This is a genomic window from Mesorhizobium sp. WSM4829 (assembly GCF_055811475.1).
In genome coordinates, this window is the sequence record NZ_JBVVQJ010000028.1 from 1 (window position 1) to 87,824 (window position 87,824).

General features: G+C 61.9%; 91 protein-coding genes and 6 pseudogenes. 54 read left to right on the top strand and 43 right to left on the bottom strand.

Annotated elements, in window-relative coordinates:
* Window positions 1-99: 99 nt before the first annotated feature.
* Entirely contained in the window at window positions 100-495 is a 396-nt protein-coding gene (locus tag AC0L17_RS23715) for an acyl-CoA thioesterase (protein ID WP_023761257.1), read from the bottom strand.
* A 202-nt stretch (window positions 496-697) separates the two neighbouring features.
* Here AC0L17_RS23715 and AC0L17_RS23720 point away from each other — a divergent pair, with 202 nt between their 5' ends.
* The 3 genes from AC0L17_RS23720 (at window position 698) to AC0L17_RS23730 (ending at window position 4,164) form a co-directional block, all read left to right on the top strand.
* Entirely contained in the window at window positions 698-1,177 is a 480-nt protein-coding gene (locus AC0L17_RS23720) for a GNAT family N-acetyltransferase (RefSeq protein ID WP_473517599.1), read from the top strand.
* A 162-nt stretch (window positions 1,178-1,339) separates the two neighbouring features.
* The gene (locus AC0L17_RS23725) at window positions 1,340-2,956 is read left to right on the top strand and encodes a GMC family oxidoreductase (RefSeq protein ID WP_473517655.1); all 1,617 of its coding nucleotides are present in this window, start codon (window positions 1,340-1,342) and stop codon (window positions 2,954-2,956) included.
* A complete protein-coding gene (locus AC0L17_RS23730; protein ID WP_473517600.1) occupies window positions 2,953-4,164 on the top strand; it encodes a mandelate racemase/muconate lactonizing enzyme family protein in 1,212 nt (403 codons plus the stop codon). Before AC0L17_RS23725 ends, AC0L17_RS23730 begins: the two co-directional genes overlap by 4 nt.
* Window positions 4,165-4,304: 140 nt before the next feature.
* Here the strand turns inward: AC0L17_RS23730 and AC0L17_RS23735 are convergent, their stop codons facing one another.
* From AC0L17_RS23735 to AC0L17_RS23745, 3 genes are all read right to left on the bottom strand, one after another.
* Complete coding sequence (locus AC0L17_RS23735) at window positions 4,305-5,243, bottom strand: diacylglycerol/lipid kinase family protein (RefSeq protein ID WP_473517601.1); 939 nt, start codon at window positions 5,241-5,243, stop codon at window positions 4,305-4,307.
* Between the two features lie 708 nt (window positions 5,244-5,951).
* Entirely contained in the window at window positions 5,952-6,911 is a 960-nt protein-coding gene (locus tag AC0L17_RS23740) for a hypothetical protein (protein ID WP_473517602.1), read from the bottom strand.
* Between the two features lie 115 nt (window positions 6,912-7,026).
* Window positions 7,027-8,124 carry a CapA family protein gene (locus AC0L17_RS23745; RefSeq protein ID WP_473517603.1) on the bottom strand — a complete coding sequence of 366 codons (1,098 nt, stop codon included), beginning with the start codon at window positions 8,122-8,124 and terminating at the stop codon, window positions 7,027-7,029.
* A gap of 154 nt (window positions 8,125-8,278) precedes the next feature.
* Between AC0L17_RS23745 and AC0L17_RS23750 the strand changes: the two genes are divergently transcribed.
* From AC0L17_RS23750 to AC0L17_RS23785, 8 genes are all read left to right on the top strand, one after another.
* The gene (locus AC0L17_RS23750) at window positions 8,279-9,532 is read left to right on the top strand and encodes a hypothetical protein (protein WP_473517604.1); all 1,254 of its coding nucleotides are present in this window, start codon (window positions 8,279-8,281) and stop codon (window positions 9,530-9,532) included.
* A 111-nt stretch (window positions 9,533-9,643) separates the two neighbouring features.
* Window positions 9,644-12,856 (top strand): excinuclease ABC subunit UvrB, encoded by a 3,213-nt coding sequence (gene uvrB / locus AC0L17_RS23755; RefSeq protein WP_473517605.1) that lies wholly within the window; start codon window positions 9,644-9,646, stop codon window positions 12,854-12,856.
* Between the two features lie 601 nt (window positions 12,857-13,457).
* Window positions 13,458-14,987 carry an ABC-F family ATP-binding cassette domain-containing protein gene (locus tag AC0L17_RS23760; RefSeq protein ID WP_473517606.1) on the top strand — a complete coding sequence of 510 codons (1,530 nt, stop codon included), beginning with the start codon at window positions 13,458-13,460 and terminating at the stop codon, window positions 14,985-14,987.
* Between the two features lie 225 nt (window positions 14,988-15,212).
* Window positions 15,213-15,494 carry a type II toxin-antitoxin system RelE/ParE family toxin gene (locus AC0L17_RS23765; protein ID WP_473517607.1) on the top strand — a complete coding sequence of 94 codons (282 nt, stop codon included), beginning with the start codon at window positions 15,213-15,215 and terminating at the stop codon, window positions 15,492-15,494.
* Between the two features lie 85 nt (window positions 15,495-15,579).
* Entirely contained in the window at window positions 15,580-15,876 is a 297-nt protein-coding gene (locus AC0L17_RS23770; protein WP_473517608.1) for a HigA family addiction module antitoxin, read from the top strand.
* Between the two features lie 128 nt (window positions 15,877-16,004).
* On the top strand, window positions 16,005-16,178 hold the full coding sequence (locus AC0L17_RS23775; protein ID WP_164547136.1) for a hypothetical protein: 174 nt from the start codon (window positions 16,005-16,007) through the stop codon (window positions 16,176-16,178).
* A gap of 127 nt (window positions 16,179-16,305) precedes the next feature.
* On the top strand, window positions 16,306-16,734 hold the full coding sequence (locus AC0L17_RS23780; RefSeq protein WP_473517609.1) for a VOC family protein: 429 nt from the start codon (window positions 16,306-16,308) through the stop codon (window positions 16,732-16,734).
* Between the two features lie 59 nt (window positions 16,735-16,793).
* A complete protein-coding gene (locus AC0L17_RS23785) occupies window positions 16,794-17,147 on the top strand; it encodes a DUF1428 domain-containing protein (RefSeq protein ID WP_023799862.1) in 354 nt (117 codons plus the stop codon).
* Between the two features lie 7 nt (window positions 17,148-17,154).
* Here the strand turns inward: AC0L17_RS23785 and AC0L17_RS23790 are convergent, their stop codons facing one another.
* Complete coding sequence (locus tag AC0L17_RS23790; protein ID WP_473517610.1) at window positions 17,155-18,789, bottom strand: tetratricopeptide repeat-containing sulfotransferase family protein; 1,635 nt, start codon at window positions 18,787-18,789, stop codon at window positions 17,155-17,157.
* A 195-nt stretch (window positions 18,790-18,984) separates the two neighbouring features.
* Window positions 18,985-19,179: a hypothetical protein gene (locus AC0L17_RS23795; RefSeq protein ID WP_473508332.1), complete on the bottom strand. Its 195-nt coding sequence runs from the start codon at window positions 19,177-19,179 to the stop codon at window positions 18,985-18,987.
* A 382-nt stretch (window positions 19,180-19,561) separates the two neighbouring features.
* Between AC0L17_RS23795 and AC0L17_RS23800 the strand changes: the two genes are divergently transcribed.
* From AC0L17_RS23800 to AC0L17_RS23815, 4 genes are all read left to right on the top strand, one after another.
* Window positions 19,562-19,828 (top strand): hypothetical protein, encoded by a 267-nt coding sequence (locus AC0L17_RS23800; RefSeq protein WP_473517611.1) that lies wholly within the window; start codon window positions 19,562-19,564, stop codon window positions 19,826-19,828.
* Window positions 19,825-20,073, top strand: a complete 249-nt coding sequence (locus tag AC0L17_RS23805) for a hypothetical protein (RefSeq protein WP_287220151.1) — start codon at window positions 19,825-19,827, stop codon at window positions 20,071-20,073. The genes AC0L17_RS23800 and AC0L17_RS23805 overlap by 4 nt, the downstream gene beginning before the upstream one ends.
* 50 nt (window positions 20,074-20,123) lie before the next feature.
* On the top strand, window positions 20,124-20,261 hold the full coding sequence (locus AC0L17_RS23810) for a hypothetical protein (protein WP_167366538.1): 138 nt from the start codon (window positions 20,124-20,126) through the stop codon (window positions 20,259-20,261).
* 170 nt (window positions 20,262-20,431) lie between these two features.
* Window positions 20,432-21,985 (top strand): EAL domain-containing protein, encoded by a 1,554-nt coding sequence (locus AC0L17_RS23815; protein ID WP_473517612.1) that lies wholly within the window; start codon window positions 20,432-20,434, stop codon window positions 21,983-21,985.
* 87 nt (window positions 21,986-22,072) lie between these two features.
* Here AC0L17_RS23815 and AC0L17_RS23820 read toward each other — a convergent pair whose 3' ends face one another.
* Window positions 22,073-22,474 carry a Kazal-type serine protease inhibitor family protein gene (locus AC0L17_RS23820; protein ID WP_473508327.1) on the bottom strand — a complete coding sequence of 134 codons (402 nt, stop codon included), beginning with the start codon at window positions 22,472-22,474 and terminating at the stop codon, window positions 22,073-22,075.
* 500 nt (window positions 22,475-22,974) lie between these two features.
* Between AC0L17_RS23820 and AC0L17_RS23825 the strand changes: the two genes are divergently transcribed.
* The 3 genes from AC0L17_RS23825 (at window position 22,975) to AC0L17_RS23835 (ending at window position 24,304) form a co-directional block, all read left to right on the top strand.
* Window positions 22,975-23,187 carry a cold-shock protein gene (locus tag AC0L17_RS23825; protein WP_023799871.1) on the top strand — a complete coding sequence of 71 codons (213 nt, stop codon included), beginning with the start codon at window positions 22,975-22,977 and terminating at the stop codon, window positions 23,185-23,187.
* A 255-nt stretch (window positions 23,188-23,442) separates the two neighbouring features.
* Window positions 23,443-23,655, top strand: a complete 213-nt coding sequence (locus AC0L17_RS23830) for a cold-shock protein (protein WP_006202521.1) — start codon at window positions 23,443-23,445, stop codon at window positions 23,653-23,655.
* A 232-nt stretch (window positions 23,656-23,887) separates the two neighbouring features.
* On the top strand, window positions 23,888-24,304 hold the full coding sequence (locus AC0L17_RS23835; protein WP_473517613.1) for a BA14K family protein: 417 nt from the start codon (window positions 23,888-23,890) through the stop codon (window positions 24,302-24,304).
* Between the two features lie 112 nt (window positions 24,305-24,416).
* On the opposite strand, the gene AC0L17_RS23840 is transcribed toward AC0L17_RS23835, so the two are convergent.
* The 3 genes from AC0L17_RS23840 to AC0L17_RS23850 form a co-directional block, all read right to left on the bottom strand.
* Window positions 24,417-25,058 carry an MBL fold metallo-hydrolase gene (locus AC0L17_RS23840; RefSeq protein ID WP_473517614.1) on the bottom strand — a complete coding sequence of 214 codons (642 nt, stop codon included), beginning with the start codon at window positions 25,056-25,058 and terminating at the stop codon, window positions 24,417-24,419.
* Between the two features lie 264 nt (window positions 25,059-25,322).
* Window positions 25,323-25,640: a hypothetical protein gene (locus tag AC0L17_RS23845; protein ID WP_027151066.1), complete on the bottom strand. Its 318-nt coding sequence runs from the start codon at window positions 25,638-25,640 to the stop codon at window positions 25,323-25,325.
* 144 nt (window positions 25,641-25,784) lie between these two features.
* Window positions 25,785-26,678, bottom strand: coding sequence for a branched-chain amino acid aminotransferase (locus AC0L17_RS23850; RefSeq protein WP_091598375.1), 894 nt, complete (start codon window positions 26,676-26,678; stop codon window positions 25,785-25,787).
* A 243-nt stretch (window positions 26,679-26,921) separates the two neighbouring features.
* Between AC0L17_RS23850 and AC0L17_RS23855 the strand changes: the two genes are divergently transcribed.
* From AC0L17_RS23855 to AC0L17_RS23870, 4 genes are all read left to right on the top strand, one after another.
* Entirely contained in the window at window positions 26,922-27,455 is a 534-nt protein-coding gene (locus AC0L17_RS23855; RefSeq protein WP_031255243.1) for a MarR family winged helix-turn-helix transcriptional regulator, read from the top strand.
* Window positions 27,442-28,161 (top strand): response regulator, encoded by a 720-nt coding sequence (locus AC0L17_RS23860; RefSeq protein ID WP_036261013.1) that lies wholly within the window; start codon window positions 27,442-27,444, stop codon window positions 28,159-28,161. Before AC0L17_RS23855 ends, AC0L17_RS23860 begins: the two co-directional genes overlap by 14 nt.
* Window positions 28,162-28,213: 52 nt before the next feature.
* Window positions 28,214-29,626, top strand: a complete 1,413-nt coding sequence (locus AC0L17_RS23865) for an ATP-binding protein (RefSeq protein ID WP_287246397.1) — start codon at window positions 28,214-28,216, stop codon at window positions 29,624-29,626.
* A 203-nt stretch (window positions 29,627-29,829) separates the two neighbouring features.
* Complete coding sequence (locus AC0L17_RS23870; protein ID WP_473517615.1) at window positions 29,830-30,915, top strand: glycosyltransferase family 4 protein; 1,086 nt, start codon at window positions 29,830-29,832, stop codon at window positions 30,913-30,915.
* A 235-nt stretch (window positions 30,916-31,150) separates the two neighbouring features.
* On the opposite strand, the pseudogene AC0L17_RS23875 reads toward AC0L17_RS23870, so the two are convergent.
* The 4 genes and pseudogenes from AC0L17_RS23875 to AC0L17_RS23890 form a co-directional block, all read right to left on the bottom strand.
* Window positions 31,151-31,594 (bottom strand): annotated as a pseudogene (locus AC0L17_RS23875) (YybH family protein).
* A gap of 398 nt (window positions 31,595-31,992) precedes the next feature.
* Entirely contained in the window at window positions 31,993-32,352 is a 360-nt protein-coding gene (locus AC0L17_RS23880) for a tRNA-binding protein (protein ID WP_027151061.1), read from the bottom strand.
* Window positions 32,353-32,370: 18 nt separating this feature from the next.
* Complete coding sequence (locus AC0L17_RS23885) at window positions 32,371-32,871, bottom strand: type III secretion system chaperone family protein (RefSeq protein WP_006202532.1); 501 nt, start codon at window positions 32,869-32,871, stop codon at window positions 32,371-32,373.
* Between the two features lie 311 nt (window positions 32,872-33,182).
* On the bottom strand, window positions 33,183-33,485 hold the full coding sequence (locus AC0L17_RS23890) for an accessory factor UbiK family protein (RefSeq protein ID WP_473517616.1): 303 nt from the start codon (window positions 33,483-33,485) through the stop codon (window positions 33,183-33,185).
* A gap of 175 nt (window positions 33,486-33,660) precedes the next feature.
* Between AC0L17_RS23890 and AC0L17_RS23895 the strand changes: the two are divergent.
* The 7 genes and pseudogenes from AC0L17_RS23895 to AC0L17_RS23925 form a co-directional block, all read left to right on the top strand.
* A pseudogene (locus AC0L17_RS23895) lies at window positions 33,661-33,798 on the top strand (type II toxin-antitoxin system ParD family antitoxin); the annotation flags it as partial.
* A 126-nt stretch (window positions 33,799-33,924) separates the two neighbouring features.
* Window positions 33,925-34,800, top strand: coding sequence for a prolipoprotein diacylglyceryl transferase (gene lgt, locus AC0L17_RS23900; protein WP_473517617.1), 876 nt, complete (start codon window positions 33,925-33,927; stop codon window positions 34,798-34,800).
* Between the two features lie 72 nt (window positions 34,801-34,872).
* On the top strand, window positions 34,873-35,961 hold the full coding sequence (locus AC0L17_RS23905; RefSeq protein WP_473517618.1) for a class I SAM-dependent methyltransferase: 1,089 nt from the start codon (window positions 34,873-34,875) through the stop codon (window positions 35,959-35,961).
* 111 nt (window positions 35,962-36,072) lie between these two features.
* Window positions 36,073-36,867, top strand: coding sequence for a peptidoglycan editing factor PgeF (gene pgeF / locus AC0L17_RS23910; RefSeq protein ID WP_473517619.1), 795 nt, complete (start codon window positions 36,073-36,075; stop codon window positions 36,865-36,867).
* Entirely contained in the window at window positions 36,867-38,018 is a 1,152-nt protein-coding gene (locus AC0L17_RS23915) for a M24 family metallopeptidase (protein WP_091598395.1), read from the top strand. Before pgeF ends, AC0L17_RS23915 begins: the two co-directional genes overlap by 1 nt.
* Before the next feature lie 55 nt (window positions 38,019-38,073).
* Window positions 38,074-38,697 carry a hypothetical protein gene (locus AC0L17_RS23920; protein ID WP_091598398.1) on the top strand — a complete coding sequence of 208 codons (624 nt, stop codon included), beginning with the start codon at window positions 38,074-38,076 and terminating at the stop codon, window positions 38,695-38,697.
* Between the two features lie 169 nt (window positions 38,698-38,866).
* On the top strand, window positions 38,867-39,802 hold the full coding sequence (locus tag AC0L17_RS23925) for a ribose-phosphate pyrophosphokinase (protein ID WP_023799890.1): 936 nt from the start codon (window positions 38,867-38,869) through the stop codon (window positions 39,800-39,802).
* Between the two features lie 96 nt (window positions 39,803-39,898).
* Here the strand turns inward: AC0L17_RS23925 and AC0L17_RS23930 are convergent, their stop codons facing one another.
* A complete protein-coding gene (locus AC0L17_RS23930; RefSeq protein ID WP_473517620.1) occupies window positions 39,899-40,765 on the bottom strand; it encodes an AraC family transcriptional regulator in 867 nt (288 codons plus the stop codon).
* A gap of 131 nt (window positions 40,766-40,896) precedes the next feature.
* Between AC0L17_RS23930 and AC0L17_RS23935 the strand changes: the two genes are divergently transcribed.
* Window positions 40,897-42,147, top strand: coding sequence for an MFS transporter (locus AC0L17_RS23935; protein ID WP_473517621.1), 1,251 nt, complete (start codon window positions 40,897-40,899; stop codon window positions 42,145-42,147).
* 42 nt (window positions 42,148-42,189) lie between these two features.
* On the opposite strand, the gene AC0L17_RS23940 is transcribed toward AC0L17_RS23935, so the two are convergent.
* Window positions 42,190-42,972, bottom strand: coding sequence for an ArsR/SmtB family transcription factor (locus tag AC0L17_RS23940; protein WP_473517622.1), 783 nt, complete (start codon window positions 42,970-42,972; stop codon window positions 42,190-42,192).
* 3 nt (window positions 42,973-42,975) lie between these two features.
* Here AC0L17_RS23940 and AC0L17_RS23945 point away from each other — a divergent pair, with 3 nt between their 5' ends.
* The 7 genes from AC0L17_RS23945 (at window position 42,976) to AC0L17_RS23975 (ending at window position 48,687) form a co-directional block, all read left to right on the top strand.
* Window positions 42,976-43,479, top strand: a complete 504-nt coding sequence (locus AC0L17_RS23945; protein WP_473517623.1) for a DUF2938 domain-containing protein — start codon at window positions 42,976-42,978, stop codon at window positions 43,477-43,479.
* Window positions 43,480-43,800: 321 nt separating this feature from the next.
* Window positions 43,801-44,442 (top strand): 50S ribosomal protein L25/general stress protein Ctc, encoded by a 642-nt coding sequence (locus AC0L17_RS23950; RefSeq protein WP_023799895.1) that lies wholly within the window; start codon window positions 43,801-43,803, stop codon window positions 44,440-44,442.
* Between the two features lie 22 nt (window positions 44,443-44,464).
* Window positions 44,465-45,190 (top strand): aminoacyl-tRNA hydrolase, encoded by a 726-nt coding sequence (gene pth / locus AC0L17_RS23955; RefSeq protein WP_473517624.1) that lies wholly within the window; start codon window positions 44,465-44,467, stop codon window positions 45,188-45,190.
* A gap of 97 nt (window positions 45,191-45,287) precedes the next feature.
* A complete protein-coding gene (ychF, locus tag AC0L17_RS23960) occupies window positions 45,288-46,391 on the top strand; it encodes a redox-regulated ATPase YchF (RefSeq protein ID WP_473517625.1) in 1,104 nt (367 codons plus the stop codon).
* Window positions 46,392-46,638: 247 nt separating this feature from the next.
* Window positions 46,639-47,613, top strand: a complete 975-nt coding sequence (corA, locus tag AC0L17_RS23965; RefSeq protein WP_473517626.1) for a magnesium/cobalt transporter CorA — start codon at window positions 46,639-46,641, stop codon at window positions 47,611-47,613.
* Window positions 47,614-47,740: 127 nt separating this feature from the next.
* Complete coding sequence (locus tag AC0L17_RS23970; RefSeq protein ID WP_473517627.1) at window positions 47,741-48,220, top strand: MaoC family dehydratase; 480 nt, start codon at window positions 47,741-47,743, stop codon at window positions 48,218-48,220.
* Window positions 48,217-48,687 carry a MaoC family dehydratase gene (locus tag AC0L17_RS23975; RefSeq protein ID WP_473517628.1) on the top strand — a complete coding sequence of 157 codons (471 nt, stop codon included), beginning with the start codon at window positions 48,217-48,219 and terminating at the stop codon, window positions 48,685-48,687. The genes AC0L17_RS23970 and AC0L17_RS23975 overlap by 4 nt, the downstream gene beginning before the upstream one ends.
* Window positions 48,688-48,853: 166 nt before the next feature.
* Here AC0L17_RS23975 and AC0L17_RS23980 read toward each other — a convergent pair whose 3' ends face one another.
* From AC0L17_RS23980 to petA, 4 genes are all read right to left on the bottom strand, one after another.
* The gene (locus AC0L17_RS23980) at window positions 48,854-49,399 is read right to left on the bottom strand and encodes an adenine phosphoribosyltransferase (RefSeq protein WP_473517629.1); all 546 of its coding nucleotides are present in this window, start codon (window positions 49,397-49,399) and stop codon (window positions 48,854-48,856) included.
* 228 nt (window positions 49,400-49,627) lie between these two features.
* A complete protein-coding gene (locus tag AC0L17_RS23985) occupies window positions 49,628-50,500 on the bottom strand; it encodes a cytochrome c1 (RefSeq protein WP_473517630.1) in 873 nt (290 codons plus the stop codon).
* 89 nt (window positions 50,501-50,589) lie between these two features.
* Window positions 50,590-51,894: a cytochrome b gene (locus AC0L17_RS23990; RefSeq protein WP_473517631.1), complete on the bottom strand. Its 1,305-nt coding sequence runs from the start codon at window positions 51,892-51,894 to the stop codon at window positions 50,590-50,592.
* 17 nt (window positions 51,895-51,911) lie between these two features.
* Window positions 51,912-52,472 (bottom strand): ubiquinol-cytochrome c reductase iron-sulfur subunit, encoded by a 561-nt coding sequence (petA, locus tag AC0L17_RS23995; protein WP_077380015.1) that lies wholly within the window; start codon window positions 52,470-52,472, stop codon window positions 51,912-51,914.
* Between the two features lie 312 nt (window positions 52,473-52,784).
* Here petA and AC0L17_RS24000 point away from each other — a divergent pair, with 312 nt between their 5' ends.
* Window positions 52,785-53,141, top strand: a complete 357-nt coding sequence (locus AC0L17_RS24000; RefSeq protein ID WP_473517656.1) for a cupin domain-containing protein — start codon at window positions 52,785-52,787, stop codon at window positions 53,139-53,141.
* A gap of 292 nt (window positions 53,142-53,433) precedes the next feature.
* Here the strand turns inward: AC0L17_RS24000 and AC0L17_RS24005 are convergent, their stop codons facing one another.
* A complete protein-coding gene (locus AC0L17_RS24005; protein WP_473517632.1) occupies window positions 53,434-53,559 on the bottom strand; it encodes a hypothetical protein in 126 nt (41 codons plus the stop codon).
* Window positions 53,560-53,789: 230 nt separating this feature from the next.
* Complete coding sequence (locus AC0L17_RS24010) at window positions 53,790-54,161, bottom strand: hypothetical protein (protein WP_473517633.1); 372 nt, start codon at window positions 54,159-54,161, stop codon at window positions 53,790-53,792.
* An 88-nt stretch (window positions 54,162-54,249) separates the two neighbouring features.
* Between AC0L17_RS24010 and AC0L17_RS24015 the strand changes: the two genes are divergently transcribed.
* Window positions 54,250-55,917, top strand: a complete 1,668-nt coding sequence (locus AC0L17_RS24015) for a winged helix-turn-helix domain-containing tetratricopeptide repeat protein (RefSeq protein ID WP_473517634.1) — start codon at window positions 54,250-54,252, stop codon at window positions 55,915-55,917.
* Window positions 55,918-56,148: 231 nt separating this feature from the next.
* Here AC0L17_RS24015 and AC0L17_RS24020 read toward each other — a convergent pair whose 3' ends face one another.
* Both AC0L17_RS24020 and AC0L17_RS24025 read right to left on the bottom strand, forming a co-directional pair.
* Window positions 56,149-56,463 (bottom strand): DUF6665 family protein, encoded by a 315-nt coding sequence (locus AC0L17_RS24020; RefSeq protein WP_236369102.1) that lies wholly within the window; start codon window positions 56,461-56,463, stop codon window positions 56,149-56,151.
* A gap of 30 nt (window positions 56,464-56,493) precedes the next feature.
* Window positions 56,494-56,778: pseudogene (locus tag AC0L17_RS24025) on the bottom strand (ABC transporter ATP-binding protein); the annotation flags it as partial.
* Window positions 56,779-57,168: 390 nt separating this feature from the next.
* Between AC0L17_RS24025 and AC0L17_RS24030 the strand changes: the two are divergent.
* Complete coding sequence (locus tag AC0L17_RS24030) at window positions 57,169-57,723, top strand: hypothetical protein (RefSeq protein ID WP_287064213.1); 555 nt, start codon at window positions 57,169-57,171, stop codon at window positions 57,721-57,723.
* Entirely contained in the window at window positions 57,720-58,955 is a 1,236-nt protein-coding gene (locus tag AC0L17_RS24035; protein WP_473517635.1) for an HlyD family secretion protein, read from the top strand. The genes AC0L17_RS24030 and AC0L17_RS24035 overlap by 4 nt, the downstream gene beginning before the upstream one ends.
* A gap of 146 nt (window positions 58,956-59,101) precedes the next feature.
* Here the strand turns inward: AC0L17_RS24035 and AC0L17_RS24040 are convergent, their stop codons facing one another.
* From AC0L17_RS24040 to AC0L17_RS24060, 5 genes are all read right to left on the bottom strand, one after another.
* The gene (locus tag AC0L17_RS24040; protein ID WP_473517636.1) at window positions 59,102-59,440 is read right to left on the bottom strand and encodes a hypothetical protein; all 339 of its coding nucleotides are present in this window, start codon (window positions 59,438-59,440) and stop codon (window positions 59,102-59,104) included.
* A 103-nt stretch (window positions 59,441-59,543) separates the two neighbouring features.
* Window positions 59,544-59,951, bottom strand: a complete 408-nt coding sequence (locus tag AC0L17_RS24045) for a universal stress protein (protein ID WP_473517657.1) — start codon at window positions 59,949-59,951, stop codon at window positions 59,544-59,546.
* 324 nt (window positions 59,952-60,275) lie between these two features.
* On the bottom strand, window positions 60,276-61,226 hold the full coding sequence (locus AC0L17_RS24050) for a DUF2950 domain-containing protein (RefSeq protein WP_473517637.1): 951 nt from the start codon (window positions 61,224-61,226) through the stop codon (window positions 60,276-60,278).
* 48 nt (window positions 61,227-61,274) lie between these two features.
* On the bottom strand, window positions 61,275-62,672 hold the full coding sequence (locus tag AC0L17_RS24055; protein WP_473517638.1) for a DUF3300 domain-containing protein: 1,398 nt from the start codon (window positions 62,670-62,672) through the stop codon (window positions 61,275-61,277).
* A gap of 103 nt (window positions 62,673-62,775) precedes the next feature.
* The gene (locus AC0L17_RS24060; RefSeq protein ID WP_473517639.1) at window positions 62,776-63,207 is read right to left on the bottom strand and encodes a hypothetical protein; all 432 of its coding nucleotides are present in this window, start codon (window positions 63,205-63,207) and stop codon (window positions 62,776-62,778) included.
* A gap of 426 nt (window positions 63,208-63,633) precedes the next feature.
* On the opposite strand from AC0L17_RS24060, the pseudogene AC0L17_RS24065 reads away from it, so the two are divergent.
* The 4 genes and pseudogenes from AC0L17_RS24065 to ydiK all read left to right on the top strand — a co-directional run bounded on the left by AC0L17_RS24065 (window position 63,634) and on the right by ydiK (window position 66,760).
* Window positions 63,634-64,041, top strand: a pseudogene (locus tag AC0L17_RS24065) (aspartate-alanine antiporter-like transporter).
* Between the two features lie 64 nt (window positions 64,042-64,105).
* A complete protein-coding gene (locus tag AC0L17_RS24070) occupies window positions 64,106-64,453 on the top strand; it encodes a potassium channel family protein (protein ID WP_287064218.1) in 348 nt (115 codons plus the stop codon).
* On the top strand, window positions 64,425-65,513 hold the full coding sequence (cax, locus tag AC0L17_RS24075) for a calcium/proton exchanger (protein ID WP_473517640.1): 1,089 nt from the start codon (window positions 64,425-64,427) through the stop codon (window positions 65,511-65,513). Before AC0L17_RS24070 ends, cax begins: the two co-directional genes overlap by 29 nt.
* Before the next feature lie 146 nt (window positions 65,514-65,659).
* Window positions 65,660-66,760: an AI-2E family transporter YdiK gene (ydiK, locus tag AC0L17_RS24080; protein WP_023799920.1), complete on the top strand. Its 1,101-nt coding sequence runs from the start codon at window positions 65,660-65,662 to the stop codon at window positions 66,758-66,760.
* Between the two features lie 968 nt (window positions 66,761-67,728).
* On the opposite strand, the pseudogene AC0L17_RS24085 reads toward ydiK, so the two are convergent.
* The 3 genes and pseudogenes from AC0L17_RS24085 to AC0L17_RS24095 form a co-directional block, all read right to left on the bottom strand.
* Window positions 67,729-67,994 (bottom strand): annotated as a pseudogene (locus tag AC0L17_RS24085) (protein-S-isoprenylcysteine O-methyltransferase); the annotation flags it as partial.
* Between the two features lie 79 nt (window positions 67,995-68,073).
* Window positions 68,074-68,745: a hypothetical protein gene (locus AC0L17_RS24090; RefSeq protein ID WP_473517641.1), complete on the bottom strand. Its 672-nt coding sequence runs from the start codon at window positions 68,743-68,745 to the stop codon at window positions 68,074-68,076.
* A gap of 148 nt (window positions 68,746-68,893) precedes the next feature.
* A complete protein-coding gene (locus AC0L17_RS24095; RefSeq protein WP_473517642.1) occupies window positions 68,894-69,040 on the bottom strand; it encodes an ABC transporter in 147 nt (48 codons plus the stop codon).
* Between the two features lie 227 nt (window positions 69,041-69,267).
* On the opposite strand from AC0L17_RS24095, the gene AC0L17_RS24100 reads away from it, so the two are divergent.
* A complete protein-coding gene (locus AC0L17_RS24100) occupies window positions 69,268-69,675 on the top strand; it encodes an SAM domain-containing protein (RefSeq protein WP_128247203.1) in 408 nt (135 codons plus the stop codon).
* A 66-nt stretch (window positions 69,676-69,741) separates the two neighbouring features.
* Complete coding sequence (locus AC0L17_RS24105; RefSeq protein WP_473517643.1) at window positions 69,742-71,385, top strand: SulP family inorganic anion transporter; 1,644 nt, start codon at window positions 69,742-69,744, stop codon at window positions 71,383-71,385.
* A 1,107-nt stretch (window positions 71,386-72,492) separates the two neighbouring features.
* On the opposite strand, the gene AC0L17_RS24110 is transcribed toward AC0L17_RS24105, so the two are convergent.
* The 3 genes from AC0L17_RS24110 to AC0L17_RS24120 all read right to left on the bottom strand — a co-directional run bounded on the left by AC0L17_RS24110 (window position 72,493) and on the right by AC0L17_RS24120 (window position 74,645).
* Window positions 72,493-72,702 (bottom strand): hypothetical protein, encoded by a 210-nt coding sequence (locus tag AC0L17_RS24110; protein WP_023799928.1) that lies wholly within the window; start codon window positions 72,700-72,702, stop codon window positions 72,493-72,495.
* Window positions 72,703-72,717: 15 nt separating this feature from the next.
* Window positions 72,718-73,029, bottom strand: coding sequence for a hypothetical protein (locus AC0L17_RS24115; RefSeq protein ID WP_473517644.1), 312 nt, complete (start codon window positions 73,027-73,029; stop codon window positions 72,718-72,720).
* Window positions 73,030-73,094: 65 nt separating this feature from the next.
* Window positions 73,095-74,645 (bottom strand): CYTH and CHAD domain-containing protein, encoded by a 1,551-nt coding sequence (locus tag AC0L17_RS24120; protein WP_473517645.1) that lies wholly within the window; start codon window positions 74,643-74,645, stop codon window positions 73,095-73,097.
* Between the two features lie 91 nt (window positions 74,646-74,736).
* Between AC0L17_RS24120 and AC0L17_RS24125 the strand changes: the two genes are divergently transcribed.
* On the top strand, window positions 74,737-76,416 hold the full coding sequence (locus tag AC0L17_RS24125; protein ID WP_473517646.1) for a SulP family inorganic anion transporter: 1,680 nt from the start codon (window positions 74,737-74,739) through the stop codon (window positions 76,414-76,416).
* 72 nt (window positions 76,417-76,488) lie between these two features.
* Entirely contained in the window at window positions 76,489-77,322 is an 834-nt protein-coding gene (gene ppk2, locus AC0L17_RS24130; RefSeq protein WP_473517647.1) for a polyphosphate kinase 2, read from the top strand.
* 37 nt (window positions 77,323-77,359) lie between these two features.
* On the opposite strand, the gene AC0L17_RS24135 is transcribed toward ppk2, so the two are convergent.
* The 7 genes and pseudogenes from AC0L17_RS24135 to AC0L17_RS24165 form a co-directional block, all read right to left on the bottom strand.
* Window positions 77,360-77,836, bottom strand: a complete 477-nt coding sequence (locus AC0L17_RS24135; RefSeq protein WP_128178093.1) for a histidine kinase — start codon at window positions 77,834-77,836, stop codon at window positions 77,360-77,362.
* 274 nt (window positions 77,837-78,110) lie between these two features.
* Entirely contained in the window at window positions 78,111-78,590 is a 480-nt protein-coding gene (locus AC0L17_RS24140; protein WP_473517648.1) for a BA14K family protein, read from the bottom strand.
* 257 nt (window positions 78,591-78,847) lie between these two features.
* Window positions 78,848-79,088, bottom strand: a pseudogene (locus AC0L17_RS24145) (calcium/proton exchanger); the annotation flags it as partial.
* A gap of 261 nt (window positions 79,089-79,349) precedes the next feature.
* Entirely contained in the window at window positions 79,350-79,664 is a 315-nt protein-coding gene (locus AC0L17_RS24150) for a DUF6665 family protein (protein WP_236369102.1), read from the bottom strand.
* 30 nt (window positions 79,665-79,694) lie between these two features.
* Entirely contained in the window at window positions 79,695-81,578 is a 1,884-nt protein-coding gene (locus tag AC0L17_RS24155; protein WP_473517649.1) for an ABC transporter ATP-binding protein, read from the bottom strand.
* Window positions 81,579-81,632: 54 nt separating this feature from the next.
* A complete protein-coding gene (locus tag AC0L17_RS24160) occupies window positions 81,633-83,507 on the bottom strand; it encodes an ABC transporter ATP-binding protein (RefSeq protein WP_473517650.1) in 1,875 nt (624 codons plus the stop codon).
* Entirely contained in the window at window positions 83,491-83,961 is a 471-nt protein-coding gene (locus AC0L17_RS24165; protein WP_473517651.1) for a hypothetical protein, read from the bottom strand. The genes AC0L17_RS24160 and AC0L17_RS24165 overlap by 17 nt, the downstream gene beginning before the upstream one ends.
* A gap of 417 nt (window positions 83,962-84,378) precedes the next feature.
* Here AC0L17_RS24165 and AC0L17_RS24170 point away from each other — a divergent pair, with 417 nt between their 5' ends.
* Together AC0L17_RS24170 and soxR are read left to right on the top strand one after the other, a co-directional pair.
* Complete coding sequence (locus AC0L17_RS24170; protein ID WP_473517652.1) at window positions 84,379-84,837, top strand: tRNA (cytidine(34)-2'-O)-methyltransferase; 459 nt, start codon at window positions 84,379-84,381, stop codon at window positions 84,835-84,837.
* A 170-nt stretch (window positions 84,838-85,007) separates the two neighbouring features.
* Window positions 85,008-85,454, top strand: a complete 447-nt coding sequence (soxR, locus tag AC0L17_RS24175; RefSeq protein WP_473508306.1) for a redox-sensitive transcriptional activator SoxR — start codon at window positions 85,008-85,010, stop codon at window positions 85,452-85,454.
* Here soxR and AC0L17_RS24180 read toward each other — a convergent pair.
* Entirely contained in the window at window positions 85,451-85,708 is a 258-nt protein-coding gene (locus AC0L17_RS24180; RefSeq protein WP_006202578.1) for a hypothetical protein, read from the bottom strand. The genes soxR and AC0L17_RS24180 overlap by 4 nt on opposite strands.
* A 105-nt stretch (window positions 85,709-85,813) precedes the next feature.
* Here AC0L17_RS24180 and hemF point away from each other — a divergent pair, with 105 nt between their 5' ends.
* The 3 genes from hemF to AC0L17_RS24195 all read left to right on the top strand — a co-directional run bounded on the left by hemF (window position 85,814) and on the right by AC0L17_RS24195 (window position 87,667).
* Entirely contained in the window at window positions 85,814-86,728 is a 915-nt protein-coding gene (gene hemF, locus AC0L17_RS24185; RefSeq protein ID WP_473517653.1) for an oxygen-dependent coproporphyrinogen oxidase, read from the top strand.
* Window positions 86,729-86,974: 246 nt separating this feature from the next.
* Window positions 86,975-87,235 carry a DUF1344 domain-containing protein gene (locus tag AC0L17_RS24190; protein ID WP_473517654.1) on the top strand — a complete coding sequence of 87 codons (261 nt, stop codon included), beginning with the start codon at window positions 86,975-86,977 and terminating at the stop codon, window positions 87,233-87,235.
* Between the two features lie 246 nt (window positions 87,236-87,481).
* Window positions 87,482-87,667, top strand: a complete 186-nt coding sequence (locus AC0L17_RS24195; RefSeq protein WP_023799945.1) for a DUF1059 domain-containing protein — start codon at window positions 87,482-87,484, stop codon at window positions 87,665-87,667.
* Window positions 87,668-87,824: the final 157 nt, after the last annotated feature.

The window sequence follows — 87,824 nt, forward strand, 5'->3', positions numbered from 1 at the left end:
CGATCGATCATCCGAATCATCTCCCTCTCTTCCTTGCCCACGGAATCACCAATCCGATTCTGTGCAAAGCCCTCACAAGGGGAGAAGGGAAGTCAGAACTCAGCCCTCCGCCGGAACGGCCTTCGGCTTTCCTTCGCCGTCCAGCGCCACCATGACGAAGTCGGCGTGGGTGACCTTCTCCATCAGGTCGGAGAGGTAGCGCTGCGCCCATGCCTCGACCTTGAGCGTCATCGAGGTGCGGCCGACGCGCTCGACATGCGTATAGATGCACAGCGTGTCGCCGATCTTCATCGCCTTGGCGAACGACATTTCCTTCACCGCCGCCGTCACCACGCGGCCCTTGGCACGCTCGGCGGCGCGGATGCCGCAGGCCAGATCCATCTGCGCCATCACCCAGCCGCCAAAAATGTCGCCCGCCGCATTGGCGTCCGAAGGCATGGCCAAGGTCCTGAGCGTCAGATCGCCAATCGGCCGCCCGTCCGCGTAATGCACCATGCGCCAAATCCCCTCGATATCGATCTTCTCCCGTATCGGGATGGCACCGATGCGTCAACGCGCTGCCAGGTGCTAGACTGCGCACAGCGAGTTGAGAAAGGCAGCTGACATGAAACTTACCTCTCGCCCTCTGACGTCAGATCTATGGCCCGCGCTCGAGGAGCTGTTCGGTGAGAGCGCCGTCTGCAGTCGCTGTTGGTGTATGTACGGGCGGATCGGCAGTTCTTATCGAAAGCGACCAGGCGAGGAAAACAAGGCTGCGTTCCGACAAGCCGTCGAGCATGGTCCGCCTCCAGGCGTACTCGCTTTCGACGGCGCTACTGCTGTCGGCTGGTGTCAGGTGACGCCCAGAGATGCCGTGCCCTGGCTCGATCGGCTGTGGCAGCTCAAGCGAGTGGATGATGCGCCGGTCTGGTCCTTGTCCTGCCTCTACGTGCGAAAAAAATACCGCCGGCAAGGCATCACATCCCACCTGATCGCAGCGGCGCTGCAAGCTGCAAGGCGCGCCAACGCCCCTGCACTCGAGGCCTATCCTTTTGATGCCGACGTATCGCCGAGCGCTTCCGGCAGTGGATACGCCTCCACCTTCGCTCGCGCCGGGTTCAGGGTCGTCGCTCGCAGGGTGCCAGCCCGCCCGATCATGCGTTATGATTTCACGCAAAATGCTGATGATGGCGTGTAATGCTGGACCGCTTGGCCACGCGGCAAATGCCGCTTCGGGCAGGACACCAACTGCAAATGAATTGCCGGTCGCTTTTTTCACAGGCGATGCCGGAAGCTCCGGTAATCGCGGCGGCTTGCGGCGTCTAGGTTGAGCGAGAATTCGGAGCCGGCCGCAGCCATCATGCAGACCTATGATTTCATCATTGTTGGCTCCGGCTCGGCCGGCTCGGTTGTGGCCGAAAGACTGTCGGCTTCCGGCCGCTTCTCGGTTCTGGTGCTCGAGGCCGGCGGCAGCGACCGGCGTTTCTACGTCCAGATGCCGCTCGGCTACGGCAAGACCTTCTTCGACCCTGCGGTCAACTGGAACTACAAGACCGAGCCGGACCCCGGCCTCGCCGGCAATATCGACCACTGGCCGCGCGGCAAGCTGCTCGGCGGCTCGAGCTCGATCAACGCCATGGTCTGGATCCGCGGCGCGCGCGAAGATTTCGACGCTTGGGCAGCGGCCGGCAATCCCGGCTGGGGCTTCGACGACCTGCTGCCCGTCTTCAAGGCGCTGGAGGACAATCAGGCCGGCGCCGATCAATGGCGCGGCGTTGGCGGTCCGCTGCATATCACCGACTGCTCGACCGCAGTCCATCCGCTGACCAAGCGCTATCTGGCGGCCGCCAATCAGGCCGGCCTGCCGTTCAATCCGGATTTCAACGGCGCCTCCCAGGAGGGCGCCGGCATCTATCAGATCACCACCAAGAACGGCCGCCGCATGTCGGCCGCCCGCGCCTTCCTGCGCCCGGCGATGAAGCGAAAAAATGTCCGCGTCGAGATGAACGCGCTGGCGACCAGGATCCTGTTCGAGGGCAAGCGCGCCGTTGGCATCGAGTACCTGCAGAACGGTGAGACGAAAACCGCCCGCGCCGGCCGCGAGATCATCCTGTCGGGCGGCTCGATCAACTCGCCGCAATTGCTGCAGCTCTCCGGGGTCGGCCCGTCAGCCCAGCTCGGCACGCTCGGCATTGCCGTCGTCCACGCCAATGAGAATGTCGGGGCAAACCTGCAGGACCATGTCGGCATCAACTACACCTTCAGGGGCAGGCTGCCGACGCTCAACCAGATCCTGCGACCGTGGTGGGGCAAGCTCATGGTCGGCATGCAATACATGCTGATGCGCTCCGGCCCGCTGTCGCTGTCGATGAACAATGCCGGCGGCTTCTTCCGCACCGACCCGGCCGCGGCACGGCCCAACATGCAGCTCTATTTCCAGGCATTCTCGACCGTCATTCCGAAGAGCGGCGAGCGCCCGATCCTGACGCCCGATCCGTGGCCGGGCTTTTCCATCGGCCTGTCCAACTGCCGCCCGTCGAGCCGCGGCGAGATCATGATCCGCTCCGCCAATCCGCGTGATTATCCGAAGATCGTCGCCAACGCCTTTTCGACCGAGGCTGATGTCGCCGAGATGCTGGCGGCAGTGAAGTTCATCCGGAAGATCGCCGCCATGCCGGCAATGGCCGAGATCATCGAGGAAGAGGTGTTGCCGGGCCCGTCGATCACCTCCGACGCGGATATCATCCAGGATTTCAGAAAGCGCTCGGGCACCGTTTACCACCCGGTCTCGACCTGCCGCATGGGATCGGACGCTACCGCCGCCGTCGTCGACCCGCGCCTGCGGGTTCACGGCCTCGCCGGCTTGCGGGTCATCGACGCCTCGATCTTTCCCGATAACATCACCGGCAACACCAATGCCGCCGCGATCATGACCGGATGGAAGGGCGCCGAACTGGTTCTGGAGGATCAAAAATGAAAATCACCGACGTCAAGACATGGGTTGTCGGCAATCCGCCGCCCGGCATCGGCGGCAAGTATTTCATCTTCGTCAAGCTCACCACCGACGGCGGCGTCGTCGGCTATGGCGAGGCCTACAACGCCACCTTCTCGGCCCATATCACCGCAAGAATGATCGAGGACATGGCCGAGCGCTATCTGATCGGCCGCGATCCGCACGACATCGAGAACTTCTTCCGCCGCGCCTATTCGTCGGGCTTCACCCAGCGCCCGGACGTGTCCGGCATGGGCTGTTTTTCGGCGCTCGAAATCGCCTGCTGGGATATTATCGGCAAGGAGGCCGGCAAGCCGGTCTACAAGCTGCTCGGCGGCCAGGTGAACGAAACGCTGCGTTCCTATACCTATCTCTATCCGCACAGCGGCAGCGTCCATTCGGAAGATGCGCGCGGCAAGAACGTCTACAATGACCCCGGCCTGGCGGCCGAATGCGCGCTTGAATATGTCGAGCAGGGTTTTAATGCCGTCAAGCTCGATCCGGCCGGCCCCTACACCGCCTTTGACGGTCACCAGCCGCGTCTCGTCGACATTGATCTCTCCGCCCGCATGATCAAGGCTATCCGCGAGGCGGTCGGCACAAGGGCCGACATCCTGTTCGGCACGCATGGCCAGTTCACCGCATCGGGCGCGCTGCGCATGGCCCGCGCCATCGAACCCTACGACCCGCTGTGGTTCGAGGAGCCGGTGCCGCCCGACATGCCCGAAGTGATGGCGCAGGTGGCGCGCGGCACGTCGATCCCGATCGCCACCGGCGAACGGCTCACGACCAAGTTCGAGTTTGCCCGCGTCATCGAGAACCGCGCCGCGACCATTCTGCAGCCCGACCTCGGCCGCTCCGGCGGCATTCTCGAAACCAAGAAGATCGCCGCCATGGCCGAGGCCTATCACATCCAGGTCGCCCCGCACTGCTATTGCGGGCCGATCGTCGGCGCGGCCAACATCCAGCTTGCCGTGACCTTGCCCAATTTCCTCATCCTGGAATCGCTGAAGCAGTGGGACGGTTTTCACGAAAAACTGCTGAAGAAGAAGATCGAGTGGCAGGACGGCAACGTCATTCCGTCGAAGGAGCCGGGCCTTGGCGTCGAGCTCGACGAAGCCGTCTGCGAAGCGCATCCCTGGACCGGCACGGAGCTGCATTTGCAGATGATGCAGACGCCGTTGACGCCGTGAGCGCGCGCAAGAGATGCGACCGGGTTTCCCGGCCAGGATCAAGCTCTGGCGTCAGGTAATTGTCGCGCGATTCCAGCATGTTGGCCTGGTCGCCTAAATCACGATCGAAGCGACCGGAACCAAGGTATCAACAGCTTGATTCAATACCTCAGCGTCAGCGCGCCGGGCAGGATCTCGAAGGTCGCCGGTATGCGCCCCGGCGACTCGCCGTCTATGTCGACCAGCGCGCCGTTCTTTTGCACATCGCCGAGCGGTTCGACAACGACTTTCCTGCCGCGCAAAATGGTGATTGCCGGATGGTTGCGATGCCGGCCGCCATAGAGCAGACGGATATCCCAGATCAGTTTCAGCTTGCCAGCCGCGCGCAGGATGACGATGTCGAACTGACCGTCGTCCAGTTCGGCATCCGGCGCGATCATCATGCCGGCGCCGAAGAATTTTCCGTTGGCCACCGCCACCAGCGCGACGCGCGCCTCGACCGGGACGCCATCGTCGATGGTGATCAAGACGTCCTGGAATCGGTAGCGCATGAATTCCCACACGGTGCGCCAATAGAACAGCGCCTTGGCCAACACATTGCCCTTGCGCTTGTCGGCGTTGACCGCGCGGTCGGTGGCGCCCGACAGGCCGAGGCTGGCGATGTTGATGAAATGGCGGCTGGCCAGGGCGCCATGGTCGTCGACATAGGAGATGCGGCCGGCATCGACCCGGCGGGCCTTGGCCTCGGCGATGCGCTTCAGCGTCAGGTCGACCTCACCAGACAGGCCGAGCCCGCGGGCGAAATCGATGCCGGCGCCGCAAGGCAGCAGGCCGAGCTCGGCCGTCCGGCGGCTTTCCGCAAACGCCTGCAGCAGCCCATCGGCAACTTCGCTGGCGGTGCCGTCGCCGCCCGCCGCGATCACCAGGTCGCAGCCGCTGGCGGCAAGGACCAACGCCAGCCTTTCGGCGTCGCCGGTCGCCTGCGTCTCGCGCAGCTCGAAATCGCCGAAATGTTTCCTGAGCGAAGCGCTGACCTCGGGCCAATGCCGCTTGAGCCAGCCGCCGCCGGCAATCGGATTGAGAACCACCCCGACCTTCAAGAATGTCCTCCCAAGGACAGCAACGACACTGCCGTCCTAAAATCCTTCGCCGGCATTGAAGCCCGCGCCGCAGTGTCGGGCAAGGGCAGAATCCTGCAGCTCGCCGCAGGATGGGCGTGCCCGCCCCGCATCTCGGCAAAATAAACGCGCCGATGCGGGCCCTGGTCCCCGATAATCCCGCTATCCACAGGCTCGCAACCGTTTCCCCGAACGCTTATCTCCCGTACATTAAACCCATCTCAGGCGGCTACCGATTGCCAAGTCGAAAGGCAAAGCGAAACGGCGGATTTCCTGAGGCCCGTACGGCCCCGAACGCAGGCTTGCCTGTTTTGAGGACCGAGACTACGGGGCCGCGGAAAGCGTGCGAACGCCTACGGCGGACCGATGCTGCCATGAAGGACGGCAAAAACCTTCGATGGCGCGCTGGACGAAGCTTGCAAGGGTGGAGACTGGCGAGGTCCCGAACGGACGCTGCCCTCGGGCGGTGACTGGCAGGACCGTCAACATCAAGGCCGGCATGGCGCGACGTCTTTACGGAAGTTGCTGCCGCGACCGTGTCCTGATCTGACAGGGAGGCGCTGGGAGAAATCCCGGCGCCGACTGTTTTTTGGGCTTCTCTCGCGATTTGACCGCCTGTCTCACGCGGTTCGACCGGAGCGAAGCTTCCTGGTGTTGATTCAGAAGCTGGCAGCAGACCTCTAGTGCGGGCTAACCCGCCGCCGCGTCATTTGCGCCGATCTTGCGCACCAGCGCCGCCGTCGCCAGCATCGCCCCCATGTCTGATATCATAGGCGCGACATGCTTGGCGTAGTCGAGCGGCACCGAGATATCGGGCAGGTCGAAAAAATTCCTCGTCTGCGGCAGGAGTAAAAATCCGTCGCTGCCATTGAGCGCGACCCGCGCCGGATCATCAGGCCATGTCTCCTTGAGCCATGTCAGTGCCTGCGCCAGCCGGCCGCTCACCAGCGGCTGCGCCGCTTCGATGTTGTCGCTGCGGAAGTCGTAGGCGGCATCGAGCTCGGGCACCCCGCATGACAATTCCTGCATCCTGCTGGCGAACATGCCGCGGAAGAACCCGACGGCCAATTCAGTCCGGCGCGCCGCCACCAATATGCCGGGGAACGGCACCATGGTCCCGAAGGCAACGATGATCCCGTTGAATGCTATCGTGCCGCCCGTGCCTTGCCGGAGATCGGCTTCGTAAAGCTCGAACGGAAATCCCTCGTAGCGGCCGGAGACGATGTCGTCGAAGCGTTTGGTGTTGAACGTGCCGATCGTCTCGCGCGGCAGCCGGTCGAACGAGTTCGGTGTCACCTCATGCTCGTAGCGCAGGTCCCTGATGAAGCCGAAGATGATCGGCAGCAGCGTCTTGCGGTGCTGCAACCTGCTCGCCGGCTTGTTCGCCTGGAAATAGAGCAGGATCGCCGCCACCAACCCGACGACATAGAGCAACACATGCGGCGTCGAGAGCCATTGCTCGTAGGGATCGGCGATCCTGTTGAAAAGCCAGGCGACAAGCGCCACGAACACCAGCACCAGTCCGATGAACAGCGGCACCCGCCAGCGGACTTGCCGGTAGGCCGAAGCCCTTTCGGCCTCGTAGGCCGCCAGTTTGCTCTTGATGCCGGCGATGTCAGCTTCATCAGGCATGAAATCCGCTGCTTCCATCGCCATCCCACCGTCGAAAACCTGTGCGCTGCATGATAGCCGCTTTTAGGGGAAAGTCGCGTGCCGGGTGGGCGGTGATCCCTTCTCCCCTTGTGTTCCAGGGAACGCCAACGCCTCATTTCTTCCAGCACTCCTCATCCGTCTTGGCGCTGCGCGCCAATCCACCTTCTCCCACAAGGGGAGAAGGCAAGATCGCTTTCCACCGATTTTCGACTTTGCTGCGCATTCGGTCCTCCAGCTCCTCGACCGGAACCAGCCGCTCATGGTTGCCGGCGCGCAGCCGCATGAACGGATGCAGCCGGTAGGCGGCAATGGCGCCACGCGTGCCGGCGTCGGCGCTGATATCGACGGACAGGATGCTACCGATGCGGCCGGGCCATGGCTGGCGCGCAAAGGCGGTGCCGAGGAAATCGCCGAGCCCATAGGCGACGAGCGCCTTGCCGATCCGCTCCACCGGCTGCACGACATGGGCATGATGGCCAGCGATCAGCCCGACGCCCCGCGCGGCCAAACGCCGGGCCAGCACGCGCGTTTCAGCCTGCGGAAAATGCCGGAACTCCCAATCCCAATGTGGCACGGCGCAGGTAAGGTCGACGGCGTCGCGGCGCGGCCATCGTGCCGGCTCGCCTTGCATCGACACTCGGCCGGCGAACGCCGCCGCGCCGGCGTTGCGCCACAGTGTGAAGGCGGCGAAGCCTATTGTCAGCGGCCCGACTGCGACGCGTTCGACCGGACCGGCGGCCGCGGTACCGATGCTGCGGATGCCAAGCCGTTCCAGCGCTGCCACGGTCTCGTCAAAACCCTCGACGCCCTGGTCGAGCACATGGTTGTTGGCGAGCGACAGCACCAGTTTCTCACGCGAGATGCCTACTGACGCCAACGCCTCGGCAAGGAACCGCTCGGTCATGGCATGACGGGTGCCAAGCTTCGTGCCCATCGCCGCGCTCGGTCGCTCCACCACCGGGCTTTCGCAATTGCCGATCACCAGATCGGCGGAGGCGAGCAGCGTGGCGATCGCCGGGTCGCATTGCGGCGCGCTGCGATTGGCCACCGCCGAGATATCGCCGACAAAGGCGAGCCGCACCGTCCGCGCCGGTGGCGGCTCGATCATGATTCCTGCCGCTGGCGCAAAGCCTTGGCGATCGCCGCTGAGCGAAGGCTTCAAGAAGCGTGGCAGCCAGGACAATTTGTAGGAAAGCGGATAATTCGACACGCGCAGCCTGCACCGGGATGAATGGCCACGGTAGACGATGCGCCCGATATAGCGAAGCGCCTCCGTTCGCAATCGTGCGGCCAGAAGCCCGCAGTAGGCGCAACACACAAGATGCGTATATGGTTGCCGCCGAACGGCATACCGGAGGACCAAGATGACGCGATTTTCGAGCCTGCTGGCATCCGCCCTTCTTCTGCTGCTGCCGGTTGCTTCCACCGGTGCCGCGGCCGCCGAACCGGCCGCCCTGTTCGAGGCAAAAACCGTAGCCGACCGCGACAGCACGCTTGCTGCGCTGGAAGCCGCCGCGCCCACTGATCCTGCGTCGGCCTACGCCGCCGGTGCCGGTCAGTTCTTCACCGCGCTGGAGATCCTGGCCGGCGGCCTGCACCGCCACGGTTTCGAAAGCCCGCAATCCTTCATGCTGCCGCTGATGCGGCTGCCGGTGCCGAACAATCCCAATCCCGCGCCACTGACCTACGACGGCTTCCGCGCCATCCTGGTCGCCTTCCGCGATCGGCTGGAAAAGTCCGCCGCCACGCTTGGATCCGTGCCTGCCGATGCCGACATCGGCATCGAGGTCGACCTCACCCGTCTCGGCATCGACCTCAACGAGGACGGCCAGATCGCGCCGGACGAAAGTGCCGCCGCGATCATGGCGTCCCTGTCACGCGGCGGCGGTGCGCCAGACCCGGCCGCACCCGCCCTCACCTTCCGCTTCGACCGCGCCGATGGCTACTGGCTGCAGGGCTATGCCGAATTCCTGATGGCGCAGGCGGATTTCTGGCTGGCGCATGACTTCAGCAACGCCTTCGACGGCTCGTTCCACATGCTGTTTCCGCGCGCAAAACTGCCGCTGCAGGACACGCTCGTGCCGCCGGACGGCGGCATGAGCGGCGGCATGTTGTCGGCCGAGTGGCGCATCGCCGACTTCATCTCGCTGGTTCATCTGGTCAATTGGCCGGTGGTCGAGCCGGAGCGCCGCCAGGCGGCGCGCCGCCACCTCATGGAAATGATCCGGCTGTCCCGCGAAGACTGGAAGGCGATCCGCGCCGAGACCGACAACGACCGTGAATGGCTGCCCGGCCCGCAACAGAAAGGCGCCAGCCCGCTCACCGGCCTGGAAGTCGGCGAGGAGCAGGTCCAGGCCTGGCACGCCGCGCTTGACATGGCCGAGGACCTGCTCGAAGGCCGCACCTTGCTGCCGCATTTCCGCTTCGCCGACAAAGGCATCAACATGAAGCGCTTCTTCGACGAGCCAAAGCCCTTCGACCTGGTGCTGTCGATCACCGGCCCGGCCATCGCGCCCTATCTCGACAGCGGAAAGATCCTCACCAGCGAAGAGTTCGACCAGATCCGGCGCCAGTTCGGCGGCGCCGGGTTTTTGACCTTTGCGCTGTGGTTCAACTGAGGGCGCGTTCGACATCGCTCCTGACACCCTTGTGTCAGCAGCCTGGTTTCCTCTCGCGCCCCTGGCCACTCCGCTCTTTCCATTTTGGCCGATACCTCCCATATTCGGGGCATGGCCAAACTTCCTGACAAAAAGACGCCGCCGCCGGCGCGTGACGATCGTGCTTCGCCGCCCAAGCGGCGCAGCCCGTTGACCGATTTCCTCGATGCGTCGGAGCCATTGCACAAGGGTGGCTTTGCCGAGGCGCCGCAGACCGAATTCTCAGGCACGCCGCTGACCGGCTCGATCGCCGATTGGGCCGAGCAGATCGAGCAGGAAGCCGAAAAGGAAGGGCGCCAAGTCTCCCCCCTTGAGGGGGAGATGTCGCCGAAGGCGACAGAGGGGGTCGGCAAAGGAGGCGCTCAACATGAGGGCACGTCGAGCCCGGCCGCACCGACCCCACCCGGCGGTTCCGCCGCCACCCTCCCCTCAAGGGGGAGGGAAGTCGCCAAGGCGAAAAAGATCCCCGAACGCTCCTCCTCTCCGGGCCGCACGGCGCGCGGCACCTCCATGGGCGGCGCGGCTTCAGCGCGGGAGCGAACCGCGGCCGGCCTCAATCCGGTTGCCGGCCTCGATGTTTCGCTGGAGGAAGCCGAGACCATGGCCTCCGGCGGCGTCACCGCCACCGTGGCGGCGCTGTCGGCGCTGATCGAGTCCGGCAACCCGCTGCACAAGGACGGCGTGCTGTGGACGCCGCATCGCCCAGCCCGGCCCGAAAAATCCGAAGGCGGCATTGCCATCAAGATGGTGTCGGATTTCGAGCCGGCCGGCGACCAGCCGACGGCGATCAAGGACCTTGTCGAGGGCGTCAACGACAACGACCGCACCCAAGTGCTGCTCGGCGTCACCGGCTCGGGAAAAACCTTCACCATGGCCAAGGTGATCGAGGAGACGCAGCGCCCTGCCTTGATCCTCGCCCCCAACAAGACGCTGGCCGCGCAGCTTTATTCCGAATTCAAGAAATTCTTCCCGGAGAATGCCGTCGAGTATTTCGTCTCCTATTACGACTACTACCAGCCGGAAGCCTATGTGCCGCGGACGGATACCTTCATCGAAAAGGAATCGTCGATCAACGAGCAGATCGATCGCATGCGCCATTCGGCGACGCGCTCGCTGCTGGAGCGCGACGACGTCATCATCGTCGCCTCGGTGTCCTGCATCTACGGTATCGGCTCGGTCGAGACCTACACGGCGATGACCTTCCAGATGCAGATCGGCGACCGGCTCGACCAGCGCGCGCTACTCGCCGATCTCGTCGCGCAGCAATACAAGCGGCAGGATATCAATTTCGTCCGCGGCTCGTTCCGCGTGCGCGGCGACACGATCGAGATTTTTCCGGCCCACTTGGAAGACCGCGCCTGGCGTATTTCGCTGTTCGGCGACGAGATCGAGGCGATCACCGAGTTCGATCCGCTGACCGGCCAGAAGACCGGCGAATTGAAGAGCGTCAAGATCTACGCCAATTCGCACTATGTGACGCCGCGCCCGACCTTGAATCAGGCTATCAAGTCGATCAAGGAAGAGCTCAAGCAGCGGCTGGTCGAACTCGAGCGCGCCGGACGCCTGCTCGAGGCGCAGCGGCTGGAGCAGCGCAGCCGCTTCGACCTCGAGATGCTGGAAGCCACCGGCTCCTGCGCTGGCATCGAGAACTATTCGCGCTATCTCACCGGCCGCCAGCCGGGCGATCCGCCGCCGACCCTGTTCGAGTACATCCCCGACAATGCGCTGGTCTTCATCGACGAAAGCCACGTCACCATCCCACAGATCGGCGGCATGTATCGCGGCGACTTTCGCCGCAAGGCGACGCTGGCCGAGTACGGTTTCCGCCTGCCGTCCTGCATGGACAACCGGCCGCTGCGTTTCGAGGAATGGGACGCGATGCGCCCGCTTTCGGTCGCGGTTTCGGCGACGCCCGGCGCCTGGGAGATGGAGCAGTCCGGCGGCGTCTTTGCCGAGCAGGTCATCCGCCCGACCGGCCTGATCGATCCGCCGGTCGAGGTGCGCCCGGCCAAGACCCAGGTCGACGACGTCGTCGGCGAAATCCGCGAAACGACGAAGGCCGGCTACCGCACGCTGGTCACCGTGCTGACCAAGCGCATGGCCGAGGACCTGACCGAATATCTGCACGAGCAGGGCATTCGCGTCCGCTACATGCACTCCGACATCGACACGCTGGAGCGCATCGAGATCCTGCGCGATCTGCGCCTTGGCGCCTTCGACGTGCTGGTCGGCATCAACCTTTTGCGCGAAGGCCTCGACATCCCCGAATGCGGCTTCGTCGCTATTCTCGATGCCGACAAGGAGGGTTTTTTGCGCTCCGAAACCTCACTGATCCAGACCATCGGCCGTGCCGCCCGAAACGTCGACGGCAAGGTCATTCTCTACGCCGACCAGATCACCGGCTCGATGGAGCGGGCGATGGCCGAGACCAACCGCCGTCGCGAAAAGCAGATGGAGTGGAACGCGGCCAACGGCATCACCCCGGAATCGGTCAAGTCGCGCATCTCCGACATCCTGGACTCGGTCTACGAAAAGGACCACGTCCGCGCCGACATCTCGCAGTTCACCGACAGCGCCGGCGCGATGATGGGCAACAATCTGAAAGCCCATCTCGACGCGATGGACAAGCAGATGCGCGACGCCGCCGCCAATCTCGACTTCGAGAAGGCGGCCCGCATCCGCGACGAGATCAAGCGGCTGCGCGAGATGGAACTGTCCATCTCCGACGATCCGCTGGCCAAATATGCCGATATGGAAAGCCCGGTTTCGGGCCGCGAAAAGGGCAAGCACAACGAGGGCCGCGCCATCCACCGCACGGTGGACGATGACGGCAAGGGTCTGTTCCGCAAGCCCGCACTCGACGAGATGGGCGCCGACGGCGCCGTGCCAGTCAAGAAGCCGCTCTTCGCAAAACCCTCGCTCGACGCCATGGGTCCGGGCACCGACATGCCGACTCCCGCCGGGGCGCTGTCGCGCTCGCTGTTCAAGAAACAGTCGGCCGAAGAGGCCCACGGCTCCGATTTCGGCATCCCTGGCGATTCAACCAAGCCGCTGTTCAAGAAGAACTCGCTCGACGAGATGACGGTGCGACGCACGGAAAAACCGGTCGAAGGCAAAGTGCCAGCCAAGCCACAGCCGATCTCCCCACCTGTGGGTGCGCAGGAACGCGACGGTTCGGCCAAGCCAGTTGTCCGCCAGCGCGCCGGCATCGGCTCCTACGAAGATCCAGCCGATGCCCGCCGTGAAAAGCGCCGGCCGGGTAAGACGGGCAGGCCGGGACGGTAGAGGCAGGCATTTGCTTCAAATTTGCGCTGCCGACCACGTTCCAGCGTTGATGATTGGCGAAGCCCAAGCGACATCCGATCTCCCCCCTTGCGGGGGAGATGTCCGGCAGGACAGAGGGGGGTGGGAAGGATCGCCAACGTCCGATTTCAACAGTTCCCAACCGGAATCAGCCTGGGCGGTGTTGACCGCAATTGTGTGACAAGCCGAGGGACAGCACCCCCCTCTGCCCTGCCGGGCATCTCCCCCGCAAAGGGGGAGATCGGCAGCTTCGCCGACAGTGCCTGCTCGGCGCCGTCGCTTGTCTGAAGGCCTATTGGCGGTGCCCCATTGCCATCGGCCCCTCCCTTGGTGTAGCCAGTTCTACAACTCGAACGTCTTGAAAGGAGGGCTGCGTGCATATCGACCACCACCGTCAGCGCGGCCCTGTCCCTGCCCTGCGAGCTTGCTTGCAGGGCTGACCAGAGACGGTCCGGGTTCTCCCGCTTCGATTTTCTTGGTCCTGCCCTTCGTGGTGCTGCAACGCCGAGCCTGATGGCCAGCCTGCGCACCGTCAAAGTGCATCGAACCGGACCTTTATTCCGGGCAGACCAGAGAAACCAACATGGCCCTGATCAGCCTCAAGTCCCTCGGCGTCACCATGAGTGCGCCGCTCTTTTCCAACCTTGACCTCAGCATCGGCACCGGCGACCGGCTCGGCATCGTCGCCGCCAACGGCCGCGGCAAGTCCACCTTGCTGAAGTGCCTGACCGGCGAGATGGAGCCGACATCCGGCGACATCACCCGCACGCGCGGCCTGCGCGTCGGCCATGTCGAGCAAGCCATTCCCGCAGCATTGGCCGAGCACGGCTTTCAGCAGGTGGTGGCCGACGCCTTGCCGGCCGAGCAGGCCGAAAGCGAGCAATGGCGCGTCGATGTCGTTCTCGATTCACTCGACGTGCCGCAGCCGATGCGCGAGCGGCCGATGCGGGCCTTGAGCGGCGGCTGGCAAAGACTGGCGCTGATCGCCCGCGTCTGGGTCACCGATCCCGATGTGCTGCTTCTCGACGAGCCGACCAACCACCTTGACCTTGCCAAGATCAGCCAGCTCGAAACCTGGCTGAACGCACTGCCGCGCGAGGTGCCGGTGGTGATCGCCAGCCACGATCGGGCTTTCCTCGACGCAACGACCAACCGGACGCTGTTCCTGCGCCCCGAGCAGTCGCCGGTATTTTCGTTGCCCTATTCGCGGGCGCGCGATGCGTTGAGCGAAGTCGACACCTCGACCGAGCGCAAGTTCCAGCGCGACATGAAGGTGGCGCAACAATTGCGCCGGCAGGCGGCCAAGCTCAACAACATCGGCATCAATTCGGGCAGCGACCTTTTGACGGTCAAGACCAAGCAGCTCAGCCAGCGCGCCCAGCGCCTCGAGGAGGTCGCAGCACCGGCGCACCGCGAAAAATCGGCGGGCGCGATAAAGCTCGCCAATCGCGGCACCCATGCCAAGGTGCTGATCACGCTCGACGACGTGGCGGTCGAAACGCCTGACGGCACGCTGCTGTTCAGGACCGGCAAGCGCCACATCTGCCAAGGCGACCGCATCGTGCTGCTCGGCCGCAACGGCGTCGGCAAGTCGCGGCTGATCAGCCTGATCAGAAATGCCGTCGTCGAGCCGGAGACGGCAACACAAGGCGTGAAGGTGACGCCGTCGACGGTGCTCGGCTACAGCGACCAGGCATTGTCGGGCATCAGCGGCGACGACACGCCGCTGGCGATGCTCTCGCGCAGATTCGATGTCGGCGAGCAGCGCGCCCGCTCGCTGCTCGCGGGCGCAGGCGTCCGCATCGACATGCAGGAGCGCAGGATCGGCGTGCTGTCGGGCGGACAGAAGGCGCGGCTGATGATGCTGGCGCTCAGGCTTGCCAATCCCAACTTCTACCTACTTGATGAGCCGACCAACCATCTCGACGTCGACGGCCAGGAGGCGCTGGAGGCAGAATTGCTCGGCCATCAGGCGAGCTGCGTGCTGGCATCGCACGACCGCTCCTTCATCAGGGCGATCGGCAACCGTTTCTGGCTGATCGAGAAGCGGCGCCTGGCCGAGATCGACAGCCCGGAAGACTTCTTCCGGAAGGTCGCCGAGACGGCAGGTTGAGTCTTTTGGCACAATGTCTGGCAGATGCGATCTGACTACGAAGGGCCGCTGAGCGGCCCTGCTGAATAGCCGTCATAGGTAGAGCAACAACGCTCGGATGGAGACACACAGTTTGACGTTCCGACCCGCCAGCCTTCAGTTCGCCAAAATTACGTATCATTTTATGATACGTAGCCTTGACTTCCGAAGCGTATCATGTGATGGTACGTTGCCCGGAGACGGCAGATGATCCGTTCGTTCAAGGACAAGACCAGCGAGGCGGTTTCGAAAGGCAAGGGCCCGAAAGGCTTCCCCTCTGATCTTGTTCGTTCGGCTCAGCGCAAGTTGTTCATGATCGACAACGCCGCCGAACCAGCGGACCTGAGGACGCCGCCTGGCAACAGGCTTGAACCGCTGAAAGGCAATCGTGCCGGTCAGCATTCAATCCGCATCAACGATCAGTTCCGCGTCTGCTTTCGGTGGGTGGACGGTCAAGCAGAGGATGTCGAAATCACCGACTATCACTAGGGCTCGATACCACGATGCACGACGCATAATCATCGCATTCCTTGGCAATTAACCGTTGTCAACCGCTCACTGCCAGGAGCCTATAATGTTGCACTTTGACACCCCGATCCATCCCGGAGAGATCCTTCGAGAGGAATTTCTTGTTCCGCTTCGTCTGAAGCCTTACACGCTGGCCAAAAAGCTGCATGTTCCGCGCACGCGCATCGAGCGCCTAGCCAGCGAGACGACACCGGTAACTCCCGACACCGCGCTGCGCCTTGCCAAGTTCTTCGGAACAACGCCGCAGTTTTGGATGAACATGCAGTCCAGTTACGATCTCGCGGTAGAGGGCGAAGCCAAGAAGGCCGAACTCGACGCAATCGAGCGGATGGAAGCTGCTTGAGATCATCGACGGTGGAGTGAATCCGGTCCTGCGGCAAAAAATTCCAGCGGTCTGTCGGATCGTCGCCGCGCGCCACGTCCTTGGGACGCCGACACGGTGATGCCGGCACCAATCGAGGAGAGAGCATCATGTCCATTCTGTCATCCGTAGGTCGCATCGCGACCCGTTACTCAGCGGCGCGCGCCCGCTACCGCAGCGAGCGTGCCATCCTTTCGTTGCCGATCGAACTGCGCAAAGACATCGGCTGGCCGGAAATCGTCATCGACGCACAGAACAGCCCGCGGATTGGCCTGGCTCCTTGACAAGGGGGCTCCTTGACAAGGGCGGCCGTCGCACGCTCGGCATCAAAAAAACAGCATCGGCCATGTAGGATCGCCGCTGCCTCATTCGTCCTGTGGTTCGCAACGCCCAACCAAAGAGGAGCAAGACATGAACGATCAGCCCCAGACCCAGCCTGCCGCGAAAGTCCTCGGCGGATTGACGCCCTACCTTCAACTGGACGGCGCCTTCAAGACTTCGGAATTCTATCAGAAGGCGTTCGGCGCCGAGCAGGTGTTCTTCTACCCGCCGGACGAGCAGGGCCGGACGATGCACATCCATCTCCACATCAACGGTTCGACCTTGATGATTTCCGACTTCTATCCCGAGCACGGAATGGCCCCGGTGAAGCCGCAGGGCTTCACCATGCAGCTGCATCTCGGCAGCGACGACATCGACGCTTGGTGGCAGCGCGCCATCGATGCCGGTTGCAAGGTCGGCACCCCGCTGCAGGTGATGTTCTGGGGCGATCGCTGGGGTCAGTTGACTGATCCCTTCGGCGTGGAGTGGGCGATGAACGCGCCTGTAAAGGCAGCGTAGCGCCTTCTTTCCTTCTCCCCTTGCGGGAGAAGGAAAATCCAACTCAAGGAGAACCCACAATGTCCTATGTTGATGGTTTCGTTCTCGCCGTACCCAAGGCGAATCTCGATGCCTACAAGAAAATGGCGCAGCTGGGCGGCACCGTCTGGATGGAGCATGGCGCGCTCGCCTATGTCGAGTGCATTGGCGACGACGTGCCCTATGGCGAAATGACCTCGTTCCCGCGCGCCGTGCAGGCCAAGGACGACGAGATCGTCGTCTTCTCGTGGGTCGTCTATGAATCGCGGCAGAGCCGCGATGCGGTGATGGCCAAGGTCATGGCCGATGAGCGGCTGAAGTCCGACTGGTCGGCGATGCCGTTCGACGGCAAGCGCATGATCTTCGGCGGCTTTCAGCCCTTCATTGAGTTGTAGGCCCGCATTACGCCAGCCGGTCGAGCAGCGGCTTGAGCCGGTCGCCATAGCGCTTCCACAGATCGACCGAGCCCTGGTACATCGGCTGGCGCACCTGCGCCGCCGACGCCGTGCGCACCGGCCGGTCGGTCTCGTGGAACGACAGCACTGCATCGTCCCATGGCAGGCCGAGATAGGCGATCAGCGCCCGCGTCTGCGCTTCCTGGTCGGCAACGAAATCCTCGTAGCGCACATCATGCACGACATCAGGCAGAACGGTGCGCCAATGCGCCATGATGTCGGTGTAGAGATTGTGGAAATCGGCAAGCTCGCCGAGGTCGTAGCCGTAGCGGTGGCTGTCGCCGCGGAAATGCACCTTGTAGATCGACAGGCAGGTCGCCGCCGCGTCGCGCGCGCAATGGACGATCTTGGCCTTGGGCAGCATCAGATGAATGAAGCCGACCAAAAGGAAATTGCCGGGCATCTTGTCGGTGACATGCCGGAAACCCGGATAGCGGGCGTGCAGCAGGTCCAGATAGGCCTGGCCTGCCTCGGCAAAGGCTTTGTCGGGCAGGTCGGCGATCCCGCTGGGGAAACCGCCCTTCATACCAGGCGGAAACTGTTTTCCCACCGCCGTCTTCAAAATGCCGAGCTCGCCCGCGCCATAGACTTGGCGGTGGCTGGCGATGATCTGCTCGACAAGCGTGGTGCCGGAGCGCGGCATGCCGACGACGAAGATCGGCGTGTCGTCGGCAATCCCGCTCGGTCTGTGCTTGTCGAAGAAGGCCTTGTCGAACACCGCCTTCATCGTTTCGAATTCGGCGCGTGTCTTGTCCGCATCATAGTCGATGCCCATGCGGCGGATGGCATTGCCTTCGGCGAAATAATCGAAGGCACGGCCATAATCCTTGAGATCGTCATTAGCCTTGCCGAGGCCGAACGAAAGCTGCATGCGCGCAAGGCTGCCGTCCGGCGCCTTGGCGTGCTGCGCCTCCATCCCGGCAAGCTCGGCGTCACGCTCCTGCTGGCGCTTGACCTGGGTGAGCATCAGCCAGGCCCTGGCCATGCCGGGATCGACCGCCAGCGCCTGCCGGAAATGCTCCGCTGCCTCTGCGAGGCTGCCCTTCTCCATCAGCCCGACGCCCAGCCCGTGCAGCAGGTCGGCGTCCTTCGGCCGAATTGCCAATGCTTCGCGGAAGACGGCGAGCGCCTCGTCGAGCCGCCCAGCCTCCTGCAGCGTCTCGGCAAGCCCGATGCGGGCGCGGACATGGAACGGATTGCGGCCGATGGTGCCGCGATAGATCTCCTCCGCGCCCTCGAACTGGCCGAGTTGCTTCAGCGAGGAGCCGAGATTGTCGCGCGCCGCGAGTTGCTCCGGCCGGATTGCCACCGCGCCACGGAAGAAATCGACGGCTGCACCGACACGGCCGAGGTCGCGCATCACCGTGCCGAGATTGTTGAGGAAATCTGGATTCTTGGGTTGCAGGCGCACCGACTGTTCGAGGAGATCAAGTCCTTCGGCGCTGCGCCCGGTCTGGTGCAGCAGCAAACCGAGGAAATGTGCTGCCGCCGCATGATTGGCCTTTTGCGCCAGCACCTGCCGGTAGAGCATCTCGGCTTCCTGCCGGCGCCCCGCCTGATGCAATTGCAGTGCCTGCTGCACGCGCTGGTCGAGCCCCAGCGGCGGCTGTCCGCCTGAGCCGAAATTGCCGCCCGCGCCTGCCGGTCTTCTCGGATCTCTGTTGATGGGAAACCTGCCGTGTTTTGTCCGCCTGCCGCGATCTAAGCCATCGGCGCGGCAGGTTCAAGGGTTCGCAGGCCAGCTTGCCGGAAATCCTGGGTTCATGGGCCGGCCGTGTCAGATCAGGCGGTTGGTCTCCGCAACCTGTCTGGCCCGCCGCAGCGTGCCGTCGGTATCGGCGATCCTGCGCCTTGCTGCCTCGTCACTTCGTATCGTCAGCCGTGCCGACACGACTTTCGCAGGCCCGGCGACCTGCTTGACAATCGGCTGGATGGTTACGGTCGAACCATCAGGTGTTTTCACGGAAAACATGATTTTTCCTTTCAGATGTAAATAAAAATCGATGCCGGGATGAATTTTTCCGGCACGATCTCAAACAATTCTTGTGAAGTTTCCGGACCGTATCACCATTTCCCAAATAGCCCTAGAAAAGTAAATTTACGACGAGGTCGGCGACGGGCGGGAATCTTCTTGAATAAACCGCATTTTGGGATTAGTGAATTGACATCGTTTTTTGGGCCAAGCTTGGCATCTCGCGGCGTCAGAAGTTCTCGACCCGCCAAACTCATTCCAGATCGCCGATACCCAAATTGCCGATACCCAAATTGCCGAACAGGGACCCACGACCTTAGGTCCCGGTGCCGCGAAGCGGGCACCATCTTGTCGGATCCAAGACGCACTTCGAGGCACGAGAATGTCTGGCCGAACTACCTATTCCATCGCGCATTTCGAGGCACCCTTCATGGTTGGCGGCCTGGAAGGACAATTGCCGGCCGGCGACTACGACATCGACCACGATGAGGAGCTTGTCGATGGCATCTCGTGGCTTGCCTGGCGCCGTGTCGCCACATTCATCCACCTGCCGGCAAGGACGGTGAAAAGCCAGACCAGCCAATTGGTCGCCATCGACTTCGCCGAACTCGAAACCGCGCTGAGGCGCGACCAGGAGAATGCCGCATGATCCGCTTCCAGCAGAACGCGCGCCCGCGCACCGACACGCCTGCGCATCTTTTCGCGATCGGCCAGACCGTTCGCATGAAGAGCCGCACCGGCCTTGTTCAGAAGACCGCCGAGCTGTTCCAGATCAAAAGCAGGCTGCCGGTCAAGGACGGCTCGCCGCAATACCGCATCCGCAGCGACGAGGAGACCCATGAGCGGGTCACCACGGAAGACAATCTCGAAGTGGCCGACGATCCGAACGGCTAGCCGCCCATCAACCGTCGCCACCATGTTCATCAATCACGGGGGACCAGGAAATGGCCAAGGGTCAACAGCGCAGCAACCGCGAGACACGCAAGCCCAAGAAGGACAAGACGGCGGCAAAACCGGTCTCGCCCTTCGGCTCGGCTGTCAAGCAGGCGGAAGCCGGTTTGAAACCGAAGTCCAAGGGCTAGCGGCGGACGGATGAGCAGCCCTGCATTCATCCAGCCATCGCGGGCCGGATTAAAGATCACGTAATTTCGAAGCCCTATAAGGTCCGCTGGAACCGGGCCCGATCCACGGTTGGCTGCCTGGCGGGCCGCGCGCGAAATCGTCGCTCGCAGCCGAAGGCAGGGAGGCGCACATGGACAGGTCGCGCATCATCGTGACTGCGGTGGTGCTGGCCCTGGTCGGGGCGATAGTACCCATCGCGGCGATGTTCCACTTTTCATGGGTCCTGGCGGTTCAAGAAGAACACGAGCGGCTGGAGCTGTTCGCCAACCGCGCGATCGCCAGGGCCAGCATATCCCTCAAGGATGCAGCCGGCGCGTTGCGGGAGATCGACCGGTTCACCGGCGACCGCTGTTCGGTGGACCACATTGCCCGCATGCGGCGGCTCACCATCAACACGCGCTCGATCGAAGAAATGGGCTATTTCGAAAACGGCCTGCTCAAATGCACATCCTGGGGACCGACCGAAGGAAGCGTTGCGCAAGCCGCACCGGATTTCACCGCTGCAGACGGCGTTGCCGTCACTGCCCGGATACGGCCCCTGGCCAACCAGGACCATCCGCTGATGGCCCTGCAGTACAAGCGCCATAACGTCCTTATCGACCCCCTGCGCTTTGTCGACATCGTCGTCGATCCCGACGTTCAGCTTGCCCTGGCGACAAACACGGGCGTCCTGCTCAGCGCGCTGAACGGGCCTGATCCTGCCCGCATCGGCAAGATCATCGCCGACCCGGGCAAAGGCCTGGATGACGGTCATCTGTTTGCCGCGGTGCGCGGGACGGACTGGATCGCCGTCGCCACCGAACCGGAAAGCCAGATTGTCGACAGCGTGCGCAGGCGGCAATTGCTGTTGCTTCCCCTCGGCGCTTTCATCGCCGCCTTCATCATCGGCATGGTTGTCTGGCTGTCACGGCGGCGGCTGTCGCCGCTTGGAGAATTGCAGATTGCCGTGCGCAAGCACGAGTTTATCGTCCACTATCAGCCGATCGTCGCGCTCAGGACAGGCAATTGCGTGGGTGCCGAAGCGCTGGTGCGCTGGAGACGACCCGACGGCTCGCTGGTCCGGCCCGATCTTTTCGTCCCGCTGGCCGAAGAGAGCGGCCTGATCGCGGCAATCACCGACCAGATCATCGCCCTTGTTGTTTTGGACCTGAAAAAACTTCTTGTCGCCAATCGTTCGCTCCACATCGCGATCAATCTCAGCCCGGCGGACGTCAGAACGGCAAGGGTCCTTCCGGTCATCGAAAAGGCCCTGCAGCACACCGGAATTCAGCCTCGGCAGATCTGGCTGGAGGCGACGGAGCGCGGTTTCGTCGACGTCGATTCAGCGCGTTCGACCGTCATTCGCGCCCGCGAGCTTGGCCATGCGGTAGCAATCGACGACTTCGGCACAGGCTATTCGAGCCTGTCCCATCTCGAGGGCCTGCCGCTCGATGCGCTGAAGATCGACAAGTCGTTCATCGACACGATCGCTACGGATTCCGCCACCAGTTCCGTCACGCCGCATATCATCGACATGGCCAAGACGCTGAAGCTGAAGATCATTGCCGAGGGCGTGGAGACGCAGGCACAGGTCGACTATCTGATGGAACGCGACGTCGACTATGGTCAGGGTTGGTTGTTTGCCAAACCTATGCCCGCGGCCGAGTTCATCGCCTATTGCCGCAGGGCGGGGCTGCCGGCGTAGAGGCAAGAGCCGCCAGCTGCCGTCGCGCGGCTGCGCCCAGTTGGTGGATGAGCCTCCCCGCCCGGAGACGGGGAGGAAACCAGCCTCTCAGCAGGGACCGTCGTCGACGATGCGATAGTCGGCGGCGCGAGCCTCGCAGGCGTTGGGAAAGGTGCGCAACGCGCTGCCGCGGCGGGCGCAGACCGGGCGGTATTCGCGCGTGCAGAACGTCTGCTCTCCATCACCGCCACCGTCGCGGCACCGGCCGCCGCTGATGATGCGATATCCGGCCCGCTCGGCAAGGCAGGCATTGGCGAAGGTCTGGCGGTCGCCACCGCGCCGGGCGCAGACCGGATCATATTGTCTGGTGCAAAATTGCGGCTCGGGCCGAGGCGGGCGGTACCCCGGTCCGTCCTCCTCCACCACCACCGCGGTACAGGCTGCAAGTACTGCCGACAGCAACAGGATGGCAAAACCCTGTCGCGAGAAGATTGCCGCAGGAAATTTCATCACCAGACCTCCCTCGAGCCCCCGCTCCAATGCATGTCACCCAAAGCATGCCCACGGGACTCTGACCCGAGGGTGCGAAGCGGTTTGGGACAACGGCATGCCAAAAATGAAGCCGATCCTCGCCATTCCACCCGCCGAATGCAACCCCTGTTTGCAGGCTCCCAGCCCGCGTGGCCGGGCTATGGCCGACGACCACCGGACGAGAACACCGCTTTGTCGATGACGTGCGTGCGGACGCGCCCATGGGCGGCCGTTGGCGCTACCTTGCAACCACCGCGTTTCCGTGCGATAAATTTTGTGTTCGGGCATTTGCGACCCGGAGAGCGGAACGTTTTGGACGACCTTTCCCCGATACTGTGAATCTCTGACGGCCCCGTTTTTCGGCGGGGGGTTTTGACCATGCGCCAATGCATGACTGCCGAAGCAACCACCGGGACTTGCCCACGGCGTCAGGCGGCGGGCAAACCACAAAGACTGACACGGGTGAAGGAGTTTCCCCAATGGCCCAGACCGGCACCGTTAAATTCTTCAACGCTACCAAAGGCTTCGGCTTCATCACGCCAGATGACGGCGCCAAGGATGTGTTCGTCCACATCTCCGCGATCGAGGCTTCGGGCCTGCGCACGCTCGTCGATGGCCAGAAGGTCACGTTCGATGTCGAGCCCGACCGCATGGGCAAGGGACCGAAGGCGGTCAATCTCCGCGCGGACTGAATCGTCCGCGCGCGCACGTCCGCGCGGACGTGCCAGGAACGAGCCCGAGGCCGCTCCAAAGGCCTTGAACCGGCTTTCAGCGCCGGACCCGAGTTTCGAAGGCGCGGCGGTTTCGTCGCGCCTTTTTTCGTGGCAGGGCGGCAAGCCACTGCTCGCAAAACTTTCTCTTGCCGATGGCGCTAAAATAAACGACAAATTTCCACTCGGGCATTTGCCGGCCCGAGACTGGACTTGATGGGATCAAAGGAGCTTCCCATGCCGCAGACCGGCACCGTCAAATTCTTCAATCATGCCAAAGGCTTCGGCTTCATCACGCCGGATGATGGCGCGAAGGATGTCTTCGTCCATATTTCGGCCGTGCAGGCGTCGGGTCTTCCCGGTCTCGAGGATGGGCAGAAGGTAACATTCGACACCGAGCCGGACAAGCGCGGCAAGGGTCCGAAAGCCGTCAACCTGTCGATCGGCTGAGCCGAGCTCGAGACAGCATCGGACGATCCGCTGACGCAGCTCCGCTCCTTGTTGAGCATACGATATTTGTGCCTTGCGCCATGCCTGATCGATGAATCGACTGGTCCCAGCCCGCCAATTTCGTTCAGCCCCCGTTCAGCCACGGTCACCTATTAGTCTTCGGTAAAGCCGGACCGCATCCCCCAGATTACCCGGGCCGCAGATTACCCGGGCCGGCACGAAGGAGACCGAGATGAACCGAATTTTCAAGACCGCCGTCCTGTCCGCCGCAATTGTTGCAACCACGCTCGCGACCTTGCCGGCGGCCAGCGCTGGTGACTGGCGCCACCGGCACCACCATCGTGGTAATGGCGATGCGATCGCGGCAGGCGTCCTTGGCCTCGCGGCCGGCGCCCTGATCGTTGGTGCGCTCAACAACCCGCAGCCCAGCTATTACGACCCCGGCTATGACGATTATGGTCGTTATCCACGGCCGGCCCCGGTGCGCCGCTACTACGCGGAACCGCGGGTCGTCTACAACGACGGCTATGCCGAGCCATGGACCCGCGGCTGGTATGAATATTGTTCGGATCGCTATCGCTCTTTCAACGGCCGCACCGGCACGTTCACCGGCTATGACGGCGAACAGCATTTCTGCACCGCGAACTGAGGCTTCCCTGCCCCCCAAAAAGCGCTGTCCGCAAGGCCAGCGCTTTTTTTCGGCGTCATAAGGAAAGGAGAGACCGACGCGCGCCGCGTGACGCTCCGCAGCCACGACGCGTTTAAATCAGGAAGGGGTTGCTCCGGCGCTCCTCGCCGAAGCGGCCGCCGGGACCATGGCCGCAGATGAAGCCGATGTCGTCGCCGAGCGGCAGAAGCTTGTCCTTGATCGAGGCGATCAGCGCGGCGTGGTCGCCGCCCGGCAGATCGGTGCGCCCGACCGAGCCGCGGAACAACACGTCGCCAACATGGGCGAACTTCGCAGCACGATTGTAGTAGACGATATGGCCGGGCGCGTGGCCCGGGCAATGAAAGACTTCGAACGCGTGCTGGCCGAACGAGACGGTATCGCCTTCGCCGAGAAAGCGGTCGGGCACGCAGTTGCGCACCGGCTCGGTGATGCCGTAGTGTTTCGCCTGCTTCTCGAGATTGGCAAGCAACGGACGGTCGGCCTCATGCGGGCCGATGATCTCGATGCCGAGCGCGTCCTTCAGCTCCATGGCGCCGCCGGCGTGGTCGATGTGACCATGCGTGATCCAGATCGCGCCGGCGTTGATCGCATTGTCCTTGAGCACTGCCAGCACCTTGTCGATGTCGCCGCCGGGATCGACGACGACGCCTTGCCTGTCGTCCATGTCGAAGAGGATGGTGCAGTTTTGCTGGAAGGCCGTGACCGGCACGATGCCGGCGTTGAGCTGACCCATGATCGTCCTTTCGCTGTGTCGCTTCTGATTTAGAGACACATGCGAACGTCGTCCACCGCATCCGGCTGTCGCGACAACGCCAAAATGAAATGGGCGGCCGAAGCCGCCCACGCAAAAGCCCGAAACCGCTAAAGCGCGTCGCGGCTGAATGGATTCATGCGACGCGCTTTAGGTTATTGTTTTTATGCATGTCGTTATCGCAAAACCGCTGCGCACCACGGGTCACGCCCTGGAGGGCATGCTTTTGCGCGACATGCATTAAGCTTACTTCTTCGTCGCGTTCATGACCGCGCCGATGATGGCCGTCAGGATGGCGCCACCACCAGCACCGCCGAGGATGTTCTGCACATTCAGCGCGCTGCCCAATCCGCCCGTTGCCGCTGCGGCCGCAGCCGGATCGATCGTGCCGCCGCCGAGCAGGCTGCCGAGGATGGCCGCACCGCCGACGCCGCCAAGGGCGCCGCCGAGGATTTTGGTAAGCTGCCCCATTGCCGCTGTCTTGAGCGCGGCGCCCACCGCCTGGCCACCAATGACACCCATAATCACCTGAACAATGATCTGAAGAAGCGTGTTCATGTCCATATTACCAGTCCCTCCATAGCTGCCAGCCTCCCTGGCGACAGCATCATGAGACGCCGAACTGGACGAAAGTCAAATGCCGAGGTGCTTAAATAAAAGGGGCAGTCCGAAAACCGCCCCTACTTGTTAAAAAAGTTGTGACTTTCGTTATTCTGCGGCAATCGCATGCTTGGGTTGAACGGCTGCAGAATAGTCGTTCATCAGAGTCTTGGCGATTTCGCCCACCTCGAATCGGTATGGACCGATTTCTGAAACGGGCGTCACCTCGGCCGCCGTTCCGGTGAGGAAGCACTGCTGGAAGCCTTCGAGTTCTTCCGGCATGATGGTGCGCTCGATCACCTCGAAGCCGCGATCCTTGGCAAGACCGATGACTGTACGGCGGGTGATGCCGTCGAGGAAGCAATCGGGGGTGGGTGTGTGGATCTTGCCGTCCTTGACGAAGAAGATGTTGGCGCCGGTTGCTTCCGCAACCTGGCCGCGCCAGTCGAGCATCATGGCGTCGGCATAGCCTTTGGCTTCGGCGGCATGCTTGGACATGGTGCAGATCATGTAGAGGCCGGCAGCCTTCGATTTCGACGGCGCGGTGCGCGGATCGGGGCGGCGCCATTCGGCCAGATCGAGGCGGATGCCCTTCAGCTTCTGTGCCGGATCGAAATAGCTGGGCCACTGCCAGATGGCGATGGCGCAGTTGATCCGGCTGTTTTGCGCCGAGACGCCCATCTGTTCGCTGCCGCGCCAGGCGATCGGCCGGACATAGGCATCCTGAAAACCCTGCTTCTTCAACAGCGTGCGGCAGGCGTCGTCGATCTCGGCAACCGAATAAGGAATCTTGAAGCCGAGCAGGCGTGCCGATTCGTGCAGGCGCTCGCTGTGGTCGGTCAGCTTGAAAATCTCGCCGCCATAGGCGCGTTCGCCCTCGAATACCGCGCTGGCGTAGTGCAGGCCATGGGTCAGCACGTGGATCTTGGCGTCGGCCCATTGGACGAACTCGCCGTTCATCCAGATAAAGCCGTCCATTTGGTCAAAGGGAACGGATGCCATGGTAACCTCCCGCGGGCGGCCGCCCGCACATTATCGTTGCGCGTTTCTTGTCAGCCGCACCGGGCGGCCACTATCTCGAAGCGTAGGCGGATATATAAGGTCTGGCAAACACAGGAAGTTCCGGAAAAACGGCTTTCCCTTGCCTTTTCGTTCGCAATCCGCCGAAAAGCTTGTCAAAAATTACCATTGCCGGGAAATTACGTCAATAGTACTGACATAATTTCCCTTTCGCACGGAGAAAAGATGACGGATCGCAGCCACCCAGCCGGAAAACCGATCAGGACGGCGATCACCGACGAGGACGGCATCGACTTTGCCATCATCGAACTGTTCTTCTTCGCCTATCGCGATTTTACCTCCGATCCGGACCAGATCCTGTCCGACTATGGTTTCGGCCGCGCCCATCACCGGGTTCTGCATTTCGTCAATCGCAGGCCGGGCCTGACGGTCGCCGAACTCCTCGACGTGCTGAAGATCACCAAGCAGAGCCTGGCGCGCGTGCTCAAGCAACTGATCGACACCGACCACATCGTCCAGTTGCAGGGCCCGCGCGACCGCCGCCAGCGCGAGCTCTATCCGACAGCCAAGGGCCGCGCCCTGGCGCTGGCGCTGGCACGGCCACAGTCACGCCGCATCCATGCTGCATTGGAAGATTCCGGAGCCACCGAACGCGCCTTGATCGAGCGCTTCCTGGAAGCGATGGTCAATCCGGAACTAAGGGCGCAGATCGACATTGTGCCCGCAAAAACGTCAGGGAAAAGCCATGGAGACCATTGAAAGGGTTGATCAACCGGCAGCACCGGACGACGATGCGCCGCATCTGCTGGTGATTGATGACGATACCCGTATCCGCAATCTTCTCAAACAATATCTGACCGAAAACGGCTTTCGCGTCACCGTTGCCGGAAATTCCGGCGAAGCGCGGCGCAAGCTCGCCGGCCTCGATTTCGATCTGCTCGTGCTTGATATCATGATGCCGGGCGAAACCGGCGTCGATCTCGCCAAGGCGTTGCGGGCAACCAAGAACGTGCCGATCCTGATGCTTACCGCGCTGTCCGAGACCGACAGCCGGATCACCGGGCTCGAGGCCGGCGCCGACGACTATCTGCCGAAGCCTTTCGATCCCCGAGAATTGATCCTGCGCATCAACAACATCCTGCGCCGCGGCGGTCCTGCAACGACGCCCAAGGTCGAGCAGCTGGTTTTCGGGCCTTACACGTTCCAGATCGCCAGGCGGGAGCTCAAGCGCGGCGGCGAGGCTTTGAAGCTGACCGACCGCGAGCAGGAGATCCTGGCGATCTTCGCGGCCCGGGCCGGCGAAACGATACCGCGTCATGAACTTGTCGGCGACGAATCCGAAGTCGGCGAGCGCACCATCGACGTCCAGATCAACAGGCTGCGCCGCAAGATCGAGCGCGATCCGTCCAATCCGGTCTGGCTGCAGACCGTGCGCGGTATTGGGTATCGGCTCAGCGTGGAATAGACTGCCGCCCGCAGCCCCTTGTCGAGTGGCTGCGGATGAGCAAAAAGGGCGAATGGCGACCACGCAACTGGAACGGCCGGGAGATCGCGGCTTGAGCGCTCGCGCCAGGCGGGCACTGAAGGCCGTGCCGCTTGCCTGGAAACGGTTCTGGCGCCTCGTTTCGCTTTACATGCCGAAGCGGCTCTATGCCCGCTCGCTGATCATCGTCATCGCGCCGATGATCCTGCTGCAATCGGTCCTCGCCTTTGTCTTCATGGAACGCCACTGGCAGACCGTGACGCAGCGCCTGTCGCAGGCCACGGTCCGCGACATTGCCGCGATCGTCGACCTGGTGGAAACCTATCCGCACGACGCCGACTACGCCAACCTCATCCGCATCGCGCAGGATCGCATGCAGCTGAAGATCGACTTGCTGCCGCCCGATCCGCTGCCGGCGCCCGGTCCAAAGCCGTTCTTCTCGATCCTCGACGAAATTCTCTCGTCCGAGATCACCCATCAGATCAACCGTCCGTTCTGGATCGATACGGTCGGCAATTCCAATATCATCGAAGTCCGCGTCCAGCTCGAAGGCAAGGTGCTGCGCGCCTTCGTGCGCCGCAGCCAGGCCTATGCCTCGAACACACACATTTTCCTGATCTGGATGGTCGGCACCTCGCTGGTGCTGCTGATGATTGCCATCCCGTTCCTGCGCAACCAGATCCGGCCGATCCTGACGCTGGCCGAGGCCGCCGAAAGTTTCGGCAAGGGCCGGCCGATGCCGCTCGATTTCCGTCCGCGCGGCGCCGAGGAGGTTCGCCGCGCCGGCTTTGCCTTCATCCAGATGCGCGAACGCATCGAACGCCAGCTCGAACAGCGCACCGCCATGCTGAGCGGCGTCAGTCACGATTTGAGGACCATCCTCACGCGCTTCAAGCTGCAGCTTGCGCTGACCGGGACCAAGGCCGACACCGAGGCGCTCGGCCAGGACATCGACGACATGCAGTCCATGCTGGAAGGCTATCTCGCCTTTGCCCGCGGCGAGGCAACGGAAGACGCTGGCCGTTTCAACCTTGAAGCCTATTTCGACAAGCTCGGCGAGGAGGCGACGCTGCGCAAGCGCAAACTGTCGACCTCGCTCGCCGGCGATCCAAATGTGCATGTGCGGCCCCACGCCTTTGCCCGGCTGTTGTCCAATGTCGTCGGCAACGCCTTCCGTTATGCCAAGACGGTTGAGATCAACGCCAACCACGGCCGCGGCTCGCTGCTCGTTACCATCGACGACGACGGTCCGGGCATTCCGCCTGAAAAGCGCGAGCACGTGTTCAAGCCTTTCGTGCGGCTTGATGAAGCCCGCAACCTCGATGCCAGCGGCACCGGCCTTGGCCTTGCCATCGCACGCGACATTGCCCGCAGCCATGGCGGCGACATCATGCTCGACAAGAGCCCGCTCGGCGGCTTGCGCGCCGTCATCAAGGTTCCGGCCTGAATTAGAGCGACGTGCGTCCTTGGACGCACAAAGTGCGCTCTACACATAGAACCCACGCGACGTGCGTCCAATTGGACGTACTGCCTTCATCGGCCCGTCATGAAACCATGCTGAAGAGCGCGCATGAAGCGCGTGATCCTGATTGATTCGGCCTTGCGGCCCCGCATCAAGGAAACCGACGACCTTTCAAGCAAAGGCCTGCTATGCGCATCCTGATGGTGACCGACGCCTGGCGCCCGCAAGTCAACGGCGTTGTCCATACGCTGGAACGGCTTTCAGAAACCCTGAAATCGTTCGACGTCGAGACGGACTTCCTGACCCCGAATATCTTTCGCACCTTGCCGCTGCCGACCTACCCGGACATCCGGCTGGCGCTGACGACGCCAGGCCGCGTGGCGCGCCTGATCGAAGCGCGCAATGCCGATCATATCCATATCGTCACCGAGGGGCCGCTCGGTATGATGGCGCGGCGCTATTGCCGCAAGGCCGGCCGGCCGTTCACGACCAGCTATCACACGCGCTTTCCGGAATATCTGAGCGCGCGGCTGCCCATACCGGAAGCCTGGGCCTATCGCTGGCTTCGCGATTTCCACAATTCCGGACAAGGCACGCTGGTCGCCACCCAGTCTCTGGCGGACGATCTGGCGTCGCGCGGCTTCACCAAGCTCAGGCCATGGACGCGCGGCGTCGATACCGACCATTTCCGGCCGGACAAGAAAAAGGATCTGGGGCTCGAGCGACCGATCTTCCTCTGCGTCGGCCGCGTCGCGATCGAAAAGAACCTGGCCGCCTTCCTCGACCTGGATTTGCCCGGCAGCAAGGTGGTCGTCGGCGAGGGACCTGAGTTGGCCAGGCTCAAGGCGAGATACAACGATGCCCATTTCCTTGGCCACCGCCCGAACGACGAACTGGCCGAAATCTATGCCTCGGCCGATGTCTTCATTTTTCCCAGCCGCACCGACACGTTCGGCAATGTCATCATCGAGGCGCTGGCCAGCGGCACGCCGGTCGCAGCCTATCCGGTGACCGGGCCGATCGACATTGTCGGCGACGGCGTCGGCGGAGCCGTATCGAACGATTTGCGTGAGGCCGCGCTCGCCGCGCTCGATGTCGACCGCGCCGAAGCGCGCCAACGGGCAATGCGCTATAGCTGGAAGGCCTGCGCGGAGATGTTCCTGGAAACGGTTGGAGAGGCGCTGGGCACCCAGCGGAAACTGACACCACCTTTCGTCATCCACGGGCGAAGCGGCGGCAACGCCGGCGCGCAGACCCGAGGATCCATTTCGTGATCTGCGAGCGGCCCGTTTCGGTGAAGAACTTGTTGGGTTGAGGCGGCGGCGGGCCGCACTTACTCCGCAGGTTCATCCGGAACGCTTTGCCGAAACCAGGCAAGCGGAGGCGCTGATTGATTTCAATTACTTGCGCCAGTGTGCAGCTCTTGGCGTCCGTCTGGATCGTGACTGCGCTAGCTGAGGCAGCGACCCGGTAGCGCACCCCTCCCGTCGGAAGCAAGAACGACGTTGATCAGTTGAAGGTGTGCAGCCGGAGTTTCAGGCTGCCATCTGCCTGCTTTTCGAAGACGTGGGTTGCCACCCCGGCCCACGGCTGATCCGCACCATTGGCGTCTTTACCCTTGGCCGACCATTTCGCCGTGCCAAACAGCAGGTTGCCGTCACCTCCTGCTTCGATCAGTTCGAGCTTGTGGCCTGTCACTCCATGCCGAAGAGGCCGCCAAAGAATTTCTCGACCCCGTCCGGTGCCTTGATGACGTCATGGGTGGCGGGCAAGAAGATCGCGTCGTCGGTGTAGAACGCCGCAACCGCCTTTGCGTCTGCTTTATTGAAAGCAGCGTCCCAGGCCACGTAAGCGGCTTTCACCTGATCGTCGACGGGGTCAGCGTTGGCGGACGACCACGAAAAAGAGGCAAAGGGAAAGCACAGCGAAAATCGCAGTCAGCAGTCGAACCATCGTATCCTCCCGAGAATTGGCGGCACAGCTCGACAGATGCCGCGTCAAAACAATAAGCCTGGACTGTTGGACTGTCGACTAATCCGTTTGGGGTGGTCCAAACCATCTAATCTCTCAAGGGCTCTTCGACTGAAAATCGATCGAATGGCCGCCCACAACGAAACCTCAATCGATGTTGTCGCCGAGGTTCTGGTGATCACGACTTTGGGGAAACCACGCGCTTCATCCTCGTGCCGATGGTCGAGTTCAAACAATTGCTCGCACCTATAACTGTCCAGAGCGCAACCATTTTTCGTGGGAGATCGGTGGAGCTCGCATCAGAATGGCGCGCTCGATGCGTTTGAGATCAAACCCAGGAACGGCCACGGAAAGTCTGCGCGTCGGCTTCGGTGACGAAGCTAGAACAGTCGGCCGCCGTCAGGCACCCTGCGTTCGATCGCGCCGAGGACGACCGCACCCTCCTCGTCGGGAAAGCCAAGCGTCAGCACTTCCGACATGAAGGGGCCGATCTGCCGCGGCGGAAAATTGACCACCGCGAACACCTGCCGGCCGATCAGCGTCTCGGGCGCATAGTATTTGGTGATCTGCGCCGACGATTTCTTGACCCCGATGTCAGCGCCGAAATCGATCTTCAGCTTGATCGACGGCTTGCGCGCCTCGGGAAACGGCTCGGCCTCGACGATCGTGCCGGCGCGAATGTCGACACGGTCGAAATCGGCGAAGCTGATCTCTGGCTTGCGCTGGCTGCTCGAACTCATGGCGGATCAGGACCTGGCTCAGGCGTTTCCGTAGGTCTCGAACAGGACGCCGGCCAGCGCATCCTTGGCCGAGGTTCCCGACCAGACGACGAATTGGAACGCCTGGAAGTAGCATTCGCAGGCTTCCAGCGCCGACGACAACAGCACCTCGACCTGCTGGCTCGACGGCTCGACCCCGCCGGCGAGCAGCAGCGACTGGCGGAACATGATCGCGCCCTCCTGCTCCCAGAGGTCGAAATGGCCGAACAGCATCTGCTCGTTGATCAGCGAAAGCAGCCGCATCACTTCGAGCGCGCGCGCCTCCGGCACCTTGATGTCGAAAGCGCAGGCCAGATGCAGCGCCTCGAAATCCTCCATCCAGGAAAATGAGACGTGGTAGTCGGTCCAGCTTCCGGCAACCGAAATCGAAATCTCGTCGTCGCCGGCCCGTTCGAAGGACCAGTCGTTGTTGTGCGCCACCTGCTCGATAACATCCACCGGATGGATTTCGCGCGAGAATTCGAGTTCGAGAAGTTCCATGAATGCTTCCTGTCGTTCCTTCGCCTCGGCCGGCGGGGCACCCACAACGAACAATTTTGTCTAGAACTCGGACGGCCGGGACTTCGTCAACGCACAAAGACCCCAGACCGGACCCTACCGCCCGGCGCATGACCCTGCTCCGAATCATGCAACAAATTCAGTCTATTGATCGGGAGTCGCGTGACCAGCCCAATTTTTCGCACTGCGTCATTCGCATGTGGAAAGCCGCTGTCACAAAGATTCACGCAATGCCGGTAAGCGATTCACGACAAAGCGCTTTTTGCGATTGTGCTTTGTGGAAAAGTTTAACGTTATTTTTTTGGTCTGGGCTTTGCCGCAGCCGCAGGCGCGGCCTGCCCGGTCAGTTCGGCGAGCTTTGCCTCGAGCGTCTCGATGCGCGCAGCGAGACGGGTGTTTTCTTCCCTGGCTTTTATCGCCATGTCGCGGGCGGCCTCGAATTCTTCGCGCTGCACCAGGTCCATCGAGTTGAGAACACGCTCGGCCTGCCCCTTGAAGGCGGTTTCCACTTCGCGGCGCACGCCTTGCGCGGCACCCGCAGCGTCGGTCATCAGCTTGGCGAACTCATCGAGAATGCGGTTCGGTCCGGTCGACATGGCAAATCCTCGCTTGCTCGATTTGACGTAGTGGCGCGCGACGCGGAATGCAAGAACGTTGAGGCTGCTGCGTCATCAAGTCGATGCAATTTGACCTAGTCTCGCAAGCCATAGCTGGTACCATCCAAGGAAGAGCATTCTGACGGGGACTGCAATGGCTTTCAGTGCGAATTTGGACCAGCGTCTTGCCGCACGCGACGCCGCGCTCGCCAAGGGCATCGGCGATGCCGACGCAGGGCGGGTGAAGCCTGCGGAAGAGGTGCTTGACCGCCTGGAGGCCAAATACAGGGCATTGGCCGGGACCAAGCTGTGAGGCGGCAGTACCGGCACGATCAGCCTGCTTCCCGAAGCCGTATTTGCCGCGCCAGCGTCGCCTTGACCGGGCCAAAACCCTGCCGCATGGTCCGCGCCCGAACGTGATCGCAACCGGGAGATCCTGTTGAGCGAATATCTTATGCTGCCGCTGGCCGCCCTTCCCTTCCCCAACATCGACCCGGTCATCGTCCAGATCGGACCGCTGGCGGTGCATTGGTATGGCGTCGGCTACATCGTCGGCATTCTCTTCGCCTGGTGGTATGCCAAGCGGCTCGTCACCAATGCTAGGCTCTGGCCCGACGGCACCATGCCAATGCGGCCCGAGGATCTCGACGACTTCATCGTCTGGGCGGCTATCGGCGTGGTGCTTGGCGGGCGTGTCGGCTACGTGCTGTTCTACGACCTGCCGCGCTACATCGCTCAACCGTTCGATATCCTTGCCGTCTGGCAGGGCGGCATGTCGTTCCATGGCGGGCTGCTCGGCGTCATTCTCGCCATGACGCTGTTTTCCTGGTCGCGCGGCATCCGCACATGGTCGCTGTTCGACGTGGTGGCGGCCGGCGTGCCGGTCGGCCTTGGCCTCGTCCGCATGGCGAATTTCATCAACTCCGAACTCTGGGGCCGGCCGACCAACGTGCCATGGGCTGTCGAATTCCCCAATGGCGGGCCCTTTGCGCGCCATCCGAGCCAGCTCTACGAGGCGCTGCTCGAAGGCCTGGTGCTGTTCCTGGTCCTGCGCTTCCTCACCCATTCCAGGCTCAAGCTGAAGACGCCGCGCTTCGTCGGCGGCGCCTTCATCGCCGGCTACGGTCTCTCGCGCATCCTTGTCGAATTCTTCCGCGAGCCCGACCAGCAGCTCGGCTACCTCCTCGGCACCAACTGGCTGACGATGGGCATGGTGCTGTCGCTGCCGATGCTGCTGGCCGGCATCTGGGCGATGGTGACCGCTACCGCATCGGCCCAAAAATCGGAATCGATTTTGGGGAAGCACGATGCGTAGAATCAAAGTGCCAGGGCGTACTTTCCAAATGGACGCACGTCGCCCTAGGGCGGTAACACAGCCACAGCCGGTATGACGCGGCTGAAAACCCGCATCGTCGAGCTGATCGGTGCGGCGGGGCCGATCCCCGTCAACCACTACATGGCGCTTTGCCTGTTCGATCCGCTGGACGGCTACTATACGACGCGCGAGCCGTTCGGGGCTGCCGGCGACTTCGTCACCGCACCGGAGATCAGCCAGATGTTCGGCGAGCTGATCGCCGTCTGGCTCTACGAAGCCTGGCTGGCGACCGGCCGGCCGATGCCGGCCACCATCGCCGAGATCGGCCCCGGCCGCGGCACGCTGATGAAGGACATGCTGCGCACGCTTTCGCGGCTCGATCCGGCGCTGACCGCCGGTGCATCGTTCGCCATGATCGAGACCAGTCCGCGACTGGCCGATGTCCAAAGGCAAACGCTTGTCGCCACGCCGGCCGCGATCGGCTGGCACGAAAGCATCGACACGCTGCCGCAGACCCCGCTTTTCATCGTCGGCAACGAATTGTTCGACGCGGTGCCGATCCGTCAGTTCGTCCGCGCCGGAACAGGCTGGCGCGAACGGATGATCGGCCTCGATGGCGCCGACGAATTGCACGTCTTCGCCGGCGCCGGCTCGGTCGATCCAACACTGTTGCCGGACGATGCCGAAAACGCGCCACAGGGCGCGATCGTCGAGGTCGCGCCGGCCCGAGCCGCGCTGATGGCGACCATCGCCGAGCGCTTGGCCGGGCTCGGCGGCGCCGGCCTGTTCCTCGACTATGGCTACCTCCAGCCAGGGATCGGCGACACGTTGCAGGCCCTGCGCAGGCACGATCACGAAGATGTGCTGGCCAATCCGGGCGAAGCCGATCTCACCGCCCATGTCGATTTCGCCGCCCTTGCCGCGGTTGTGCGGGCGCATGGCCTCGATGCCCATCTCTCCACGCAAGGCGAATTCCTGGTGGAAATGGGGCTTCTCGAACGCGCCGGCCAGCTCGGCGCCAATGCCAATGAGGCGGCTCGCGAAAAGATTGCGGGCGAGGTCGAACGCCTCGCCGGCCCGCAAGCCATGGGCGACCTGTTCAAGGTGCTTGCTGTCCTGCCTGCCGGCATCGCCGTTCCGCCCTTTGCAACGGCGGATTGACTTTTCACTGCCGCCTCTCCCACTCTCCCGTCTTCCGACTGTCGCCGTTGGACCGTTGCCATCTTTCGACTGTCGCTTGACGAAATCGCTCTCACGGACAACAACGCAGCCATGCTGAATCAGACGAAACCGGATCCCGTTCGGTCGCCCTTGCTGGAGAAAGCGCGGGCGCAAGGCATTCGCCACGGCTATTTCACCCGCGTCGGCGGCGTCTCCAGCGGCATCTATCAGGGCCTCAACATCGGCACCGGCTCGAGCGACGACCAGACGCAGGTCGCCGAGAACCGCCGCCGCGTCGCCGACTGGATGGGCGTGCCATCAAGCCATCTGTTGACCGCCCACCAGATCCATTCGCCCGACGTCGTCATCGCCAGGGAGCCTTTTTCCGGCGAGCGGCCGAGGGCCGACGCCGTCGTCACCGACCGGCCGGGGATTGCGGTGGGCGCCTCGACGGCCGATTGCGGACCGGTGCTGTTCGCCGATGCCGATGCACGAATCGTCGGCGCAGCCCATGCCGGCTGGAGGGGCGCCTTGTCAGGCGTGCTGGAAAACACCATTGCGGCAATGGAAAGCCTCGGCGCCCGGCGCGAGCGCATCGTTGCGGTTCTCGGCCCGTCCATCGGCCCGGAAAACTATGAAGTCGGCCCGGAATTCATCGCTCGTTTTGTCGAGGCAGATGCCGACAATATCAGCTATTTCGCGCCCTCGGCGAAGCCGGGACATGCAATGTTCGACCTCAACCGCTATACGGTCGATCGGCTGACCCGGGCCGGTGTCACCGCCGATGGGCTCGGCCGCTGCACCTACGCCGAGGAGGATCTGTTCTATTCCTACCGGCGCAGCACCCATCGCAAGGAGCCGGATTACGGGCGGCAGATTTCGGCAATCGTTTTGGAGACAGAATAATGGCGCTGCATTTCGAACGGTCGGAATTTGACGCGCGGCGCGATCGGCTGATGATCGAGATCGCCGAGAAGAAGCTCGACGCCGTCCTTTTGTTTGCGCAGGAGAGCATGTACTGGCTGACCGGCTACGATACGTTCGGCTTCTGCTTCTTCCAGTGCCTGGTGGTGAAGGCAGACGGCTCGATGATCCTGCTCACGCGCTCGGCCGATCTGCGCCAGGCGCGCCACACCTCGATCATCGACAACATCGTGCTGTGGACCGACCGCGACGGCGCCAATCCGGCGATCGACCTGCGCAATCTGCTCAACGACCTCGACCTGCTCGGCGCCCGCATCGGCGTCGAATACGACACCCACGGGCTGACCGCCTACAATGGCCGGCGCCTGGACGAGCAATTGCAGACCTTTGGCCAGATCGCCGACGCGTCCGGCATCGTCAGCCGGCTGCGCCTGTTCAAGAGCCCGGCCGAAATCGCCAAGGTGGAAAAGGCCGCAAATCTCGCCGACGACGCTCTGGACGCGGCCCTGCCGCTGATCAAGCAGGGTGGCGACGAAGCCTTGATCCTTGCCGCCATGCAGGGCGCGATCTTTGCCGGCGGCGGCGACTATCCGGCCAACGAGTTCATCATCGGCTCCGGCGTGGACGCACTGCTTTGCCGTTACAAGGCTGGCCGCCGCAAGCTGAGCAAGAACGACCAGCTGACGCTCGAATGGGCCGGCGTCTTCCACCATTACCATGCGGCGATGATGCGCACGGTGCTGACCGGCAAAGTGTCGAAACGTCACCAGGAACTGTTCGATGCGGCGCGCGCCGCACTTCTGGCGGTCGAAAAGGCGATGACGCCCGGAAATACCTTCGGCGACGTGTTCGACGCGCATGCCCGCACGCTCGAGGCGCACAATTTGACCAAGCACCGGCTCAACGCCTGCGGCTATTCGCTCGGCGCCCGCTTCACCCCATCATGGATGGACATGCCGATGTTCTATCAGGGCAATCCCGAACCGATCGCGCCGAACATGACGCTGTTCGCCCACATGATCATCATGGACTCCGAAACCGAGACGGCGATGACGCTTGGCCGCACCTATCTGACGACTGAATCGCAGCCGAAGCCGCTGTCCCGCCATGATCTCGACTTGATTGTGCAATGAATCCATAATGGTAAGAATGCAAAGAGGCGTTCATCGCCAGGGAGTTTTGAGGCAAATGAGGCGATCGCATGCGACGACCGTGTCATTGCTCGCGGCGCTGACGCTGGCCGCCTGCACCAACGCGAAGGACGTTCTCGAACCCTCGGCCATCGCCCCGCAGTCGACGCAGGCCGTGGCAACGCCCGGAAGCGGCACGGCTGCAACGCCGACCGCACCTGCAGCCACCGCCCAGCCTTCCGCGACAACACAGCCTTCCGCGACGGCACAGCCCGCAACCGAGCTGCCGGCAAAAAGCGCCGCCGTCATCGCACGCACCCGCCTGCAGGTGGCGCCGATCGTCGGCGCCTCGGTGGAAGCCGCGACACCATTGACCGCGCAGCTTCAGACGCGAGCCAAGCAGCGCGGCATCACCTTGGCAGGAAGCGCCGGACAGACCCCGACGCATGTGCTGAAAGGCTATTTCTCGACGATGTCGGAAGGCAAGGATACCACCGTCATCTATGTCTGGGACGTCTATGACCCGGCAGGCAACCGGCTGCATCGCATCAACGGCCAGCAGAAGGCGCCCTCGGTCAATGATGGCGAAGGCTGGGCTGCAGTCGCGCCGGAGACCATGCAATCGATCGCCGACCAGACGATCGACCAGTTTGCCACATGGCTTGGCGGGCAAGCGGGCTGACATGTTGCCGGCTGACATGTTGCCGGCTTTCCTCGCCGTTCATGTTTATTGAGATTAGCCGGCGGATTCCGATCACGACGCTTGCAATACCGGCACGGGCCGCTAAAAGCCCCGACTAAGGGGCTCAAGAGAGTCTGCCAGAGTCTCCATCCTTCACCAGGAACGGTGCATGAAGCTTTTCGCGGGCAATTCCAACAGGGTGCTGGCCGAAGCGGTCGCCCGCTATCTCAACATTCCGCTGGGCAAAGCCAGCGTCAGGCGCTTCGCCGATCAGGAAATCTTCGTCGAAATACAGGAGAATGTGCGTGGCGAGGATGTCTTCATCCTGCAGTCCACCTCGTTCCCGACCAACGATCACCTGATGGAACTGCTCATCATGATCGATGCCTTCATGCGCTCGTCGGCCAAGCGCATCACGGCGGTCATTCCCTATTTCGGCTATGCAAGGCAAGACCGCCGCGCCTCGGGCCGCACGCCGATCTCGGCCAAGCTGGTCGCCAACATGATCACGCGTGCCGGGGTCGATCGCGTCTTGACGCTGGATCTCCACGCCGGCCAGATCCAGGGCTTTTTCGACATCCCGACCGACAATCTGTTCTCGGTGCCGGTCATGGCCCGCGATGTGAAGGCGAAATACAAGCGGCTTGCCAATGTCATGGTCGTGTCGCCGGATGTCGGCGGCGTGGTCCGCGCCCGCGCGCTCGCCAAGCGCATCGACGCCCAGCTTGCCATTGTCGACAAGCGTCGCGAGCGCCCTGGCGAATCGGAAGTCATGAACGTCATCGGCGACGTGCGCGGCAAGGATTGCCTGCTGATCGACGACATCATCGATTCGGGCGGTACCTTGTGCAATGCGGCCGATGCGCTGCTTGCCGCCGGCGCCACCAGCGTCACCGCCTACACCACCCATGGCGTTCTGTCCGGCGGCGCCATCGCCCGCATCGGCGCCTCGAAGCTGCAGGAACTGGTCATCACCGATTCCATCCAGCCGACCCAGGCGGTGCTCGACGCCAGCAACATCCGCGTCGTCTCCATCGCCGACCTGATGGGTGAGGCGATCTCGCGCACGGCGACCGAAGAGTCGGTGTCGAGCCTGTTCGACTGAAATCTGCCCGCGATACAGCGCCGCGCGTCCAGAGACGCGCAAAGGACGCTGTAGCACCTTGATTTTGCGCATGATCCTCTCCGAAAAGGTTCGGGGTCATGCGCTAGCGTTCGGCACCCTGATGTTGTCCCTTGAGCCGCGCATATAGCCGCGTGGCGACGCCCCCAGCATGCGCTTGAACATGGTGATGAAGGCCGGCACGCTGTCATAGCCGAGATCGAGCGCTACCCTTGTGATCGGCTCGCCGTCCGCCAGCCGCGGCAAGGCCGCGAACAGGCAGGCCTGCTGGCGCCATGTCGACAACGACAATCCGGTCTGGCGGTGAAAGGCGCGGGTGAAGGAACGCCGGCTCATGCCGACAATATCGGCCCATTCGTCGATCGTCGCGTGCGGCGAGGGTGCTGCGACGAAGCGCCGGCACAGTGCCGCAAGCCTTGGATCCGAAGGAAAAGGCAGGCCGAGCGGCCGTTCCGGCAGGTTCGGGATTTCATGCAGCAGCAGGCTCATGATCAGCCCGCCGCGCCCCTCCAACTCGGCGCCCTGCGGCAGCTTTTCCGATTCCACGATCAGGCTGTGCATCAGATCGGTGATGCCGACGACGCGCAAGCCATCCGGCAGCCCGGCAATGGCGTCCGGCATCACATAGACCGAGCGCATGCTGACGTCGCCAAGCATCTCGACGGAATGCTCGGTGCCGGCGGGTATCCACATCGCATGATCGGGCGGCACCATCCAGCGCCCATGCCGCGTCGTCACCAGCACGACGCCGACAAGCGCATGCAGCAATTGACTGCGGCTGTGACGGTGCTGCGGAACGTGGTAGCCGTCGGGAAATTCGGTCGGCAGGGCCACCGCCGGCCCGACAGCCTGCTCCAGCCATTGCCAGCGGCGCAACAGCCCGAGATCGGTGAACTGGCCGAGATCGGTGTCGCCCGCTTTGAAGATTTCTTTGCCATGCGGCATTGGCTATTGGCCCACTCGCGAAACTATTGGACCAAACCACGAAAGAAGTCGCCCGGCAAGTAACTTATAAGGCAGCGGGGCCATAAGGGCCGCCTGCGGGAGCGTCCGCCAAAAAGACCATGGAGCCTGCGTTGACTGATACGACAGCCACCTCCGCCGCCACGCCGGCGACGGCCAGCCACACTTCGGCGCAAGCGACGGCCTTCACCGTCATCCTTGCGGTGAGCTTCTGCCATTGTGTCAACGACATCATGCAGTCGCTGCTGTCGGCCATCTATCCGCTGCTGAAGGACAATTACCGTCTCGATTTCTGGCAGATCGGTCTTTTGACCTTCACCTTCCAGGTGACGGCGTCATTGCTGCAGCCGCTGATCGGCATGGTCACCGACAAGCGGCCGATGCCCTATTCGCTGCCCTACGGCATGGCGTCCTCGCTGATCGGCCTGATCGTGCTGGCCTATGCCGGACACTATTGGCTGCTGCTGATCGGCGCGTCGCTGATCGGCATCGGCTCGGCGATCTTCCACCCTGAATCCTCGCGCATCGCCCGCTTCGCCTCGGGCGGCAGGTTCGGCCTGGCGCAATCGCTGTTCCAGGTCGGCGGTAATCTCGGCCAGGCCATCGGGCCGCTGCTCGCCGCCTTCATCGTCGTGCCGTTCGGCCAGACGAGCATAGCCTGGTTCGCCGCCGGATCGCTGATCGGCATCGTCGTGCTGTGGCGGGTCGGCGGCTGGTACAGCCGGCTGCGCGCCTCGCTAGCCAACCGCAAGGCGGCAGGCTTCGTCTCGCCCTTCCCGCGCCGCAGGGTGATGGGCGCGCTGGCGGTGCTGACCTTGCTGGTGCTGACAAAAAACGCCTACGTTGCCAGCCTCGCCAGTTACTACACTTTCTACGCCATCGATAAATTCGGCGTTTCGGTGCAGATGTCGCAGGTCATGCTGTTCCTGTTCCTCGGCGCCTCGGCGCTGGGCATCCTGCTCGGCGGCCCGTTCGGCGACCGCTACGGGCAGAAGCCGATGATCTGGTTCTCGATCGTCGGCGTGCTGCCGTTTACGCTGGCCCTGCCCTACGCCAATTTCGAATGGACGATGATCCTGACCGTGCTGATCGGCCTGATCCTGTCCTCGGCCTTCTCGAACATCGTCGTCTTCGCCCAGGAACTGGTGCCCGGCCGCGTCGGCATGATCGCCGGCATCTTCTTCGGCTTCGCCTTCGGCATGGGCGGCATCGCCGCCGCTGTGCTTGGCGTCGTCGCCGACATGAAAGGCATCGACTTCGTCTTTCAGGTCTGCTCGTATTTGCCGCTGCTCGGGCTGCTGACGGTTTTTTTGCCGAACATGAAGGAGGCGAGGAAGCTCGAAGCTGGAACCACTATCGGGTGAACCTTGAGTTGGCTTGCCCCGGCGACGCCGGCTTCGGCTCTGTCAGCCGCTTTCGTAGTTCATGCCGTCGACATCAAGGCTTGGGGTCAGCCACTCGGGAAAGCCACCTTCGAACCGGCGTGATGCCCAGCCTCGCGCCCTCAGGATTGCCAGCGCGTCGGCAGAGAGAACGCACTGGACACCACGGCAATAGGCGACGATGACCTTCTGTCGTGGAAGCTCGGCAAGTCGTTCTTCCAGCTCACCCACGGGAATGTTGATCGCACCCGGCAAATGCCCGGCCGCGTATTCCTCTTGCGGCCGGACGTCGAGCAACACGACTTCTTCGTCCCGCATGCGGCGCACCAGTTCCTCGCGCGAGATGCTCTCCAGCCTGTCCGGCCGGCTCATAGTGTCATCGATAAGCTCGCGGATTTGCTCGCGCCTGTGGTTCGCAAGGCTGCGCAGCGCCCCAAGCACGTTTTCGATTGGACCATCGGCCAATCGATAAAGGACGCGTTTCCCGTCTCGCCGGGTCTGCACCAAGCCGGCCCGCTTGAGCTGTTGAAGATGCTGCGAGGTGTTGGCCATGGCGATGCCGGAAAGTTGCGTCAGCTGCTCCACGGCCAGTTCGCCGTCGGCAATGTGGCGCAGAAGAACCAGCCGGTGTGCATGCCCCAGCGTGCGGGCGAGATCGGCTATTTCGTCAAAGATCGGATGATGGACATCTGCGTTTTTCATATCGCATGATACAATAATCAAACGATCAATCAATACATTGAACGTTTTATTTGAAACGGCTAGTGTCTGGCGCCGTGACAGGAAGCATGGACAAGGCAGGAGCAAAAAATGAACGAGCAGTTGGAGTTCGTTGTCCGCGCAGCCGCGATCGGAACGGGGGCGACGGCGGTGATGGATCTCTGGGGATTGTTTCTGAAACGAACGTTGGCGATTCCGCCGCTTGATTATGCTTGGGTCGGCCGCTGGATCGGCCACTTTCCGCGAGGACGTTTCGCACATACGAATATCGCTCAGGCGCCCCAAATTCGCGGCGAAACGCCGATTGGCTGGGTCGCGCATTACGCGATCGGCATCATCTTTGCTGCATTGCTGATGGCAGTATGGGGCCTCGACTGGGCACGAGACCCGACATTACTTCCCGCCCTTGTTGTCGGCATGTCCACTGTCGTTGCCCCGTTTTTCATAATGCAGCCGGCCTTTGGAGCCGGAATTGCAGCCTCGAAAACGCACAATCCGAGCACCGCGCGTCTGCGCGGCCTCATCACTCATCTGTCCTTCGGCGTCGGGCTGTATGCCGCTGCATTGTTTTCCGCACACCTGTTCCCGATCTGATACTGGTCGATTGCGGTCGGCTTTCAGGACACAACCCCAATATTTTGCAAATGCGGGAGCAAGCACGAAATTCAAAAAGCGAGACACTGCCCACCCGCGTTCGCCACCCGCCTTTGGCTTGCACCCCGCCCCACCTTCCGCTATAGAGCCGCCACCCGCGTAGACACCCTTGGAGGCAACGCGGCGGAAGGCTGTCCGGCCTCACGTGATCCCAAAAAAGATTTTGGACCAGATCATGTAAGGCCATGACGGCTTTCGACGTTTACGGCCCAGGCATCTCGCCGGCCGCGAACGCTCCAGAACAACGCGAAAGGAAATGCCATGAGCCAAGCTTCTTACGAGCTCAAGGCCGAAGCGCGCGAACAGGTCGGTAAGGGGTCCGCCCGTGCAGTTCGCCGCAACGGTAAAGTGCCTGCAGTAATCTACGGCGACAAGCAGCCTCCCCTGGCGATTGCGCTGACCTACAAGGACATCTACTACAAGATCCATGGCGGCGGGTTCCTGACCACAATCGCCACGATCGATGTCGACGGCAAGAAGATCCAGGTCCTGCCGAAGGACTACCAGCTCGACCCGGTCAAGGATTTTCCGGTCCATGTCGACTTCCTGCGCATCGGCAAGGACACCGAAGTCAATGTCGACGTGCCGGTCCACTTCATCAACGAGGACAAGTCGCCCGGCATCAAGCGCGGCGGCGTGCTCAACATCGTGCGTCACGAGGTCGAGTTCCACTGTCCGGCCAATGCGATCCCGGAATTCATCACCGTCGATCTAACCGGCACCGATATCGGCGATTCGATCCACATCTCGGCGGTCAAGCTGCCGGCCGGCGTCAAGCCGGTGATCTCCGACCGCGACTTCACCGTCGCGACCATTGCCGGCTCCGCGGCGATGAAGCCGGAGGCTGAAGAGACGGTCGAAGCGGCTGAACCCGAAGCGGCTCCTGCCGACGAAGAGAAGTAATCCTTTCCGCTCGGAGGTGACGATGCTGCTGTTTGCAGGCCTCGGCAATCCGGGCGCGAAATACGCTGACAATCGGCACAATGTCGGCTTCATGGCGGCGGACGCAATCGCCCGCCGCCATTCCTTTTCGCCCTGGTCGAAAAAGTTCCAGGGCCTGATCGCCGAAGGCACGCTTGCCGGCGAAAAAATCATCCTGATCAAGCCGCAGACCTTCATGAACCTGTCCGGCCAGTCGGTCGGCGAGGCCCTGCGCTTTTACAAGCTCGACGCTTCGGCGCTGACCGTCTTTTATGACGAGATCGACCTTGCCGCGGGCAAGGTGCGGGTCAAGGTCGGCGGCGGTTCCGGTGGCCACAACGGTATCCGCTCGCTCGAGCAGCATGTCGGCAAGGATTTCCGCCGTGTGCGCATTGGCGTCAGCCACCCCGGCGTCAAGGAAATGGTGCATGGCCATGTGCTTGGCGATTTCGCCAAAGCCGACCGCGAGTGGCTGGACGTGCTGCTCGACACCATCGCCGACGATGCCGGACTGCTTGCCAAGGGCGACGACAATTCCTTCATGAATCGCGTGACGCTGGCCTTGCGCGACAAGCTCACGCCGACGGGCGACGACGACCGCCCGCCACCCAAGGCACCGAAAGCACAAAGCCACGTTCGCCAGGCGCGGCAGCAGCAGCCGGCAGCCAAGCTGCCCGAAACCGGCCCGATGGCCGCCATGCTGAAGAAGCTGTTTGGCGGCAAGGATTGAGCCTGGCCACGGATCGGGGCTGCAGGGCTTGACGTTCGTCACCCGTTTCGCCCATAGCCCTCATCAAATTTCGATTTCCCGATAGGACCGGATAAAAATGGGTTTCAAATGCGGCATCGTTGGCTTGCCCAACGTCGGCAAGTCGACGCTTTTCAACGCGCTGACCAGGACGGCGGCGGCGCAGGCCGCCAACTATCCGTTCTGCACCATCGAACCGAACACCGGCGAAGTGGCGGTGCCCGACCCGCGCCTGCAAAAAATCGCGGCGATCGGCAAGTCGAAGGAGATCATCCCGACCCGCATCTCGTTCGTTGACATTGCCGGCCTGGTGCGCGGCGCCTCGAAAGGCGAAGGGCTGGGCAACCAGTTCCTGGCCAATATCCGCGAGGTCGACGCCATCGTCCATGTGCTGCGCTGCTTCGAGGATGACGACATCACCCATGTCGAGGGCCGCATCGATCCCGTCGCCGACGCCGAAACCGTCGAGACCGAGCTGATGCTCGCCGATCTCGACAGCCTCGAGCGCCGCATCGTGCAGTTCCGCAAGCGCGCTTCCGGCAAGGACAAGGAGGCGCTGACCGTGCTTCCGATGATGGAAGCCGCCCTTGAGCTCCTGCAGGCCGGCAAGCCGGCCCGCATCCTGCTCAAAAACATCTCCACGGAGGATCTGCGCATCCTGCAGGGGCTGAACCTGCTGACATCGCACCCCGTGCTCTATGTCTGCAATGTCGCCGAGGCCGATGCTGCCACCGGCAACCAACATACCGAAGCGGTCGAACAGATGGCTGCCGCGCAAGGCGCCCGCACCGTGGTGATTTCGGCGGCGATCGAGGCCGAGGTCGCGCAGCTTAGCGACGAAGAGGAAATGGAATTTTTGGCGACCCTGGGGCTCGACGAACCCGGCCTGAACAAGGTGATCCGCGCCGGCTACGAGCTGCTGCAGCTCATCACCTATTTCACCGTCGGGCCGAAGGAGACGCGCGCCTGGACCGTGCACAAGGGCGCCAAGGCGCCACAGGCTGCAGGCGTCATCCACACCGATTTCGAGCGCGGCTTCATCCGCGCCCAGACCATCGCCTACAACGACTTCGTCACGCTGGGCGGCGAAGTCGCGGCCAAGGAAGCCGGCAAGGCGCGCGACGAAGGCAAGGAGTATGTCGTCCAGGACGGCGACATCATGCTGTTCAAGTTCAACACCTGAGCTGACCGACGGCGCCTTCTTCCTTCTCTGGTGCCAAGCTGGAACACCCCTCATCCGACCTCGCTTCGCGAGGCCACCTTCTCCCACAAGGGGAGAAGGAAGAGCCGTTCCGGCGCGGCTTGACTGCCCGCAACGCCCGGTCTAAGGGGCGTCTGCACCGGCCCTGCTTTCGTCGAAAGCGCGTGCAATCCGAAACGACGCGCCCGCTCCAACCTATCCTTTTGGCCTCAGCAACGGAGACCCGGCGATGATCAAGGCATTCGTCGTGGACAATGATCGCCTGCGCCTTGCCGACGATCTCCTGGCAAACAGCGACCAAATCGTCTGGGCCGATCTTGTGAGCCCGACAAAGGAAGAGGAAGCGGCCATCGAGGCCTGGCTCGGCGTTGCCATTCCGACGCGCGAGGAGATGGAGGAGATCGAGATTTCGAGCCGCCTCTATGTCGAGGACGGCGCCTATTTCATGACCGCCATTCTGCCGGCCCAGACCGAGGCCGACGATCCCCTGATGTCGCCGGTCACCTTCGTGCTGGCCGGCAACAGGCTGATCACCGTGCGCTACCACGAACCGAAGGCCTTCAAGACGTTTCCGCAGCGCGCCGAGAAGGTGGCGACCGGCTGCACCAGCGGCGACACCATCCTGATCGGCCTGCTGGAGGCGATCGTCGACCGCCTCGCCGACATTCTGGAGCGTGCCGGCCGCGATATCGAGACGATCTCGCGCGACATCTTCCAGCCAAGCTCGACCAAGGCTTCGAAGCGCAATCGCGATTTTCAGGAATTGCTGAAAGCCATCGGCCGCAAGGAGGACATCGCCTCCTCGATCCGCGACAGCCTGATCTCGCTGCAGCGGCTCGCCGGCTTCCTCACCCACGCTTCGACCCAGACCAAGATGAGCAAGGACATCCGCGCGCGCATCAAGACCTTGTCGCGCGATGTGCTGTCGCTCGCCGACCACGCCACCTTCCTGTCGCAGAAGATCAACTTCCTGCTCGACGCGACGCTCGGCATGATCTCGATCGAGCAGAACGCCATCATCAAGATCTTTTCCGTCGCCGCGGTCATCTTCCTGCCGCCGACGCTGGTCGCCTCGATCTACGGCATGAATTTCAACGTCATGCCCGAACTGACCTGGAACTTCGGCTATCCTTTCGCCATTGGCTTGATGATCCTCTCGGCGATCCTGCCCTTCTGGTATTTCCGCCGCCGCGGCTGGCTGTAGAGGCTTCGGAGCTTCCATTCCCGTTGAGCGTGATGGCCTGGCGCACCAGAAATGACTTGACCGCCCCGCCTGCATCCGGGAAACCCGATCCGTGTCGATCGTACAATCTTGAACCGGATTCCAGACCATGACCGGAAAGAACGAAAAGACTTGGGCCTATGAGGATTTCGTCGAGGGCGCCTCGCTCGACCTCGGCACGAAGCTGGTGAGTGCGGCCGAGATCATCGAATTCGCGCAAGAGTTCGATGCGCAGCCGATGCATCTCGACGAGTCGGCGGGCAGGGCCAGCATCCTTGGCGGGCTGGCGGCCTCCGGCTGGCACACCTGCGCGATGTTCATGCGCATGCTGTGCGACGCCTTCCTGCTGGACTCGACCTCGCAGGGCGCCCCTGGTGTTGATCAGGTCCGGTGGAAGAGGCCGGTGCTGGCCGGCGACATCTTGAGCGGCAGCACCACCGTCCTTGCCAAGCGTCTGTCCAGATCCAAGCCGCAGCTCGGTCTCGTCACTCTGCGCAGCGAGCTTTTCAACCAGCGTGGCGAAGGCGTCTTCGAACTCGAGAACACGGTCATGTTCCTCGCCCGTGATGCCGCACAGGGCCGCTCATGACATTGGACGAGTTCTTCTGCATCGGCGTCACCGTCACCCTCGGCTCGCATAGATTCGAGCCCGAGGCGATCAAGGCGTTCGCCAGGAAATACGATCCGCAGATATTCCATCTCGACGAAGAGGCGGCGAAGAACAGCGTGTTCGGCGGCCTGTGCGCCTCCGGCTGGCACACAGCTGCAACCTGGATGAAGCTGAACCTCGAGACCGGCGTGGCGGCCGAAGGCGCCCGCTGGGCCGGCGCTGGGCCCGCCCCCGAATTCGGCCCCTCGCCCGGCTTCAAGAACCTCAAATGGCTAAAACCCGTCTATGCCGGAGAAACCGTGACCTTCACCCGCACCGCGCTTGCCCACCGCCCCATCGCATCGCGGCCGGGCTGGCGAGTGCTGACGCTGCGCTCGGAAGCTTTCGATTCGACCGGCGACAAGGTCATCGAGTTCGAAAGCGCCGTGCTGGTGAAGGTGGAGTGAGCGCCCTTCTTCCTTCTCCCCTTGTGGGAGAAGGTGGATCGGCGCGTAGCGCCGAGACGGATGAGGGGTGCTCCAGCTTGGCACTGCGGCACTCCGTGCAGCACCCCTCATCCGACCTCGCTTCGCGAGGCCACCTTCTCCCACAAGGGGAGAAGGAAAGAGCACTTCAATGCCCTTCGAACCCGATCAGCGTCCTGACCGGCACGCCGAGCGCCTCGAGCTTGTCGCGACCACCGAGGTCCGGCAGGTCGATGACGAAGCAGGCGGCGAGGATGTCGGCGCCGATCTGCCGCAGCAGCTTGACCGCTGCCTCTGCCGTGCCGCCGGTGGCGATCAAATCGTCGACGAGGATCACCTTCTCACCCGGAGACACGCCATCCCTGTGCATCTCCATCTCGTCCAGCCCGTATTCGAGGCTGTAGGCGACGCGCACCGTCTCGTAAGGCAGCTTGCCCTTCTTGCGGATCGGCACGAAGCCGGCCGAGAGCTGGTGGGCGACGGCGCCGCCAAGGATGAAACCGCGCGCCTCGATGCCGGCGATCTTGTCGACCTTCTGGCCGGCATAGGGATGCACCAGCTCGTCGATGGCGCGGCGGAAGGCGCGCGCATTGCTTAGCAGCGTGGTGATGTCGCGAAACAGGATGCCCGGCTTCGGATAGTCCGGAATGGTGCGGATCGAGGCAACCAGCGTGTCTTCGAGCGAAGGTTTCATGGGGCGGCTCTCCGGGCGTTCGTCCGACTTGAAGACGTGAGGGGGAATTTCGGCCGATCGTAACCCGGCGCGGCCGCCGACGGCTACCGCGATGTGGCGCCTGGAAAGAAAATTGTCCGGCAAAGGACCGGAGACGGCTACCTTCGGAGGCGGTCTTCGGAGGCAGTCCTCAGAACATGCAAAAAGGGCGCCCTTCGACGCCCTTTCGATCTCGTGGTTTTCCGTAGCTCAGTGCGCCACGCCGGCCCACACCTTGCGCTTGGTCAGATAGACCAGCGCGCCGAACAGCAACAGGAAAACCAGCACGCGAAAGCCGGTCTTCTTACGGGCTTCCAGATGCGGCTCGGCTGCCCACATCAGGAAGGCCGACACGTCGCGGGAATACTGGTCGACCGTCTGCGGCGAGCCGTCGTCATAGGTCACCTGATCGTCGGAAAGCGGGTTGGGCATCTTCAGCGAGACGCCGGCTATGAAGTACGGATTGTAGTGAGTGCCTTCCGGTATCTCCATGCCCGCCGGCGGCTGCTCGTCATAGCCGGTCAGCAGCGAGTGGATGTAGTCGGGACCGCCCTGGGCGTATTGCGTGAAGATGTCGAAGACGAATTGCGGAAAACCGCGCGTGACGCCGCGCGCCTTGGCCAGCAGCGACATATCGGGCGGCGCAGCCCCGCCATTGGCGGCCGCTGCTGCCTGGTCGTTGGGGAACGGCGCCGGGAAATGGTCGGACGGTATGCCGGGACGCTCGAACATGTCGCCGGCATCGTTGGGACCATCGTTGATCGTGTACTCGGCGGCCAGCGCCTTGACCTGCGCTTCCGAATAGCCAAGATCTTCCAGCGTGCGAAACGCCACCAATTTCATCGAATGGCAGGTGGCGCAGACTTCCTTGAAGACCTTCAGCCCGCGCTGCAACTGCGCCTTGTCGTAGGTGCCGAAAGGCCCGGCGAAGCTCCAGTCCATCTCCTTCGGCTGGTGTATCGGGAAATGCGTCGGCGCGGCGTCGCTGTGCGCCTCCTCCTGGGCGATCACCCCGGTGGTCGCGGCCGCGGTGCCTGCCAGCACAAGGCCGAGCAGCGCCAGCGAGGTGAGAATCGTCTTCATACCAAATCCCCTTGAGATTCTCTGGCGCGCTGTCGTCGTCTCGAGCATGATCTTGTCCGAAAACCGGTCTCCACTTTTCGGCGTCATGCTCAGCCCTTGGTTTCCGGCGCGGCTGTCGCGCGAGCCGGATGCCCGCCACCGCCACCCTTGTTCTTCTCGAGAACTGCCTCGGTGATCGAGTTCGGCAATCGCCGCGGCTTCTCGACCAGGCCCAGCACCGGCAGCACGACCAGGAAGAAGGCGAAGTAGAACAATGTCGCCATCTGCGCCATGAAGACGTAGCTGCCCTCGGCCGGCTGCGAGCCCAGCCAGCCAAGCAGGACGGCATCGATCACGAACAGCCAGAAGAACAGCTTGTACCAGGGCCGGTAGACCGCCGAGCGCACTTTCGAGGTGTCGAGCCACGGCACCAGGAACAGCATGGCGATGGAGCCGAACATCGCGAGCACGCCACCGAGCTTGGAGTTGATCGGCCCGATATTGAAGGTGATGGCGCGCAGGATCGCGTAGAACGGCAGGAAGTACCATTCCGGCACGATGTGGGCCGGCGTCTTCAGCGGGTCGGCGACGACGTAGTTGTCCGGATGGCCGAGAAAGTTCGGCAGGTAGAAGACGAAATAGGCGAAGATGAACAGGAACACCAGCATCCCGAACGCGTCCTTGATGGTCGCGTAAGGGGTGAAGGCGACGGTATCGGTCTTCGATTTGACCTCGATGCCGGTCGGGTTCGACTGGCCGACCACATGCAGCGCCCATATGTGCAGCACAACGACGCCGGCGATCATGAACGGCAGCAGGTAGTGCAGTGAAAAGAAACGGTTCAGCGTCGGGTTGTCGACAGCGAAGCCGCCGAGCAGAAGCTGCTGGATCCATTCGCCGACCAGCGGAATGGCGGTGAAGAAGCCGGTGATGACGGTCGCGCCCCAGAACGACATCTGTCCCCAGGGCAGCACATAGCCCATGAAGCCTGTCGCCATCATCAGGAGATAGATGATGCAGCCGAGGATCCACAGAAGCTCGCGCGGCGCCTTGTAGGAGCCGTAATAGAGGCCGCGGAAGATGTGGATGTAGACGGCGACGAAGAAGAACGACGCGCCGTTCGAATGCAGATAGCGCAACAGCCAGCCCGAATTCACGTCGCGCATGATCTTCTCGACCGAATCGAAGGCGAGACTGCTGTCCGCCGCGTAGTGCATGGCCAGCACGATGCCGGTCAGCATCTGCGCCCCCAGCATGAGCGCCAGGATGCCGCCGAAGGTCCACGCATAATTGAGGTTGCGCGGCACCGGATAGGCGACGAAGCTGTCATAGACCAGCCGCGGCAGCGGCATGCGGGCGTCGACCCAGCGTCCGACACCGGTCTTGGGCGTATAGGTCGAGTGTCCCTCGCTCATCGAAATGTCCCCTCGCCTCAGCCGATACGGATCTTGGTGTCGGAAATGAACTGGAATACCGGCACCGACATGTTCTCCGGCGCCGGTCCGCCGCGGACGCGGCCGGCGGTGTCGTATGTCGAACCGTGGCACGGGCAGAACCAGCCGCCGAACTCGCCTTCCTGGCCGAGCGGAATGCAGCCGAGATGGGTGCAGACCTGGACCATCACCATCCAGGCCTCCTTGCCCGGCGTGGTACGGTTGGCGTCGGTCGCCGGCGCATCGGCCGGCAGATTGGCGTTGCGGGCGAGCGGATCCTTGAGCTCGGCCAGATTGACCGCCTCGCCGTCCTTCATCTCTTGTTCGGTGCGATTGCGCACCACCACCGGCTTGCCGCGCCATTTCACGACAAGCGACGTTCCCGGCGTCAGCGAGGAGACGTCGACCTCGACTGAGGCCAGCGCCAGCGTCGAGGCATCCGGGCGCATCTGGTCGATGAACGGCCAGGCGACGGCACCGGCGCCGACCACCGCGGCCATGCCCGTGGCGACGTAGAGAAAATCACGACGGTTGGGATCCTGGATGTCGGTTGCGCTCACGGGTGCCTGATCCTTTCGCCTCTTCCGTGCCGGTGGCCGAGGCTTGTTCCCCGCTCTTTCACGCCAACCCGACAGCGCATGGCGAACAGGCTAGCGAATTCCTCCGGCAATTGGCCTTCGGTTTATGCGTGAAGCCCGTTTTTGTCCAGACGGGTGAAGGCACAAGGGCAGATTGTCGCGGGGACGCAATTCGACGGCGGACGGCGTGGCGACGGGCACATGTTGAACACGGCGAAAACGAGCGAAATCAACCCGCGAAGCAGCGCCTGCGTTGTCTCGACAGGAGACCCAGCCTCGGTCTATCCTCGGCTCATGGCGCATGTCATCGACCGCGACAAATGGGCCAGGACGCCCGACCGCTCGCCCGACCATTGGCAGGGCGAACTGCAGTGCGGCGCCTACGGCTCCAGAAGCTGCCTGATCTTCAACCATCTGCCGGAGATCGGCGGCGGCCCGCGGCTGCACATGCATCCCTATTGCGAGATTTTCATTATCCGCGCTGGCACCGGCCTGTTCACCGTCGGCGACCGGCAGATCGAGGCGTCGGCTGGCCAGATCCTGATCGTGCCGCCGAACACGCCGCACAAATTCACCAATCTCGGCCCAGGCCCGCTGGAGACCACCGACATCCACGAAAACGGCAGCTTCATCACCGAATGGCTCGAGTAGGCCATGATCACGAACCGAAAGTCCGCGTCAGCGAATAGCTGAACCGGTTTTCGGAAAAGACCACGGTCAAACTGGTGGTGAGAATCCGACGCTTGGTACCCGAGGTTAGACAACCGCTTTGGTGGAGAGCGGAAGTACCAGGAATTGTCATCTGTAGCAGGATTGAGGTCCAAAACTGCCATTCGATGATGCGTGTAAGCGAAGATCCAAAATTTTCTGGAATCTTGCGGATCTTCGCTTGGGTGCCGTCTCGGCTCTTCCAAAACATTCGGGCCACCCGGGAAATGTCGGCTCAGTCGAGGCTGGCCGGTGACGAGAACGGCCGATTGGCATCCACCACGAAGATGGCCAGCTCGTCGAGATCGGTGGTGCCGGCGTTGAACACCTCCATCGGCGTGTCGGCCCCGTGTCCGGTCATGGACGCGCCGGCTTCAGTCCGCCAAAGAGGTCGGATCGCACGAAGGTCCGCTTGTCGCGCGACCGCGCCGGGCATTGGCAATTTGGCTGCACTGTAAATGCCGGCTGCGGCAGCCATCCTGACACAGACATGTCTCCGCCTGCCCTTCGCTCGTTAAACTCATCGCAGCTCGGGCGATATCGCTTGAGGCCAGGTTCGGTCCCAAGCGTGAACAGCCAGACCTTGCAAAATCACGGTTCGGATGCGCAGTCGCAGTAATGGAAGGTGGCGAGGTAGCCGGGGAGTACACGCATGAACTCCTGTTGATGGGTCCAAGCTCTGCATTCGGCCATGGAGGTCATGGGTTTCACCTGGGGGAGCGTGATTAGCTTCCCCTGGTTGGTCAGATGGATTGTGACAGCGATAGCGGTGAACATGGCGCGGTCATCCATCGACTTCAGGCTGGCGACATTGTGACTGCCGGAGTTGGGACGAACGTCGTCCGAGGCAACCTTGTTGACATGATCAGGGCCACACAATCGTGCGGTGCGGGAATCTGCTTTTGCAGCGGTCTGCGCTGCCAAAAGAAGCGCCAGAGCAATGATGAGCTTGGTGCGATTCATTTCGTCCTCCGTTCCATCCGGTGCTGCTGGGATCGCTTGGAAGCGACGGCCGAATGGGCTAAGCTAGGAAGCGCGCCAGGAAGGTGAAATGTCCCGAACGGCCCCTGAAATTGACCTGAAATCTGCTGAAACGATCACGTTTCGCGGTTTTGTCTTGACGAAATGCAAGGAACTCCGAACCGTCAAAGGCAAAGCGGTCAATCTTCGCAGCCAGTCCGCCGAGGTGCTCTCCGCGCTCGCGGCGCGACCGGGCGAGATCGTGTCCAAGGATGCGCTGATGCAGGCGGTTTGGCCCGATACCTTCGTCACCGACGACAGCCTCACCCAATGCATTGCCGATATTCGCCGCGCGCTGGGAGACGACGCGCATGTGATCGTGCAAACCCTGCCCAAGCGAGGTTACCGGCTGAATGCCGATCCATCGGACGCGGCGGTCCCAAACGGCTCGGACGGCACGGAGCGCGCCAACACACTGTCTTCGCCACGCAATCTCATCCTTGCTGCACTCGTCGCGGTGGTCATCGCTGCATTATACGGAGCGGAGATGTGGCAATCCGCTCCAGTTCGTTCGAGTGACATGCCGAGGATTGCGGTACTTGCCTTCGAGGACATCAGTACCGGCGCGGACGTGGGATATCTCAGCGACGCCGTCGCTGAAGGGATCATAACCGAGCTTGCGCGGAGCAAGACTTATGCCGTCATCGCGCGGAACTCGAGCTTCAGGTATCGCGACCAACCGGTTGACGTCAGGCAGATTGGAGATGATCTCGGCGTCGACTACCTGCTCGAAGGCAGCCAGCAGAAGATCGGAGATCGCCTGAAAGTGACTGCCCAGTTGCTGAATGCGCATGACGGATCGCATCTCTGGGCCAACACCTACAACCGGGAGATCGGTGATCTCTTTGTTGTACAAGAGGAGATCATCCGCACACTTGCGGATCGGGTCGGGCGCCAGATCCAGCGCCCTCTGCCAGAGAGCGGTGCCGCCCGGGTCAGCGCGCTTCACTATCACCTGTTGGGAGTCGCGGAGATCCGCAAGGACAATTCTGCCGAGAGGAACGCGCTGCTGCGGCAGTTCAGCCTCAAGGCGATCGAAGCGGATCCAAACGCCCAGTTCGGCTATATCGGGCTGGCCTGGTCCTATCGCTTTGATGCGACATTCGGGTGGCACGAGCAGGAGCATAACCGGGACGAGGCTTTGAAGCTCGGCGCCGAGTACGCCGACAAGGCCATCCTGCTCGCTCCCGATGATGCCGAGGCGCACAATGTCCGCGCCCGCATCCATGCCGAAGCCGGAGAGATCGAGCAGGCCCTTGCACGGTTCGATCAGGCAATTGAGTTGAACCCCAGCAACTCAAACATCCTCGCCGGCAGTACGGACCCATTGCTGTATGTTGGCCGCACCGACGAAGCGATCGATCGGATCGAGCAGGCCAAGGGCATCGACCCTTTCCACCCTGACTGGTTCCACTGGCAGATGGGCTGGGCGCTCTGGGAAAAGAATGATTGCGGCGCTGCGCTGACGGCGATGCGGAAAATGTCCAGAATCCAAAGCGGCGCATACCGGATGCTTGCGGGGATCCACGCTTGTCTGGGAAACGATCGGGAGGCAAAGGAAGCGCTTGCGGTTTTCCTCAAAGACTCACCCAGCCACTCCATCAGCAAAGAACGCGGGGAATGGGAAAGGATTTGGACCGCACCCGGAAGCCTCGACCGCTGGATCGGACACATGCGGATCGCGGGGCTGCCGGAGTGACGGCTGACCGTATGCGATCCGGCAGAGACTGATTGGCCGCCAAACCTTTGAAGTCTTAGTGCGTATAAGCGCTGATTGCCCTCAAAGTGGCATCATCCTTCGCAAGGAATTTGAGTGCGGGAACATCGGCAACCGGGCCGACTTGCGCCAAAGTGCGCTCGCACTTCTGGAACGGGTCGAGTTCGGCATTTCGTCTTCGGTACCATCAGATTCTCAACACTATTGTCTATTTCATTTGGCGCCGAGCCTGGCCAGCACGGCCTTGGGGATGTTGTATTCCCGGATCACCGCGTCGTGCTTGCGCAAGCCGCACAATTCGCGCTGGATGAAGTAGGCGTGGACCGCCTCGGCCGCGTCCCTGAGCAGCCGGGCACGTTGATCGCCATCGTCGCCATGTTCACGCAATCTCGCCAGCGTCTCATCCACGCGTCGGCCGGCGCGGCCGAGCGCCGCCGCCTTTTCGCCGAGGATTTCATGGCCGAGCAGGTCGAGCGCGCTTTCCTGCGCCCCCGACCGTCCGAAATTCGATGGCATTCGCACCGACATGATTCACTCCGGTTTTGCTGAAATCTGGCCCTACTCCGCCGGCCGAGTCTCCTCCAGCACGCTCTCCTCGTTGAACAGGAAGCCGCCGGACTGCCGCTTCCACAGCCGCGCATAGAGCCCATCGAGCGCGACCAGCTCGTCATGCGTGCCTTGCTCGACGATGCGGCCGCCGTCGAGCACCACCAGGCGATCGAGTGCGGCGATGGTCGACAGCCGGTGCGCGATGGCGATGACCGTCTTGTTCTCCATCAGCCGCACCAGATTTTCCTGGATGGCCGCCTCGATGTCGGAATCGAGCGCCGACGTCGCCTCGTCAGTATGGATGGAAAAGCGAGGCGGCCGCTCATGAGGCTCGCCCAAGGGCGGGAAGGCGCCGACCGCCGACGGCGTTTTCTCAAGGAGCAGAACGGACGGAAGGGTTTAACAATGTCTCAAGCTGGTGACAGGCCGTACGACTGGGTGACGGCGTTGGCTTTCTACTCGGGAGCCGCCGTGCTTGTCCCAAGCCTCGCCGCCTTGGTCGTTAGCCTTCTGGCGGTCGCCTTGGCATTGCTATAGCAACGAGATGGCTGTCCTGCGGCGGCTCCGAGACTGCTGGCCTCTTCAGTTGCATTCGGATGCGGACGGAGTATCCTTAAATTTGGGCGCGTTGCTGCGCCTAGTGCTCGGGCGTCCTCGCACGAGCGAAATTGGGGAGTGGCAGGCATGTCCGAGGCAATGCATTCGGCGGCGCCGCATCATCTTCCGCCTTTCATAACGGCCCCCGGCGAGACCGATGTGTTGTTCACGGGGTCGGTCATCTTCCTTGTGCTGGCCGTGATGGGGATTGGAAGTTTGTACTTCTGGCTCCATTCCTTGCCGGAGCGCATGTCCCACGGCGGCAGTCAGATCCAGTTCCAGCTTGTGGCGGTTCTGTCGCTGCTGGCGTTGTTCACCCACATCCATGCGTTCTGGATTGCCGCGCTGTTTCTGGCGCTCGTCCCCGTGCCCGACTTCTGGACGCCCCTGGCCAGCATGGCCGACTCGCTCGCCAGGATGGCGACGGGGCGGTTTCGATCCCCCGCCGCGGAGGCGCCGTCTGAGCCGGCTCCCGAGGTGCTTGCCAACTATACGCCGGTCAAAGTGGAGGCCGTACCTCCTCCGACCCCCTTGGAGAAAGCCCGAAGCGACCCCCGCGACGAAATCGCCAAGACGCATGCGCCGGAGCCGTCCGACCGCCATCAGCGCCAGCCGGTGTCGGTGGGAGGTCATGAACGATGATCGAAGTTCTGCTTTGTTCGGTCCTGACCGTCCTGCCCGATTTTCTCGTCCGCCGCTTCGTACAGGGAAAGAGGATTGGTCACGAGATCACGCTCTATTCTGTATGGTATGAGCTGCGATACGGAATAACGGCGTGCATAGCTCTGACAGTGATTCTGCTGACGCTCATTCTCTACTATCATCCGTCGACGTCGAGTGCGATTTCGTTCTTTCGCACCATTCCCATCCTCCCCGAAGGCTCCGGCCGCGTCGAGGAAGTCTATGTGGGCATAAGGGACAAGGTCGAGGCTGGCCAGCGCATCTTCAGGCTTGACAGCTCGGAGCAGGAAGCGGCGCTCGAGACCGCGCGACGGCGGATATCGGAGATAGACGCGGCGCTCGAATTGGCAAAAACCGAGCTGGTAGGGGCCGACGCCCGCATTCAGGAAGCGCAAAGCTCGTACAAGCAGGCCTTGGACGAACTCGAAACCAAGACCGAACTTCAACGGCGAAACGCCAGCACGGTCGCGCAGCGCGAGATCGAAAAGCTCGCCAACATCGTGGAAGGGCGGCAGGCCGCCATTTCCGCCGTCATGGCAAGCAAGCAGTCCGTCGAATCGCAGATTTCGTCCGTGCTGCCGGCGCAGAAGAAAAGCGTCGAGGCGGCGCTTGCCCAGGCCCAGGTCGAACTGGACAAGACAGTCGTCTACGCCGGGGTCGCCGGCACGCTGGAGCAATTCACCCTGCGCAAGGGAGACATCGTCAATCCCTTTATGCGGCCCGCCGGCGTTCTCATACCGGCGGAAGCCGGACGGAAGGCTCTTATAGGGGGCTTCAGCCAGCTCGAAGCCCAGGTCATGAAGGTCGGCATGGTTGCCGAAGCGACTTGTATTTCGATGCCTCTGACGATCATTCCAATGGTGGTCACCGAGGTTCAGGATCTCATCGCGACCGGTCAGGTTCGGGCGTCGGATCAGTTGATCGACGCCCAACAGGTGGTCCGGCCCGGAACGATCACCGTCTTTCTGGAGCCGCTGTTCGCGGGAGGGTTCGATGGCGTGCCTCCAGGCAGCAGTTGCATCGCCAACGCCTACACCAACAATCACGACCGACTTGCCGAGGAAGATTTGGGCACAGCGCACTGGCTGTTCCTGCACGTCATAGATACGGTCGGGCTGGTGCATGCGATCATATTGAGATTCCAGGCGCTCCTTCTTCCGGTGCAAACACTCGTATTTTCGGGCGGGCATTGAGGAACCGACGCGCCGTCGAACATGCGGCCAAAGAAAATACCGTCATGTGCACCAAAGTGCGATCTAAGCTCGCCATGGCCGTTCGTGATTAAATGGAACGGGATTTGAACCGACATAACGCGGAGCAACAACGACGTCTCAAGGGATCAATGCGGCAAGTCATACGCTTGGCCTGCCGACCTTAGTTGCTCAAGTGTTTTTCCGGCGCAACTTCCCGACCAATCTCCGCCAACTGGCTCGGCCTTGCCTCGCATGGTGATTGTGCCGGCCTGATTGTCGGGGGTTATATAAACGGCAACCCCGTCTGGACCAATTTTGGTCAAGTAGTAAGCACGTACGATGCCGCTTAATTCGCAACGCACCAAGAAAGGAAAGTCATCGAACGATCCATCTTGGGCATGTGCTTCAGGGCTATACATGCAGGCAAGCGACGATTGCACAATGACAGCGAAAACTGTTCCTGTAGATAGCCAACGAGCCTTCATGCGAATATCCTTCCTAGGCCAAATATACACCATTGATTGCCGTTCCTTGACACCCGGTTCCGAATAAGCTCGATGGCGCCTTCGCCACGCGTCACCGACACGATCAATGCGAAAGCATTATCGGCAGCCGGACGTCCGACAGGATGCCTTTCGTAGCCCCACCGAGCACGAAATCCCTCAGTCTGGTGTGACCGAACGCTCCCATGATCATCAGGTCGGCGCCGATTTCGATCGCTCGCTCCTGAAGCGACACCTCGACCGGGCAATCCTCGGATACGAATGGCATGGCCTCGGCTGACAGCCCGCGTAGGTTCAGCCCTTGAGCCATGCGTTGGGCGGCGTCCGTCTCCTGCAGGGACTTCTCGCCCGTCACGGTGAGCACCGTAATCTTGGAAGCGCGGCGCAACACCTGATGTCCATCCGCCACAGCGCGAGCCGCAACACGGCTGCCGTCCCAGGCAATAGCGACTTTGTCCAGCTTTCTTGCCGGCTCGACCTCTGGCAGAAGGATCGTCGGCCTTCCCTACCCGAAGATAATGGCCTGCGCGGTCGTCCTGCTCGTGGGGTTGTTCGCCTCCCAGGCGCAGAGAACGAGATCATAGTAACGCGCTTGAATTGCAGCGGTGTCATTCAGCAAGGGAGCGTTCGACGCAACCGCGTCTGTGGTTGAGTCCACGCCTGCTCGTTTCGCTTCCAGCACAACCTTTGCTAGAAACGCTTCGCCGCGATCCCGGCACAGCAGGCTATCGTTTTCACTAGGGGCCACCTTCTGAATGCAGGGTACGCGACAGCCGTCTAGTCCCAAGGCACGCATCCGCGATGTGCATGGGCCTGCTCACTCGCCCGGATCGTTGACCACGGCCCAACTGTCGTCGGGATCGAATGCCGTGATCTTTTCGGCGAGCGCCGCCGTATCGGGCCCCAGGTCCTTTTCGTAGACTGTGCCGTGCTGGTTTACGACGAAGGTCATGATGCCTGTGCGGTCGTATTCGGCAGGCATCGCGATCAGCCCAAAGCCGGCGATCATGTTGCCGTTGATGACGTAGTCGTACTGGCCGCCGGCGACGTTCGCGCCTTGGCCGTTCAATATGCGGTAGCGGTATCCGAAATAGCCGTCCTCGGCGGCCGTCGCCAACTCGGCCTGGCTGATCAGCGAACCGAACGGGCTTTCCGGCACGCCGTCGCCGGGTTCCCAGTAGAGCCCGTCATATGTCCCGGGCGTACTGATCAGCTTCTGAGCATATTCGCCGACGCCATCCTCATCCCAGTCGGTTTCCTTGTAATCCTCCTGAGCGTCGACATAGGCGCGCAGGTTGGCGACGGTGGTCAGCTCGTTCTCGCCGATCCTGCGGTTGATGACTTCTTCCAGCCCGGCGATCGTATCGAACGCCCATTTGCCCTCCGTCTGCACGACAGGGAATGGAAACGGCCATACCTGGTTACCAAGAAGAAGCGAGCGGCGGTCGGGTGCCAGTTCCTTGACGGCGATGCCCTTCGCCGCCTCTTCGCGGATTTCCGGAAAGCTCGCCTCCACTTCCTTCGACTTCAGCACTTCGCTGGGCGACAGTCCGAGAAGCGAGGCGACGGCCTCCTTGTCATCTTCCTCCAGCGCTTTGCGGAACGCCTCGACGAGTTCGTCGACTGTTGCGAACGGCGTGGGCGTCTCGCCGATGAAGGCATCGAAATCCTGCGTGGTGCTGGTCTGTGCTTCCTGGGCGCCGCCGGCCGAAAGTACGGGAACGCCGAGCGAAAGTGCGAGAGTTGCGGTAATGAGGTATCGGATCATGATCATGTTCCTGAAATAAGCCGGATGTCGCACACGATACGGCAGTTGCTACCGGCGTCCTCCGCCTCGTCCGCCTCCGCCTCGTCCGCCTCCGCCCCCTCCTCTTCCACCTCTGCTCTGCACCTGGCGATGGCCGCCACCCCGGCTATAGGCACCGCGGTTCGAATGGTTGGTCGCAACCCTGCCAGGTCGCGGATTCCCCATCGCCGACGGCTTGCGCGGACGATTGTCGGCGCGCGCAGCCGGCTTTTTCCTGGAGGACTTCTTCTGAGCGACTTTCTTGGCCGCAGGTTTGTTGGCCGCCGGTTTCGCCTTCCTGTGCTGGTCCGAGACGCGTTTTGCATCGGGCCGCTTGGTCCCCGACTTCGGCAGCTTGGCCTGCGGCCGGTCCTTCAAACCTTCGGCGACATTCTTGCGGACATCCTTCCCCTTGAGGTCATGCGCCCGCGCCTGCTTGCCCTTGCCCGACTCCCGGCGGTCCTTGGCCTTGCTGGCAATGTTGTTGAAGTCCTTGCTCTTCAGGTTCTGCTTGAGCTTGTCGCGGTCGATGTTCGCGTTCTTGAGATTGATCTTGTCGCGGTCGATGTTCTTGAGGTCGAGGTCCTTCAGCCTGTCGATGTCGATATTGTCGATGTCGATATTGTCGAAATCGATATCGATGTTGTCGCCGATATCGACGTCGAGATCCACGTCGCCGCCCCAGGTTCCCCAGTCGTCCCAGTCGACCACTGCGGCCCACATCGCACCGGTAGCAAGCGCGGCCCAGTAGGGCGCTGTCGGATAGTAATAGGAGGGGTACGGGTCGTAGGCGATCGGGTCGCCCGCTATGACGTAGTCGGGCTCGTACAGCATTTCGGGGGGATAGGTCGGGATATAGACGGTCTGCGGATCGGCAGACCTGATCACGACATTGTCGCCTTCGTTGACAACCTGCACCTGCTCCGTCGTCTTCAGGTAGTCCTTGGCGACCGCCTCATCGCGCAACTGCTGGATGGCGACGAGCAAATCCTTCTGCTGGTTGGCGGCCGCATTGCCCAACTGTTCGGTCCACTCCAGATCGTCGTTCATCATCTTCACGATCTTGGGATAATTGAGCAGCGAGATCACGCTGCCATCCCATTTGTCGCTCGGCTCGAGGTCGGGAGACTTCGCCTTTTCGTCGAGAAAGCGGGCCGCCTGCACGATCTGTAGCGGATAGAGCGAAGCCGCGATGGTGAGCGCGACGACATCGTCGGGATAAAGCGCGATCGGCGCGGTCAGGATCTTCAGTTCGTCGAGCGTGAGAGGAGCAGGCTCCTCAGTGACGGCGGCCGGTTCGCTGTCGGCCGCCGGCCGCGGAGTCGGAGTGGGGGTCTGGCCGTAGGCAGGCGCACCGAACGGCGCGGAAAGAAGCAGAAGGGCCGCAAGGCCGACTGAAACGAGGCCGAACCTGGACCAATGGGTCATCTGGCTGCTCCTACAGTTGCGATCGCCAAGCTATTTCTTTTGCACGGTGTTGAAAGTGTCGACGTAGCTCCGCCCAACCGCGCGTACGGCGCGACCTATGTCGTCATGGATATCGTCCTGGAGATTGACGAAGGAGACACGCACGCTCCAGTTGGAGCATCGAACCCCCGCCATTGAGCAGCACGATCGAGTGGTTTTCCGCCAGGCGATCGACCAGGTCCAGTGGATGAACGTTCTTCTTCAGCCACGTAACCATTTCCTCGCCTTGGCATTTACGCAGCCAGAACTCGAAATCGAGGGTTCCGCAGTACGCCGCAGAATTCGCGTTGGGCTGAACATCCAGGGGCGGTCCTTGCGCGTCCGATCTGCATCGGTCGGGCATTCCGGCCGCGCCACCGCTGTCGGAGCCTTCGCGAATATGGCTTGCACTGGAAACCGTTTGCGCGGCATCGATATGGTTTGACCGGTCACACGGGGTGAGCCGTCGCTTCAAGCTCGGAACAGAGCCAAACTCACTGGAAAATTGATGCGCCACAGGAACACCCCTTCAATGGCCCTCAACTCTCTATTGTCAAACTACTTTCTCGCGCAGTTCTTAGACACACCATAATTAAAATAAGCTTTGAATTATCGTCCCTCAGCGCTCGCTCACGTCTGCTGTTAAAATGTAACCATGGCAGTAGTCTACGTCAAAAAATCGAGACTTCAATAGCATAGCGATGCAGTTGTTCCATGATAACACCTTGAAATAACGCACGCAAGGGTGTATTGTACGACTTGAAATTAACTGAAATTACAATCAGCGGTTTCATATATAATTATCATACAATTTACCTTAAAGGCGGAAGCAATCGGAGAACTTCTGGCCGCGTCTTCTAGTATTGAACCTGCAACAGGAGGGTATCATGGTTGAATGGGTTCGTGAGCACAGCTTCGCAGCTGTCCTGAAATCGCGACCTTCATGTCTCTAGCCATTTGCTATTATTTCTGCCCCTTTATGGATAAAGATCTCGGCTTAGGAGCGGTGACAGCGACCCCATTGCAGCAGTCATCGTTGGGCAGCTTGGGATCACGATTTCTCCGTCGCTGAAGGCGCTGCTGGCAGGACTGGTTGTCGGGCATCTGCGTATGCGCTTCCCTCTCTTCGGTGGGGCCGGGACTGTACCTCGGGCACGACCTGCTCCGTATCAACCCCATACTGCTCCTCGGGGGACTGGCTGGGGCGCAGATCATGACTGCCGGCATGGCGGCGGTGCAGGACCGCCCGGGTAGTCCGGTTGCCGTCCTTGGCTATACGCCGGCGGTTCCAATCGGCCACATCCTGCTCACAACCTGGGGGACGGTGATCGTGGGCGTGATGGCGAACTGAAATCCGACCTGAGAAAGGGACTTCGGTGGCAGTAGGATTACCCGGCAAGCCCCGATCACGGCAAATGAGGCGCATGTTCCTTTATGCGCTCGTGCAGCAGTTTCGCGTGGTCTGGCCGATCTTCTCCGGAATCCTTCTCGCCATGGTGGGAGCGGGACTAGTCATCGGACGCATAGAGGATTGGCGCGTCGACGAAGCTCTTTACTTCACCTTCGTGACCGGTCTTACGATCGGCTACGGCGACTTCTCGCCGCAGCACCTTCTGACGCGGTTACTGGCGATAGCAATCGGTTTTGCCGGCATAGTGATGACAGGCCTCGTTGCGGCGGTCGCCGTGCAGGCGCTGAGGGCGGCTGACCGCAATCTCCTGAATGAGGCTGGAAATGGGCCCCTTGATCAAAGAGATCCGTAGCAACGTCGTTCTCTGGCTTTTGGCGTTTGTTCCGGTGGTATTCGTCGTCCGGCAATTGGAGCCGGAAGCGCACACGCTGCTCTTTGTGCTCTCTGTGCTGGCGATTGTACCGCTGGCCACCTTGCTGAGCGCGGCTACCGAGTCGGTCGCGTCCAAGACGGGCGATACGGTCGGCGGGCTGCTGAATGCCACGTTGGGAAACCTGACGGAACTGGTCATTGCGCTGGCTGCGCTGCAAGCCGGCCAGTACACGTTGGTGAAGGCTTCTATCGCCGGAGCAATCGTCGCCAATACTCTGTTCATGTTGGGCGCCTCGTTCCTGCTAGGCGGTATCAAGTATCATGTGCAGGAGTACAACAGAGTCAGCGCCAGGCTGCAAACCAGCCTGCTGTTCCTCGCTACGATCGCGATGGTGACACCGTCCATGGTGGCGCAAGTCGATTCCGTTGCCACGTCCGCGTTCACCCAGCAGTTGAGCGTTGGATTGTCGGTGCTGCTCATCGGCGCCTACGCGATGGGCCTGGTCTTCTCGCTGAAGACCCATCGAGAACTTTTCAGCGGAACAGCCCATGCGGAAGACGGCGAAGCGTGGCCGATGGGCCTGGCCCTCGGAACGTTGGCAGCGGTGACATTGCTTGTTGCTCTGGTAAGCGAAGTGTTCGTCGAGTCGGTGCAGGAGGCTGCGGTCACGTTCGGCATGACCCCCGCCTTCGTGGGTTTCATCGTCGTTGCGTTGGTGGGCGGTTCCGCCGAGATGGCGGCGGCGTTTGCCGGCGCGCGAAGGAACCGGCTGGACCTGAGCGTGGGCATCGCGCTTGGGGCCGCATCGCAGATCGCGCTTTTCGTTGCCCCGATGATGGTGCTCCTCAGCTATGTCATCGGCCCTGCTCCGATGGACCTTCTGTTCTGGCCGGGCGCGGTCGTCATGGTGCTTATTGCCACGATAACGGCGTTCCTGATGACCAATGGCGGACGTTCCGCATGGTTCGTCGGAGTGCTGCTGCTGATGGTCTATCTGATCTTCGCCATGACGATCTACCTTCTACCGCCGCAAATCTAGGCAGGTGGGTGGAGCGTGGTTCCGTCACGGCGAATACCAGAGATGAACTCCAAAGGATGGGCTGACCGCAGGTTTGGGCGCGCCAGGAGCGGACTTGGAGAACATGACGTGAGAAAGATAGGCGAGCGGCGTTGGGAGGGCAGATAATGGATTCGGACGGTTCGCGTCCCCGCGTCCATCCTCGTCAGGATCTCACCCGCGTGACGCTGGCGGTGCTGTTCATCGGCAGTCTTCTCATCGCCAGCGTCTGGGTGATGCAGCCGTTTCTGCCGGCGATCGTGTGGGCCACGACGTTGGTGCTTGCCACCTGGCCGCTCATGCTCTGGTTGCAGCGCCATACCGGCAACCGCCGCGGCCTTGCCGTCCTGATCATGACGCTGACCTTGCTGCTGCTTGTGATCGTGCCCTTCTGGCTGGCGCTCAGCACGGTCATCGCGAACATCGACAAGGTTGGCGACCTGGTCCGGACTATCCTGTCGATGCGACTGCCACCGCCACCCAGCTGGCTGGAGGGAGTGCCCCTGGTTGGAGCACGCGCTGCCGAAGCATGGCAGAAACTGAACTCGGCGGGCGCTCAGGAACTGGTCCAAAGACTGACCCCTTATGCCGGAACGCTGACCTACTGGTTCGCGTCCGCCACCGGAAATTTGGGTGGCATGTTCATACATTTCCTGCTGACGACCGCGATTGCCGCGATCATGTATTCGGGCGGTGAACGGGCCGCCGCCACCGCAATTCTCTTCGGTCGTCGGCTGGGCGGCGTTCGTGGAGAGACCGCGGTAAAGCTAGCCGGCCAGGCGATCCGAAGTGTGGCCTTAGGCGTAGTGGTTACCGCCGTTGCGCAAAGCGCTGTAGCGGGTATCGGGCTGGCCGTGGCCGGCGTGCCCTATGCCGCCGTGCTCATGGCATTGATCTTCATTTTGTGTCTGATCCAGCTCGGTCCGGTCCTGGTAATGGCTCCGGCAGTAATCTGGATGTATTATTCGGGCGACACGCTTTGGGCGACGGTGTTGCTGGCCTTTACCATCGTCGCCGCGACGATGGATCAATTTATTCGCCCTGTACTCATCCGCAGAGGCGCCGACTTGCCTATGCTGCTTATCCTGGCCGGGGTCATCGGCGGCCTGGTAGCGTTTGGCATACTGGGCATTTTCATAGGCCCGACGGTTCTGGCGGTCGCCTACACGCTGCTCAATGCGTGGATGGCGGATGGCGATGATAGAGAACCTCCTGGGGAAACGCGATGAAGCCGGCACGCGTTGCTGCTTTTAAGCTAGGCGGCAGCGCCGCGAGCCAAATCGGCTAGTAGGGTGGACTCAATGCGCACGCCCGGCAGTTCATCCTCCAAGCGCTATAGTAACTACCAAGACGCTACCGATTGCCGCCATGGCCAGAGCCATCGGCCAAGGGCTTCTGCCCATATATTTTGCCGAGCCGTGCGCCGATCAAAAACAGCATGGCTACGGCTACCGCGTTCGACGCGCGCATCGCCGTCGGCAGATCGTCGATGAACAGGAACGGTATGCTGGGTGGAAGCGAGATAGGATGACCAGCAAGCAGATTGAAACTGCAGCTCTGACATCCCGAATGTTCACAATGCGGCGATTGTCGGATGCTGGAAGAGATCTGATGCGCGTGACGATACTTTCGGCGTCGGCCTCGGATGTGACCAGGCGGACGTCCTTCGGCAACTCGGAGAGGAAGACGCGCCGCGCCTCTGCCAGGGGCATGACGCGGATGGCCTCAAGGAAATTTAGGCGCTTCACCCGCTCCACAGCTGTCGTCAAGGCAAACATGACGCCGTCGACAATTCCCCAGCGAGGTTGCAGCCCAGGGCAGCCAACAGCACGGCCCCCGCCTTGTCGCCTTCGCCAACCGCGACGCTCATGGTGCCTGTGAAGGAAAGCGCTATCAATAGTCCGAAAAGTACCTCCGACAGACGGTCGATGGGGTCGAGCACGGGTCTAACGGAATCGGGACCGTTCATGGCAGGACAACCGGCACATGACAACACTTGAGCAATCGCACCTTACAGCAAGCGATTTCCGTTTGGAGGCTAATTCCGCTTGCCGAGTTCCCGTGCTTTGGGCAGAGGCGAACGAGTGGCTCCGCTTCAGCATGGTGGCGCGGCGGTGTAGAACCTGTCCCATAGCGCATCCTTTGATTCGGATGGCAATGATGCGCCATTAAAGTCCGGGAGGCCCATGCCGCGCGCGGCCAGGGCGAAGATGATAGCCCCGAGCGCGACCGCCCACCATCTCGCCGTAAAGTCGGCCGACTCGGGGATTCCGGTCGCGACATAGAAGCCGGGCAGAATCGCCAGGCCGAAGAGCACCGCGACAAGTCCGACGATTTCGGAAGGCGAGCGGCGATTGGTTACGACTCGCACGCGCTTGGCCGGTGCTCGAATGGATATCGAATCACATACCAGCCGACGATCCCGAGCACCCATATGATCTCGCCGACTGAACTCGCTTCCATGCTCAATCTAGCTCACCGGCGCCCTTTCGGCGATATGGACGTCTTGAGGAGGCGCGGCCGCCTCGACATTCTCGATCTGCTAACGGGGGGCCGTTGCGGCGGGGGCATTTCCGGATTCAACCCCCGGCGGGCCGGTATAGCCGATCGCATTCGGCCCGCCATTCATCTGTCGAAGCTTTGTGATGAAATCACGCGGCATAAGCCAGATACCTGGCGTCTTGTAGCCCATGAAGCTTGCGATGTCGGCCACGAAGGCGTTGCAATTGTAGAGCGACGCGTGCCAGAGCGGCGACTTGGCCTGCAGCTTGCGTATATATGCCACGACCCTCCTGTATTCAGGTTCGCTAAGCGGAACTGTCCAGCTCGCCGACCGGTAGGCGATTTCCAGATCGCCGTCGGTCCATCCGGTCGAGGCCGGCACCGGCGCGAGATGGCCGAGCATATAGATATTGGGATCGTTGGATTTCGGCGCGAGCCCGGCGACTTCGGCATTGATCATCTTTCCCGATTTGTCCATGCGCCCGAAAATCACGAAGGAGTGCCCGTATGTATAGGCGTAGCGGGAGCGGAACTCGATGAAGTACCGGCCTTCTGCTGAATTCACCGTGCTCGTCGGCGCCCCGGCAGCCGCTAGGGTCCGATCATCGGACGTGAAATTCAGTTGAGGTTTATCCTGCGATTGCGATTGGCATGATGCCGCCGCGAGCGCGAGCAGGGCCACGGACAGCGAACGGCCACTTACAAGCGTCATTTCATTCCCGAACTCCGAGGAGCGCAGATCAAAAGCGGGTCCTGCCCGCCACTGCCGACCTCACGACCGAGCCGAAGAGTCGCCCGATCCGGATTGCTGGCTGATGGGAAAGGCCAGCGGCCCTTTCCCCATCCCGACCTAGGCCGGTTTACTTGTACACGGGCGCCGGTGCAGGCTCTTCGACGACGACAGGCGGCGGAGCCTTCCCCTTCCCTTTGCCGATGTCCATATTTGCGCAGCCGCTTAGGCTGGCGACGGCGAGCACCGCGACCACTGCGATTAGAATCCTGCTCATCACATATTCCCCTCGGGCGAATCGGTTCAAGCTACAACATGCAAACTAACGGGGGACTACACCGCAGCTAGTGCAGGAAAGACACACCTAGCCAGTTTAACTGTCGGTTGATGGTTGGGAGAGGCATTCTGTCGGGTTCCGTTGCAAAATTGGGCTGTGTTGCAAAGCTTTCGGTACCAGGCGCATGGCATGGCCTCTGGTGTTTCGCCGGAGAGTTCAGAAGGGGCGTGGATATCGCGAAATGGCTACGGAGCCTCGGCCTGCAGCAATACGAGCAGGCTTTTCGCGACAACGACATTGAAGCTGAAACGCTTCCCCAGCTCACGGCCGACGATCTCGTGCTCGCCGCTATCGCCGCCCTGCGCGCGAATTCGGATACAGCGGCCACCTCGACCACGCGATCCCTGGCGGCGATCTCAGGGACAGCCCCGCCGCTTCCAGAGGCTGAGCGGCGGCAGCTAACGGTCATGTTCGTTGACGTCGTCGGCTCGACGGCACTCGCAGGCCGCCTAGATCCGGAGGACATGCGCGAGATCATCGGAACCTACCATCGCTGCGTCGCCAGACTGAACCGAAATTCCTGGAGTAGGATACAGTTAAGTACCTTCCTTGCCGAGGAGTTACACCCTAGCTAGACTAGGTTGAGAACCCATAACGGACATCGGCAAGGTCGCTCGATTGTTGAGCGCTGGCAAAGCGGCGTGAAAAAGCCCTCGATTGTTGCAATCCAACGCCTCGACGTGGTCGCAGGCCTGACGGCCTCAGCCGTCGTCCTGCCAAAGGCGATGGCCTACGCGACGGTTGCGGGCCTGCCGGTGAGTGTCGGACTTTACACGGCCTTCGTGCCGATGATCGTCTACGCGTTGCTTGGCACATCGCGCGTCCTGAGTGTAAGCTCTACGACCACCCTTGCGATCCTCGCTGGGACACAGCTCGGGCTCGCAGTTCCGGACGGTGATCCGGATAAGCTGATCACGGCAACTGCGACGCTCACCGCGCTGACCGGAGCCCTGCTGATCGGGGCCTCAGTGCTTCGCCTCGGGTTCGTCGCCAATTTCATTTCGTCTCCCGTTCTGACCGGCTTCAAGGCCGGTATCGGTCTTGTGATCGTACTCGATCAGGTGCCGAAGCTGCTCGGCGTGCACATTGCGAAGGAAGGCTTCCTCCGCGACATTCTGAGTTTGGCGCACCATTTACCCAACACGTCGCTGCTCACTTTGACCATCGCCATCGCGGCAATACTGGCGCTGTTGGCTATGGAGCGGCTCTGGCCCCATTCGCCGGCTCCTCTCGTAGCGGTGAGCGCGGGGATTGGGCTCTCATGGTTCGTCGGTTTGGATTCTCTGGGCGTCGCAATTGTGGGGTTCATCCCACAGTCGCTCCCTTCGATCACCCTGCCGACTCTCAGCCTCGTCCAGCAACTCTTGCCGGGCGCGCTCGGCATCGCATTGATGAGCTTCACTGAATCGATCGCCGCCGGGCGAGCCTTCGCCGCCCCCGCCGAGCCGCTCATCAAGGCCGACCGCGAGCTTCTTGCAACAGGGGCCGCCAACTTGGCGGGTGCGTTGTTCGGCGCCATGCCGGCGGGCGGTGGTACTTCCCAGACTGCCGTGGTCCGCGCGGTCGGAGGACAAACGCAGAAGGCATCTCTCGTCACGGCCTGTGCCGCGGCGGCCACCATGCTGCTCCTGGCCCCGCTGCTCAGCCTGTTGCCTCAGGCTGTGCTGGCGGCAATCGTGATCGTCTACTCGATCGGACTGATCAAGCCGGCCGAGTTCGTGTCGATCCGCAAGGTACGGCGAATGGAGTTTCGATGGGCGCTGGCGGCCTTCCTTGGCGTACTTGCCTTCGGCACGCTGCAGGGCATCGTCGTGGCGATCGTTCTGTCGCTCGTTGGCTTGGCCAGTCAGTCGGCCAACCCAAATGTCTACGTGATCGGCCGCAAGCGGGGCACCGACGTAATCCGTCCGTTGTCACCCGAGCACCCCGACGATGAGACATTCGAGGGCCTGCTTATCCTCCGGCCGGAGGGACGGCTCTTCTTCGCCAATGCCCAACGGGTCGCGGATCAGATCCAGGCCCTGGTCGTCGAGCACAAGCCGCGCGTCCTCGCGCTCGACATGAGCCGGGTCTTCGACATCGAGTATTCCGCCCTCCAGATGATAATGGAGGGTGAACGCCGCATAGCCGAGCAAGGAATGACGTGTTGGATAGTGGCGCTGAACCCCAGCGTACTCGAATACATCCGGGCCTCTGGCTTCGCCGATCGACTAGGGCCCGAGCGTCTATTCTCCAGCGTACGGGGAGCCATCCAGCACTATACGACGAGTTTCAATCAAAACTAGGCACCCATTGGCGCTCGGTCGTGAGCCACCTCTCGGTGGGCGTGAATATGACTGGGGATCCTGCCGTGAAGAGCGGTCGGATGGAACTCCGCTGATCATCCCATGTACTCTGTCAGGCGCGAGACAGGCAGCATTGGCTTGGCTCGAAGGAAGGCACGTACGAAGACCGGGCATTCAGCCGGCCACAGCCGGTGTCCTAGCTGAGATAGTAGATCAAAGAATAAGACTACATTCCTCAAAGATCAGTGTTGCAAGTCATATGCTTGACCCGTCGATCGTAGTTGCTCAAGTGTTTTTCCTGCGCAACTTCCCGACCCGTCTCCGCCCACCGGATCGGCCTTGCCGCTTACAGTTATGGTGCCGGCCTGCCTGTCTGGCGAAATATAGACGGCAACCCCGTCTTGGCCAATTGTGGACAAATAGAAAGCACGATGCAGGCCGCTAACCTCGCAATGTACTAAGAAAGGAAAGTCATCAAATGATCCCTCGCTGGCATGCGCGATGGCCGCTAACTGCGACAACGCAGTGGCGGCGAAAGTTGCTCTTATGACCATACCACGCGCCTTCACGCGAGGATTCCGCCAAGACGCGACATATGCCATTTGATTGGACCCCACTTTGCTCGCCGTTATTTTTGATGCCGGTTGTGACGGTGGTGTGGACAACCACGCTATTCCCACATCTGCTCTATGAGTGGCTCTTCGAAAACCAAGTTTCGCGCATAAAGTGTCTTCTGGCAAGTTTAGGCTCAGCGCAGAAGTCCGTCACCCAACTAAGGACTCAGACCGGCACTTCACCCTTACACAGCCGGACGGGCGGATGCGGACCCGAGCGCCACCAACGTCTTACTGAGGGGCGGCGCGCCGACGTTCTTTGGATTCTGTGTTGCGTGCGTGTATCTTGTGGTCCTGCCCAGGGTCAACGACAGGAGGGTCATACGACTGACGGCAAGACCATGCGGGCTCTTCGATTTGTCGGGTATCAGAAGCCCTTTGAGTTTTGCGACGTACCAATTCCGGAGGCTGGGCCAGGCTCTGTACGCGGGTGGAGATCACCGGGAAGAATGCGCCGTTCATAAGATGGCACGGGACGCGGCCAGTGGATTAGTCACTGAACTGGTTCAAGGTTCCGCAACCCGTCGCTGACTAGCTGCAGCGTGGCGATCAGGCGCTTGTATTCCTCGATGATATCAGTCGAGAAATGCGCGAGTTGGACTGCATCGCCCCAATGGTGTGACGCTTCCCACGCAATCATGTCGCGGCAAAGCTCAATCTGTTGCTCGCGGATTGCTATTCGGTCGGCATTGGTTGGACGCAAGCGCCATGTTCCCGATCAAGAGCCGCCGGCTACGCGCTCGGCTATTGCGAACGCCTGCAGGTTCTTGACCTTGCCGTGGTCCTGATCGGCGGTTGCAATAATCGAGAGGAACGCCGCGCAGGCGATATCCTTCTTTGACGCGTTCGGATGCGCTTTCATTGCCGCCTTGGTCAATTGCTTGGGCGTCATGTCTGGCGTCACGACTCGTATCAGGGTGTCGGCAATAGCCTGCATCTCGCCCGCTTCCACAGCAAAACTCCACTTGGCGACGCCAAGCATATTAGCAGGATTGCGGGGAACGCCATCAACCAACGTTTGGTCTGTCAAGTATACAATCGCCGCGTCTTCCGGAGGCCAAAGCCGGGCCAGCGATCTCCATGCAGGGGGGCCGGTCACTTCCAGAAGGGGCGGGTCTCGTCGAGGCTTCCCCACAAGGTTTTTGCGCCAGCCCAGCCCAATTCGGCGCGCGCCTGACTCGCTCCAATCACCCATCCGATGGCGCGTTGCGCGGCCGGATCGCCGGCGCCGGGCGCTTCCGCTCCCGTCAACATGGCTCTGGCGACCGCCGCGTCGTTCAGGTCGCCGAAGATCGCCTGAAGTTTCTTCAATTGCTTCAGGAACGGTTCAGCACGTTTCGCCGCGTACAAGGGAGAGAAGAACTCAACCGCATAGCGCAGCTTCTTTAGTTCCTTGCGCAACTCGTGGCGCTGCTCCACATCGAGAGTCTCCAGTCCACGTGCGTGCTTGCTAACTTTCTTCCAGCGCTTGCTGAGTGCCTTGCCAGCCAACTCGACGACCGGCGCTGCAAGCCGCTCGGTCTGGCTAAAATCTTGAGGAACGAGCCAGCCTCGCGCCTCCACGAAACGCGCCAGGTCGATCAGGAACGCCTGCACGCGCGCGTCGGGGAGAACCTTGCGAAGGTGATCGCGCAGTCCCCCAGCCTGCCTCGAGAGAGCATCGGCAAGGGGCGGCAGACCCGGTTTATCCGCGTGGACCTCGGCCTCCCGCCGTACGATATTGTTCGCCACCATATCGATATCCCTGAGACGCCCGACCTCCTGGCCAAGCCAGCGGGCTTCCATGCTGAGCCGCGTCATTTCCGGGCTCTTCAGAACGGAAGCGCAGACAGAGAACGCGCTTCGCAATCGGCGCAGGCCGATCCGCAACTGGTGCGGCCCTTCGGGATCGTCCAGATCCCGGATCACCACGACATTCGTGGCGACCTGATCGAGGCACTCGCGAAGGACGTCGCGTGCCGCCTGCTCGGCGATCTGAGCCCGATCGAGTGCAACGTCCTCGGCATTGCGGGGCGCGAGCGGCGGGTCGATCCATCCCTGTTCCGCGAGCAGATAGCCGCGCGCCGCCTTGGAAAGGCGGGAGAACCTCAGGCCCCCCTCAGGAAACAGTAGATGTGCAATGTCGAACAGTCCGCCCAGGCTGCCCTCGATGAGTTCGATCTCGAGTTCACGCAACTCGGCCGAGCGCCCCCCGGCGTGGATTTCGCCGATGTCTATTGCCAGTTCCGCACGCGTACCGTCCTCAAGGGACAACTCGCTGGCGGAACGCCTGATCACGGTCTCGCAGACGAACTCAAGCGGCGCGCCGTTCACGCGGCGAACGACCTCCTCTCGGACCGCTGCGTCCGGAATCGCTTCGAGACACAGCCGCCCGCCCGGAGCCGGATTCTCCACCTCGCCAACCTGCGACAGACCGCCATGCTGCTCTGGCTTGGTCTTTACGGTCTGTATCCAACGCCGCCCGTCGCGCCGGAGTCTGAGCGCAATTCCTGCCTTCTTCAGCGCATGATCAGGGGTGTCGAGATAGATGCTTTTGAGCGTCCTGGTTTTCGGGCGGCCAGTAACCAGCTTCAACGCCTTCGCGCGCACGCCCAGTTGGCTCGACGTCAGTTCGTCGAGGAGAAATTGTAGCTCGATCTCGCTCATGGCCGAGTGTTGTAGTGTTGTCAGGCCCGGTTCAAGACTATAGAGTAGCTTAAGCTAATAAAAAAGCTATGCCAGCTAAGGATTCAACTCGGTGGGCTTGCGCCTTCCCGTGCTTACGAGCCTTTCCGGTTATCAACCGGGCTGGGTGCGGAGCGATGTCTCTGCCGGGCTTGCAGTTGCCGCGGTTGGGCTTCCCAGTGCTATCGCCTATCCTGCGATAGCGGGCCTGCCGCCTGAGACCGGCATCTACGCGAGCATCGCGCCGCTGGTTGCCTACGCGATCTTTGGCCCCTCCCGTCAGCTCATAGTCGGTCCGGACGCGGCTACGATGACGGTGCTTGCGGCGGTTTTAGTCGCGGTTACCGCGACCGTGCCAATCGGGCTCGAAGTGGACCGAACTGCGATCGCAGCAATCCTCGCGCTTGGCGTCGGTTTGTTTTGCCTGGCGGCGTGGGTGCTTCGGCTCGGCGTTCTTGCAACCTTCCTGTCGCGTCCCATCCTGACGGGGTTCTTCATCGGCATTTCGCTTTCGATCCTGATCGGCCAAATCGGTCGCTTCACCGGAGTCAAGATCGAGGCGGAAGGCCTGCTCGCACCGGTCCTCGAACTTCTGCGCAAGGCCGGATCGATACATTGGCCGTCTCTTCTGCTGGCCTTGGGGATGTTCGGTTTGTTGCAGATCGCGCGGGCCATGCGTTTTCCGGTTCCCGGGCCAGTGCTGGTCGTGGTCCTCTCCGTAGTGCTTTCGGCCGTTTTCGACTTTGAAGGACGCGGCATCGCCGTAGTCGGCGATATTCCGACAGGGTTGCCCTCGTTGTCGTTGCCAGCGATCGCTGACCTTCCGATCCAGACATTGGCCCTCGGCGCCGCGGCGATCTTCCTCGTGAGCTACGGCGCCGGCATCATTACGGCCCGCAGCTTTGGGGCAATAGGCGGCTACCCGGTCGATCCAAACCGCGAACTCATCGGATTTGGCGCTGCGAACATAGGGGCGGGCCTTTTCGGCGCCTTCCCGGTGACGGCCTCCGACTCGCGCACGGCGGTCAACCTTGCCGTTGGCGGACGCTCGCAGGTGACGAGCATCGTGGCTGCCGCGACCCTGATCGCGACACTGCTGTTTCTCGGTCCGACCCTAAGGATTATCCCGATCCCTGCGCTCGGGGCGATTCTTGCGGCTACTGCAATCAGCCTGATAGATCTCGCCGCCCTTAGGCAGATTTGGCGCATCAGCCGCATGGAGTTCGTCTTCGCCGTCATTGCGATGTGGGGTCCGATCGGTCTGGGCGTCCTTAATGGGGTTGTCATCGCGATCGGCGCGACGCTGGTCTATGTTTTGCGCAAGCTGATGTTTCCCCGCGACGCTATGCTCGGCCGTGTCCCAGGCCATGACGGTTTCTACAAACTGCATCGAACGCCCGAGGCCCGTCAGGTACCCGGCCTCGCCGTATGCCTTATTCAAGGCAGCCTGCTGTTCTTCAACACCGACTACGTCGCATCGCGGCTGCGGTCCATTGCCGAGGAATTGCCGGCAAACACACGCTGGCTGCTGATTGATGCAAGTGCAATTTCCCAGATCGACAGCTCGGCAGCGGCAATGCTGGAGGAGCTATGTGACGAATTGCGCAATCGCGGGATCAGGCTTGGCGTAGCCGAGCTTCACGCCGAAGCGCGCGATATCCTTGTTCGCGCCGGCGTGATCGAGCGCATCGGCTCCGACATGGTCTTCGACATTCTCGAAGAGGCGTATCATGCGTTCGAGGCCCAAGCGTGACAGTTCAGGGACTCTCCTGCTGTCACCCAACTGTCATTTTAATGGCTGCGTGCCAGTGGAGTGGAGGAAGACATGAGTAAGAAGAATAGAGACAGGGCGGCGGCTACGATATCCGAACCGGCGGAGGAAGCGAAATCGGGAGGAAAAAAATATACGAAAGAACTCGCCCGGTTGCAGATCGAGCTTGCCCACCTTCAGGCCTGGGTGAAGAAGTCTGGTGCCCGCATCTTGATCATTTTCGAGGGCCGTGACGCCGCCGGGAAAGGCGGCGTGATCAAACGCATCACCGAGCGCGTCAGCCCACGCGTGTTCCGCGTCGTCGCCCTGCCGGCTCCGACCGATCGGGAGAAGACCCAGATCTACATTCAGCGCTACGTCCAGCACCTGCCCGCCGGAGGCGAGATCGTGATATTCGACCGCTCCTGGTACAACCGTCCTGGCGTTGAACGCGTCATGGGCTTCTGTAGCGAGAAGCAGGTGCGGCGCTTTCTCGAACAGGCGCCAGGTTTTGAAGCCACCCTTGTCGAAAGCGGCATAACGTTGCTCAAATACTTCCTCGATGTGAGTGAGGAAGAACAGGAGCGGCGTTTCCGACAGCGGGCCGACGACCCCCTTCGACAGTGGAAACTGAGCCCAATGGATGTCGAATCGTACAACCGCTGGTGGGATTACACCCGAGCTTACGACGAGATGATCCGTGCAACAGACACAAGGCATGCGCCCTGGTGGATTGTGCCGTCAAACGACAAGAAGCGCGCGCGCATCAACTGCATTTCGCACATTCTGAGCTCCATCCCCTATGAGCGCGTCGAGTTCGAAAAACCTAACTTCAGCAAACGCCAGAAGCGGCCCGACAACTTCGTGGACGATGCAACTCCGCGCAACGTGGTGCCGGACGTGCTTTGACCCAGCTATACACGCAGTTCAGAACCATTACCGGTTCCTATTTGGTTTCGGGCTCCCAATTTAAGAAGAAGCCGACGTCGCCAGGGATTCCGCCGGGGAAGTTTATAATCATGGCCTTAAGCTTATAACCCTGCGGCTTCGCATTCTTCTGGTAGCGCTCATAGAACTGCTTGGCCTTGCCCTGGAGCGTTTCGGGCCATTGCGGATCAGCGCTGTTGATGGCTCGGCCGCTGTCAGTGCAAAGGGCCGACGGAAAACTATATACTAGTGCTTCGTACTTGCCGTTCTTGACAGCGTTCATCACCAGGCGGCGGACCATCGCGATTTCATTCTCGTTCACCTGGTCCTTGAGGAAACTTTCTGTGAACTTCGTGAGCTCCTGATTTTTTTTCGCCCGCAGCTTTTCCTGCTTGTCTGCCTCCGCCATCTGCTCCTCTAGGAGAGCCATTCGCAGTTGCTCAGCGCTCGGCGGCGCCGCATTTATGTCTAAAGCTGTGTCTTTGATGTTGGCCATTTTCTCCTCCACTCGAAACCGTTCGAGAATAGAACACAGAGGCAGATCGACGTCTTGCCAATCTCGTTCGTTGGGCTCAATTCATGACCACCCAACCGCAAGACGCAAATCAGCAGGGTAGACGACTGAGGCAGGCTGCCAGCCTCACGTTGAAGGGATCGGCCGCCGCGGCAAGAAGTCTGTCTTCGCAGTCCAGCTACCATTCCATGATGCCATGTGGGCACATCAAGGTCAAATTCACGATAGGCGGTAGAATGTGTCGCGACAGGCCGCGCTAGTAGCAATTACCGGAATCGGCTTCCCGGGGCGAGCATGGGCGATAGGACCTGTTTGAGTGATACCCATTGCCATAATACCGGTTGCGGTAATACCGGTCGCGGTAATACGGTTCGCCATAATAGGATCCGCCATAAAAAGGTCTGCCGTAATAGGGTCCGCCGTAATACGGATCGCCGTAGAAGCCGCTTCGGTAATACCCGCCGTAGTAGCCGTTGTTGTTGGCGATCATGCTGCCGAGCAGCGCTCCAGCGACAAATGCGCCGGCGGGGAACCAAAAGTCGTTGTGCCTATGGTATCCCGGACGATAGTGGCGGTAGCCGCGATAACCCCTGTACCAGCCATCTCGAATTTGGATGACATCGGACTGCGCGCTTTGTGCCCTGGGCACGAAGATCGGTGCGGCATCAACTGGAACAGTGCTTGTAAGTGCAGAAGTGGCGACCAGCGAGGTCGCTATACCTGACAGGAACCTCATGATCGCGTCCCTCGCTGGTGGCAATGTTTGCCGTATGCGAAACGTCGTCATTAACTGAAAGAAACGTCGTCGATCCAAATTTGTTCCCAAGACCGGCAAATTGTCTCAAGCCGCTCCGAACCTTTGACGGTCAGACAGGCCGCCGTCCCCAGAGCTACGGGCGCCGGCAACATCGATTCGCCTGCGTCCGGATGGGGATCCCCGCCGCCGAAAAACTCCCAATGCGTTTTAAGCGAGAATACCAGACCCAGTGAGTAGATGATCAGTTCGGTGAGGTTGCCCAGCGTCGCATTGAGAAGGCCGCCCACCCGTATCGCCCGTCTTGGCCGCCATCGACTCGGTGGCGTAGCTCAGCAGCGCAGCCAGCGGCACGATCGCCAGCACGGAAAGCACAAAAAGTAGCGTGTGTGCTTCGGGCTCGAGTGCTTGGGCGACGAACACCGCAGGCACAAAGGCCAACAACCAGAGAACGGGATTGTCACGGATTTCTTTGAGCAAGTGGGGCCATGGATACGATCAGCGAAATACTGCTTGTCTTAGAACGAGTGCTGGCTGGTCCATGGCTTCAACCCCGCTAGCAGGCTTCCGAGCCATCAGTGCTGGTTGCCAAAAATGTCAGCTATCAGGCAGCGAAATGGGCTGATGAAGGGCGGCTTCGGGTCAACTTATTCCGTAGCGCGAGCGATCTGGACGACTGGAACGGGTCGAGTTCGGCATTTCGTCTTCGGTACCATCAGATTCTCAACACTATTGTCTATTTCATTTGGCGCCGAGCCTGGCCAGCACGGCCTTGGGGATGTTGTATTCCCGGATCACCGCGTCGTGCTTGCGCAAGCCGCACAATTCGCGCTGGATGAAGTAGGCGTGGACCGCCTCGGCCGCGTCCCTGAGCAGCCGGGCACGTTGATCGCCATCGTCGCCATGTTCACGCAATCTCGCCAGCGTCTCATCCACGCGTCGGCCGGCGCGGCCGAGCGCCGCCGCCTTTTCGCCGAGGATTTCATGGCCGAGCAGGTCGAGCGCGCTTTCCTGCGCCCCCGACCGTCCGAAATTCGATGGCATTCGCACCGACATGATTCACTCCGGTTTTGCTGAAATCTGGCCCTACTCCGCCGGCCGAGTCTCCTCCAGCACGCTCTCCTCGTTGAACAGGAAGCCGCCGGACTGCCGCTTCCACAGCCGCGCATAGAGCCCATCGAGCGCGACCAGCTCGTCATGCGTGCCTTGCTCGACGATGCGGCCGCCGTCGAGCACCACCAGGCGATCGAGTGCGGCGATGGTCGACAGCCGGTGCGCGATGGCGATGACCGTCTTGTTCTCCATCAGCCGCACCAGATTTTCCTGGATGGCCGCCTCGATGTCGGAATCGAGCGCCGACGTCGCCTCGTCGAGTATCAGGATCGGCGCGTCCTTGAGGAAGACGCGGGCGATCGCCACGCGCTGGCGCTGGCCGCCAGACAATTTCACGCCGCGCTCACCGACAAAGGCCTCATAGCCCTGGCGATCGCGATTGTCGCGCAAGTCGAGGATGAAGTCGTGCGCCTCGGCCTTCTTCGCGGCCGCGATCACCTCGGCGTCGGTTGCTTCCGGCATGCCGAGCTTGATGTTGTCGCGCAAGGAACGGTGGAAAAGCGCGGTATCCTGGCTGACGACGCCGATGTTGGCACGCAGCGAATTCTGCGTCACCTTCGAGACGTCCTGGCCGTCGATGGTGATCTTGCCGGCCTCGAGCTCGTAGAGGCGCAGGATCAGATTGGCCAGCGTCGTCTTGCCAGCGCCGGACGGACCGACCAGTCCGACCTTCTCGCCCGGCCGCACGACAAGATCGATGCCGTTGAGCACGCCGAATCCCTTGCCGTAGTGGAACTCGACGTTGTTCACTTCGATCCGGCCGCCGGTCACGACAAGCTCCTTGGCGTCGGGCGCATCGGTCAGGCCGAGCGGCTGCGAGATCAGCGCCTTCGAGTTTTCCAGCACGCCGAGATTCCGCAGGATGCTGTTGAGCTGCATCATCAGCCGGCCGAGCAGCATGTTGAGCCGCAACACCAGCGACAGCGTGAAGGCGACGGCGCCGACGGTGATCGAGCCTTCGATCCAGAGATAGACGGCAAAACAGGCGATCGCGGTGATCATGATCCCCGACAGCGTCGTCAGCGCCATGCGCACGCCGGTCAGCCTGCGGGTGAACGGGCGCAGCGCATCGAGATAGATATTGAAGCCGCTCCTGATGTATCGGTCGTCGCCATCGGCGGAGAACAGCTTCAGCGTCTGCACGTTCGAGTAGGAATCGACGAAGCGGCCGGTGATCATCGAACCGGCCTCTGCGGTTTGCTCGGCATGCTTGCGGATCGCCGGCAGATAGCGCCTGGCCAGCCAGCCGAAGGCGGTGATCCAGATCACCACCAGCGCCGCCAGCCGCAAGTCGAGGCCGGCGACCAGGACCAGCGTCGTCACCGTATAGACGACCATGAACCAGACGACCTCGATGAAGCTTTGCATCAAATCGCCGGTCGCCTGCCCGGCCTGCCAGACTTTTGTTGCGATGCGGCCGGCGAAATCGTTCTGGAAGAAGTTGTAGGACTGGCGCGAGACATGGCGGTGCGCCTGCCAGCGCACCAGGTTGTAGAAGCCGGGGGTGATCGTCTGCTCGTCGACCAGCGCCGCCAGGCCGACGACGATGGTGCGGATGACCAGCACCACGGCGGCCATGAAGACAAGTTCGGGGCCGGCGGCAGTCCACAGCGCGTCCCAGCTGCGCTCGCCCGGGATCTGGTCGAGAATGTCGACCAGCCTGCCGACGAAGTAGAACAGCCCAGCCTCGACCAGCGGCGCAATGCCGCCGATGACAAGCATGGCGAAGAAGGCGACCTTCGCCTGGCCGACATAGTGCCAGAGGAAACCGCTGACGCTGATCGGTGGCCGAAGGTCCGCGGGCTCCCTGAACGGATAGACCCAGTTCTCGAACCAGCGATAGACGGCAATCATCATTCGGCGGCCATCATTCTGGTGCCATCATTCTGCGGCCCATCATTCTGCTGCCCATCATTCCGCTGCTTGACCCTTCACAATGGCATCGTTGGCGGCCGCACCCTCGTCGAGCAGGAAGCCGCCCGACTGACGCTGCCAAAGCTGCGCATAGAGCCCGCCGCTGGCGACGAGTTGCTCATGCGAACCCTCCTCGATGACGCGGCCCTTGTCCATGACGACGAGCCGGTCCATCGCCGCGATGGTCGAGAGCCGGTGCGCGATGGCGATGACGGTCTTGCCTTGCATGAGCTTGTAAAGGTTCTCCTGGATTGCCGCCTCGGCCTCTGAATCCAGCGCAGACGTCGCCTCGTCGAGGATGAGGATCGGTGCGTCCTTCAGCATGACACGGGCAATCGCGATGCGTTGCCGCTGGCCGCCGGACAATTTGACGCCGCGATCGCCGACATGCGCATCGAAACCGGTGCGGCCACTGGCGTCCGAAAGCTTTGATATGAAATCAAGCGCCTCGGCGCGGCGTGCTGCCTCGACCAGCATCTCGTTGCTGGCGTCCGGTCGGCCATAAAGGATGTTCTCGCGCACTGAGCGATGCAGCAGCGAGGTATCCTGCGTGACCATGGCGATCTGGGCGCGCAGCGAATCCTGCGTCACCGCCGCGATTTCCTGGCCGTCGATCAGGATCCTGCCGCTTTCAAGGTCGTAGAAGCGCAACAGAAGGTTGACCAGCGTCGACTTGCCGGCGCCCGAGCGGCCGACGATGCCGACCTTTTCGCCCGGCTTCACCGTCAGCGACAGGCGTTCGATCATGCCTTTCTGCTTGCCGTAGTGGAAGCGGATGTCTTCGAAACGTATCTCGCCCTTGGTCACGACAATGTCCTTGGCGCCAGGCCTGTCTTCGACGACGCGCGGCAGCGAGATCGAGTTGATGCCGTCCTGCACCGTGCCGATATTCTCGAACAGGGTGGACATCTCCCACATGATCCATTGCGACATGCCCCAGAGCCGAAGCACGAGGCCGATGACCAGGGCGACGGCGCCGATCGTCACCACCTGGCCGAGCCACAGCCACAGCGAGATCGCAGTGACCGAAAACAACAGCAGTGAGTTCAAGACGTAGAGCAGGCCGTAGAGCTGCGTCACCAGCCGCATCGACCGGTAGACCGTATCGAGAAAGCCGGCCATGCCTTCCCGGGCGAAGGACGCCTCGCGCCGCGCATGCGAGAACAGCTTGACCGTCTGGATGTTGGAATAGCTGTCGACGACGCGGCCGGTCATCGTCGAGCGCGCGTTGGCCTGCTCCTCGCCGACCTTGCCCAATCGCGGGATGAAATAGCGCAGCAGCAAGACATAGCCGGCAAGCCAGACGGCAAGCGGTGCCGCCAGCCGCCAGTCGGCCGAGCCGACAATCAACAGCATGCCGAGGAAATAGACCACGACATAATTGAGAACGTCGATGAGCTTGATGACGCATTCGCGCACGGCGAGTGCCGTCTGCATCAGCTTGGTCGCGATGCGTCCGGCGAACTCGTCCTGGTAGAAGGCCATCGACTGCTTGAGCAGGTAACGATGCACCTGCCAGCGGATACGCATCGGATAGTTGCCCATCAGCGTCTGCTGGTTGAGGAGCGCATGGAACCAGACCGTCGCCGGCAGCGCGAAAACCACGATGAAAGCCATGCCTGCGAGCTTCCAGCCCTCGGTCTGCAGGAATGTCTCGCGATTCTGCACCGACAGCCAGTCGACGATCCGGCCCATGAAGCCGAACATCCACACCTCGGCAAGGGCGATAGCCGTCACCAGCATCGCATCGATTGCGATGTAGGGCCAGGCGCCGCGCGTATAGTGGACGCAGAAGGCGATCAGCGTCTTCGGCGGCTCGACCGGCTCCTCGGCAGGGAACGGATCGAGCCTTGTTTCAAACCAGCGGAACATTGTCTTGGTACTCCCATGCTCGTTTTCGCTCACGCCGCGCGGGAGTGCGTAGCGTCCTGGGAGCGCATGGCGTCATGGTTCGCGTGGCAGCAAGGACCGGCGTCCCGGAATCACCCGGGCCGCCGATCCTGCTTCGCGCAATATAGGATGTCGCGGGCTTTTCGCCGACAGGCTCGTTTGACGATCCTGACAGCGCTGTGTCGACGACCCGGAGTTTCGCGCCGGTTTTTGCGCCAGGGCGGATCAGCCTGATGATCCGGCGCACCAGCGACGGCCGGCTGCGGTCGGGAACCGCGCGCGAGAAATCGACGTCCGGCAGCATGCCGCGATGCGGGCGCCGGCGGGTTTCGGCGTGAACCGCCGACGAGTAGGTTTCGCCGACCAAAAGCGCCCAGGTCGCCATCCTGCGCTCGTGCAGGTTTCTTGAACCGGGAATTTTGCAGGGATCGAACATCGGTCCGTCCTCCATGTGAAAATAGGGAAGAAAATCCGGCCTGTTCGCTGGTGAATGGCCAGCGAAAGGCGGGGGTTGAACAGCGGCGTGCTCAGGCGGGGCGTTCAGCCCCTTCGACAGCTTGAAAAACATCGCAGGATTCCTTCGAAGACCGAAAAAGGGTTTCGGCTAAGAATCGGTGCGATCGAAATCTAAAAGGTCAGGAGAATCGTCGAACCGAAACCGCCGGCAGGCTGGTAAGCCCACATGAGGGGCGCTGGATGTGCATGATCATCATGAATTACCCCTCCATCGGTTCGGGTTGACAATGCCCGGCGTATAACCGACTTCGCAGAAAATGACCACCCGCCGGTCCAGAAATTTCCAAAACCGCGAACCTGTTGTGGCCGATCTGCCACTTATTAGAAGGATGCGGAAATGAACAACCGTCTCCGCATCGCGCTCTACCAGCCGGATATCGCCGGCAACACCGGGACAATCCTGCGCTTCGCGGCTTGCCTCGGTCTCGGCGTCGACATCATCGAACCGGCCGGCTTCCCGCTCTCCGACCGGGCGCTGAAACGGGCCGGCATGGATTATCTCGAAATGGCGGCGCTGACCCGGCATGTCGACTGGCAAGCCTTCGAGCACTGGCGCACAGGCGAAGCGCGGCGGCTGGTGCTGCTGTCGACCAGAGCCGCGACCGCCTATACCGATTTCGCCTTCGCCGATGCCGACATTCTCCTGTTCGGACGCGAATCCGCAGGCGTGCCGGATCCTGTCCACGAGGCGGCGGATGCGCGACTGATCATCCCGATGCAGCCCGGCGCGCGCAGCATCAACGTCGCGCTTTCCGTCGCCATGGTGGCCGGCGAGGCGATCCGGCAGCTCGGATAGGATTTGCAGATCTTCAGTGGGTGCCGCGATTATGGCGGCTTTCTCGCCGACGACCGCACCGCCACTTGTCATTCTCACCCAGGCGCACATCGCCTTCTCCTGCGGTTTGCATATCAAGGGTTTCTTCGTTACAAGCTCAACTTAACTTGAGGTCAAGCGGAAAAATTCGAATGGTTGCGGTGACGGAATTGACGGTCGGCCAGGTGGCCACGCGCAGCGGGGTGGCAGTGTCGGCGCTGCATTTCTACGAGGCGCGCGGATTGATCCGCAGCCACCGCACATCAGGCAACCAGCGGCGCTACGGCCGCGACGTGCTGCGGCGGGTGGCGATCATCAAGGTGGCACAGGAGGTCGGCATCTCGCTGGCCGAGATCGGCGAGGCATTGGCATCGCTGCCTGAAGGCCGCACGCCGACGCGCGGGGACTGGAATGTGCTTTCAACCGCCTGGCGCGACCAGCTCGATCGCAAGATTGCCCAGTTGAAGAAGCTGCGCGACGGGCTGACCGACTGCATCGGCTGCGGCTGCATGTCGATCGACAAGTGCCCGCTGCGCAACAAGGAAGACCGGCTGAGCGCCCAAGGCCCGGGCGCAAGGCGGTTGTTGGTCGCTCGCTAATCCGCCGCCGGCAATCGCCTGATGGTGAATTCGATGACGTCGCCCGGCCGCTCGAACCAGCTTTCGATCTCGGTCCAGTAGGCCTGTTTGGGAAAGCGCTCGAACCACTCCTTCGCCTTGAGCCGCGCATCCGAGCGCGGCAGGACGAAGGTCTCGCGCAAAAACCCGTCGCGCGGCATGCGCTCGCGCTCGGCGCGCGAACGGTCGAGCCTCTTCTTCAGGCCATCCAGCGGCGGTCTTGCCGGAGTGCGCACGAAAGAACTCCATTCACACTTGACCCTTGCACCTAAGAGATTAGGGATCGCGGCCGGAAAAGACGAGTCATTTGTCGGGGTACGCCCGACAACCGGAGACAGCATTTGCAACGACCCGAAATACCGGCGGGGCTGCCGGCCGACATCGAACAGAAGAAGATGAAGGCGCGGCTGTGGTTCGAGACGCTGCGCGAGCGCATCTGCGCCGCCTTCGAGCAGATCGAGCAGGACCTGCAGGGGCCGCAGGCCTCATGGTCGCCCGGCCGCTTCGAAAAGACGCCGTGGCAGCGCGACGCCGGCAAGGGCGGCGGCGGCACCATGTCGATGATGCGCGGCCGCGTCTTCGAGAAGGTCGGCGTCCACACCTCGACGGTCTATGGCGAGTTCTCGCCGGAGTTCAGGAAGCAGATGCCGGGCGCCGAGGAAGACCCGCGCTTTTGGGCGAGCGGCATTTCGCTGATCGCCCATCCGTGGAACCCCAACGTGCCGGCGGTGCACATGAACACGCGCATGGTCGTCACCTCGCGCCAATGGTTCGGCGGCGGCGCCGACCTGACGCCGGTGCTCGACCGTCGCCGCAGCCAGGAGGACCCGGACACGGTCGCCTTCCACCGCGCCATGCAATTTGCCTGCGAGAAGCACGCTGGCGTCGCCGACCACGCGAAATTCAAGGCCTGGTGCGACGAGTATTTCTATCTGCCGCACCGCAACGAACCGCGCGGCACCGGCGGCATCTTCTTCGACTGGCTGCATTCAGACGAGGACAGAGGCGGCTGGAGCGCCGATTTCAACTTCGTCCAGGATGTCGGGCGCACTTTTCTCGTCGTCTACGGGCATCTGGTGCGGGCCAATTTCAACGACAACTGGACCGAGGGCGACCGTGAAGAACAGCTCATTCGCCGCGGCCGCTATGTCGAATTCAACTTGCTTCACGATCGCGGCACCATCTTCGGGCTGAAGACCGGCGGCAACGTTGCCGCGATCCTGTCCAGCCTGCCGCCAGAGGTGAAATGGCCGTAAAATCTCGGTGAGTTGGACGTGAGTCGCAATCAGGTCCAAATCGCAGGATTCTGGCGGCGAATGTGGCGCGCAAAATATCTTTTTCGTCTAATATCCATTTGAAAAAGCAAGACTATTTTTCGTTACGGGCCGGGAAACGCCGGCGGTTCTCGCCTCCCTGGAACCGCGACCCGACGCGACCGGACGGCCCATGATTGAGTGGGGCACCTCCGAAAAATGGTGCCTTCATTTCCAGGAGAGCATGCCATGCGCAAGCTTATTATGTCGGTTGCGGCTGCCGCCGTTCTTGCCTCTGGTGGCGCTGCCTTCGCAGCGGTCAAGCACACCACGGGCACGATCAAGACTTACGATGGAACGGCCATGAGCCTTGTTCTGGATAACGGATCTACCTTTACGCTGCCCAAGGCTTTCAAGAATCCTGGCCTGAAGGCCGGCGAAAAGGTCCGCGTTTCGTGGGACATGAGCGGCAAGCACAAAATCGCCGAGGCAGTCAGGATCGAGAAGTGATGGCCTGCCCGCTGGAGCAAGACGAGGTCTTGCCTCCGGGGTAGCGTCAAGAGGGCGGAGCAGCGATGCTCCGCCTTTTTCGGTCTCTGCAGCAACCAAAACCATCCGATCGTGTTATGCTGGTTCGGCCAGCGCATGACCCGAAAACCGAACCGGTTTCCGACAGAGACCATGCGTCGATCAAAGGTGCTGGAGCTTCCGTGTCAGAGCAGATGCGGCACTCCGAGGAGGAAAGGGAGAAATCCGATGAAGGAATTCCACTGCGGCTCGCTGGTTCCGGGTTGTGACTGGCATACGCGCGCCGACGAGGAAGCCGAGATCATGCGTCGTGCCGTCGAGCATATGCGTGAGACGCATGGCGAGACGATCATTCGCGAGACGATGATCGAAGCGATCCGTTCGCGCATCGAAAAGGCTCGCGACGCGGCCTGATTGCCTAAGAGACTGTTTCGAAATTCGCTCTGGCGAGTCATATGGTGGTGGTTTCGAGAACCGGAGCGCAGCGGACATTTGGGTCCGTGTTGGGGTGGACGGCCCCCGACGGCATCGTGATGTGCCAGAATGAGGTCGTTGAAGATCTCAAGCAAGG

What these genes read in the sequence shown, in the direction of transcription:
- AC0L17_RS23765 (WP_473517607.1), top strand. Translation starts at nt 15,213, where the DNA reads ATGATCCGTTCGTTCAAGGACAAGACCAGCGAGGCGGTTTCGAAAGGC.
- AC0L17_RS24050 (WP_473517637.1), bottom strand. Translation starts at nt 61,226, where the DNA reads ATGATCCGATACCTCATTACCGCAACTCTCGCACTTTCGCTCGGCGTT.
- AC0L17_RS23805 (WP_287220151.1), top strand. Translation starts at nt 19,825, where the DNA reads ATGATCCGCTTCCAGCAGAACGCGCGCCCGCGCACCGACACGCCTGCG.
- AC0L17_RS23730 (WP_473517600.1), top strand. Translation starts at nt 2,953, where the DNA reads ATGAAAATCACCGACGTCAAGACATGGGTTGTCGGCAATCCGCCGCCC.
- AC0L17_RS23970 (WP_473517627.1), top strand. Translation starts at nt 47,741, where the DNA reads ATGACCGGAAAGAACGAAAAGACTTGGGCCTATGAGGATTTCGTCGAG.
- AC0L17_RS23810 (WP_167366538.1), top strand. Translation starts at nt 20,124, where the DNA reads ATGGCCAAGGGTCAACAGCGCAGCAACCGCGAGACACGCAAGCCCAAG.
- AC0L17_RS23770 (WP_473517608.1), top strand. Translation starts at nt 15,580, where the DNA reads ATGTTGCACTTTGACACCCCGATCCATCCCGGAGAGATCCTTCGAGAG.
- AC0L17_RS23890 (WP_473517616.1), bottom strand. Translation starts at nt 33,485, where the DNA reads ATGTCGACCGGACCGAACCGCATTCTCGATGAGTTCGCCAAGCTGATG.
- ychF (WP_473517625.1), top strand. Translation starts at nt 45,288, where the DNA reads ATGGGTTTCAAATGCGGCATCGTTGGCTTGCCCAACGTCGGCAAGTCG.
- AC0L17_RS23975 (WP_473517628.1), top strand. Translation starts at nt 48,217, where the DNA reads ATGACATTGGACGAGTTCTTCTGCATCGGCGTCACCGTCACCCTCGGC.
- AC0L17_RS23925 (WP_023799890.1), top strand. Translation starts at nt 38,867, where the DNA reads ATGAAGCTTTTCGCGGGCAATTCCAACAGGGTGCTGGCCGAAGCGGTC.
- corA (WP_473517626.1), top strand. Translation starts at nt 46,639, where the DNA reads ATGATCAAGGCATTCGTCGTGGACAATGATCGCCTGCGCCTTGCCGAC.
- uvrB (WP_473517605.1), top strand. Translation starts at nt 9,644, where the DNA reads ATGGCCAAACTTCCTGACAAAAAGACGCCGCCGCCGGCGCGTGACGAT.
- AC0L17_RS24090 (WP_473517641.1), bottom strand. Translation starts at nt 68,745, where the DNA reads ATGACGCTTGTAAGTGGCCGTTCGCTGTCCGTGGCCCTGCTCGCGCTC.
- AC0L17_RS24155 (WP_473517649.1), bottom strand. Translation starts at nt 81,578, where the DNA reads ATGATGATTGCCGTCTATCGCTGGTTCGAGAACTGGGTCTATCCGTTC.
- AC0L17_RS24120 (WP_473517645.1), bottom strand. Translation starts at nt 74,645, where the DNA reads ATGAGCGAGATCGAGCTACAATTTCTCCTCGACGAACTGACGTCGAGC.
- AC0L17_RS24010 (WP_473517633.1), bottom strand. Translation starts at nt 54,161, where the DNA reads ATGAATCGCACCAAGCTCATCATTGCTCTGGCGCTTCTTTTGGCAGCG.
- AC0L17_RS24160 (WP_473517650.1), bottom strand. Translation starts at nt 83,507, where the DNA reads ATGTTCCGCTGGTTTGAAACAAGGCTCGATCCGTTCCCTGCCGAGGAG.
- AC0L17_RS23945 (WP_473517623.1), top strand. Translation starts at nt 42,976, where the DNA reads ATGAACGAGCAGTTGGAGTTCGTTGTCCGCGCAGCCGCGATCGGAACG.
- AC0L17_RS23800 (WP_473517611.1), top strand. Translation starts at nt 19,562, where the DNA reads ATGTCTGGCCGAACTACCTATTCCATCGCGCATTTCGAGGCACCCTTC.
- ppk2 (WP_473517647.1), top strand. Translation starts at nt 76,489, where the DNA reads ATGAGTAAGAAGAATAGAGACAGGGCGGCGGCTACGATATCCGAACCG.
- AC0L17_RS24070 (WP_287064218.1), top strand. Translation starts at nt 64,106, where the DNA reads ATGAGGCGCATGTTCCTTTATGCGCTCGTGCAGCAGTTTCGCGTGGTC.
- AC0L17_RS23740 (WP_473517602.1), bottom strand. Translation starts at nt 6,911, where the DNA reads ATGGAAGCAGCGGATTTCATGCCTGATGAAGCTGACATCGCCGGCATC.
- ydiK (WP_023799920.1), top strand. Translation starts at nt 65,660, where the DNA reads ATGGATTCGGACGGTTCGCGTCCCCGCGTCCATCCTCGTCAGGATCTC.
- AC0L17_RS23775 (WP_164547136.1), top strand. Translation starts at nt 16,005, where the DNA reads ATGTCCATTCTGTCATCCGTAGGTCGCATCGCGACCCGTTACTCAGCG.
- AC0L17_RS24170 (WP_473517652.1), top strand. Translation starts at nt 84,379, where the DNA reads ATGAACAACCGTCTCCGCATCGCGCTCTACCAGCCGGATATCGCCGGC.
- AC0L17_RS24000 (WP_473517656.1), top strand. Translation starts at nt 52,785, where the DNA reads ATGGCGCATGTCATCGACCGCGACAAATGGGCCAGGACGCCCGACCGC.
- AC0L17_RS24150 (WP_236369102.1), bottom strand. Translation starts at nt 79,664, where the DNA reads ATGTCGGTGCGAATGCCATCGAATTTCGGACGGTCGGGGGCGCAGGAA.
- AC0L17_RS23850 (WP_091598375.1), bottom strand. Translation starts at nt 26,678, where the DNA reads ATGGCATCCGTTCCCTTTGACCAAATGGACGGCTTTATCTGGATGAAC.
- AC0L17_RS23795 (WP_473508332.1), bottom strand. Translation starts at nt 19,179, where the DNA reads ATGTTTTCCGTGAAAACACCTGATGGTTCGACCGTAACCATCCAGCCG.
- AC0L17_RS24055 (WP_473517638.1), bottom strand. Translation starts at nt 62,672, where the DNA reads ATGACCCATTGGTCCAGGTTCGGCCTCGTTTCAGTCGGCCTTGCGGCC.
- AC0L17_RS24040 (WP_473517636.1), bottom strand. Translation starts at nt 59,440, where the DNA reads ATGAAGGCTCGTTGGCTATCTACAGGAACAGTTTTCGCTGTCATTGTG.
- AC0L17_RS24020 (WP_236369102.1), bottom strand. Translation starts at nt 56,463, where the DNA reads ATGTCGGTGCGAATGCCATCGAATTTCGGACGGTCGGGGGCGCAGGAA.
- AC0L17_RS23785 (WP_023799862.1), top strand. Translation starts at nt 16,794, where the DNA reads ATGTCCTATGTTGATGGTTTCGTTCTCGCCGTACCCAAGGCGAATCTC.
- AC0L17_RS23715 (WP_023761257.1), bottom strand. Translation starts at nt 495, where the DNA reads ATGGTGCATTACGCGGACGGGCGGCCGATTGGCGATCTGACGCTCAGG.
- AC0L17_RS23760 (WP_473517606.1), top strand. Translation starts at nt 13,458, where the DNA reads ATGGCCCTGATCAGCCTCAAGTCCCTCGGCGTCACCATGAGTGCGCCG.
- AC0L17_RS23855 (WP_031255243.1), top strand. Translation starts at nt 26,922, where the DNA reads ATGACGGATCGCAGCCACCCAGCCGGAAAACCGATCAGGACGGCGATC.
- cax (WP_473517640.1), top strand. Translation starts at nt 64,425, where the DNA reads ATGGGCCCCTTGATCAAAGAGATCCGTAGCAACGTCGTTCTCTGGCTT.
- AC0L17_RS24005 (WP_473517632.1), bottom strand. Translation starts at nt 53,559, where the DNA reads ATGACCGGACACGGGGCCGACACGCCGATGGAGGTGTTCAACGCCGGC.
- AC0L17_RS23780 (WP_473517609.1), top strand. Translation starts at nt 16,306, where the DNA reads ATGAACGATCAGCCCCAGACCCAGCCTGCCGCGAAAGTCCTCGGCGGA.
- AC0L17_RS23820 (WP_473508327.1), bottom strand. Translation starts at nt 22,474, where the DNA reads ATGAAATTTCCTGCGGCAATCTTCTCGCGACAGGGTTTTGCCATCCTG.
- AC0L17_RS23720 (WP_473517599.1), top strand. Translation starts at nt 698, where the DNA reads ATGTACGGGCGGATCGGCAGTTCTTATCGAAAGCGACCAGGCGAGGAA.
- AC0L17_RS24135 (WP_128178093.1), bottom strand. Translation starts at nt 77,836, where the DNA reads ATGGCCAACATCAAAGACACAGCTTTAGACATAAATGCGGCGCCGCCG.
- AC0L17_RS23830 (WP_006202521.1), top strand. Translation starts at nt 23,443, where the DNA reads ATGCCGCAGACCGGCACCGTCAAATTCTTCAATCATGCCAAAGGCTTC.
- AC0L17_RS23920 (WP_091598398.1), top strand. Translation starts at nt 38,074, where the DNA reads ATGAGGCGATCGCATGCGACGACCGTGTCATTGCTCGCGGCGCTGACG.
- AC0L17_RS23985 (WP_473517630.1), bottom strand. Translation starts at nt 50,500, where the DNA reads ATGAAGACGATTCTCACCTCGCTGGCGCTGCTCGGCCTTGTGCTGGCA.
- AC0L17_RS23990 (WP_473517631.1), bottom strand. Translation starts at nt 51,894, where the DNA reads ATGAGCGAGGGACACTCGACCTATACGCCCAAGACCGGTGTCGGACGC.
- AC0L17_RS24195 (WP_023799945.1), top strand. Translation starts at nt 87,482, where the DNA reads ATGAAGGAATTCCACTGCGGCTCGCTGGTTCCGGGTTGTGACTGGCAT.
- AC0L17_RS23915 (WP_091598395.1), top strand. Translation starts at nt 36,867, where the DNA reads ATGGCGCTGCATTTCGAACGGTCGGAATTTGACGCGCGGCGCGATCGG.
- AC0L17_RS23860 (WP_036261013.1), top strand. Translation starts at nt 27,442, where the DNA reads ATGGAGACCATTGAAAGGGTTGATCAACCGGCAGCACCGGACGACGAT.
- AC0L17_RS23930 (WP_473517620.1), bottom strand. Translation starts at nt 40,765, where the DNA reads ATGCCGCATGGCAAAGAAATCTTCAAAGCGGGCGACACCGATCTCGGC.
- AC0L17_RS23885 (WP_006202532.1), bottom strand. Translation starts at nt 32,871, where the DNA reads ATGGAACTTCTCGAACTCGAATTCTCGCGCGAAATCCATCCGGTGGAT.
- soxR (WP_473508306.1), top strand. Translation starts at nt 85,008, where the DNA reads ATGGTTGCGGTGACGGAATTGACGGTCGGCCAGGTGGCCACGCGCAGC.
- AC0L17_RS24035 (WP_473517635.1), top strand. Translation starts at nt 57,720, where the DNA reads ATGATCGAAGTTCTGCTTTGTTCGGTCCTGACCGTCCTGCCCGATTTT.
- AC0L17_RS23905 (WP_473517618.1), top strand. Translation starts at nt 34,873, where the DNA reads ATGACGCGGCTGAAAACCCGCATCGTCGAGCTGATCGGTGCGGCGGGG.
- AC0L17_RS23840 (WP_473517614.1), bottom strand. Translation starts at nt 25,058, where the DNA reads ATGGGTCAGCTCAACGCCGGCATCGTGCCGGTCACGGCCTTCCAGCAA.
- AC0L17_RS23825 (WP_023799871.1), top strand. Translation starts at nt 22,975, where the DNA reads ATGGCCCAGACCGGCACCGTTAAATTCTTCAACGCTACCAAAGGCTTC.
- AC0L17_RS23980 (WP_473517629.1), bottom strand. Translation starts at nt 49,399, where the DNA reads ATGAAACCTTCGCTCGAAGACACGCTGGTTGCCTCGATCCGCACCATT.
- AC0L17_RS24165 (WP_473517651.1), bottom strand. Translation starts at nt 83,961, where the DNA reads ATGTTCGATCCCTGCAAAATTCCCGGTTCAAGAAACCTGCACGAGCGC.
- AC0L17_RS24015 (WP_473517634.1), top strand. Translation starts at nt 54,250, where the DNA reads ATGTCCCGAACGGCCCCTGAAATTGACCTGAAATCTGCTGAAACGATC.
- AC0L17_RS23865 (WP_287246397.1), top strand. Translation starts at nt 28,214, where the DNA reads ATGGCGACCACGCAACTGGAACGGCCGGGAGATCGCGGCTTGAGCGCT.
- AC0L17_RS23725 (WP_473517655.1), top strand. Translation starts at nt 1,340, where the DNA reads ATGCAGACCTATGATTTCATCATTGTTGGCTCCGGCTCGGCCGGCTCG.
- pth (WP_473517624.1), top strand. Translation starts at nt 44,465, where the DNA reads ATGCTGCTGTTTGCAGGCCTCGGCAATCCGGGCGCGAAATACGCTGAC.
- AC0L17_RS24095 (WP_473517642.1), bottom strand. Translation starts at nt 69,040, where the DNA reads ATGAGCAGGATTCTAATCGCAGTGGTCGCGGTGCTCGCCGTCGCCAGC.
- AC0L17_RS23880 (WP_027151061.1), bottom strand. Translation starts at nt 32,352, where the DNA reads ATGAGTTCGAGCAGCCAGCGCAAGCCAGAGATCAGCTTCGCCGATTTC.
- AC0L17_RS24190 (WP_473517654.1), top strand. Translation starts at nt 86,975, where the DNA reads ATGCGCAAGCTTATTATGTCGGTTGCGGCTGCCGCCGTTCTTGCCTCT.
- AC0L17_RS24140 (WP_473517648.1), bottom strand. Translation starts at nt 78,590, where the DNA reads ATGAGGTTCCTGTCAGGTATAGCGACCTCGCTGGTCGCCACTTCTGCA.
- AC0L17_RS23870 (WP_473517615.1), top strand. Translation starts at nt 29,830, where the DNA reads ATGCGCATCCTGATGGTGACCGACGCCTGGCGCCCGCAAGTCAACGGC.
- AC0L17_RS23950 (WP_023799895.1), top strand. Translation starts at nt 43,801, where the DNA reads ATGAGCCAAGCTTCTTACGAGCTCAAGGCCGAAGCGCGCGAACAGGTC.
- AC0L17_RS24030 (WP_287064213.1), top strand. Translation starts at nt 57,169, where the DNA reads ATGTCCGAGGCAATGCATTCGGCGGCGCCGCATCATCTTCCGCCTTTC.
- AC0L17_RS23835 (WP_473517613.1), top strand. Translation starts at nt 23,888, where the DNA reads ATGAACCGAATTTTCAAGACCGCCGTCCTGTCCGCCGCAATTGTTGCA.
- AC0L17_RS23815 (WP_473517612.1), top strand. Translation starts at nt 20,432, where the DNA reads ATGGACAGGTCGCGCATCATCGTGACTGCGGTGGTGCTGGCCCTGGTC.
- AC0L17_RS23845 (WP_027151066.1), bottom strand. Translation starts at nt 25,640, where the DNA reads ATGGACATGAACACGCTTCTTCAGATCATTGTTCAGGTGATTATGGGT.
- pgeF (WP_473517619.1), top strand. Translation starts at nt 36,073, where the DNA reads ATGCTGAATCAGACGAAACCGGATCCCGTTCGGTCGCCCTTGCTGGAG.
- AC0L17_RS23750 (WP_473517604.1), top strand. Translation starts at nt 8,279, where the DNA reads ATGACGCGATTTTCGAGCCTGCTGGCATCCGCCCTTCTTCTGCTGCTG.